The organism is Puniceibacterium sediminis, assembly GCF_900188035.1.
Taxonomy (GTDB): Bacteria; Pseudomonadota; Alphaproteobacteria; order Rhodobacterales; family Rhodobacteraceae; genus Puniceibacterium; species Puniceibacterium sediminis.
The window spans coordinates 1-113,178 of sequence record NZ_FZNN01000001.1 but is presented as its reverse complement, the minus strand read 5'-3'; the positions used below and the strand labels follow the sequence as shown (position 1 = coordinate 113,178).

Here is a 113,178-nt window from a genome sequence, read left to right as displayed (position 1 = left end):
GAAACCGCCGACGCCCTGGCCCAGCTTTACGCCGACAATCCCGACGCCACGCTGGTGGCCGGCGCCACCGATGTCGGGCTTTGGGTCACCAAGGGGCTGCGCGCCCTGCCGCAGACGATTTTCCTGAACCGCTGCCGGGATCTGCAACAGATCACCGAAACCGACACCGGCGTGCGCATCGGCGCGGGTGTGACCATGGACCGGGTCCTGCCGCTGATGCGCCGCCTGCATCCGTCCTACGCCGAAATGATCCGGCGCTATGGCTCGGCTCAGGTCCGCGCTGCGGCGACCATCGGTGGCAATATCGCGAACGGTTCGCCCATCGGGGACAACCCGCCCGCGCTGATTGCCCTGAACGCCACGCTGCACCTGCGCCACCGCAACACCCGCCGCGACCTGCCGATCGGGGATTTCTTCGTCGCCTACGGCAAACAGGAGCGCGCGCCCGGCGAATTTGTCGAGGCCGTGACCATCCCCCGCCAGCCCGACCGGCTGCGGGTCTACAAGCTGTCCAAACGCTTTGATCAGGATATTTCCGCCGTCTGCGGTGCCTTCAGCATCACGGTCGAGGATGGCAAGGTCTCGGACGCCCGCATCGCCTTTGGCGGCCTTGCCGGAACACCCAAACGCGCATCGCGGGTCGAATCCGCCCTGACCGGCAAGCCCTGGACCCACGACACCATCGCCGCCGCCCGCCACGCATGGGAGGATGACTTCCAACCGCTCTCGGACATGCGCGCCAGCGCGGAATACCGCCTGACCACGGCCCGCAACATGCTCACCCGCTACCTGCTGGAGGATCTGGGCGACCCGGTCTCGGTGCTGGGGGTGACGCCATGACCGTCGCCAAACCCCTCCCCCATGACGCCGCCCGCCTGCACGTCACCGGCGCGGCCCGCTATGTCGACGACATCCCCACCCCGACCGGCACGCTTCACCTGGCCTTTGGCACGGCGACCATCGCCGCCGGGCGCATCACCGATCTGGACCTTGCCCCGGTGCGCAGCGCCCCGGGCGTCATCGCCGTGCTTCAGGCGCGTGATCTGCCCTTTGCCAACGATGTCTCGCCCTCGGCGCATGACGAACCGCTGCTCTCGGGCAGCACGATCCACTACCTCGGGCAGCCCATATTCCTTGTCGTCGCCACCAGCCACCTTGCCGCACGCAGGGCCGCAAAAATGGCCGCGATCACCTATCAGAAACGCGACGCGATCCTCAGCTACGAAGACGCGATGGAGGCCGACAGCCGGTTCGAGGATGGCCCGCGCATCTGGCAAAAGGGCGATACCGACGAAGCCATCGACACTGCCCCCCACCAGATCGAAGGCCAGATCGCGATGGGCGGTCAGGAACATTTCTACCTCGAAGGGCAGGCCGCGCTGGCCCTGCCGGGCGAAGATGGCGACATGCTGGTACACAGCTCGACCCAGCACCCGACCGAAATTCAGCACAAGGTGGCCGAGGCGATTGGCCGCCCGATGCACGCCGTCCGGGTCGAAATCCGGCGCATGGGTGGCGGTTTCGGCGGCAAGGAAAGTCAGGGCAACGCACTGGCCGTGGCCTGCGCCGTCGCGGCACGCCTGACCGGCAAGCCCTGCAAGATGCGCTATGACCGCGATGACGACATGATCATCACCGGCAAACGCCACGATTTCCGCATCGACTACCGTGCCGGGTTCGACGATGCGGGGCGGCTGGCGGGCGTCGAATTCGTGCAGATGACCCGCTGCGGCTGGGCGCAGGACCTGTCGATCCCGGTGGCCGACCGCGCCATGCTGCATGCGGATAACGCCTATCACCTTGAACATGCCCGCATCGAAAGCCACCGCCTGCGCACCAACACCCAGAGCGCCACCGCCTTTCGCGGTTTCGGCGGCCCGCAGGGGATGCTTGGCATCGAACGGGTGATGGACCACGTGGCGCATACCCTCGGGCTTGATCCGCTGGCGGTGCGGCGCGCGAATTATTATGCGCCCAGCGTTGCAGGGGGGCTGTCTGCCCCCCACGCGGCTGCGCCGCGCCCCCCCGAGAGTATTTCCGGACAGATGAAGTCCGGAGAAGATCTGACGTCACGCGGGGCCGTTGATGATGTGCCGCCGGGGCGGGCCCTGCAGGCGCCCGCAGGGGTGCAGACCACGCCCTATGGCCAGCCGGTCGAGGATTTCATCCTGCACGAAATGACCGATGCACTGGCAGCCACCGCCGATTACGCGACCCGGCGCACGGGCATCGCGGACTTGAACGCCGCCAATCCGGTTCTCAAACGCGGGATCGCCCTGACACCGGTGAAATTCGGCATTTCCTTCACGCTCACCCACCTCAATCAGGCCGGGGCGCTGGTGCATGTCTATCAGGACGGTTCGATCCACATGAACCACGGCGGCACCGAAATGGGACAGGGCCTGTTCCAGAAGGTCGCGCAGGTCGCAGCCTCGCGTTTCGGGGTGCCGCTCGATGCGGTCAAGATCACCGCCACCGACACCGCCAAGGTGCCCAACACCTCGGCCACGGCGGCATCCTCCGGCTCCGACCTCAACGGCATGGCGGTCAAGGCCGCCTGCGACACCATCCGCGACCGCATGGCCGACCTGCTGGCCGAAATACACCAGACCGACGCCGCCGCGATCCGCTTCGAAGCGGGCGAGGTGCACGCAGGCGGCAAGACCTACACCTTTGCTCAGGTCGCCACGCTGGCCTATGAAAACCGCATCAGCCTGTCCGCCACCGGGTTCTACAAGACGCCCAAGCTTGAATGGGACCGGATCCGGGGACAGGGCCGCCCGTTCTTCTATTTCGCCTATGGCGCAGCCTGTTCAGAGGTCGTTGTGGACACCCTCACCGGCGAATACCGCATCCTGCGCACCGACATCCTGCATGATGCGGGTGCCTCGCTGAACCCGGCGCTGGACATCGGCCAGGTCGAAGGCGGCTTTGTGCAGGGTGCAGGCTGGCTCACCACCGAGGAACTCGTCTGGGACGAAGATGGCGCTTTGCGCACCCATGCGCCCTCGACCTACAAGATCCCCGCCTGTTCGGACCGCCCCGCCGTGTTCAACGTCGCCCTCTGGGACGCCGAAAACCGCGAAGACACCATCTACCGCTCCAAAGCCGTGGGCGAGCCGCCATTCATGCTGGGGATATCGGTCCTGATGGCCCTGTCCGATGCCATCGCCGCCTGCGGCACGACCTACCCGGCGCTCGACGCGCCAGCCACGCCGGAACGGGTGTTGGCCGCAATCCAGCGGGTGCGCGATGCAGACTGATTCCCCCGATCCGCGCCAGCGGTCGGCCCTGACGCGGGGGGACCGGCATGGGCTTTGACCTCGCCGCCCTCGACGCCGCCGTGAAGCGCCACGGCACCGTTGCCCGCGTCGTCATCGCCGCCGTCGCCGGGTCCTCCCCGCGCGAAGTGGGGGCCGCGATGCTGGTCTGGGACAGTGGGCAGTCGGGCACCATCGGCGGCGGCGCGCTGGAATATCAGGCCGCGGCAAGGGCGCTGTCACACACCGGCATCAGCCGCCATGCGCTTGGCCCCGAACTCGGCCAATGCTGCGGCGGCGCCGTAACCCTGCTTTGCGAACACTTTGATGCCAAAAGCCTTGCCGCCCTGCGCGACCAACCGGTGATCGCCCGCGGCCCCGGCACCCCTCCGCTTGCCGTGCAGCGCCTGATTGATCGCGCCCGGGCGCGCGGAGAGGCCCCCAAACCCCAACTGCTGCAAGGCTGGATGATCGAGCCGCTACTGGTGCCCGCGACCCACCTCTGGATCTGGGGCGCGGGGCACGTGGGCCGCGCGCTGGTCGATGTGCTGCACCCCATGCCGGACCTCGCGATCACCTGGGTCGATACCGGCCCCGAACGCTTTCCCGCCACCGTCCCGCCCGGCGTGACGACCCTGCCCGCCGCCGATCCGACCCGCGCCGTACCCCTTGCGCCAAGGGGCGCGCGGCACCTGATCCTGACCTACAGTCACGAACTTGACCTTGCCCTGTGCCATGCGCTCCTGTCTCATGGCTTTGATTTCGCGGGACTCATCGGGTCGGACACAAAGTGGGCGCGTTTCCGCAGCCGCCTGCGCAACCTGGGGCATACCGATGCCCAAATTGCGCGCATTTGCTGTCCGATCGGGCAGAAACAGCTTGGCAAACATCCGCAGGCCATTGCAGTTGGGGTAGCGGCCCAGATACTCGACACGCAAAAAGACAGGGACAGTGCGACGTGGCAGACACACTCCTCAGCCTCCGGGGCCTGACAAAGGCCTATCCGGGTGTCGTCGCCAATGACGACGTGTCGTTCGACATCCGTGTCGGCGAAATCCACGCCCTGCTGGGCGAAAACGGCGCTGGCAAATCGACGCTGGTCAAGATGATCTACGGCCTTGTCAAACCGGACCGGGGCGACATGACACTGGGCGGCGCGCCCTATGTTCCGGGTGAACCCAAGGCCGCCCGCGCCTCCGGCGTGTCGATGGTGTTTCAGCATTTTTCCCTGTTCGAGGCACTCTCGGTCGCCGAAAACGTCGCCCTCGGCATGGAAAACCCGCCAAAGACCCGCGATCTGGCCCGCCAGATCCGCGAGGTGTCGGAAACCTACGGCCTGCCGCTTGATCCCTTCCGCGTGGTTGGCACCCTGTCGGCGGGCGAACGCCAGCGCGTCGAAATCATCCGCTGCCTGCTGCAAAATCCGCGCCTGCTGATCATGGACGAACCGACCTCGGTGCTGACCCCGCAAGAGGTCGAGATCCTCTTTGCCACCCTGCGCAAACTGTCATCCGAAGGCACGGCAATCCTCTATATCTCGCACAAGCTCGAAGAGATCCGCAGCCTCTGCGACCACGCCACGATCCTGCGCTTGGGCAAAAAGGTCGCCACCTGCACCCCGGCAGAATCAACCGCGCGGGAGCTGGGCGAACTCATGGTCGGCTCCTCCTTTGCGGCCCCAGTCGCGCGCGCCCATGCCTCGGGCGCGGTGCTGCTGGAAGTGCAGAACCTGTCACTGCCCGCCCCCGGCGCCTTCGGCACACCACTGCGCGACATCTCGTTTTCGGTGAAGGCGGGCGAGGTGCTGGGCCTTGGCGGCGTGGCAGGCAACGGTCAGGACGAATTGCTGGCGGCGCTGTCGGGCGAACGGCTGTCGCCCCCCGGATCGGTGACGCTGAAAGGCGAGGATGTCAGCCGCGCCGGGCCAATGTCGCGCCGCGATGCGGGCCTGCTCTCGGCCCCCGAGGAACGGCTGGGCCACGCCGCCGCCCCCGCGATGAGCCTGATCGAGAACGGCGTGCTGACCGCCGCGCGACGCGAAGGTCTGGTGTCACGTGGCTTTGTGAACTGGGGCAAGGCGCGCAAATTCGCCCAAAGCGTGATCACGGCTTTCGATGTGCGCACCCCGTCGCCGATGGCCGCTGCCGGTGCACTGTCCGGCGGCAACCTGCAGAAATTCGTGATCGGGCGCGAAATCCTGCAACGCCCGGATGTGCTGGTGGTGAACCAGCCGACCTGGGGCGTGGATGCCGCCGCCGCCGCCGCCATCCGTCAGGCCCTGCTGGATCTGGCCGCCAAGGGCGCGGCGATCATCGTGATCAGCCAGGACCTTGATGAACTCATGGAAGTCTCGGACCGGTTCGGCGCGCTGAACGAAGGGCGGCTGTCCCCGCTGCGCCCGGTGTCCGAGCTGAACATGGAACAGATCGGCCTGATGATGGGCGGCGCGCATGACATGGAGGTGGCCCATGTGGCCTGACATTCCCAAACTCTCCCCCCGCGCCGACGCCCAAGAATTTTCTGAAAATTCTTGCCAAAACTTTTCAGAAAAGTTTTGCGCGACCGCCCCGCAGGTGCACCCGTGATCCGCCTTGAACGCCGCCCGCAGCCGTCGCGCGCATGGACCGCGCTGACCCCGGTTCTGGCTGTTCTGCTCACCATGGTCGTCGGCGGCATCATGTTCGCCCTGCTGGGCAAGCCCCCGCTCGAAGCGATCCGCATCATCTTTTGGGATCCGCTGTTTCACCCCCAGTTTGCCGCCTATTCCCGCCCGCAACTGCTGGTCAAGGCCGGGCCGCTGATCCTGATCGCCATTGGCCTGTCGCTGGGCTTTCGCGCCGGGATCTGGAACATCGGCGCCGAAGGCCAATACATCATGGGCGCAATCTGCGGCGCCGGCATGGGGCTTGCCTTTTATCCCACCACCTCGCCGCTGATCTTTCCCGCCATGGTGATGGCCGGGGCCTTGGGTGGCTGGGCCTGGGCGATGATTCCGGCGGTGCTCAAGGTCCGGTTCGGCACCAATGAAATCCTCGTCTCTCTCATGCTGGTCTATGTGGCCGAAGCCTTGCTTGCCTCTGTCTCGCAAAAACTGCTGCGCAATCCCGAAGGCATGGGTTTCCCCGGGTCACGCAACTTCAAACAGTTCCCGGCGGCCCACAACGCCGAGATTTTTGCGAACAGCGGCATGCACTGGGGCGTCATCGCCGCCTTTGTCGCGGTGATCTTTGCCTATGTCCTGCTGACCCGCCACATCCAGGGCTTCAACATCCGTCTCACCGGCGAAGCGCCCCGCGCCGCGCGCTTTTCCGGCGTCTCGCCCGCGCGCATCATCTTTCTCTGCCTCGGTTTCGGCGGCGCGCTCGCCGGGGCCGCAGGGCTGTTCGAAGTCTCTGGTCCCGCCGGCCAGATCACCATCGACTTCAATTCGGGCTACGGCTTTACCGCGATCATCGTCGCCTTTCTGGGCCGCCTGCACCCCGTCGGCATCCTGCTGGCCGGGCTGCTCATGGCGCTGACCTATATCGGCGGTGAACTCGCGCAGCTCATGCTGGGACTGCCGGGCGCCTCGATCCAACTGTTTCAGGGCATGTTGCTGTTCTTCCTGCTGGCCACCGACGTCTTCACCAACTTCCGCCTGCGCTTTGGCAAGACTGAGGTGACCTGATGGACCTGAGCTCAATCAACCCGATCCTGCTGATCGCCTCGATCATGATCTCGGCCACGCCGATCCTGCTGGCCGCCATTGGCGAAATGGTGGTGGAAAAGGCCGGCGTGCTGAACCTCGGGGTCGAGGGGATGATGATCACCGGCGCCGTCGTGGGCTTTGCCACCGCTGTCAGCACCGGCAGCCCAACGCTTGGCTTTGCCGCCGCGGCCCTCGCCTCGGCCGTCCTCTCGCTCAGCTTTGGCGTGCTGACGCAGATGCTGCTGTCGAACCAGGTGGCGACCGGTCTGGGCCTGACCCTTGTCGGCCTTGGCCTCTCGGCGCTGATCGGCAAACCCTATGAGGGGATGAAATCCCCCACCATGTCCAAACTCGACATCCCCATCCTTGGCGACATTCCGGTTCTGGGGCCGATGCTGTTTTCCCATGATCCGATGGTCTATTTCTCGCTGTTTCTGGTGCTCGCCGTCTGGGGTTTCCTCAAATTCACCCGCGCGGGGCTGATCCTGCGCGCCGTCGGTGAATCCCACGATGCCGCCCACGCGCTGGGCTACAAGGTGATCCGCATCCGCATGATGGCGATCTTCTTTGGCGGTGCCTGCGCCGGCCTTGGCGGCGCCTACCTCAGCCTCGTCCGCGTCCCGCAATGGACCGAAGGTATGACCGCCGGTGCCGGCTGGATCGCGCTTGCCATCGTGGTCTTCGCCTCCTGGCGGGCGGAACGCATCCTGATCGGCGCCTACCTCTTTGGCGGCGTCACCGTGCTCCAGCTCAACCTCCAAGCCGCAGGCGCACGCGTCCCAGTCGAGATCTTGTCGATGTCGCCCTATCTTATAACCATTCTCGTGCTGGTCATCATATCAGCCCGAGGCGCCCATGGCGCACCGGCCTCACTTGGCCGCCCCTTCCACGCCTCGCGCTGAGGCCAAAACCAAAACCACTCTCAGGGAGAGATACCATGAACCGCAGAACCCTACTCAGCACCGCCGCCGCCCTGTCGCTCATCTCGGCCACAGGCGCCCTCGCCGCCTCGCATGGCGACAAACTCAAGGTCGGCTTTATCTACGTCGGCCCCATCGGCGACGGTGGCTGGACCTTTGAACACGACAAGGGCCGTCTCGCCGTTGAGGCCGAATTCGGCGACAAGGTCGAAACCGTCTATCAGGAATCCGTGCCCGAAGGCGCCGATGCCGAACGCGCGATCACCCAGATGGCCCTCTCGGGTGCCAACCTGATCTTCACCACCTCCTTTGGCTACATGGACCCGACCATCAACGTCGCGGCCAAATTCCCGGATGTGAAATTCGAACACGCCACCGGCTTCAAGCGTGCGGACAACGTCGGCGTCTATTCCGCCCGCTTCTATGAGGGCCGCGCCATTCAGGGCCACATCGCCGGCAAGATGACCAAGACCAACAAGATCGGCTACATCGCCTCCTTCCCGATCCCCGAAGTCATCCGCGGCATCAACTCCGCCTATATCCACGCGAAAAAGGCCAACCCCGCCGTCGAATTCTCGGTCATCTGGGCCTACACATGGTTCGACCCGGCCAAGGAATCCGACGCCGCCCGCGCCCTGATCGAAAACGGCGCCGACGTCATCCTGCAGCACACCGATTCCACCGCCCCCCAGGCCGCCGCTCAGGAAGCCGGGAACGTGATCACCTTCGGTCAGGCCTCGGACATGTCCGAATACGCCCCCATGCCGCGGGTGTCCTCGATCATCGACAACTGGTCGCCCTACTACATCGCCCGAGTGCAGGCGGTGATGGACGGCACATGGGCCTCCGATGACACATGGGACGGCATCGGTTCCGGCATGGTCGGCATTGGCGAGATTTCGGACGCCGTCCCCGCCGACGTCAAGGCCGAGGCCCTCGCCCTGAAGGACAGCATCGCGTCCGGCGACTACCACCCCTTCACCGGCCCGCTGAACAAGCAGGACGGCTCGGTCTGGCTGGCCGAGGGCGAAACCGCCCCCGACGGCGACCTGCTCGGCCTGAACTTCTATGTCGAAGGCCTGACCGGCGACATCCCGAACTGATCCTTACGCGCCCACAAAACAGGAAAGCCCCGCCCCGCGCGGGGCTTTTTTGTTTGGGGGGCGATCCGACGTCTAAGGGCCGCGTGGCGGGAGACAGGTTTGGCAGCGGGCGGCTATGCTGTCCTCACTCCCCTTTCCTTGCCGGTGCATCATTCTTGGTTCAAGAAGCGTGCGCTAAAAAAAGACGGGCAGCAGCTGACCTTCTCAATGGGTGCGAACTTGAGGTGCGCCCGCAGGGATTACAGACCTCACTACGATCAAGCTTGCAGGTCAACACTATTTCGATAAGCGTAAAAGCATCAATATTAAACAAGGCGAATTTCAATGTCTGATCGTTTGTTGACTGTCCCCGAACCTAAGTTTGATCTGTATGAAACCGGTTTTAAGGGAGTTTGTCAGCTTGACCGTGCAGCGGATGGTAAGAAGCTGTCAGAACTAGTCGAACGCATTTCCGAACCGATGGTTGTAGCTCTCAATGCCCCTTGGGGCGCTGGAAAATCCGTATTCCTCAAGTGCTGGGTAGGAGCACATATGCAAGAAAATGGAGGAACCGCAAAGACAGTATATTACGATGCGTTTCGCCATGATTTCATGGACGATCCATTGATCGGTCTCACAGGCGTTATCTCGGAACGACTTGGAGAGACGGGCGCCCACGCGAAGAAATGGCAAAAAGCCAAAGAGGCTGCATCAAAACTGGTGCGGCCAGCAGTCCGGACCGGGCTTGCCTTGGCAACGGCTGGAATGACAGAAATTTCCGGTGCAATCGTCGATGCCGCACTTGAAGCCGGTTCGGACGAGCTGAAGCAGGCTTCACGAGAATTCTGGAAGAAAGAAAACGGCAAGCGAGCAGCCATGCAAGGCTTCCGCGAGGCTTTGGAGAATTTAGCGTCAGACCAAAAACTCGTGATTGTCGTCGATGAACTTGACCGTTGTCGTCCAGACTACGCGCTAAACCTTCTTGAAGTGATCAAGCACTTTTTTGACGTGCCAAACGTCCATTTCATTCTTGGTGTTAATCTCAAGGAATTAGCCAACAGCGTTAGATCTAGGTATGGCGCAGACGTGCAAGGTGCAAAATACCTCCAGAAATTTATCACGGTATCAATGCCCTTGGTTCCACGCCATTCAAGATCCGCATCTGCACAGCTGCAAATCCGGCATTTTCAGAGAGTGTCTAAAGAGATTGGGCTCTTCGGTTCTTGGAAAAGCGACTGGCTTGAAGATTACCTAAGGTTCGTTGACCATCATGCGGGTTTAAGCCTTCGTGATGTAGAGAAAATTGCCACTCTTGCAATGGTTACCCCAAACCCACGTGAGCAACCCGAAGCAAAGCTTCATCTCTACATTGGTTCGCTGATTTTGCAGGTTTTGGCCCCAAGCGCTGTGGAAAATGCGCGCCTAGGAAAATTGATTGGTGAGGACGTATTTTCCGTATTTCAATTGAGTAGAAGGCCAAATCCACACACTTGTGAACCAGATGCCCATGCTGTTTGGCGGCTTGTAACTACTAAAGATGTCGGATCTCTCCCGGCCTATCTGGATGAAGCGGCAGAAAAACTCTTTGCGGACCGCGAGCCAAAAGAATTGTTGCGTGAGGTCATCGCCGAAACGCTGGACGTTTTTCAGGTCTTGAGCTGAAGCCTTTTTCGACCAGTAAAATCGGCTGCGTTTTTAGCAAGCGAGCAGTTGCACAGCCCAAATTCAGCCACAGATGGACGAAACCTCGGCAAGCCATGCCACAAGTCCGAAACTAGTGTCGGCTGACCCGCTCAGCTTGAGCCTCGATCTGCCCCCAAACAACCATACCCCAAGCCATACGCTTTCCATACGCGAACCATACGGGTTCCATACGGCCTTTCCGGCCCGTTTCAGCCTTGGCAGTCAAACCCGAAATCCGTGCTATGTTCCCTGAAAACACAGCGGAGGACCCCATGCGCAAACTGCAAACCCAAGGCGTTCATCACATCACCCTGACCGGCGCAGACCGTCAGTCCAGCATCGATTTCTGGGAAGGCGTGCTGGGCATGCCCTTCATTTTCGACCAGCCAAACCTCGATAATCCGGGCGAGGGGCATTTGTATTTCGACCCCGGAGATGGCCGTCTGATCACCATTTTCACCAATGAAAACAGGGCCCCGGTGCATGACCGCACCCCGACTGATCCGGGCTGCGTGCACCATATCGCCTTCAACGTCTCCAACGCCACATGGCGGCAGGTCACCGCGCGGCTCGACGAACGCGGCATCAAACATTCCGGGCCCAAGGATCGCGGCTTCATGGATTCGATCTATTTCAAGGACCCGCTCGGCCTGCTGATCGAGCTCGCCAGCTACAAATTCGAACCGCCCACCGGCTGCACCCACGCCGACGTGATGATCGAAGCCCACCGCATCCGCGTACAATCCGGCGACCACCACATCGCCGAAGCCCACCTCGCCGACGCCATCGAACTGCTTGTCACCCGCCGCCAGCAGTCCCTGTCCGAAGATCGCAGCCCGAAAAATCCGTATTGAACCAACGACTTGATCACAGCGCCCTCCTCTTGCAGGATGGGCTGACACCACCGGCAAACAACCCCTGAACCAAGGCCAGACATGACCCAGCTTACCACCCGCGACGGCCAGACCGTTCCGCCCTTTGCCTTTGGCACCATGCAGCTCGGCGGCCGCGCCGATGCCACCCAAAGCCGCGCCATGTTCGATGCCTGCGTCGAACGCGGCATCCGGCATTTCGACACCGCCTACGTCTATACGGACGGTAAATCCGAAACCCTGCTTGGCGAATTCGCGCGGCCAAACCGCGACGCACTCTACATCGCCACCAAGGCCGGTTTCGCAGGTGGATCGTCACGCGACAACATACTGACAACATTCGGCGAAAGCCGCCGCCGGCTGGGGATGGATGCGGTTGACCTGCTCTATCTGCACCGCTGGGATGGCACCGTACCGCTGGAACAGACTTTCGAAACACTTGCCGAGCTACAGTCCCAGCAGAAGATCCGCCACATCGGCGTGTCCAACTTTGCCGCCTGGCAGGTGATGAAGGCACAGGCCGTCGCCAACCGCTTTGACACCCGCATCGACGTGATTCAGCCGATGTACAACCTTGTCAAACGTCAGGCCGAGGTTGAGATCCTGCCGATGTGCGCCTCCGAAGGCATCCTTCCGGTGCCTTATTCGCCCCTAGGCGGTGGTCTGCTCACCGGGAAATACACTGGCGACAGCACTGGTCGCCTGACCGAAGACGACCGCTATGCGAAACGCTATGCGCTTGAAACCATGCACAGAACCGCCGCCGATCTTTCGGAACTGGCGCAGGAGTTGGGCACCCATCCCGCCACGCTTGCCGTCGCATGGGTGGCCCGCCATGTCGCCGGGCCGGTGCCGATCCTTTCGGGGCGCACCGCCGAACAGATCCTGCCCTCGCTCGCCGGGATGGACTATGTTCTGGATGACGCGCTTTACGTCCGCCTCTGCGCGCTAAGCCCGACACCGCCCCCAGCCACGGATCGCCTTGAAGAGGCCTGAGATACGCCTATTCCGCACTCCAGCAGGCCAAGGAATGGCAAAGGTTCGCCGTTGATTTCCCTTTGCCGGACAGGCGGCTAGATAGGGGGCATGACGACTTTGCCCCCTTCCCTGCAACGCTGGTTTGATACCCGTGGCTGGCAGATCCACCCGCACCAGCGTGAAATGCTGGAGCGTGCGGGCGAGCCTGCGCTGCTGCTGATCGCGCCCACTGGCGGCGGCAAGACGCTGGCCGGGTTTCTGCCGACGCTGGTCGAATTGGGAGAGACGCCGCCACCGGGGTTGCACACGCTTTATGTCAGCCCGCTCAAGGCGTTGGCCGCGGATATCAAACGCAATCTGCGCATACCGGTCGAGGAGGCGGGCCTGAACATCCGGATCGAGGATCGCACCGGCGATACTTCCTCTCATGCAAAACGGCGCCAGCGGGGCGATCCGCCGCATATCCTGCTGACCACCCCCGAAAGCCTTGCGCTGCTGACCTCTTACGAAGATGCGCCACGGATGTTCGCGGGCCTGCAACGCGTCGTGGTCGACGAAATCCACGCACTGGCCGAATCCAAGCGCGGCGATCAGCTGATGCTGGCGCTGGCGCGGCTGTCTACCCTCTGCCCCGGGCTGCGCCGGGTGGGATTGTCGGCCACCGTCGACGACCCCGCCGCCATCGCCCGCCTGCTGGCCCGCGCGCCGGACCCCTGCGCCATCCTGACAGCCGACCCCGGCCCCGATCCGGACATCCGGATGCTGGTCACCGATCAGGCCCCGCCGTGGTCCGGAGGCGGTGCCGCCTATGCCATCCCGGCGGTGCTGGCGCAGGTGCGCGCGCACAAGACCACGCTGATCTTTCACAACACCCGTGCGCAGGCCGAGATCTTTTTTCACAACCTCTGGCTCGCCAATGACGACGCCCTGCCCATCGGCATCCACCACGGATCACTTGACCGATTGCAGCGCGAAAAGGTCGAGGCGGCGATGGTGGCGGGCCAGCTGCGCGCCATCGTCTGCACCGGCAGCCTCGATCTTGGCATCGACTGGGGCGATGTGGATCTGGTGATTCAGGTCGGCGCCCCCAAGAACGTCAAACGCCTTGTCCAGCGGATCGGGCGCGCCAACCACCGCTATAACGCACCCTCCAAGGCGCTGCTTGTCCCCGCAAACCGGTTCGAGGTGGTGGAATGTGTCGCCGCGCTCGACGCAGTCAAGGCCCATGATCTGGACGGCGAACCACGCGGCCCCGGCCCGCGCGACGTGCTCTGCCAGCATATCCTGATCGCCGCCTGCGCCGGTCCGTTCGATGCAGATGCCCTCTACGGCGAAATGACGACCGCAGGGGCCTATGCCACCCTGACCCGCCCGCAGTTCGACGATTGCCTGCAATTCTGCGCCACCGGCGGCTATGCCCTGCGCGCCTATGACCGCTGGCAGCGCCTGCTGCAACGCCCCGATGGCCTCTGGCAGCTGCGCGATCCACGCTCGGCAGCGCGCATCCGGCAGAACATCGGCACCATTCAGGACACCGATACGCTCAAGGTGCGCTGGCGGGGGCGTGGCGGCGCACCACTGGGCGAGATCGAAGAGACCTTTGCGGCAAGCCTGACCAAGGGCGACACATTCCTGATCGGCGGGCAGATCGTGCGCTATGAAGGCCTGCGCGAACTGGTGGTCGAGGTCAGCCGCGACCCCGGCAAAAAACCCAAGATCGCCACCTTCATGGGCACCAAATTCGCCACTTCGACCCAGTTGTCCGCCCGCATCGTGAAGATGTTCCAACAGGACATATGGCCCGACCTGCCGCCCCACACCGCCCAGTGGCTTGCCCTGCAACGCAAGGTTTCGCGCCTGCCAGAACCGGGGCGGCTCTTGATCGAAAGCTTTCCCCATGACGGCCGCCAGCAACTGGTCATTTACGGCTTTGCCGGGCGCAACGCGATGCAGACGCTCGGCCTGCTGCTGACCAAACGGATGGAGGAGATGGGCCTTGCCCCCATGGGCTTTGTCGCCACCGATTACGCCACGCTGATCTGGGGGCTGGATGCGGTCATCGACCCCGCCCCCCTGTTTGACCTTGATGCGCTAGAGTCCGGTCTTGAAGGCTGGCTGGCGGGCAACGCGGTGATGAAACGCACCTTCCGCGCCTCTGCCACCATCGCCGGGCTGATCGAACGCAATCTTGGCGGCCAGCGCAAATCCGGGCGGCAGGCCACCATGTCGTCGGACATCCTCTATGACACGCTGCTGAAATACGACCCCGACCACCTGCTGATGCAGATCACGAGGGAGGAGGCGATGCGCGGCCTTGTCGATTTTGCCCGCATCCGCGAGATGGCCGCCCGGGTCGGCGGTCGGATCGACCATGTGACGCTCGACCGGGTGTCGCCCCTTGCCGCGCCGCTGTTTCTCGAACCGGGCCGCGTGCCGGTACGCGGATCAGCCGACGAACGCCTGCTGGCAGAAGAGGTCGCGCGCCTGATGGATACCTCTGGCCTCAGCGACGTCGACACTCCGGATTGACACCGCTTTGCCCTTGCAGATCCGGCCCTGTTCCGGCTTTGTACCGCCATGTCATTCGCCTTCACCTTCCACGAAACCCCGCTTGTGGCGCTGCCATCTGGTGCGCTGCACTGGCCTGCGCGGGATCTGCTGGTGGTATCGGATCTGCACTTTGGCAAATCCGCACGGGCGGCGCGGCACGGTGGGGCCGCCCTGCCCCCCTACGACACGCGCGACACCCTGCTGCGGCTGGAAAGTGACCTCACCACGACCGGGGCCAGCCATGTCATCTGTCTGGGCGACAGCTTTGATGCGCCCGAAATCGGCGCCGCCCTTCCAGAGGATGAACAACTCTGGATCACCCGGCTTCAGGCGGGGCGCGACTGGACCTGGATCGAGGGCAATCACGACCCCGGCCCCATCGGCATCGGCGGCACCCATCTGGCGCAACGGGCGCTTGGCCCGCTGGTGTTTCGCCACATCGCCACATCCACCGAACGGGGCGAAGTTTCGGGGCATTACCACCCCAAGGCCCGGATTTCCCTGCGCGGCCGAACGCTGTCTCGGCCCTGCTTTCTGGTGGATGACAAACGGCTGATCCTGCCTGCCTATGGCGCCTACACCGGCGGTCTGGACACGGGCGCGCACGCCCTGTCGGCGCTCATGCAGCCGAACGCGCGGGCCATCCTGACCGGGCCCACGCCCTGCGCAATCCCGATGCCGCGCTAGGCAGGACTTGCGCTTGACGGAGCCTCATGCCCATTCTGCCCCATGACCGATCTCAACACCCGCATCCGCAACAGCTTTGGCCGCCAGTCGATGATGGCCACATTCGGCGCCTCGCTGGCCGATGTGGCGCCCGGCTGCGTGACCATCCATGCCCCGATCCTGCCGGGCGCGATGCAGCAGCAGGGATTCGGTCATGCCGGTCTTACCTTCTCGATCGGGGATTCGGCGGCGGGATACGCGGCGCTCACCCTCCTCGCTCAGGATCAGGAGGTCGTCACCGCCGAGATCAAGATCAACCTGCTGGCCCCCGCCCGTGGCGATCTGCTGATCGCGCGCGGCAAGGTCGTGAAACCCGGCCGCCGTCTGGTCGTCGTGACATCCGAAGTCTATGCCCGCGCCGGGGACACCGAAACACTGATCGCGATCCTTCAGGGAACGATGATCCCCGTTCCCGCCTGAACGCTGGAAATCCTAGCTCAGCACCGCCTCGATATGCCCCCAGACACGCTGATCCGGCACATGCAGGCGCAATTCGTCCCCCACGGCCAGCCGCCCGGGCCGTTCAACCCAGGCCGTCACACCGCGCCGTCCCTCTGCCGAGGGCTTGAACCGCTTGCCGAAACCGGCGCGCTCGGCCTCGATCTCGCGGGCGGGCAAGACACAGGGGCGGTTTTCCATGTCGATGGCCAGCATCACACCATCCGGCCCCTGCAGGCGCGATGACGGCGGCACATGGGTGAAATCCGGGATCCCCTCGATCACCATCGACGCCCCCGCCCATTCCGGCGCAATCGCGTCCAGCCCCATTTTTTCGGCAATCTGCGCCAGTTCTTCGGCGGAAACGACCGACAGCTGCCGCACGTTGCGGATCTCGGTGTCGCGCGGATACTGGCTCAGCATCCTGCTACACGACGGACGCGTCAGCCCCGAATGCCGCTCGCCCTCGATACCTTCCCAGCCCAGATCAATCGCATCGACCGGCTCGGAACGGATATTCTCGCCCGGAACGGGCACACGGCCCAGCCAGCGGATGGTCGCGGTAAATTCGGTGGGTTTCAGGGCAGGCATCGGCATCTCCAGAATGATGCCGACAGAGTGACGCCCGCAGCCGGATTGTCAAATCGGATTGCGTGAATTGACGTGTAAATTCCGTGAATTAGACCCTCAGACCGAGAGGGTGAAAAACATCCGCCGGAACGGGAAAAGAACCGTGCCGTTCGGCCCCTTGGGATAGGCCTTTCCGATCACGCTCTCATAGGTCTTGATCAGCCGCGCCTGTTCATCCTTGTCCAGCTTGTTCAGGATCGGCCGCGCATAGGTGCCCTCGGTGAACCGCCGCACCGGGTGGCCTTCGCCGTCGGGTGCCAGTTCCTGATAATACTCGGTCTCCCACAGGGTGACCTTGCCCAGCGGGGCCAGCAGGCGGTGATATTCAGCCGGCAACAGCACCTTTGTACCGTGGAACCCGTCGGCGCGGCCGGGGAAAAGCTCTTCGACCAGCGAACGCCACAGCCGGTGCGACGGCGCGTTGTTCTGATGCGGCAGCTGCACCGCCAGAACGCCGCCCTTGGCCAGCATACCCGCCAGCCGGGGCAGCAGCACCTCATGCGAATCCAGCCAGTGTATCGCCGCATTGGAAAAGATCATCGCGGCCGGCGCCTTGGCCTGCCATTCGGCCAAATCCTGTTCCAGCAGTTCGTCATAGCCGCCGCTCAGCCGCGCCTGGGCCAACATCGCCGGGCTCGCGTCGACCCCGATCAATCGACGTCGAAGTTGCCCCAGCGCCGGGCCAACCGCGCCGCTGCCACATCCCAGATCGACCACATCGCCTTCGGGTAACGGCCCGACGGACCGCAAGAGATCCAGCGCGGGGCGCAAACGCAAACCCCGGAACCTGTGATAGGCCCCGGGGTTCCAATCCTGATCGGCCGTTATGGTCATACCGAAGGTTCAGGCTCCAGACCGCCATCCGCCGGTTTGGCCTTGGGCTTGGTCTTGGGAATTGCAGTGACGCTGGGCGTTTCCTCTTCGCCAAGGCCATCGTCGCCCGGTCCCGCCTGCGGCGGCTCGCCACGGATCACGCGCTTGATCTCGTCACCGGTCAGCGTTTCGTATTCCAGCAGGCCCTGCGCCAGACGATCCCATTCGACCTTCTTGTCGGTCAGGATCTGGAACGCGCGGCTGTAAGCTTCCGAGATAAAGCGCTTCACTTCGCTCTCGATCACTTCTTTCGTATGCGCGGACACCGACAAACCAGCGGTTGAACCGCTATAGCCCTCGTGTGCCTCGGAATAGTCGATGTTGCCGATCTTGTCCGACATGCCCCAGCGTAGCACCATCGCACGGGCCAGTGCGCTGGCCTGCTGGATGTCGCCCGCAGGACCGTTGGACACGTTGTCCTCGCCATACTTGATGACCTCGGCCGCCTTGCCCGCCATGGTCATGGCCAGCTTTTCCTCACACTCGGAACGGTGCCAGTTCAGGCGGTCGATCTCGGGCAGGGAAACCACCATGCCCAGTGCGCCACCGCGCGGGATGATAGTGGCCTTGTAGACCGGATCGCACTGCGGCAGCGACAGACCCACAACGGCGTGGCCAGCTTCGTGATAGGCGGTCTTTTCTTTCTGCTCAGGCGTCAGGACCATGGACCGGCGCTCGGCGCCCATCATGACCTTGTCCTTGGCGTATTCGAAATCCTCCATCGTGACGAACCGCCGCCCGACGCGCGCCGCCATCAGGGCGGCCTCGTTCACGAGGTTGGCCAGATCCGCACCGGAAAACCCGGGTGTGCCGCGGGCGATGATCCGCATATCGGCATCGGGGCCAAGCGGCGTCTTGCGCGCATGCACATGCAGGATCTTTTCGCGGCCCTTGATATCCGGATTCGGCACCGTCACCTGACGGTCGAAACGACCGGGGCGGAGCAGCGCGGGGTCCAGAACGTCACGGCGGTTGGTGGCGGCCAGGATGATGACACCCTCGTTCGCCTCAAATCCGTCCATCTCGACCAGAAGCTGGTTCAGCGTCTGTTCGCGTTCGTCATTGCCACCGCCATAGCCAGCGCCACGGTTGCGGCCCACGGCGTCGATTTCGTCGATGAACACGATGCAGGGCGCGTTCTTTTTCGCCTGCTCGAACATGTCACGGACACGGGACGCGCCGACACCAACGAACATCTCGACGAAATCGGAACCCGAGATCGTGAAGAACGGCACACCCGCCTCACCGGCAATCGCCCGCGCCAGCAGCGTCTTACCAGTACCCGGAGGACCCACCAGCAGCGCACCCTTGGGGATCTTGCCGCCAAGCCGCGAGAATTTCTGCGGATTGCGCAGGAATTCGACGATTTCTTCCAGCTCTTCCTTGGCTTCATCGATGCCCGCCACGTCGTCAAACGTCACCCGGCCATGCTTTTCCGTCAGCATCTTGGCCTTGGATTTGCCAAAGCCCATCGCGCCGCCTTTGCCGCCACCCTGCATCCGGTTCATGAAATAGATCCAGACGCCGATCAGCAGCAGGAAGGGCAGAAGGCTCAGCAGGAAGGACTGAAAGCCCGACTGTTGCTGTGCTTCGGCCCGCACGGGGATATTGTTTTCGACCAGCATGGTGGTCACGGTCGCGTCTTCCGGCTTGATGGTCATATAGTCGTTGCCATCCGTGCTGCGGAACCGCACCTGTTCGCCATCCAGCGTCACCGAACTGACGGTTTTGCTTTCCACCGCGTCGACAAAGTCCGTATAGCTGATCTCGCGGCTCTGAAGCGTCGTTCCACCGCCACTGAACAGGTTGAACAGCGCAAGAACGAGCAGGAACAGAACCACCCAGAAGGCGATATTACGTGCGTTTCCCAAGGAAAACCTCCTAAAAATCCGGTGTGCGTTCATAGCACACAACGTCACCGCGTAACATAGACATCACGGCCGCCGGTTCAATGCGAAAGAAGAAAACTGGCAAACCCATTCATCTGTTGTCCCATGGGCCAAAGCTGCGTGGTGTTGCCCGGCCCATGCCCCATGGCATCACAGGCCACCAGCCGATCGCCGTCCCAGACAGACGGCAGGCTGCGGGCGGTCTGGAACACCGGTGTCCCTTCGGGCCGAACACCCAGCTGCGCCCAACCGTCCTCGCCCAGCGCACGGATGGCCAACCCCTTGAGAGTGTGATGAAAAACACGCCACCGACCATCCCACAAAGCGTTATCACCAACCACGGAAAACTGGTTTCGGACGGCTTGCGGTTCGCGATAGATCCGGATCATTTCGCCGATACTACGCACCTCGCAGCCCTGCAGCGTTGCGGCCCCACCCGATAACACGCGGTCCAGCACAGCTTCGGTGGCCTCAGCCCGCGCCCGATAGGAAGAAGTCGAGACAAATTGTAGCGCCGCGGCCAGCAGGCGCATCTGCGTGTCCAGCTCCACAGCCCCAAATCCGGCGCGGTCAAACAGGATATCGCCCGTTGGCCCTGCGGCTGTGTGCTCTTCCTGTCCGGTCGCCTGCCAGACCGACAGGGCGCGTGCGCACAGCGCCTCTTTGGCTCGCGCCATCCGGCGTGCAGTCGCGGCGATGGTTTCGACACCCAGCCCCTCGGCCTCAAGCGTGCTCAGCAGGCGGCGCATCCGCACCCGATCATAGCTCGTATCATCGTTGGACGGATCATCGACCCATTTCCCCTGAAGCGTGCGCAGATAGTGACGCAATTCTTCGCGCCGCATCTCAAGACAGGGGCGGATGACGTTGAAATCGCCCCCTTTGACCGGGGCCGCAGGCGGGGCTTCACCCGATATGTCGCCGGGCACCACAGTCAAAACATGCGCCGGACGTTTGGCACGCATCGCAGATAACCCCTCGACGCCAGAGCCGCGCTTCAGCCGGATCAGAAAGGTTTCCGACAGATCGTCCTGCGTGTGCGCCATCAGCACATGCCGCAGACCGCCGCGCCAGCGGTCAAGCAGCCCAAGCCGCGCCTGCCGCGCGGCGTCCTGCACATTGCCCTGTCCGTCCCAATGCCAGCGCAGCGTCGCATGGGGCCAGCCCAATGTCGCGCATTCTTCGGCAACCATCGCCGCCTCGGCCGCCGCCTCGGCGCGCAACCCATGATCCACCGTCGCCACCCAAAGACGCACGCCCCAGACACGGGCCCAGTTATGCGCAAGGTACAGCATCGCCATGCTGTCGCCACCGCCTGAAACGGCCAGCCCGATATCGGTGGGAAATTCGGGGCCAAAAAGCTGACCCATGCTGTCGGCGAACCGCTGATCAAGGGATCCTTCGACGGCTTTCACCTGCTGCTCACTGGCAGCCAAGCGCCGTCATCTGGCCCTGTGCATCCGCCACAACCGAGGCACCGGGATAACGCGAAGCGACTTCGGCCAGAGTGACACAGGCCTCCTGCGTACTTCCCAGCTGGCCCAATGACTTGCCCAGCCGAAACAGCGACTCGGGCGCGACTTCGGACTGGGGATAGCCGGAATAGGCATCAAGATAGGCCCGCGCTGCGCCGCGGGTGTCGCCATTGCCTTCCAGCGCCTTGCCCTGGCCCAGAAGGGCGGCCGCCTCTAGCGGTCCGCCCGGATAGGTCTCGCGAAAGGCCGCAAAGAGGTCAGCGGCGCCGCGAAAGTCACTTTTGGCGAGCGCCTCCTGCGCCCGCCGAAAATCGTTTTCTTCACTAAGTGCAAGTTCACCACTGCCACTCGACGGCAGGGCAGCGGTATCGGGGGCAGGCGCAGCAGGTGCCGCGCCAGTCACGGCAGCAGTGCCACCGCCCAGTCGCGGCGTGCTGCCCAGCTTGCCGACGTCACAACCGGGCTCGATTTCACACAGACGGAACTCCATGTCGCCGATACGGTTGGTGCCGTCCTCGACCACACGACCGATGCGATACTCAATCTCCTCGGTCTTCGAAGTCAGCGCCTGAAGCGCCGACTCGATGGTGTTGACCCGATCGATGGTATTGCCACCAACCGTCATGCCGCTGCTGCCTGTTGTGCTCAGCTCGGTGCGCAGACGCTGCAATTCGACATAAAGCACCGACAGATCCTGCCGGATGTCCGCTAGCGTTTCGGCCTGCTGGGCAGGCACTGCGCCCGCCGTCAGGCTGAATGCCAGTATCATCGCCGTCAATCGCATGGACGCACCTCCTCTGTCGCGGCTCAGCTGGTCAACCCGCCAGCCGAAATGATCGTCACGGCGCGACGGTTCTTGGCATAGCAGGCTTCTTCGGAACAAATCTCGATCGGACGCTCCTTGCCGTAGCTGACGAACTTCAGACGACTTGCCGGAATGCCACGGGCGATAAGGTATTCCATCACCGAATTCGCGCGCCGCGCGCCCAGTGCAAGGTTGTATTCCCGTGTGCCCTGCTCATCCGCATGACCTTCGATCACGGCAAGGTAGTCGGCGTTGGCCATCAGCCACTGCGCCTGTCCGTCCAGCGTCGCCTGCGCCTCGGGGCTCAGGCTCGACGTGTCCACCGCGAAGAGCACCCGGTCACCCACGTTCTGCTGGAAATAGGCGGACGAGCGCGGGTCGTTGGCGCTTCCGGGAATGATCCCGCCCTGTCCGGCGGTGGCATCGTACCCGCCAGCGCTGCCATCACCGGGAAAACGGTTGGGGTTGGTACAGGCTGACACGGCCAGAGCCGCCATCAGCATCAAAGCCTTGGAAATATGTTTCATGGATCCTGTCCTGCTCTTGCTTTTAAACCACGCTACCATAGCCACCCGGCCTTGGGAACGCGGCGGAACTTCTTCAACGGCGCAACCCAAGAATTTTATGAAAATTCTTGCCAAAATTCTTCAAAAGAATTTTGCGGCCGCCTCACATATCACTGCAGCGGTCCCCAGCTCGGGTCCGATGCGCCCTGAGGCGTCGGCACTCGTTTGAGGTTACGCCCTGAAATATCAACGGAATACAGCGACGAAGCGCCCTGCGCGCCCTGGGTTTCGCGCATGAACATCAGCACGCGACCGTTAGCTGCCCAGGTCGGACCTTCGTCCAGGAAGGATGCCGTCAAAAGCCGCTCTTCCGACCCGTCGACCCGCATCACACCGATGTGGAACCGTCCCGCGTTCTGCTTGGTAAACGCGATCAGATCGCCGCGTGGCGACCAGACCGGCGTGCCATAGCGCCCCGCGCCAAAGCTGATACGCTGCGGCTCGCCACCATTTGCGGACATGACATAAAGCTGCTGCGTGCCGCTCCGGTCGCTTTCGAACACCAACCGGCTGCCGTCTGGGGAATAGCTCGGGCCGGTCTCGATCGACGGCGCCGTGGTCAGCTGCGACGTCGCCCCCGACCCGATGTCCATGCGGAAAATATCCGTATTCGCGCCCTGCGTCACCGAATAGACCACGTTGCGCCCATCCGGGGCAAAGCGCGGCGCAAAGCTCATCATGCCCGGCTGGGTCGGCAGAATGCGGCTTTGTACATCACCGACGTTCAGCACATGCACGCGGGGCTCACCTGTTTCGTAGCTCGTATAAAGCACCCGGTCGCCGGTCGGCGAAAACCGCGGCGCCAGCACGATGGAACGGCTGTCAGTCAGGTACTGCAGGTTCGACCCGTCATAATCCATGATCGCCAACCGCTTGGCGCGCTGATCCTTGGGGCCCGTTTCGGAAACAAACACAACCCGGCTGTCGAAATATCCCGACTCGCCCGTGATGCGCGCATAGACCTGATCGGCCACCTTATGCGCCATCCGCCGCACGCCGTCCGCCGTTCCGGCAAACTGCATCCCGTCGCCCAACTCGGTCCCGGCAAAGACATCATAGACGCGGAATTTCACCACCAGCTGGCCAGAACCATTCACATCCACCGCGCCGGTGATCAGCGCCTGCGCGTTGATCGCCTTCCAGTCGGGGAACTGCACCGGGCTCTGGAACGAGGTGATGTTCGAGATATGGGCATCGCGCGGGATCTCGCGGAACAGGCCCGTGCCGGTCAGATCCTCGGCGACCACGCGGCTCAGCTGGTCGGCGTAGCTCTGTGCTGCTGCCGATTCCGCGACAAAGCTGGGCACCGCGTAGGGGATCGGTTCGATCACACCTTCGGTGATCGTGATCCGAAGCGGCCCGTTCTGTGCCATGGCCACCGGCACTGCCAACAGGGCCATCGCCGCTGCTACCGTGACGCAGGTCAAAAACTGTCTCATCACTTGCCCATCCTCTCAGGCTCTGTCCCACGACCTGTCCCGGTCGCCTGTCTGCTCTCTGCCGCAACTTGGCCGAGTATGTCCAAACTCTTAACGCATCAGACCACAAAAAGTGCCATGCGCCGTGCAAAAATGGCACGACAGCATCAGCGTCCCCCGTTCCTAGCGCATCCGCATGCCGTCCGGATCAAAGGTCATCTCGATGTTCTGCCATTGTCCGTATTTTTCTGCCGGAAGGCGATAACCGTCGCCCTGGCACCGCAGCAACGCACGCCGCGCCGCCTGAAAAGCCACATCGACCGCCGCCCCAGACCCGCCTTCGGATCGGATCATGCGGATCGAATCCGAAATCACTCGGCCGTTCTGTTCCAGCTCGACCGCGACCGTCACCGTCACATTCGATGCAAGGCTGCCTGAATCCACAACCCAGCACTGCTGGACCGCGACCCGCATGGCATCCTTTTCGCCGCTGGTCATCGGCGGGCCGGTTGGAATGTCGGGCCGCGACGACGTTGTGCCCCCGGCCAGCGCCTGCGCCAAGGCATCCGCGACAGCATCCGCCGTGTCGGTCTGCGCCGGTTCCGCCGCCGGCTTTTCAACCGGCTTCTCGGCTGGCTTCTCGGGCGCGGCCTCTGCCGTCTGCTGCGGCGCAGGGGTCGGCGCGAGGGCCGGCCTTGTACGCGGCCGCACCGATACATCCGGCGCGGAACTTGGCGGTTCCGTGGCTTCGGTCACAATCTCGGTCGCGGCCTCTTCGGGGGCCGTTGCCTGCTGTTCCGGCTCGGGTGTGACTTCGGCGGGCGCTTCGTCAGGCACAACCGCCTCCTGCACATCCGGGGCGACCTCGGTGTCGGGCGCAGGCGGCGCAACGGGTTCCGGGGCCACGCGCGGCGATGGGCGCGGCTGCGGGCGGGGCGAAGTGTCCGGCAGGCGCACGGTCTCCTCGGCTGGTGGCTGCATCACCGGTGCCGTGTCGCTCACATCGGCGGGCGGTGGCGGTGGCGGTGCAACCGGGGCAGGTTCGGGTTCGGGTTCCGGTGCCGGGGTCGGCTCCGGCTCTGACACCTGCGCAGGCGTGGGATCAGGCGGCGGCGGGGTCGGTGAGGGTTCAGTAACAGGCTCTGCCTCTGGTGCCGGGGGCGCTGCGACATCAACCGTGCTTTCGGGGGGCTGTGACGCGGCCGTAATCGCGGCAAACTCGGCCTCGGACAGGACCTGCACCTCGCTCACCTCCATGGGCGGCGGATCGGAGACGAATACGCCCCCGAGCAACACCCACAGGATCAGCGCGGCATGGCCCGCCCCCGATATATATTGACCCGTGTTCAAAAGCCCGCGCCCTAGCGTCCCGACCCATCAAGGGCCGGCCCGCCAATATCCGTCACAAGCCCGATGGACGAAAATCCACCGGCATTCAGCGCACCCATCACCTGGGCGACTGTTTCATATGGCACAGCCCCGTCCGCGCGCAGGAACACCCGGTCGTCCGACCGTTCGGTCGCAATGGCCCGCAGGCGGTTCACCAGATCATCGCGCGCGACCTCGGTCGTCTGGATCATCACGACGCCACTGGCATCAATGGTGACGGTCAGCGGCTCTTCGTTCTCGGACGGCAGCGCATTGGCGGCCGTCTTGGGCAGCTCGACAGGCACACCCACGGTCAGCAGCGGCGCGGCGACCATGAAGATGATCAGCAGCACCAGCATCACGTCCACGAAAGGCGTGATGTTGATCTCGGCCATGGGCTGCGCACGCCCGCCGCGACGACGCCCGCGCCGTCCGCCCCCGCCACCTGATTTCACGACGCCCGCACCCATGGCTCAGGAATCCAGCTGGCGCGACAGGATGGTCGAGAATTCGTCGGCAAAGGCCTCGTAGCCGCCGATGATCCGGTCCACATCCGCCGAAAGCTTGTTGTAAAAGATGACCGCCGGGATCGCCGCCAGCAGGCCCAGACCCGTGGCCAGCAATGCCTCGGCAATACCGGGGGCGACAACGGCCAGGTTGGTGTTCTGCTGCTGCGCGATTTCGATAAAGGCGTGCATGATGCCCCAGACCGTCCCGAACAGACCGACAAACGGTGCCGTCGATCCGGTGGTCGCCAGAACCGGCAGACCCTTTTGCAGGTCTTCGGCCTCTTTCTGGATGGCCACGTCCATTGACCGGTCGATCCGCGCCTGTGCACCCGCAATCAGACCGCCATCGGCACGGTGCGACCGCCGCCACTCCATCATCCCGGCGACAAAGACCTTTTGCGCCCGCCCCGAAGGTTCGACCCCGATCTGGTCGAACAGCTCATCCAGCGGCTCTCCACTCCAGAACGCCTGATCGAACACCGCCGCCTCGCGCCGCGCCTTGCGGTAGGCGATCTGCTTTTGAATGATGATCGACCATGACCAGAACGATGCGATCATCAGCAAGGTCATCACCAGTTTCACGGTCAGCGTCGCGCGTGCGAACAGCGCCCACATCGAGAAATCGATCTCGCTCGCGAGTGCAAGGGTCTGCGTTTCCATATGCCTGCTCTTTATCCGGTTCGGCCACTCTGTCGCGGCTCTGATTAGGGCCGTCCATACCTGATTTGCAGGGCCAAGGCCAACACAATGCCGTCATCCGGCCGCCCAAAGACGTGTTTTAAGCGGGGCAAAAGGACGTTTTGCGCCCGTTCAGTGCAGCAGCAGGCGGATATTCGCCGGCAGCCGTGCGGGATGGCCCGTATCGTTGATGCAGACCAGCGTGACCTCGGCCAGAAACAGCCTCTCTTCGCCGCGCCGGACCTCCTGCCCCATGATCAGCCGGGCCCCTGTCACGCTGCGGATCGTCGTGCGCACTTCAAGGGTATCGTCGAACTTTGCGGGCAACAAATAGTCCGCCTCGACCCGCCGCACGGCAAAGACCAGGCCATCCTCTTCGCGCATCGCATTCTGGTCGATGCCCAACTCGCGGACCCAGTCGCTGCGGGCACGTTCGATATAGCGCAGATAATTGGCGTGGTAGACGACGCCGGCCATATCGGTGTCTTCGTAATAGACCCGGACGGGAAATCTGTGCGTCATCGGCATCGGCCTCATGCAGTTCGGGGGCGTTTCCCGCACCCTAGGCAGCGGCTGCCCCCCGTGCAACCACGCGTTCGGGGGCGCTGCCAGCACCGTCTATACAGACGACTCCGCCGGGATATTTTCAGGCAGATGGAACGGGGCTTCAGTCCTGCGGCAGCATCCGCGCGGCAAGCCGCAGGGCGTGGCTTTTGTCCTGCGCCACGGCGGGCATCACCGGATCATAGGCGGCGCGGATCAATGCGCCGATCTCGGGGCGCAGAACCACGCGGCCATCCGCCAACTGACCCAAGGGCGAGCGGTCGACAAAGGCCCTGTCCGACCACAGCAATACCGTCTGCACCGCCTGGCTCAGCGCCAGTTCTTCGGCGGGCAGCGCAGCAAGCTGATCATCCATGCGCAGAAACACAAAGGCCGCCCGGATCGCACCGGCGGCATCGAAGCGAAAGACCCGGTACTGGTTCGCCCCGGCGCCCTGCAACCGCGCCACCAGCGGCACCAGATCCGGCACCAGCTTTTCCAGGTTGGGGACCTCGGGCAGTTCCGCCCAGTCGCGGCAAAAGAACACCATCAGGTTCGAACCCAACTCGGGGTCCATCTCAACCGTTTCAAGGCCCGCCAGCGCCGCCACGGCCTCGATCGCGCCCTTGATTACCGGCAAGCTTTCCGCCTCGATCCCGAAAACCACCGGCGCCAGTGCACGCGACCAGCGCGCAAAAAGGTAACTGCCATCGGCGCGGGTGAACAGCGCCTCTATGTCCTGCTGTGTCAGATCCTGCATTCGCCCTGCCTCACGTCTTTGGATTCGACGCGCATCTCGCATAGCTGACGGGCGGAAATCAATCGCACCGTCGGGGATCTGCGTGTACTCCCCCCGCTTCTTCGCTTTCCAAAGGCGCGTCCCTAGCCGAAAAGATCGCTCTGCCCCGCCGGTTTCGGCATCGGCAGCCCCATGTGATCCCAGGCCTTTTGCGCCAGCATCCGCCCACGTGGCGTCCGCTGGATCAGCCCCTGTTGCAGCAGGAAGGGCTCGATCACTTCCTCCAGCGCATCACGGCTTTCGCTCAGCGCCGCGCTCAGTGTCTCGATGCCCACCGGACCGCCCGCGTAATTATCGGCAATCAGTTGCAGATACCGCCGGTCCGCGCCGTCCAGCCCCAGATGATCCACGCCCAACCGCGTCAGCGATGAATCCGCCAGCGCCTTGGTCACCACACCGTCGCCTTCGACCACCGCGAAATCCACCACGCGGCGCAGCAACCGCCCGGCAATCCGGGGCGTGCCGCGCGAGCGGCGGGCAATCTCGCGCGCGCCGCCATCCTCGGCCGGAACGCCCAGCTTGATCGCATTGCGCGTGACGATGGAGTGCAACTCGTCCTCGGTATAGAACTGCAACCGCGTCGGAATGCCGAACCGGTCGCGCAGCGGCGTTGTCAGCAGGCCCAGCCGCGTCGTCGCCCCGACCAGCGTAAAGGGCTGCAATTCGATCCGCACCGTGCGGGCGGCAGGCCCCTCGCCGATCACCAGATCCAGCTCGTAATCCTCAAGCGCCGGGTACAGCACCTCCTCGACCGCCGGGTTCAGCCGGTGGATTTCGTCGATGAACAGCACATCGCGCGCCTCAAGGTTGGTCAGGATCGCCGCCAGATCGCCGGCCTTGGCCAGCACCGGACCCGAGGTCATGCGAAACCCCACGCCCAGCTCGCGCGCCATGATCTGCGCCAGCGTCGTCTTGCCCAATCCGGGCGGCCCGTGGAACAGCGTGTGATCCATCGCCTCGCCGCGCATCCGGGCGGACTGGATGAACACACGCAGGTTGGCTTTGGCCTCGGCCTGCCCGACAAAATCGTCAAGCATCTGAGGCCGCAGCGCGCGGTCAAAATCCTCGGGCTGCGCTTCGGGGCGCAGGGTCGGGTCAGGCTCGGCCATGGCTCACCCCGCTTTGATCCAGAATATTCATGCCTTTGGCGCCAGCAGCTTCAGCGCCGCGCGGATCAGATCCGGTGTTTGCGCGTCGGGCAGATCGCCCGCCGCCTGCGCCACCGCACCCGCCGCTTCACCGGGGCCGTACCCCAGGTTCCCCAGCGCCGACAAGGCTTCGGCCTGCGCCGAAGGGGCCGCGCGTGGCGATGGCGCCGACCGGGCCTTGGGCGTCGCAACCTCGATCACCTCGCCCAGATCATCCGCAGGCGATGGCGCCACCGCCGCGCCCATGGCCATCACCACCGGCGCCTTGTCCTTCAGCTCCAGCACGACACGCTGCGCCGTCTTGGGGCCGATGCCCTTGGCCGCCTTGACGGCGTTGATATCCCCCAGCGCAATCGCGCGGCTGACGCCATCCGGTCCCAACGTGCCGAGAATGGCCAGCGACGCCTTGGCCCCGACCCCCTGCACCGACATCAGCAACCTGTGCCATTCCTTTTCCACCAGCGACAGGAACCCGAACAACTGCAACAGATCCTCGCGCACCAGCAGGTCGGTGAACAGCGCCGCCGCCTCGCCCGGGCCGGGCAGCGCCGCCATGGTCCGGTCCGAACAATAGACGATATAGCCGACGCCGCGCACGTCGATCAGCACGTGATCTTCGCCCTTGTATTCGACCCGCCCCGCGATACGCCCGATCATTCCCGCAACTCCCGCAGGGCAGGCACCCGGGCGTGATGCGCGTGACAAATGGCAATCGCCAGCGCATCCGCCGCATCGGGGCCGTGGATCTCGGCGTCTTTCAGCTGCATCTTCACCATGTGCAGCACCTGCGCCTTGTCCGCATGGCCCACGCCGACAACCGTCTTCTTGACCTTGTTAGGCGCATATTCCCCGACCTCCAGCCCGAACTGTGCAGGCACCAGCAATGCAATCGCCCGCGCCTGCCCCAGCTTCAGCGTCGCCACGGCATCCTTGTTCACGAATGTCAGCTCAACCGCCGCCACCTCGGGTGCATAACGGTGCAGAACTTCGGTCAGTTGCAAGTGCAAGGACAGCAGCCGCGGCGCCAGTTCGGGCCCGGCACTGGTGCAAACCCCATTCGCGACATGCCTGAGTCGGCTCCCATCGACGTCGATCACGCCCCAGCCAAGGTTGCGCAACCCCGGATCAATGCCCAATACCCGCATGCCTGTCGCCTTTTATATATTTTCGCAGAGGGTTAGCACGAAACGCGAACACGCGCCAAGCCCTGTTGCACGCGGCCCGAAAACGACACTACCCGTACATAGGCGACACGGACCTTGCCAAATTGTCTGCATACGTACGATTCAAAACACCCCGCTGTCATAATTTTGTCAAAGATAACAATTTCTTAACCACTATTTTTGCTATGCGTTTTTTGCATGTAACCCATGCAATTTTGGTGGCTTGTACGTTCACAAACCGCCTACTAGATGAGCATCAACAAAACGCAATGCCCGCTTTATGAGAAGGATCAAGATTATGGCTGCTTTTGATACGTCGCGCTCTTTTGGCCATGCTGGTCTGATCGGTAACATTTTCGTCTCCGCGCTGGACACCCCGCGCACCCGCAGCGGCGCAGGCCTGTCGGTTCAGATCGCTGAACTGTTCAAGTCGGCTTTCGGCGCTGTCTCTGCCTGGAACGATGCCCGCATCACCCACAAGAGCCTGTCGCGTCTGTCCGATCGTGAACTCGACGATATCGGCCTGACCCGCAGCGAGATCTACATGGTCTCCCGCACCTGAAAATTCGCCCAATCGGGTGAACAAGGCCGCGTTCCTTTGCTGGAACGCGGCCTTTTCGTGTCTGCCGCCCCGCCGGTGGCTGACAAACCCACAAAAAAGGCGCGCCACCCTGTTACAGGTGACGCGCAAATATCGCTTGAACTCATATAGCCTTCATTTGGCCCAGCAACGGCCCCTGCCCGACACCGGCCAACACCCAAGGCGCCTTTGACTGGCAAACTGACAGACCGCGTCGGCAATGCGTCAAACAACCCGGTCCCGCCGCCCGACAAACGGCGCGAAGCAGATCAGGCCTTTTGCAGCGTCAGCGTCGTCCACTCGCCAATTTCCTGACGCCGGACAAGGGCGATGCCGTTCTCGGCGTAGGCGGCAATCACGTCATCCGCCTGTTCGTTCAGAATGCCCGACAGAATCGCATAGCCCTGCGCGCCGATATGACGTCCCATATCGGGTGCCAGGTCGATCAACGGGGCCTTGAGGATGTTGGCAAAGACCAGATCAAAAGGTGCCGCCGCCAGCAGGTCGGGATGCTCGAACCCTGTGGCCTCGACGCATTTCACCTGACCGGTCAGTTTGTTTGCGATCACATTCGCCTCGGCCACGTCGACCGCAACTTCGTCGATATCGCTGGCCAGCACCGGACCGGGCCAGATCCGCGCCGCGCCCATCGCCAGCACGGCCGTGCCACAACCGATGTCGGCCACGCTCTTGCCGACAAAGCCGCCCGTCGCCAATTCGTCCAGCGCGCGCAAACAGCCCAGCGTCGTGCCGTGGTGCCCGGTGCCAAAGGCCATCGCCGCCTCGATCAGCAGCGGCTCGCAGCCCTCGGGCACCTTGTCCGCGTCATGGCTGCCGTAGACAAAGAACCGACCGGCCTCGACCGGCACCAACTCGCGGCGCACCTTGGCCACCCAATCCGTCTCGGGGACCTCGGAAATCGCAAAGGGCCGCGCTCCATAGGCCGCCGCCAGCAGCGCCAGCTCGGTCTCTTCGGGCTGCTCTTCGAAATAGCCGCCGATCTCCCACAGGCCCGATCCGTCTTCCATCTCGAAAACGCCAACGCCGGTGGGCTCGGGCCAAAGCGCTTCCATGGCCTCGCCAAGGGCTTCAGCTGCGTCCTTGCCCATCAGGGTCGTCAGGGCCGTAAAGGTTGTCATTGTCGCGCCATTTCCCCCGAACCGGGACCAGTGTGCCAGACAGGCCGCAAGGCCCTGCCAGAAGTGATGCGTCGTTTACACACGCAAACGCCCACACCGCAAGCCCCCCGCCCCGCTGGCCCCCCGCCCTGCAGACCATCAGCCCGTCGGCTATTCCGCCGGTGCCGGCAGCCCGCGGGAAAATATCGTCTCGTTGCCCGGCTCCGGGTGGCGCGGGATCATCAGCGCAAGGCCCAGCGACGTTGCCGCCATCCCCGCCGCCAGCAGGAATACGGACCCCGGCGATACCAGCCACAGATACCCCAGCAGCGCCGGCAGAAACACCGCCGCGATGTGGTTGATGGTGAACGCAACCGCCGCCGTCGGCGCAATATCCCCCGGGGCCGCGATCTTCTGGAAATAGGTCTTCAGCGCCAGCGCCAGCGCAAAGAACATATGGTCGACCACATACAGCGCTGCCGCCAGCACCACGCCCCAGCCAAACCAGTAAACCCCGCCATAGGCCAGAAAGACCAGGACCAGCCCGGTATATTCAAACATCAGCGTGTTGCGTTCGCCAAACCGGAACACCGCCCGCCCCATCAGGGGCGCAAAGATCATGTTGGCCACAAGGTTGATCAGGAACAGCCCCGTCACCTCGTCGACCTCGAACCCGAACCGCTCGACCATCATGAACCCGGCAAAGACCACGAATATCTGCCGCCGCGCGCCTGACATGAATTGCAGCAGGTAATACAGCCAGTACCGCCGCCGCAGGATCATCTTCTTGATCTGCGGATTGGGTGCCTCGAACCGGGGAAAGGCAAAGGCACAAAAGCCGACAATCAACAGGGTCGCCCCACCCGACACCATGTAGACAAAGTTGTAGGACAGATCGAAGGCCTTCCAGGTCATCACGATCAGCACATAGGCGACCAGCGTCGCCCCCGACGCGGCGGCCAGCAGCAGCCCCAGCATCTGCGGCGCGCGCCCCTTCGGCAACCACTGCAATTGCAGCGACTGGTTGACCGTCTCATAATAATGAAACCCGATCGAACTCAGCATCGTGATGGTCAGGATGCCGCTCAGATGCGGGAACCACGCCGTCACCGCCGTCGCGCATCCCAGCAGCGTGAGTGCTACCAGCGCCAGAACCTGTTCGTGGACAAAGATGATGATCGCGATCACACCAACGGCCAGAAAGCCGGGGATCTCGCGCACCGTATGCAGCCAGCCGATGTCGGCCCCGTCGAACTGCGCCGCGTCGATGACAAAATTGTTGAGCAGCGCCGACCAGGTCGCAAAGGACAGCGGCATCGCGATGGCCATGAGGAAAAGCAAGGTCACAGGCCGCCGCCAAATCGGCAAATCCCCGGCATCCGCCAGCCGCACAATCCGCCTCATCTCACGCCCTCACTTTTTCAGGCCGGATCAAATCTTCCCGGCGTCTTCTCTTTCCAAATACGCGAATGCCACCCGCTGGCCCGTCGCAAGGCTGCTTTTGCGCGGGCCAGTCGCCAAAACGCAATTAGCCATACGCCAGCCATACGGTTTCCATACGCGTTCCATACGGTTGCCAGCCAGTGAAAACTGCTCAGTTGCGGATCTTCCAACCGGTCCGGAAAATCCACCAGATCGCGCCCAGACACAGCCCGGTGAACAGCCCGATCGCCAGCAGGCTGAGGCCGATCGGTACATCTGCCGAGCCAAAGAACGCCCAGCGAAATCCGGAAATCAGGTAGACCACCGGGTTGAACAACGCCACCGTCTGCCATGCGTGAGGCAGCATCGAAATCGAATAAAACGACCCGCCAAGGAACACCAGCGGCGTCACGATCAGCAGCGGAACCAGTTGTAATTGCTCAAAGTTTCCAGCCCATATGCCGATGATGAAGCCCAGCAACGAAAAGCTCAGACAGGTCAGCACCATGAAGGCGAGCATCGCAAACGGGTGCTGAATGCTCAGGTCCACGAACAGCGCGGCCGTGCCCAGAATGACAAGGCCGATGAACATCGCCTTGGTCGCCGCCGCCCCCACATAGCCCATCACGATCTCAAGGAAATTGATCGGCGCGGACAGCAGTTCATAGATCGTGCCGATGAATTTCGGGAAATAGATCCCGAACGAAGCATTTGAAATCGCTTGGGTAATCACGCTCAGCATGATCAATCCCGGCACGATGAAGGCACCATAGGACACGCCCTCGACCTCTTCGATCCGGCTGCCGATGGCCGCGCCAAAGACCACGAAATAGAGCGAGGTCGAGATGACAGGCGAAATGAAACTCTGCATCAGCGTGCGGAAGAACCGCGCCATTTCAAAGAAGTAGATCGACTTGACTGCTTCCCAGTTCATGCCGCGTCCCCCGTCTCTTGAACCAGCCCGACAAAGATGTCCTCAAGCGAACTCTGACTGGTCCGCAAATCCCGCAGCACCAGCCCCGCCGCGCTCATCGCCGCCATCAGCTTGGCAATCCCGGTTCGCTCGGCCCGTGTGTCATAGGAATAGATCAGCGAATCTCCGTCCTCGGCCAGCTCCAGCTTGAATTCTCCAAGTGACTGAGGAATCTCGGAAATCCTCTCCTGAAGCTCGATCCGCAGCTGCTTTTGCCCCATCCGGGTCATCAGCGCGTCCTTGTCTTCGACCAGCAAAAGCTGCCCCTTGTTGATCACCCCGATCCGGTCGGCAATCGCCTCGGCCTCTTCGATGTAATGGGTGGTCAGGATGATCGTCACGCCATCCGCCTTCAGCTTGGCCACGATCTCCCACATGTCCCGGCGCAGTTCCACGTCCACGCCCGCCGTCGGCTCGTCCAGAAACAGAACACGCGGCTCATGGCTCAGCGCCTTGGCGATCAGCACCCGCCGTTTCATGCCGCCAGACAGTGCCCGGATCGGCGTGTCCTTCTTGTCCCACAGCGACAGCTGGCGCAGGATCTTCTCGATCAGCGCATCATCCTTGGCCTTGCCGAACAGCCCGCGCGAAAGCCGGACAGTGTTCCACACCTTCTCGAACGGTTCCAGGTTCACCTCTTGCGGGACAAGACCCACAAGTGACCGCGCCGCGCGGTACTGCGTGACCACGTCATGCCCCCCCACCCGGATGGTGCCGGATGTGGCCTGCGTGATCCCGCAAATGGTTGAAATCAGGGTCGTTTTGCCTGCCCCGTTCGGGCCAAGCAGCGCCAGGATTTCACCTTCCTCGATGTTCAGGGTGACGCCCTTGAGCGCCTCGAACCCGCCATCGTAGACCTTTTTGACATCGTCAATCTGCACGATCGCCGTCATAGCGCACCTCCGAATCCTGTCGGCAACCTAATCCGATCGCCTCACAGCGCAATGTGCAAATCCGCGTAGCCCCTGTGCCCGTCCGGCCCTTGCCAGCCAACTGACACGACACTCTCAGAGCTATCCCGACATTTCATCTGTCCAAAGAATATTCCGGGGGAACCGCCCGTCAGGGCTGCGGCGGCAGCCCCCCCAAAACAGCGTTCAGCTCCCGCGCACCGTGTCGATCATCAGCTGCACATTCTCGGGATTCCCGTCCGGGGTGATCCCATGCCCCAGATTGAAGATATGCGGCCCCTTGGAAAACGCCTTTACCACCCGCCGCGTCGCTGCCACGAGCGCATCACCACCGGTCACCATGTGGGACGAGGCGAGGTTGCCCTGCACGCATCCCGAAACCTGCACATGCTCTGCCGCCCATTCCGGCGTCACGCTATCGTCCACCGCCACGCAATCTGCGCCCGTCGCCGCATGGAACCCGATATATCCCTCACCAGCCTGACGCGGAAAGGCGATGACAGGAATGCCCGGGTGCCGCCGTTTGAGCTCCTGCGTGATGATGCGCGCGGGTTCTTTCGCATAGCGGTCGAAATCCGCACCCTTCAGCGATCCGGCCCAGCTGTCGAAAAGCTTGACGACCTCGGCCCCGGCGTCGATCTGACGCGACAGGTATTCGATCGTGCCCTCGGTAATCCTGTCCAGAAGCTGTTCGAACAACGCGCGGTTGCCGTCCTTCAGCGCATGGGCAGGCCCCTGATCCGGTGTACCCTGCCCTGCGATCATATAGGTCGCCACCGTCCAGGGCGCGCCCGCAAAGCCGATCAGCGTCGTCTCTTCGGGTAGTTCGCGGCGCAGGATCTTGATGGTCTCGTAGATCGGGGACAGCGTGTCATCGATGGCGCTCACCGGTTTCAGCGCGGCGAAATCCGATTCAGACGTGATGGTGGATAGACGCGGGCCCTCGCCGGTCACGAACCACAGATCGGCGCCAAGTGCCTGCGGCAGCAGCAGAATGTCAGCGAACAGGATCGCCGCGTCGAACCCATACCGGCGGATCGGTTGCAGGGTGACTTCGGCGGCAAGCTCGGGATTGTAGCACAGGGACAGGAAGTCACCCGCCTGGGCGCGTGTCGCCTTGTACTCGGGCAGATAGCGGCCGGCCTGGCGCATCATCCAGATCGGCGGCGTTGGCAGAGTTTCGCCCGCCAGCGCGCGCAGGATGGTCTTGGTCATGGGAAACGTCCTTTTCGATTTGCAGGTTGGTCCGATGCCAGCGCCGATATGTCAACCCGGGACAAGGCCCGGGAGAAGGATTGTCAGTCCAACTTGTCGCCGTTATGGCTGTGCCATGAGAACAGATTTGCCCACCCCCGCCACCCCCCTGCGCATCGGCACCCGCGGTTCACCGCTGGCGCTGGCGCAGGCGCACGAGACTCGCGACAGGCTTGCCCAGGCCTTCGATCTGCCGCACGAGGCATTTTCGATTGTCGTCATCAAGACCACCGGCGACCGGATACTGGATCGCCCGCTGAAAGAGATCGGCGGCAAGGGCCTGTTCACCCGCGAGATCGAAGAGGACCTGCTGTCTGGCGCCATCGACATCGCCGTGCATTCGATGAAGGACATGCCGGTGCTGCAGCCGGGCGGCCTGCTGCTTGACACCTACCTGCCGCGCGAAGATGTGCGCGACGCCTTCATCTCACCCGAGTTCAGCAGCATTGCCGAATTGGCCCCGGGCGCGGTGGTCGGCACATCGTCCCTGCGCCGCCGTGCGCAACTGCTGCACCGCAGGCCGGATCTGACAGTGGTGGAATTCCGCGGCAACATGCAGACACGCCTGAAAAAGCTTGCCGATGGCGTGGCGAGCTGCACCTTTCTGGCCATGGCCGGGCTGAACCGGATGCAGATCCCGGGCGTGCCACACACCCCCATCGCCACCAACGACATGCTGCCCGCCGTTGCGCAGGGCGCCATCGGGATTGAACGACGCGCGTCCGACGACCGCGTTGCCGAGATGCTGTCGGCCATCCACCACATCCCCACCGGCCAGCGCCTTGCGGCCGAGCGCGCCTTTCTCGCGCGGCTCGACGGGTCGTGCGAAACGCCGATTGCTGGCCTTGCAGAACTCGACGGCGGTACGTTGAACCTGCGCGGCGAAGTGCTGCGGCCCGATGGATCGGTGGCTCATCCCGGTCGGCGCGAGGGGCCAATTGCGGACGGGGCCGAGATGGGCCGCGATCTGGCGGCGGAATTGCTGGGCACCGCCGGTCCGGGCTTTTTCGACTGGCATACCGGCGCACCGAAGGTCTAAAGCAGCCCGCGCAGGCCCCGCAAGAGGCCTGCGTCGTTAATCCGGGAACACCTTGCCCGGATTGAGAATCCCGCGGGGATCAAGCGCTGCCTTGATCGCCTTCATCGCCGAAACTGCCACCTTGTCCTTGCGCCGCGCCATGCTGGGCCGCTTGGTGACCCCGATCCCATGTTCGGCGGAAAACGACCCACCCAAGGCTAGCGCCTCCTCTTCGACCGCCTCCATGATCGCATCGCAATGCACGGGGTCCGGGTTTCCGGGCCAAACGGTATAATGCACATTCCCATCCCCCAGATGCGACACCAGCATCAGTTCCGCCTGCGGGTCCAGAACCGCCAGACGCAGGTTCATCCGGTCCAGAAAGACCGATACCTTGTCCAGCGGTACGGCGATGTCATTGTTGACCATCGGATTGCGGCTGACCAGCAGCGACCCCGCCGCCTCGCGCCTCTCCCATATCTCGGCGCGCTGCGCTTCGTTCTGGGCCACCACCGCATCAAGCACCCTGCCGCTTTCCAGCATGTCACCCAATACCTCCTCCAGATATCCCACAAGCGGCACCTCTCCGTAGGGTCCGGGCGTTGCATCCCGTGGGGCTGTGGCGGCGATTTCGACCATGATGCAATGTGCATGTTCGGTATCGAAGGGCGGACGGGACTGCGGGTTGTGGCGGGCATATACCTCAAGATACGCCTGCGGCATGTATTCAAATGCCTCAACCGCGCCACCGGTTGCCATCTGCAGCGCATTCAGTAGCGACAGTGCATCGTCCAGAGACGCCACCGCCACCATCGCGGTGGCCGTGGCGGCGGGCCTTGGCACGAGCTTCAGCACCGCCTGCGTGATCACACCCAGCGTCCCCTCTGCCCCGACCATCAGGTGTTTCAGGTTCAGACCCGAGTTGTCCTTGTGCAGTTCAGACATCAGATTCATCACCTGACCGTCGGCCATCACCACCTCGATCCCCAGTACCAGATCGCGAGTATTGCCATAGCGCAGCACGTTCGACCCTCCCGCATTGGTGCTAAGGAAACCACCCACCATGCTGGACCCGCGCGCACCAAAGGTCAGCGGAAACACCAGCCCCTTTGCCAGTGCCGCCTCGTGCAGATTGGCAAGAATCACACCCGCTTCGACAACCGCAATCCGTGCCTCGGGCCGGATCTCGCGCACGCGGTTCATCCGGTCGAGCGACAGCATGATCGCACCCTCGGCAAAAGTGCCCCCGGCAAGCCCGGTATTCCCCGAGACCGGCACCACCGGCATCCGCGCATCAAACGCCACCTTCATCACCGCCGACACCTCTGCGGTCGAAGCGGGGCGCACCACGCAAAGCGGCGTCCAGTGATAGGCGCCGGTCCAGTCCTGCGACCACGGCGCGGCGTCGGCGCCGGTCAGGACCGCGCCATTCCCAACCGCACGCCGAAGCGCGCCAAGAACGTCGCTCATGGCACAGGGGCCTTGAAGGTCAGCGACGCCCAAAGCGATTCCCACGCGTATCCATCATGCGTGGTGGGATCCAATTCGTTGAATACCACCGAATCCACCAGATATTCGTGCCCCGCCTCGACCGGCAGAATGACCTGACCCTGATCATTCGTGCGGTGATAGGTCGACACACCCTTGGCCTCGCCCGGGGCTTTGTCGAAAAGCTCTACCTGCACATCGGCGCGCGGCTTGCCCTCGTAGAGAACCCGCACCGCAAATCCGTCCAACAGATTGTCGGTATAGGGGTTGGTTTCGGCCACAATCTCGGTCCGCAGACCCACTTCACGGTCTGCACCCTTGGCGTCGCCAATGCCAATCAGGCTCTTGGCAAAACGGGTGTATAGCTCTTTGACCGACTGTTTCGTCAGACCGCGTTCCAGATGACGCTCCTGGGCCCAGGTGATATCCTTGTGTTCCGTGAACCCCACGAAGGTTTCCCATTTGGGATAGGTCAGGGAGTAGTCTCTGGTCACATGCACCACGACCGCCAGACCTTCGCCCTCTGCCGCCATGTTCAGCGCTGGACGATCCCCGGCGCGGCCCTCGACCGGGATCACGTCGTCACCGCGCACCAGATCGAAACGCGTAAAATTCCCCGGTACATAGGGAAAGGCGGACCCTTCAAAGCCCTGCCCCACCCGAATATCGGCCAGAAGCGTGGTCCCGGCCGACACCTGATACTCTACCGGAGAGATCCAGAATTCATGCGCCGTCGCGGGCAAAGCAGCCAACAGCGTGGCCGCGAACGTGAATTTCGAGGTGAGGATTTTCAGAAATGACATGCTCTAATCCGACCCTCTGACCTGCTGGCGCTGCACACCCAACCCCGCGACACCCAGTTCCATGACATCCCCGGCCTTCAGGTAGAGCGGGGGTTTCATCCCCATGCCTACCCCGGGCGGGGTGCCGGTTGCGATCACATCTCCGGGATGCAGCGTCATGAATTGCGACAGATGCGCGATGATCTGGGCCACGGTGAAATGCATCGTCCGGGTCGTGCCGTCCTGACGCCGCACGCCATTCACGTCAAGATACAGCGCCAGATCCTGCGGATCGCCGACCTCGTCCGGAGTCACCAGCCACGGTCCGATGGGCCCGAAGGTATCGGCCGATTTGCCCTTGATCCACTGACCGGAACGGCGGATCTGGAAATCGCGTTCGCTGACGTCATTGATCACGCAATAGCCTGCCACATGGTTCAGTGCCTCGGCCTCGGTCACGTATTTCGCCTTTTTGCCAATGACGAACCCCAGCTCGACCTCCCAATCGGTGGCGGTTGATCCGCGCGGAATTTCCACATCGTCATTGGGGCCGACGATGCAGGATGTCGCTTTGGAAAAGACGATCGGTTCCTGTGGCAGGTCCATGCCGGCCTCGGCGGCGTGATCGGCATAGTTCAGCCCGATCGCCAGGAACTTGCCCACTGCGCCGACGCAGGGTCCGATGCGCGGGGTGCCATGGACCAATGGCAGGTCTTCCGGGTCCAGCGCGGCGAGCGCCGCAAGGCTCTGCGGCAGCAATGAAATGCCCGCAAGGTCCATCACATGCGCCGACAGATCGCGCAATCCGCCCGAAGCATCAAGCATTCCCGGCTTTTCCGCGCCCGCAGGTCCGTATCTCAGAAATTTCATGGCTCGCTCGCTCCCTCACTCCGTTTCAGGCAACATTAAAGGGAATTGGCGCGACTTCAATTGGTGGACACGTCAGGGATGCTCCTGGGGCTGCGACTCAATCTGCGCAGCCTCTCGACACTTGACCAGAAGACGCAAAGCGCAGCGGACAGATGTGCCTCAGTCCAGCGTATCCGCAAGCCAGTTGCGCAGCAGGAAATGAGCAATTGCACCATTACGGGCCGGCAGGATTTCCGGGTGCTGCCCGGCAAAGGCCACGGCCAGTTCTTCGCGACTGACCCAGCGTGCCTCTTCGATCTCGACCGGGTCGATGACAATCTTGTCGCTCAGCGCCTCGCCCCGGCACCCAATCATCAGCGAGGCGGGAAACGGCCAGGGCTGGCTGGCGAGGTAACTTACCGCGCCGACCTGAACGCCGGCCTCTTCGAACACCTCGCGGCGCACTGCTGCCTCGATCGCCTCACCGGGTTCGACGAAACCGGCAAGGCAGGAATACATTCCCTTGGGCCAGCCGGGCGAACGGCCCAAAAGCACCGAATTGCCCCGCAGGATCAGCATGATCACCACCGGATCGGTGCGCGGGAAATGATGCGCGCCGCAGGCCGGGCAGACCCGTTGCCATCCGGCCGAAGCGATGTCCGATGCCGCCCCGCAGCACGCACAGAACCCATGCCGGGAGTGCCAGGAAAGGATCGCCTTTGCGCTGGCCGCAAGTTCAGCATCGCGGGGGCTGAGGCCGGTCATCACCCGCCGCAGTTCGGCAAAGCGCTGACCGGGGGCAAGGCTGGGGTGCACCTGTTCGCTAAGGTCCGAAAAACCGCCCAACTGCCCGAGGTCCTGCCCTTCGGGTTGCCAATTGGAAATATCGTGGGCGAAGCGTGCCGCGCCGTCTTCGCGGCCCAACAGGATCGGCTCGGCACGGGCTTCGGCCAGAACCGGATGATCCAGCGGCAGGCGTACCAACTCCTGCGCGCCCTCATCCCCGCTTACCAGAGGCTTGCCCTGCCACATCAGTATCGTGCGTGTATCGGATGCCAGCAGTGCTGCCGCCAGCGCCGGGATATCCCCGCGCAATTCTGCCGCGCGGTCCAGTGCCGAGCCGCCGAATGTCACTTCTTCTGCATGCCGCATGCCGCACCTATTCCTGACCCGTGGTTGCACAATTTCCATGCCATGGTCGCGCACCGGAGGCAAATGCCTTTCTTCGTTGACTTTTTTTCGCCCGCGGCAAAAACTCTTACTGTCAACCGCTGGTAAACCCCGGTTAGTGCAAGTCAACGCTAGGGGGGCCCGCCTGTCTGACCCAAGGTTAGGCAGCACCGCCATACCGGCTGTCACAATTGTCGTTATCCTGTCATCGACCTCAGATTCGGGAACCCAGCATGTCAGCCTCCTCGTCCTCAAAACTTACCCGTCGCGCCTTGTTGGCGGGCACTGCCGCAAGCAGCGCCTTGATCGCATTGCATCCCTATTCCGCCTTTGCCGCAACCGGGCAGGCACATCTGAGGCTTCTTGAAACGACCGACCTGCATGTGCACGTCCACCCGTATGACTATTATGCCGACAAGCCCGTGGATACTGTCGGTCTTGCCCGTACTGCGGCAATCATCAACGACATCCGCGCCGAGGCGACAAATAGCCTGCTGCTGGACAACGGCGACTTTCTGCAGGGCAACCCGATGGGCGACTACATCGCTTATGAGCGGGGAATGAAGGCCGGCGACATGCACCCGGTCATCACGGCCATGAACACCGTGGGATATGATGCCGGGACCATCGGCAACCATGAATTCAACTACGGGCTCGATTTCCTGATGAATTCGACCGCCGGGGCGGACTTCCCCATCGTGCTGGCCAACATCGCCACCAAATCCGGCGCGGGGCCGCGCGATGACACGACACTGTTCAAACCCTACGTGATCCTGGACCGCACCGTCACCGACGGCGCCGGGAACACCCATCCGATCAAGGTGGGCGTGATCGGCTTCACCCCGCCGCAGGTGATGAACTGGGATCGCAAGAACCTCGAAGGCAATGTGCAGGCACGCGACATCGTCGCCACGGGAGAAGCCTGGGTGCCCGAGATGAAAGAGGCCGGTTGCGATATCATCATCGCCCTGTCCCATTCGGGTATCGGCGCAGCGCAACCGACCGAAGGCATGGAAAACGCCTCTGTCCCCGTCGCGGCGATTGATGGCATCGATGCCGTGATGACCGGCCATTCGCATCTCGTCTTCCCCTCGCCGACCTATGACGGATATGCCGGCGTCGACGTGACCAAGGGAACCATCCACGGCAAGCCCGCCGCCATGGGCGGTTTCTGGGGCAGTCACCTCGGGGTGATCGATCTGCTGCTGGAACGCGAAGGCAACGTCTGGCGGGTGGTCTCCAGCACCTCTGAGGCGCGCCCCATTTCGCAGCGCAACGAAGACCGCAGCATCACCGCGCTGGTGGAAAGCGATCCCGCCGTGATTGCCGCGACCGCAAAGGAACACGAGGAAACGCTGGCCTATGTGCGCCGCGCGGTTGGCAAGACCTCTGCCCCGTTGCATTCCTACTTTGCGCTGGTGGCGGATGACCCATCGGTTCAGATCGTGTCGATCGCGCAGACATGGTACATCACCGAAATGATGCAAGGCACCGAATACGAGGGCCTGCCGATCCTTTCAGCTGCCGCGCCTTTCAAGGCCGGCGGACGTGGCGGCGCGGAATACTACACGGATGTGCCCGCCGGTGATGTGGCGATCAAGAACGTGGCCGACCTTTACCTGTATCCCAATACCGTCCGCGCGGTGAAAGTGACGGGTGCCGAGGTGAAGGACTGGCTGGAACGCTCGGCTGGGATGTTCAACCAAGTGGCAGCCGGAAAGGCAGATCAGCCGCTGCTGAACCCGGACTTTCCAAGCTACAATTTCGACGTGATCGACGGGGTGACCTATCAGATCGACCTGTCGCAGCCGTCGAAATTCGATCCCAAAGGCGTGCTGCTGAACTCAGAGGCGCAGCGCATCGTGTCTCTGGCTCATAACGGCGCCCCGGTCGATCCGGGTCAGGAATTCATCATTGCCACGAACAACTATCGCGCGGGCGGCGGCGGTTCCTTTCCCGGTGCCTTGGGCGATACCGTCGTGTTCGAGGCGCCCGACACCAACCGCGACGTGATCGTGCGCTACATCGTCGAACAGGGCACCATCAACCCCTCCGCCGATGCCAACTGGTCGTTTGTGCCGATGCCCGGCACCTCGGTCATGTTCGAGACGGGGCCAAAGGCGCGTGACTACGCCGACAAGGTTTCCAGCCTCACGCTTGAGGACGCGGGCGACACCGCAGAAGGGTTCGCGCAGTTCCGCATTCTGCTTTAGCGGCACGGCACATATTAAATTACGGCGCCCGCATACAGGCTTGTGGCCTTGTGCGGGCTTCCTGTGTTGAAGCGGTTCATGCCAGCGTCGGCGCGGACTCCGTGCGCTGTCGAGGCCCGCATGAAACACGCTTGAGATGTAGGGAGCGCCACTGAGCGCCAAGCTGTAATCGCCCCTTTCGGCGCGGGCCGCTCGACACCGGGTTGGCTGCATGGTCTATGCAGCGCCGAAACTGTGCCAAAGGATATCCCCATGCTGCGCCTCATCGTCCTGCTCCTCGCCCTTGGATTGCTGGGTGCATGGCTCACTCTCCCGAACGAAGACCGGGCCGAATCCGCGTTGCGCGCTACGCTTCTGGACTCCCTTGCATCCAAGGATCTCAAGGGCAAGGATGCAGTGACCTCTGCCGCGTTGATGGGCTGCCGTCTCAACCCCGAAGGCTGCTACGATCTGGTTCGCGCGGGTTTGAAGACAACCTATGAAGATCGCACCTTTTATGCCGTCGTTACCGTCACGGGATTTGATCGCAGCGCCACATGCTACGGCGCTTTCAATACTTTCACCTGCCCCGGCGGCTTTGCGCCGAAATGAGCCAGCGCATAAACTACAGCGCTGTCCTGTTTGACCTTGACGGTACCCTGATCGACAGCGAACGCCTCAGCATTGCTGCCGGGCAGGCCGCCTTTGCCGCCCTTGGCCACGCTGTCGAGCAGACCTTCCTGCACCAGCTGATCGGCAAGGATCGCAACAGCGGGGATGCAATCCTGCGTGCGCAACTGCCGAATCTCGACCTGGACGCGCTGGATCACCACTGGACCATCGAAGCAAGGCGCCTGCACACAGCGGGGATCGACCTCAAACCCGGTGCGCTGGCCCTTCTGAACGACCTCGCAGCGCGGGAAATCCCCTGCGGAATCGTGACCTCATCGCAATCAATCTCTGCACAGGAAAAGATCAGCCTGACCGGTCTGGACAAATACTTCTCCACCGTCGTCACCGTAAACTGCGTCACACGCGCGAAACCCGCACCTGACGCCTATCTGCTGGCGGCGCAGCGTCTTGAGGTTGACCCGACCGCGTGCCTCGTTTTCGAGGACAGCGATACCGGCGCGCAAGCCGCCCACACCGCCGGGATGCGCGTGGTACAGGTCCCTGATCTGCTTCCTACCGCCGGGCATCATGCGCACCACGTCGCACCAAGCCTGCTTGCGGGTGCCCGGGCCGCTGGATTCAACTGATGTGAAAGCCGGGTTGCGAATCCGATTTTCAGACCCTATGTAGTCCGTCGAGGGGTTGGCGCGGGCAGGCGCCTCGCCAACCCGGTCAGATCCGGAAGGAAGCAGCCGTAACGAGCCCCGCTTGGGTCGTTGTCAGCCTCTCACCTAAGTTTCAGGTCGCACAGCGACTTGAAACGTGCCGCATAGGTTGCGTTTCCTGAAAACGCACCACAGGCGGCGCAGGAATAGATTTTCCGCGCCCCATTACGCCGATCACCGATTCACATGTGCAGGTTTCGCCTATTCGGCATGGCGCACGAAAATCGCACGCCCCCGAGTTGCCGCCATCGCCCAGGCCATCTGCGCATCCGTTTCCACCGCACAGGGCCGAACATGCCGAAGCCGCGCCAGCGCCTCGTCCGGGGCCTCTCCGGCCTCGATCATCAGGCGCAACGCTACCATGCCAGATCGCCCGCAACCGCCCCGGCAATGTATCAACACCCGGCCACCCCCGGCCAATGCAGCCAGCACCTGCGCCGACACCTTTGGCCAAGCCTGAAGAAAGGCCGCCCCGGGCGTATCGAAATCCTCGATCGGCAGATGCACCCAGCGGGTGCCCTGATCCTGAAGGCGCGCGCCAAGATCCCGAACGCCCCCACCAATCATCTCAACCTCGGTGGTCAGGGAAATGACGATGGCAGGTGCCCAGCCATGGATATGCTCAAGGTCTTCGCCATAGGTGCCATCCGACCCGGGCAGCGGCGCAATTGCGAGGATCCCGTCCCCCACATGAACGGCATGCATCACCGTCATCGCCTCAAAGCTCCGCCGCGCCGAAGGTATCGCAGGTGTCGATCTGCCCGCTGTTGTACCCCTTTGCAAACCATGAAGACCGCTGCTTTGACGTCCCATGGGTAAAGGTGTGCGGCTGCGGGACGCGTCCTGCGCGCTTTTGCAGATAATCGTCGCCGATCCGCTTTGCGGCATTCAAGGCCTCGTCAAGATCGCCGGGCTCCAGAATGCCATTGACCGACTGCGCCCAGACCCCCGAAAGACAATCCGCCTGAAGCTCCAGCCGCACGGTCAGTGCATTGGCGTCGCGCTCAGAGGCGGACTGCCGCAGCCTGTTGACCTCGCCCAGAATGCCCAATTCGTCCTGCACATGATGCGCAACTTCGTGGGCGATGACATAGGCGGCGGCAAAATCGCCCTGCGCGCCCAACTCCTGCGCCAGAGTGGCAAAGAAATCCGTATCGAGGTAGGCCTTGTTGTCGGCCGGGCAGTAGAACGGGCCAGTCGCCCCGCTCGCGCCGCCACAGGGTGACTGCGTGACCCCGGAATAAAGGACCATGATGGGTGGCGCATATTCCGCGCCCAGTTGTTCTGCGAAGAGACGATCCCAGACTGTTTCGGTGGTGGCCAGAACCTGCGCGGAGAATTCGCCCGCCTGTTCTTCGGCCGCGCTAAGCTCGCGCGGAGCCGAGCTTTCTTGCGGCAGCTGGCTTAGCAGTGGTGTGACGTCGATCCCGGCAAAATAGCCTATCGCCAGAACCACGAGCAAGCCGACCCCGCCGATGCCTGCTTTGCCGCCGCCACCCGACCGACGCCGGTCTTCAACGTTGCGGCTGCCGCGCACACCTCTGAGACGCATATATCTTCCCCCTGATCATCACCCGCCGCGATGATACACGACCCATGTCCCCGGTAAACAGGAACCGGGCCTGCGCAGCGGTCTTGGAAACAAACCGCCAGCCGCCTGAAAGTTCCGGAGGCATTGGACACTACCGTACGACCAGCCCGGATTTCGTATGTCCATGAATATTCTCGGGGAGGGGCGGTCAGTGGCAAGACGGGGGGCAGACAGCCCCCCTCCCACCTCGGCGATTAGACGACCTGACCGGGATGCGCCTCAGCCCATGCCTCAAGAAAGGCCGCGACATCCTCGCGCCCCGCCTGCCCGATCATCTTCCGAGGCAGGGCCACACCCTGCCGCAGTGCCAGTTCCAAACAGGCCAGATAATCCCGACCGTCTTGCTGGAGGTTGTTTTCCGAACCGTGAATGATCGTGCTCAACAGCGTGCCCCCATAACCGTTGACGTGACTCAGATCGGGCCGCAGGCTCAGGAAATATTCCAGCACTTCGGGCAAACCACTCCATCCCGCGACTTGCACCGGGGTCAGCCCTTCGGAATCCGTGCCGTCGTATTCCACGCCCAGCCCGACGAGACGGCGGATGTGATCCAGACGGCCCGGCAAATGCAGGATTTGCCGTAGAATGGTCCGGTACGCCTCGGGCAACTTATCGGGATCGATGAAGATGCCGGGGCGCAGATCACCATCCGCCGCCTGCGCCAATAGCTTTTCCTCCCGGGTCAGGGGGATCGCGGCACCGCGCTCTTCGATCGCGTCCGCCACGATCCGGTTGCCATGAACCCGCGCATAGGAATAGGCGCTGACGCCCTGATAGGGCCGCGCCGGATCCGCGCCATGTTCCAGCAGCAGTGCCACCATTTCGACCCCGGAACCGCGCCGCGCTGCGTGATGCAGGGCCGGGATGGTCCAGGGCTGCACGTCGACCGCATCGGTGTCGTCAAAATCATCCGGCTGCGCGCCATGCTCCAGCAGCATCCGAACTGCCGCGACATCGTCGAAATCCATCGCCCGCAGCAGCGCATTGGTGCCTTTCGGGTCGGCGCCGTGCGCCAGCAGCATCCGCAGCCCGTCGTGATGGCCAAGTTCGGTCGCATGATACAGCGATTCGCCGTCGTTCGGGTCAGCGCGGTGGTCCAGAAACCAGCGCGCCAGCACCATGTTGTCCGAATGACCCAAGGCCCCGTAAAGCGCCGAAAGGGCACGATCCGGCGCTGCCTCCGCGGCATACCCGTCGTTCACATCCGCCCCGGCAGTCTTCAGCGCCTCGGCGACCGCAAGCATGTCCGCCTCAAGATCAGGGCGCTGCTTGATCCACTTGGAAAAAGCGAGGTGCAGGATCGGCCGCCGCGGGCCGAATGTCTGCACCGCCAGCCCGGGGTCACGTGCCAGCGCCGACACGACGGCAGCACGGTCGTACAGGGCGCATTGCAGCCCGAACAGCCCATCGGCAAGATCCGGCGTTTCGTCCAGCAGCTGTTCGGCGGCCCAGCCATGACCGTGAAACAGCGCGACCTTCAGCCGCTGCTGCCGCGCCGCGCGGTCCATGCCAATCGTCTCGGCGGCCAGCTTCAGCCGGGGCCAGCTTTCGAAATCATGTTCCCGGGCGATGACGTGCAAGAAGTCGGCATGTTTCAGCGCGCCCAGATCTGCACGTGGCACATGCGCCTTTAACCGCTCCAGCGCGCCGGGTGCGCGCGCTGCATGGGCTTTTTTCAGCGCCTTGGCGTCGCGGCGCAGGGAATCGAGGGTAATATCGGTCGGAAAGGCCGGGGATAGGGCCATGTCAGGTTCCTCCTGTCGCTGCCCGAGGATCCGCTACTGTCCGGGCACAGAAAAAAACCAAATGTGGTCTTTCACGTCGCAAGGCAGGTGCAGCACGCTTTCCGCGGATCAGGTGGCCCCCTGCCCCGGGACCTGCCGTAATCATACCGCCGACCCAACCAGACACGCAAGCCCGTGCGCGCATCCCGGTGGCAAAGGTTTGTGCAGCGACGGATGAGACCTGGCCGGTCGCGCATCTGCGGTGGACGCGCCGCACCGCAACCCGTAGTTTGGCAGCGAACCCCGAAAGAGGCCATGCATGTCCGACGCGCCCAAGTATCAGGTCCTTGCCCGCAAGTACCGCCCCGAAACCTTTGTCGATCTCGTCGGGCAGGACGCGATGGTGCGTACGCTCAGGAATGCCTTTGCCGCCGACCGCATCGCGCAGGCCTTTATCATGACCGGCATCCGTGGCACCGGCAAAACCACCACCGCGCGGATCATTGCCAAGGGCATGAACTGCATCGGCCCGGACGGCACCGGCGGCCCCACGACCGACCCCTGCGGGCAGTGCGAACACTGCACCGCGATCATGGAGGGGCGGCATGTCGATGTGATCGAGATGGACGCCGCGTCCAACACCGGCGTCGCCAACATCCGCGAGATCATCGATTCCGTGCACTACCGCGCGGCTTCGGCCCGCTACAAGGTCTACATCATCGACGAAGTGCACATGCTGAGCACCGGGGCCTTTAACGCGCTGCTGAAGACGCTTGAAGAACCGCCCGCGCATGTGAAATTCATCTTTGCTACCACTGAAATCCGCAAGGTTCCGGTGACGGTCCTGTCGCGCTGCCAACGGTTCGATCTGCGCCGCATCGAACCCGAGGTGATGATCGCCCTGCTGCAAAAGATCGCCGGTTCCGAAGAGGCGCAGATCAGTGACGACGCGCTTGCCCTGATCACCCGCGCCGCCGAAGGATCAGCCCGCGACGCGACCTCGCTTCTTGATCAGGCGATAAGTCATGGCGCAGGCGAGACGACGGCAGAACAGGTCCGCGCCATGCTGGGCCTTGCCGACCGTGGTCGGGTGATGGACCTGTTCGACCTGATCATGCAGGGCGACGCGGGGGGGGCATTGTCCGAACTCAGCGCGCAGTATTCCGAAGGTGCCGATCCAATGGCCGTGCTGCGCGATCTGGCCGAGGTCACGCATTGGATTTCAGTCGTCAAGATCACGCCCGAAGCTGCCGAGGATCCGACAATCAGCCCGGATGAACGCACGCGCGGCCAGTCCATGGCCCAGCGTCTGGGAATGCGCCCGCTGACGCGGATGTGGCAGATGTTGCTCAAGGCGCTGGACGAAGTCGCTTCGGCACCGAATGCGATGATGGCGGCCGAAATGGCGGTGATCCGGCTGACCCATGTCTCGGAACTGCCCTCGCCTGAGGATCTTGTGCGCAAACTCCAGAACAGCGCACCGCCTGCGCCCGGGCCGGGTGGCTCTGGTGCAATCGGCGGGGCATCGGGCGGCGGCACGATGAGTGGTGCGACCTCTGCGGTATCACATCAACGCGCAGGCGGCGGTTCCGGCGGCCAGCCCGTTCAGGCGCTGGCGACTGAAGTCGACGCCGCGCTGGCCCGTTTCCCCAGTTTTGAGCATGTTGTCGAACTGATCCGCATCAACCGGGATGTGAAACTGTTGGTCGATGTGGAAACCGGTGTGCGCCTTGCTGCCTATCAGCCGGGCCGGATCGAATTCACTCCGGCCGACAACGCGCCCTCTGACCTTGCCCAGAAACTCGGCGCGGCGCTGCAAAGGTGGAGCGGCAACCGCTGGGCCGTGACCCTGGTCAATGATTGCGAAACGCCAACCATCGCGGAAAAGCGTGACGCGGCCGACATCGCCCTGCGCGCCACCGCGTCGGAACACCCGCTGGTCGTGGCCGCGCTCGCCGCCTTTCCCAAGGCCAGCATCCGCGACATCCGCAGCGCCGAGGCCATTGCCAATCTGGCTCAGGCCGAGGCCCTTCCCGAGGTCGAGGATGAATGGGACCCGTTCGAGGACGGCTGAATTCACCAGCGCAACAGTCGCGTGGCCCCCACAAAAACGCAGGACAATTCTGCGAAGTGCCACAAAGTTGCCAGTTCAGGAACAATGCTCCCCTTGTGACGCGCCCCCCCCGCGCGTATCTCTGGAACAACTCAACGGACAGGAGACAGACATGCTCAAGGGACTAGGCGGGCTTGGCGATATGGCCAAGATGATGAAGACCGCGCAGGAAATGCAAACCAAGATGACCGCCCTGCAGGAAGAGATGCACAACATCATGGTTGTAGGAGAGTCCGGCGCGGGCTTGGTCAAGGCGACCTGCTCGGCCAAGGGCGAACTCAAGGGGCTGGATATCGATCCTTCGATTTTCAACAAGGACGAAAAAGAAGTGGTCGAGGATCTGATCATGGCCGCAGTCAAGGACGCGCAGGGCAAGGCATCTGACCGCGCCCAGCAGGAAATGTCCAAACTGACCGAAGCCATGGGCCTTCCGGCAGACATGAAGCTTCCGTTTTGATGCTGAAACGGGCGCCGCGCGGACAGCTGCGGTTTGCCCCGCACGTCCCGGTAGCCCGGGTCTGACTTAGGCACCCTACCGGCATGAGCGAACGCACCGACATCGACGCACTGATCGACCTGATGGCCCGCTTGCCGGGCCTCGGGCCCCGGTCTGCGCGCCGCGCCGTGCTGCACCTCATCCGCAAGCGCGCCCTGCTGCTGACGCCTCTGGCAGATCTCATGCAGACGGTTGCCGCCACAGCGCGCGAATGTCTGAACTGCGGCAATATCGGCACCGGCGACATCTGTACCATTTGCGCAGACGAGAAACGCGCGAATGGGCTGCTTTGTGTCGTCGAAGATGTGGCCGACCTATGGGCGATGGAACGATCGGCGACTTTCAAGGGGCGTTATCACGTCCTGGGTGGCACGCTCTCGGCGCTGGATTCAGTCGGCCCCGAGGAACTGCGCATCCCGCGCCTAATCCACCGCGTGGATGCCGAAGAGATCACCGAAGTCATACTCGCGCTGAACGTCACCGTGGATGGCCAGACGACTGCACACTATATTACCGATCAGCTTGAGGGGCGCGTGACGCTCAGCTCGCTTGCCCAAGGGGTGCCGATCGGCGGAGAGTTGGACTATCTTGACGACGGCACTATTACCGCCGCATTGAACGCGCGCAAGCGGATCGAATAAGCACTGACCGGTGCCGGTGCTGCTCCCATACCGCAGATGTCCGACAGCCCTTACAAGCCCGGGATCGGCAGGCCAAAGGTCTGCGCCAGAAGTACGAAATTCAGCGTCAGGACAATCACCGCACCAAGGATTGCCAGCCCCCGCACCAAGGCCCCGGTGCGGAAATCCCCCATGATATCCACGCGCCCGGAAAACACGATCAGCGCCACCATCGGCACCGGCAGCGCGATGCTCAGCACCACTTGCGACATGACCAGCGCCTCGGTCGCATTCACCCCCAGGGCGACGACCACAAAGGCCGGGGTCATTGTTACAAGACGGCGGAACCAGATTGGCAGGCGCATGTTGATGAAGCCCTGCATGATCAGCTGCCCCGCCATCGTGCCCACGACCGAGCTTGAGATGCCCGAGGCGATCAGCGATACCAGAAACACCCCCGCCGCCGCCGCACCGAACAGCGGTGTGAGCGTGTGATAAGCGGTTTCGATCTCGGCCACTTCGCTGTAGCCCACGTGGAAGGCGCTCGCCGCCATCATGACCATGGCCATATTCACAAGGCCGGCCGCAGCCAGCGCCAGCACCACCTCGATATTTGAGAACCGAACCACCTTGCGCCTGTCGGCATCATTTTTGACAACCGCGCGGGCCTGAGTGAGGCCCGAGTGCAGATAGATCGCATGCGGCATGACCGTGGCCCCGATGATCCCCACGGCGATGGTCAGCGCCGTGGCATCCGGCAGGCTTGGCATGATGGCACCGCGCGCCGCATCCCCCCAGGCGATGGGCGCGATGAACACCTCGATCAGGAAGCATAACCCGATTACCCCGACCATTGCACCGATGATTAGTTCCAGTGGCCGGAAACCCTGAGCTTCGAACAGCAGGATGCCATAGGTGACGATGGCAGTTACCACCATGCCCGACATCAGCGGCATGTCGAACAGCAGGGCAAGACCGATTGCGCCGCCCAGGAACTCGGCCAGATCGGTGGCCATTGCAGCGATTTCGCTGACGAACCACATGGCAAGCACGACGGGGCGTGGGAAATGATCCTTGCACAGCTCGGCCAGATTGCGCCCTGTCACGATCCCGACCCGCGCCGACAATGCCTGAAACAGCATCGCGATCAGGTTGGCGGCCAGCACCACCCAAAGCAGGGAATAACCATAGCCCGCACCCGCCTGAATGTTCGTCGCGTAGTTGCCGGGATCCATATAGGCGACCGATGCGACGATGGCCGGACCGGCAAACACAAGCGCCGCGCGTGGCCCGCGCCGGGTGCCGGCCAGAACCTCGGCAATGGCTGATTGTGTGCGCCCGGTCGAGCCAGTGTTCATCCGGGAATCCGATGTGTTCTATCCGCCTGCATCCACACCGCAATATGGCTGCGGCGCCGATACTGTCAATCGATCATGGCTTGCCATGGTCGCCCGAACACGCTGGCAAATGAACGCGCGACTGAGCCGTTCGGTTATGAGAGCATAGCTCGGCTGCGACAATGGCGGCTCAAAAAAACAAAAGACCCGCAGGGGCCTGCGGGTCTCAAGGTTGTCGGTCAGACGAGGAGTTCAGCGGCGCGGGTCGTCGCTGTCGTCATCCTCGTCATCATTGTCTTCCGCATCCGGCAGATTGAAGAAGCTGTCCGCGTCGGCGAAGTCCTTGTCCGAGCGTTTGTCTTCGCCATCGTCCTCACGCGGGTCCGACAGGCTGAAGGTTTCGAGACCTTCGATCGCGGTCGGCAGGCGCGGTTCTTCGCCCATGCCAAGGCTCTGTTCGGTGCTCACCAGCTTGCGACGCTCATCGTCGGACAGAACATCCGCCTTCTTGGACGCCTTCTGTACCGCCGCATCCAGTTCGGACTGCTTGCACAACCCAAGAGCGACGGGATCGATGGGCTGGATGTTGCCAATGTTCCAGTGGGTCCGCTCGCGGATTGCCTGAATGGTCGGCTTGGTGGTGCCGACCAGCTTGCCAACCTGCCCGTCTGTCAGTTCCGGGTGGAACTTTACCAGCCAGAGGATCGACGCCGGACGGTCCTGACGCTTGGACAGCGGAGTATAGCGCGGGCCACGGCGCTTTTCCTCGCCGACAGCGGCGGCGTTGAACTTGAGCTTGAGCTTGTAGATCGGGTCTTTTTCACCCTTGTCGATTTCCGCCTGCTCAAGCTGGTTGTTGGCGATGGGGTCGAACCCCTTGACGCCGGTGGCCACGTCGCCGTCTGCGATGCCCTGCACTTCAAGCTCGTGCATGCCGGTGAAATCCGCAATCTGCTTGAAGGTCAGGGTCGTGTTATCCACCAGCCAGACGGCCGTGGCGCGTGCCATGATCGGTTTACTCATTCCACGTCTCCTTCATATCTTTCCGCGCATCTATCGCGGCATATGCCTGTCCCGACGCATAGCTTCGCTATCGCCCGGGGGTCCAGGCGGTTCCGGTTTGGGCCGGAACAGGTTACCGTTGTCGGGGAACTTGCGCGCCTTATAGTCGCCCAGACCCCAAGTGGAAAGAGAAAATGCGCTGGCTGATTCTGCTCTGTCTTACCGCCACCTTTGCCCGGGCCGAGGGTGAACGCCCCGGCGAGTTCGACTATTACGTGCTTTCGCTCAGCTGGTCGCCCAGTTGGTGCGCCGTGACCGGGGATGCGCGACGTTCGCCCCAGTGCGATCCTGAACGCGATTTCGGCTGGGTGTTGCACGGGCTCTGGCCCCAGAACACGCGCGGCTATCCGTCGTTCTGCCACAGCGCCACCCCGCCACCGAGCCGCGCAATGACCGCCGCAATGGCCGATGTAATGGGCACGGGGGGCAGTGCTTGGCATCAGTGGAAAAAGCATGGGGTGTGCTCGGGGCTGTCGGCGCCGGACTATTTTGCCCTGGCGCGCGAGGCTTACGGTCGGATCACCCGCCCCGAGGTGCTGCGCAAGCTGGACAAACCCGTGACCCTGCCCGCGTCGCTGATCGAACAGGCTTTCATCAGGGACAATCCCGTACTGGAGCCGGACATGATCACCATCACCTGCAAGGACGCCCGAATCCAGGAGGCGCGGGTCTGCCTGTCGAAATCTCTGGACCCGGTGCCCTGCGGTCAGGATGTGGTGCGGGATTGTCGGATGAAGGACGCCCTGTTCGACCCGGTGCGCTGAGAGAACAGCGTGTTGCGCAACGATAAGATCACAGGGCCAGCGGATTGCTCGTCCCCCTCACCCCGCCTTGCGCAACTCTGGCGCAACCTTTGTTCCCAGTACCTCGATCGCCTTCATCATCGTGCTGTGTTCGATCACGCCGATCGCCATCTGGATGCTCACCCGGTCAAAGCCAAGATCTTCGCGCAGGCTCAGGATCTTGTCGGTGATCTGAGCAGGAGAGCCGACAAACATCGCGCCTTCGGGGCCCATGCCTGCATCGAACTGCGCACGGGTCTGCGGCGCCCAGCCGCGTTCGCGTCCGATCTGATCCATCACCTGTTTCTGCGCCGGGAAAAAGATGTCCGCCGCCTGCTTACCGTCCTCGGCCACGAAGCCGTGCACGTTCAGCGACACCCGCGCCACGTCCGCGTGGCCTGATTGCGCCGCCGCGCGACGGTATAAATCGGCCAGTGGCGCAAAACGGCGGGGTTCACCACCGATGATGGCCAGCGCCAGCGGCTGCCCCAGCGTACCCGCGCGCACCATGCTTTGCGGCGTACCCCCGGCAGCGATCCAGATCGGCAGCTTGCCATGCACAGGGCGCGGATAAATGCCCAGCCCGTCGATGGCCTGCGTGAAACCACTGCCCGGCCAGGTCACGACCTCACCCTCGTTCAGGGCCATGAGCAGCGCCAGCTTTTCGTCGAACAGCGCATTGTAATCGTCCAGATCATAGCCGAACAGCGGAAAGCTTTCGATAAAACTGCCGCGCCCGACCATCAGTTCGGCGCGCCCATTGCTAAGCCCGTCCAGCGTGGCGAATTGCTGGTAGATCCGAACCGGATCGTCTGAACTGAGCACCGAAACCGCCGAACTGAGGCGGATGTTGCGCGTCGTGCGGGCGGCGGCGGCCAGCACGACCGCCGGGGCCGAGATGGCGTAGTTCGGACGGTGATGTTCCCCAAGGCCAAAGACATCAAGGCCGACCTGATCGGCCAGCTCGATCTCCTCGATCAGGTTATTGAGGCGCTCAGGCGCGTCGATGTGTTTGCCAGTGACCGGATCGGTGCCGATATCGCCAAATGTATAGAGTCCGACTTCCATGAGGAGCCTCCTTTTGTTCAGCAGTATCTAGCCCCGGGGAGGCCTTTACCGAACCTCCCCGGGCGCACAGATCCTGTGCATGTTCAGAGCGTGAGGATCGTGCTGCCGGTGGTCTTGCGAGCCTCAAGCGCGCGGTGCGCGTCCGCCACATCCGACAAAGCAAATCGCTGGTCGATGCGGATTTTCACATCACCCGAGATAACCTTGCCGAACAGCATTTTCGCCATTTCCTGACAGACGGCATGGTCGCTGATATGGGTGAAAAGTGTCGGGCGGGTAATCTTGAGCGAGCCCTTGGGTCCGAGGATACCAAGGTTGAACGGCGGCACCGGGCCGGACGCATTGCCAAATGAGATCATCATGCCCAGCGGTTTCAGGCTGTCGAGCGACCCGTCGAACGTGTCCGCGCCGACGGCGTCCATCACAACATCGACGCCTACGCCGCCAGTCAACTTTTTCACCTCTGCCGCCCAGTCGGCGGTGCGGTAGTTGATGCAGTGACTTGCCCCATGATCGAGGGCCAGCTGGCATTTTTCGTCCGTCCCCGCCGTGCCGATCAGGGTGATCCCTTCTGAGCGCGCCCATTGGCAGGCGATCAGGCCAACCCCTCCCGCCGCCGCATGAAACAGCACGGTATCGCCGCGCTTGATCGGCGTGGTGCGGTGGAACAGATACTGCACTGTGAGGCCCTTGAGCATCATGGCGGCACCTTCGTCGAAGGAGATTTCGTCAGGCAGCGGGCAGACCTGCGCGGCGGGCATTACCCGCGCCTCGGTATATGCGCCCGGAGGGGCAGAGGCATAGGCGGCGCGGTCACCGACCTTGAGGTGGGTGACCCCCTCGCCCACCGCTTCGATCGTGCCGGCGGCTTCCATTCCCAGCGCGTGGGGCAGCTGCATAGGATAAAGCCCGGTGCGCTGGTAGACGTCGATGAAATTCAGCCCGCAGGCCGCGTGGCGGATACGGATCTCGCCCTTGCCGGGGATGCCTACTTCGCGGTCTTCGATAACGAACACTTCGGGGCCGCCGTGTTCCCGGATGATCGCGGTTCTGGCTGTGGTGGTCATGTTGTCTTCTCCATTTGGCGCTGCCGATCCATGCCTGCCACGGACAGGTCTGCTCTGCAAAGAGTGATCAGTGTTTGCGCGAATCCGTGTTATGATTTCCCATAGTTGCTGCAGATCGGTCTGACCATCAATGCGGCGGGGGTCGGACCCGTAAATCACTGTCGCCGCGTTGCGAAAGGTGTTTGAGCGTGACCCAGACAATTGGAAATCCCCTTTCATGGACCGCGCAGGCTCTGGGCCGGTCCGGCAGTCATATTGCCGCTTCGGCCCGCGAGCTTGCGAATGACGGCAGCGCCGCGCCGCGTGTACGGCCCCTGGACATAAGCGACATCCGCGCGGCTCTGGCCGAGGGATGGGAAGACTTTACCGCCTCGCGCAGCGACGTGATGTTCATCGTTCTGGTCTACCCGGTCATTGGCCTCGTGCTGGTCGGGATAGGCTTGCAGATGGCGATGCTGCCGTTGCTGTTCCCTCTGCTGGCGGGCTTTGCCCTGCTGGGGCCCGTCGCGGCGGTGGGCGTATACGAAATAAGCCGCCGCCGGGAACAGGGTGCGGAACCACGCTGGTTTGATGCGCTCGGGGTGGTGGAATCACCCAGCTTCGGGGCCGTTCTGGTGATGGCCTTTTACCTGACGGCGCTGTTTGTGCTCTGGATGCTGACCGCTGCCGAAATTCACAAACTCACCCTGGGCGAGAGCACCCCCGCGACCCTTTCGGCCTTTGCCGGACAGGTGCTGACCACCCCGGGCGGCTGGGCGATGATCGTGCTGGGCTGCGGCGTCGGTTTCATCTTTGCCGTCGTGGCGCTGGCGATTTCGGTTGTGTCGTTTCCACTGCTGATCGACCGGCATGTGGGGGTCCCTGTGGCCATCGCCACCTCGGTCGAGGTGCTGCGCCGCAATCCGCGAGTGGTTCTGACATGGGGTGCGGTCGTCGCATTGGGTCTGGCGCTGGGGGCTGTTCCGCTGCTGTTGGGGCTGATCGTGGTACTGCCAGTGCTGGGACATGCGACCTGGCATCTGTACCGGCGGGCGGTGGGCTGAATCCACAATCCGCATTGCATCAGAAGACTGCAGCCGACCAGCGTGACGGTCGGCTGCAGTTGTGTTGGCGTCAGGCCACCTTCAGGACGATCTTGCCGATATGACCTGAGGTTTCCATCCGGGCATGGGCGGCGGCAGCCTCGGCCAGCGGGTATTCGGAATCCATCACCGGCGCGATCCGCCCGGCCGCAAGCAGAGGCCAGACCCTGGCGCGCAGATCATCAGCGATCCGCGCCTTTGCCAAATCGCTTTGCGGGCGCAGGGTGCTGCCGGTGATTGTCAGGCGGCGCATCATCACCTGGGCAAAGTTCAGTTCGACCTTGGGCCCCTGCAGAAAGGCGATCTGGACCAGTCGCCCGTCATCTGCCAGCGCCTTGACGTTGCGCGGCAGGTAATCGCCACCCACCATGTCGAGGATGAGGTTGGCACCACCCTCGGCGCGCAGCACCTCGACAAAGTCCTCTTCGCGGTAGTTGATCGCCTTTTCGGCCCCCAGATCCACGCAGACCTTGCACTTGTCGGCGGATCCGGCAGTGGCAAAAACCCGCGCACCGAAGTGATGCGCCAGTTGGATCGCCGTTGTACCGATGCCCGACGACCCGCCGTGCACGAGGAACCGCTCGCCTGCCTGCAGGTTGCCGCGCAGAAAGACGTTGGTCCAGACGGTGAAATAAGTCTCAGGCAGGCAGGCCGCCTGTTTCAGGTCCAAACCGTCCGGCACCGGCAGGCAATGGGCCGCCGGGGTCACCACATATTCGGCATAGCCCCCCCCGGGCAGCAGGGCACAGACCTGATCCCCGAGGCCCAGTCCCGTGACGCCCTCGCCCAGTGCCACGACCTCACCCGACGCCTCCAGCCCCGGCAGGTCACTGGCCCCCGGCGGCGGGGCGTAGGAACCCGCCCGCTGAAGGGCATCAGGGCGATTGACGCCGGCATAGGCCACCTTCAAAAGCACCTGCCCCGGTCCGGGCTGCGGAACCGGCCGCTCTGCAATCTTTAGAACATCAGGGCCACCGGGTTTGGTGATCTCGACGGCGCGCATGGTCTGGGTCATGGGTCGGGTCCTTGTGTCTGCGTTTGTCAAGACGATTTCGTCTGCTGGCCGGGCAGATCATCACGCGCCGCTACGGGCGCCTTTACCTTGCTTAACACCCAGGCTGGTCCGGCGAAAACCCTGCCTATCAGCGCATTGCCGCGCAGCTGTGCCTTGACCTTCTCGATCTGCATCACGTCACCGATCCGCCGGTCGAGGAACGCCCAGGTCGCCTGATGATCAACAGACACGTCGCCCAACCAATACAGCACGGTCGAGGAATAGACCGCGCTGAGCGTTGCGCGCTTGGTGTACCAGTTTACGTCGTCCGAGGTATCCCCGAGCGCCGTCCATATCCTGTCCGCCGTGCCCCAGATCAGTTTTGCGCCGTCCGCCGCATGTATCGGCAGGGAAAACAGCGTGGTGCCGCGACGTACTGTCTCGCGATCCTCAGCCGCTTCAAGGCGTAGCCGCACAGCCAGCGTGACCCTGTCGCGGAATTTCATGTCGCTCATGTCGGTCGCGTCCAGCCGACGCACCATCTCATCGTCGCCGCGCCGGTGAAAGGTCATAGCCAGATCAAGCGCGCCACGGGGAAACAGCGCCCGGGCGACCACCGGATCGACGCCGGAGTCGGCGACGGCGACGTTGAACGTCGCCTCGGACCAGCCGTCGAACGGCACATGCGTCAGCGCGGCCTGCAGCAGGCTGGTTTCGGTCGGGTCATACTGTGGTGTCATGATATTCGCTTCCGTCAGATATCTGTACAGAACCTAAGCGTTTCGCCGGATTTGACCAGAGACAGATGCCCGCAGGGGGGCGGTGTTGCGCTGTGGACAAAATAGCAAAGCCTTGCTATTGGGCGCCTTCCTGCAAATCATTGCAACTCAAACTAGAAAGGTGGTGAAAACCACATGCAGGTTAGTGTTCGCGACAACAATGTCGATCAGGCCCTCCGGGTTCTGAAGAAAAAGCTCCAGCGCGAAGGCGTGTTCCGTGAAATGAAGCTCAAGCAACATTTCGAGAAACCGTCTGAGAAAAAAGCGCGGGAGAGTGCCGAAGCGATCCGCCGTGCCCGCAAGTTGGCACGCAAAAAGGCAGAACGCGAAGGCATGATCTGATCGTGCAATCCGAAAGGCGGTTACCGGTTTTCGGATGAATTGCACGGCCAGAACTGGGCTGTTTTCCACACTAAAATAAGCGATTTGACGACCCCCGGGCCTTGGCTTCGGGGGTTTGTCGTTTTGGGCGGCTCGCAAAAACCTTTAAAAGGTTTTTGGCAAATTTTTTTCTGAAAAAATTTGGGGTTGCGCCCCGTCAGACCGGCAGTGCAGTGGTGCGGCACACAGTGCGCAGGGAAAAGCTGGATTGCATCTGCGCCACCCCGGGCAGCCGGGTCAGGTACTGGCGGTGGATACGGGCAAAATCCTCGGTATCCTCGGCGACGATCTTCAGGATGTAATCAGCCGCCCCTGCCATCAGGTGACATTCGAGCACGTCCGGGATCCGCGCTACGGCCTTCTCAAACGCCTCAAGAACCTCGTTGGCCTGTGCGCTGAGCTTGATTTCCACATAGACCGTCGTCGGCAACCCAAGCCTGCGTTCATCGAGAAGCGCCACGTAGTCGCGGATATAGCCGTCCTCTTCGAGCCGCTGCACCCGCCTGTGACAGGCCGATGCCGAAAGATGCACGGACTCGGCCAGATCCGCGTTGGACATGCGCCCCCTGCGCTGCAGGACGCGCAGGATACGGCGGTCTGTCTCATCAAGGCTCAAACCGGGCGGGTCCTTTCTCAAGAGGCGCACATAGACGAAGATCCTTCGACTGTTTTCGCTATCACCGCATCAAATCTGTGCGGAAATTGCAAGCCGATAAGCAGAAGGTGGCATCATTGACACAAGGGAGAGAGTAATGAAGATCGGATGTCCGACTGAGATCAAGCCACAGGAATTCCGCGTCGGGATCACCCCGAACGCCGCGCATGAGGCGGTGCGCCATGGTCATGAGGTGCTCATCCAGACCGGTGCCGGGCGTGGTGCCGGGTTCGAGGATGCGGATTACATCGCCGCAGGTGCCCGGATGGTCGACACGGCCGAGGAGATCTTTGCCGAGGCGGAGATGATCGTCAAGGTCAAGGAGCCACAGGCTGGCGAACGCAAGATGCTGCGCGAGGGGCAGTTGCTGTTCACCTATCTGCATCTGGCACCGGACCCTGTGCAGACCAGAGAACTGCTGGCATCCGGCGCGACCTGCATCGCCTATGAGACCGTCACCGACGACCGTGGCGGGCTGCCGCTGCTGGCGCCGATGTCCGAGGTGGCAGGCAAGCTCGCGCCGCAGGTCGGGGCCTGGACCCTGCAAAAGGCCAATGGCGGGCGCGGCGTTCTGATGGGCGGCGTGCCCGGCGTTTCCCCTGCGCGGGTCGTGGTCATCGGCGGCGGCGTTGTGGGCACACATGCGGCGCGGGTCGCGGCGGGCATGGGCGCGAGCGTCTCGGTCCTGGACCGGTCACTGGGGCGGATGCGCTATCTGGATGATGTTTTCGGCAATGTTTTCAATACGGTTTATGCCAGTGCCGCCACTACGGCCGAGCTGGTTGCCCAAGCGGATATGGTGATCGGCGCCGTGCTGATCCCCGGGGCCGCCGCGCCCAAGCTGGTGAGCCGGGAGCAGCTTTCGACAATGAAGCCCGGAGCGGCCATCGTCGACGTCGCGATCGATCAGGGCGGCTGTTTCGAAACCTCGCGCGCCACCACCCATCAGGATCCGATCTATGACGTGGACGGGATCATGCATTACTGCGTGGCGAACATGCCGGGGGCCGTGGCGCGGACATCCACAATCGCGCTTGGAAACGCGACGATGCCCTTCATGCTGGCGCTTGCAGACAAGGGCTGGCGACAGGCCTGCGCTGACGATCCGCACCTGCTGAACGGGCTGAACGTTCATGCCGGGAAGCTGACCTACTATGCGGTCGGGCGCGCGCTGGGGATGGATGTTATGTCACCACAGCTGGTGCTGAAGGCCTGAGGCAGAATCGAAAAGGCCGGGGATGTACCCCGGCCTTTTGCTTTATTCAGAACGACTTACTTGCGCAGTGAATCGCGGATTTCCAGCAGCACGTCGAGCTGTGACGGACCAGTGTGCACCTCGGGTGCCACATCGTCGGGCTTTTCAGCAGCAGCTTTTACGCGGTTGACCATCTTGACCAGCATGAAGACCACAAAGGCGATGATCAGAAAGTTGATCACGGCCATGATGAATTTGCCGATGGCAAAGACCGGCGCGCCGGCTTCTGTTGCTGCGGCCAGCGACGCGTGGGTGCTGCCGTCGAGCGTGTAGAACCAGCCGGAAAAATCGATGCCGCCAGTGAACAGCGCGATGATCGGGTTGATGATGTCACCGACCAGCGACGCCACGATCGCGGTGAAAGCCGCGCCAATGATGATGCCGACGGCCATATCCATGACATTGCCCTTGGCGATAAAATCTTTGAATTCCTGAAGCATAAATCTGTCCCTACTATTTGACTACGGCGGGCTTTCTGCCCGACTCTGCGGGTCTATAGACACCGATCTTTCTATTTTGCACCAATTTTATGCTTAATTGTCGATTAAGTTCCGTTACGTTCAGCGCGTTCTGCGGCGGGAAGGTCCCACCGCGCATAGGATCTGTCGTGATTTTCGATCTTCCGGTGCAGGCGCTCCAGAAAACCCGCGTGGATCAGGCCGGCAATGTCCCGGTCAGGACATAGCGCAGGATATCTGCCACTTCGCCGGGTTCGCGGGCCACGGCGAGGGCGGCCGCGTCAACCTCTTTCAGCGCATGATCATGGTCGCGCTGCTGCAGGATGATCAGGGATTTACCAAGCGCGGCGGCATAGCCCGCATCAAAAGCGGCGTTCCACTGCTTGTATTGTTCGCCAAAGCGGACAACGACCACATCGGCATCGGCGATCCCCTTGCGGGTGCGGATGGCGTTGACCATGGCACCCTTGTGGTCGTGCCAGTATTTGTTCGGCTCGACGCCCAGTATCGCCACGCCGCAGTCATCCGAGGCAGCGTGATCGGTGACGGGGCCCGTGAACGTCACATCAAGGCCCTGAGCGCCGTCGATGATCTGATCACGCCAGTCGGTGTGGATTTCGCCGGACAGGTAAACGGTCAGTCCCATGGGTGCCTCGCTTTGAAATATCGGTTGATACCGTTACCTAAGGTTTAATGCTTCGGACGCAAGCCTGTGGCTGTCCGCGGATCGGGCGAATTCGCCCAAAAACAGGCCAAAGGCACCGGGTAAACCCTGGCCGGTCTGCCCGCCTTGCGACTAGCCGCGCAGGATGCCGCCGGTTGCCTTCTGGACCTTTTCGACGATCTTCGCGGAAATCGCTTCGATGTCCTTTTCCTTCAGCGTCGCATCGACCGGTTGCAGGCGCACGGTCAGGGCGATGGATTTCTTGCCCTCGCCCAGCGAGCCGCCGATGAATTCGTCAAAGACGCGCACATCGGCGATCAGCGCCTTGTCCGCGCCAGCGGCGGCATTGACGAGGTTCAGCGCCTCGACTTCGGCATCGACGACAAAGGCAAAATCGCGTTCGACGGCTTGCAGATCGTTCAGCACCAGCGCGGGCCGGGTCGATCCGGTCTTGCGCGGCAAGGGGATTTCGGCGGGCCAAATGGTGAAGGCCACGGCAGGGCCTTTCACATCCAGCGCCTTCAGCACCTTGGGGTGAACTTCGCCAAAGATTCCAAGGGTTTTCTTGGGTCCAAGGCAGATACGGCCGTGACGGCCCGGATGCCACCAACCATCGCCGCCGCGCAGGATCTGGACCTTTGCGGGGGCGCCCATCGCGGCGAGGATCGCCTCGGCGTCGGCCTTGGCGTCAAAGACATCCACACCGCGCGACGTGCCGTGCACATCCTTGGGCCCGGTGCGCCCGACCAGCAGGCCCGAGATCTGCAAGGACTGTTCACCCGGCTCACCGCCGGAAAATACCGCGCCGATTTCGAACAGCGCCTGATCCGGGAAGCCGCGTGCCTGATTGCGCGCTGCGGCCTGTAGCAGGCCCGGCAGCAGGTCGGGCCGCAGGTGGCTGAGGTCGGCGCTGATCGGGTTGGCCAGCATCGTCGCATCATCGCCACCGCCGAACAGGGTCGCGGCGGCCTTGTCGATAAAGCTGTAGGTCACACATTCGTTGTAGCCCAGCGATGCGGCGGTGCGCCGTCCGGTCTGTTCGCGCTTTTGCAGCGGCGACAGGATCGGTTTGGGCACGCCGGCCTGAATGCGCGGCATCGGCTTGCCCTGCAGTTTGGTGAGGGAGGCGATACGCGCGACTTCCTCGACCAGATCCGCCTCGCCCATGACATCGGGGCGCCAGCTGGGCACCTTGGCCATATTGCCTTCAAGAACAAAGCCAAGCCGGGTAAGTGTCTGGCGTTGCTCGGATTCCGAGATGTCCATACCGACCAGAGAGACCACGCGCGCCGGGTCAAGCTTGTAGGCTCGGGAAGTGTCGGGGATCTCGCCCGCGACAACTATTTTGGACGCCTCACCGCCCGCGATATCAAGGATCATGCGGGTCGCGTGTTCCAAGCCAACCGGTGTCCAAGCCGGGTCGATGCCACGTTCGAAACGGTAACGGGCGTCGGAGTTGATCTTAAGCGCGCGGCCCGTATAGGCGGTGCGGACGGTGTCGAAATAGGCGGATTCGACAAAGACATTGGTGGTTTCCATCGTCACACCGGTGGGCAGGCCACCCATGACGCCGGCAATGCTCTGCACGCCGTTATCGTCTGAAATCAGCGTCATATCCGGCTGAAAGGTATAGCTCTTGTCGTCGAGACCCATCATGGTTTCGCCGCCCTTGGCGCGATGGATGCGCAGGGATCCGGCCAGCTTGTCAGCGTCAAAGACGTGCAGCGGGCGGTTGCGGTCGTAGGTGAAGAAGTTGGTCACATCGACCAGGAAAGAGATCGGGCGCAATCCGATGGCGCGCAGCTTTTCCTGCAGCCACTGCGGGCTGGGTCCGTTCTTTACACCCTTGATAACGCGGCCATAAAACACCGGGGCGGCGTCCAGCGTATCGTCATCGATGCTGACACCAATGGGGCACGGGAAGGTGCCGTCAACCGGGGCCACGTCGTGCGGTTTCAGCGCGCCAAGGCCACGGGCGGCAAGGTCACGGGCGACGCCGCGCACACCCAGCGCATCGGGGCGGTTGGGGGTGATGGCGATGTCGATGACGGGATCGACCTTGGACGGATCATTCTGTGCCAGCCAGTCGGCAAAGCTCTGACCTACCTCACCCGAGGGCAGCTCGATGATGCCGTCGTGTTCTTCGGACAGTTCCATCTCGCGTTCGGAACACATCATGCCGAAGCTGTCGATGCCGCGAATCTTGCCCACGCCGATTGTGGTATCGATTCCAGGGACATAGGTGCCCGGCTTTGCCACGACCACAGTGATCCCGGCCCGCGCATTGGGCGCGCCACAGATGATCTGGGTCTCACCGTCGTCAATGGCGACCTTGCAGACCTTGAGCTTGTCCGCATCGGGGTGTTTCTCGGCCTCAAGCACCTTACCGATGGTAAATCCCGACAGCTTTTCCAGTGGGTTTTCAACACCTTCAACCTCGAGGCCGAGGTCGGTCAGCGCCTCCAGGATCTCATCCAGAGAGGCGGTAGTGTCGAGGTGATCCTTGAGCCAGGAAAAGGTGAATTTCATCGGTCTCAACCCGTTAATTGCGTGTTGCACCCCCCATAGCGGATCGGAGTCCGGGGGGAAAGAGGCGGTGCGCGTTAACCACTGCCCCGAATCGGGGGGATGGCCCCGGTTAACAAGGGTTTTGGCCGATATGGAAGCCGTATGGAGTGCGTATGGAAACCGTATGGCTCCGACGTCTGGCAGAGCGAGCGTTAACGCGGCGCGCGCTCAGTCTGTCCGCTTGGCAAGGGTGTCGAGCTTTCCCATGCGGTAGAGATGCAGTTCGCGCAGCAGGCGCAATGTCGGCTTGGCCATGAAAAAGACCGAGCCGATGATGAATAGCCAGATGGCGGCGGTTTCGTAAGCGGGCCAGAGAAAGAGCACGGAGCCGATCAGAAAGCAGGCGGCGGCCGAGAAATCGACCGAGGTATGGGCGATTTCATATAGCGCATAGATGCGCCGCGTGCCGTCGTTGCGATCACGGTTGCTGTGGTCAAAGAGGTTCATCAGCAGTTCCTCTGTCTGAGTTTGAAACCCGATTGGCGCCATCTGCGGATGCGGAGCCGGGCAGCGCCTGCCCGTTGGATAGCGTTCACAACTGGTGAGCGAGGCGCTTTATGGCTGCAAGGTCAGTTTTCGATCATGGCAATGCGCCGACAGTACCCAAGCGCCAGCCCAGGGGACGGGCTGGCGCTGCCCGGCGCCGTCGGCTTTATTCCGGGCGGGGACTGATATCTTAAAGTTCCAGGCCGAGTTTTATGGCAGCTTCTTGTTTTAGATAGGCAACTGCCAAATCCTTCAAAATACCGAAGGTCGCCCCGCCAATTTCTTTTGCGCCCTCTTTGGCTTTTCGCCAAATGGTGTCGGAGCGAATGGCGTTGATATAATCATGCCCAGACGCAGTCACACGAAAACTATCGGGGCCTACGCTCGTCACAAGCCCCTGATCCGACATCAAAAGAACGTGGTAATGTTCCTTTTCCTCTTGGCCTGTTGAGCTTGAAGTTCCCCCGGGCATTAAAGCTATCCAATCCGCGTCTCCTTCGTATTTGAAGAGAAGATCGCGGATCAGATCATCGTCGCGTTTCACCTGCTCAACCCGCCATGCAGTGTCGGCACGTCCAGCGAGGCAAAGCCGTAGTGGCGCAGCCAGCGCAGGTCGGAATCAAAGAAGGCGCGCAGGTCGGGGATGCCGTATTTCAGCATCGCGATCCGGTCGATGCCCATGCCGAATGCAAAACCCTGCCACAGGTCGGGGTCGACCCCGGCGGACCGCAGCACATGCGGGTGAACCATGCCGGAACCCAGCACTTCGAGCCAGCCGTCGCCTTCGCCGATCTTGAGCTGACCGTCGACCCAGGAACACTGGATATCAACCTCGGCCGAGGGTTCGGTGAAGGGGAAATGCGAGGCGCGAAAACGGGTCTTGATGCCGTCGACTTCGAAAAACGCGGCAAAGAATTCCTCGAGCACCCATTTGAGGTTGGCCATCGAGATATCCTTGTCGATGGCAAGGCCTTCGACCTGATTGAACATCGGCGTGTGGGTCTGGTCGTAATCGGCACGATAGACGCGGCCCGGGGCGATGATGCGGCAGGGCGCGTTGACCTTTTCCATATGGCGGATCTGCACCGGGCTGGTGTGGGTGCGCAGCACATGCGGCGGGCGGTCGTCGTCTGTCGCGCGGTGCATGTAGAAGGTGTCCATCTCGGCCCGCGCGGGGTGGTGGCCGGGGATGTTCAGCGCATCGAAATTGTACCAGTCGGTGTCGACCTGCGGGCCTTCGGCCACGGCAAAACCCATGTCGGCGAAGATCGCGGTGACCTCTTCGGTGACCTGGCTGATCGGGTGGATCGTCCCTGTGCGCTGGCCGCGTGCAGGCAGCGTCACGTCCAGCCATTCGGTGCGCAGACGTTCATCCAGCGCGGCATCGGCCATCGATTCCTTGCGTGCGGCGAGGGCCGAGTTGATCTCGTCCTTCAGCGCATTGAGCGCGGGGCCTGCGGTCTGGCGTTCCTCGGGCGTCATGCGGCCAAGTTCGCGCATTTGCAGGCTGATCTCGCCCTTTTTGCCAAGCGCCTGGACGCGCAGCGTCTCGAGCGCGGATTCGTCGCCTGCAGCCGCGATGGCCTGGATGTATTTGTCACGCAGATCTGTCATGGGGGCCTCCGGAAGTCCTTGGCGCTCTGCTAGCACAGCATCCCGGGAATGCAAGCTTTCGGGGCGATGTGTGGCACGCCTTTGGCCGAGGGCCTGTGTTGATGCGCGCCCGGCGCGGCCTTTTGCGGCAGGATGTAACGGTTGAGCCGGGGGCTGATCCCGGGATTTGTGCAACGCCGCCTTTTCCCAGCCTGTCATGTCCGTTCGCGAGCGGTGATACTGGCCCTGCCCCGGCGGATGCGGCAGGGTCCCGTAAAAGACCCGATCAGGATTGCCCCATGACTGACAACCTCACCCGGATTCAGAGTTCCGATCTTAGTATGACCATCACCGATCTGGGTGCCGAGGCGCAAAGCCTGCGCACCGCCGATGGGCGGGAGCTGTTGTGGCATGGCGATGCAAAGTGGTGGGGTGGGCGCGCGCCGGTGCTGTTCCCCATCGTCGGGCGTGCGCCAGACAACCGGATCGCGGTGGGCGGGTTCCAGGCCGAGATGGCGCAGCACGGGTTTGCCCGCCGGTCGGTTTTTACGCTGGAGGAAAACGGCCCCGGGATGTGCCGTCATGTCCTGCGCGACACTGAAGCCACGCGGGCGGTCTATCCTTTTTCCTTTGCGCTGCGGATCACGCACCGGCTGGAGGGTCTTGAACTTACTGTAAGTGCCGAGGTCGAGAATTGCAGCGACGTCGAGATGCCCTTTGGGTTTGGCTTTCACCCGGCGTTCCGCTGGCCCCTGCCCGGCTGCGATGGCCAGCCGCATGAGGTGGTTCTGGATAACGGCGGGGAACCTGAGATGGCCCGGCTGGAAGGTGGCCTGCTGAGTGAGAGCCTGTTGCCATCCCCTTTCCACGGTGGGCGGCTTGAGCTGCGGCCGGAACAGTTTGCCGAGGATGCGATGGTGTTCCCCGAGGGGGCTGGCACGGGGTTGCGCTATGGTATGGCGGGCGGAGCGCAGCTGGCGTTCCGGTTCGAGAACCTGCCCAACCTTGCGCTGTGGAGCAAGCCCGGCGCGCCGTTTCTGTGCATCGAGCCCTGGCACGGCATGGCCGCAAGGGTCGGCGCGTCACATCAGATTTCCGAACGGCCCTATAGCCAGACACTCGCCCCCGGCGGGGTGGCGCGGTTTTCATGGTCTGTCGAGGTGCGGCTGTAGCTGCAGGCGCCGTACAAACGGTCGGGGCGGCAAAAATCTTAGACCAAGATTTTTGGAGTGAGAATTTTCGTTCGAAAATTCTTGGTCCTGGCGGCGCGGTTCGGATTCATTAGGGGCGCACTGGTCCGGACATGCAAAAACGCCGCGAGGGTTACTCGCGGCGATTTCAAATTCGTGACCTTGAAAGGGTCAGGCGGGCAGTGCGGCCTTTGCCTGAGCGGCGATGGCGTTGAACGCCTCGGGCTCGTGCACGGCGAGATCGGCCAGAACCTTGCGGTCGACTTCGATCCCTGCCAGCGCCATGCCGTTGATGAAACGCGAATATGTCAGCGTATCGTCGTACATGCGCACAGCAGCGTTGATCCGCTGGATCCACAGCGCGCGGAAGTTGCGCTTGCGGTTCTTGCGGTCACGTGTGGCGTACTGGTTTGCCTTGTCGACGGCCTGTGCGGCTACCTTGAAGGTGTTCTTGCGACGGCCATAGTAACCTTTGGCTTGGTCGGTGATTTTCTTGTGACGGGCGTGGGTAACTGTCCCACCTTTGACTCTTGCCATGATTGCGGCTCCTTAACTATCTACAGGTCTATCAGCGGTCGTAGGGCATATAGCCCTTGACGATCTTGGCGTCGGGGGCCGACAGGGCTGTCGTCCCGCGCGCGTCGCGGATGAACTTGGTGGAGCGTTTGATCATGCCGTGCCGTTTGCCGGCCTGGCCTGCCATCACCTTGCCGGTGGCAGTCACCTTGAAGCGCTTTTTGGCGCTCGACTTGGTCTTCATCTTGGGCATTTCCGTCTCCTTAACTTTTGGGTCGGTAGGACGTGCGACTCGGCATGCCACGTGGGCCGGACACACGGTGATTGAGCGGGCCGTATAGGCGGGCTGGATCGGTGTTGCAAGGGGGTATCGTATGGGCGAGTGCCCGACCGGGCCGGACGGGTACTGTGGATCGGGCGCTGAGCCTTGCGGGAGGAACCCCGGTCAGATCAGCCGCCCGATCACCAGAGCCGGATCAACCCGGATCGGTGGCGTAGATCAGCCGTTCGTCGCAGGGCGCGACGCGCAGGATGTTGGTCGTCCCCGAGGTATTGAAGGGCACACCGGCCGTGACCACGATCTGATCGGTTGTCGTGGCATAGCCGCCTTCGCGCGCGGCGCGGGCCGCACTGACCACCGCCTCTTTGAAGCGTTCGAGCACGCCGACCTGAACGGTATTCGTCCCCCAGAGCAGCGCCAGACGCCGCGCCGTGGACAGCGATGAGGTCAGCGCCAGGATCGGAACGCGGGGGCGTTCGCGCGCCACCAGAAGGGCGGTCGTGCCCTTTTGAGTGAAACAGCAGATCGCCTTGATATCCGTCGTCTCGGCAATCTCGCGCGCGGCGGCCACGATACCATCGGCGATCGAGGTGCGCTTGGCGGTGCGCGATGCTTCGATCACCTCGCGGTAGGTCGGGTCGCTTTCGACCTCCATCGCGACGTTGTGCATGGTGGTCACTGCCTCGACCGGATAGGAGCCGGCCGCGGATTCAGCCGAGAGCATGATGGCATCGGCACCTTCATAGATGGCGGTTGCGACGTCCGAAACTTCGGCCCGGGTCGGCATCGGCGATTCGATCATCGATTCGAGCATCTGAGTGGCGACGATCACCGGCTTGGCGGCGGCGCGGCACTTGCGGATCAGGCGTTTCTGGATCGGCGGGACGTTCTGCACCGGCAGTTCGACGCCCAGATCGCCGCGTGCGACCATGATGCCGTCGGACACTTCGAGGATCTCGTTAAAGGCTTTCACACCGGCCGGTTTTTCGATCTTGGACAGGATCGCGGCGCGGCCTTTGCACAGCTCGCGCGCCTCAAGCACATCCTCGGGACGCTGCACAAAGCTGAGGGCGAGCCAGTCGACACCCAGCTGGCAGACGAATTCCAGATCCTTGCGGTCCTTTTCCGACAGGGCGGCCAGCGGCAGCACCACGTCGGGAACGTTCACGCCCTTGCGGTTGGAAATCGTCCCGCCGGTGATCACGATGCAATTTGCGTAATCCTTGCCGCAATCCTTGACCTTGAGGCGGATCTTGCCGTCGTTCACCAACAGGTGCGCGCCGGGTTCGAGTGCTGCAAAAATTTCGGGATGGGGAAGGTTCACGCGGTTCGCGTCGCCTTCGGCACTATCGAGATCCAGACGGAATTCGGCACCTGCAACCAGCTCTTCTTCGTCACCGGCAAAGACACCGACGCGCAGTTTCGGCCCCTGAAGGTCAGCCAGGATGCCGATGGGGCTGTTCAGATCCACCTCGATCTGGCGGATGATCGCGTGGCGTTCGCGAATCTCGTCATGGCTGCCGTGGCTCATGTTGAGGCGGAACACATCAGCCCCGGCCTCGTGCAGCTTGCGGATCATCTCGTAATCGGACGAAGCCGGCCCGAGCGTGGCCACGATTTTCACATTGCGCAAACGTCTCATATTCACTGTCCTGTTCGGAATTTCAGCGGCCTGACCGGGGTCTCCCGAGCCTTAGTTACCGCTAACATATTAGTGCCCTTATTGCGTATTTCCCTAAAGCGCGCAACTCCTCTATGAGATGCGCCGGAGAGATGACATACCCATGACCTACACCCCTTACCATATAGTTGGCGCCGGGCGAAACAGCCCGTGGCTGATCACCTGCGACCATGCGGCCAACATCGTGCCGCCCGAATTAGAGGCATCTTTGGGACTGCCGCCCGAAGATATGGCACGCCACATCGCCTATGACATTGGCGCAGCGGGGGTGTCGCGCGCGCTGGGGGAGGCTTTGGGCGCGCCGGTGATCTGTTCGAACTTTTCGCGGCTGGTGATCGACCCGAACCGGGGCGAGGATGATCCGACGCTGCTGATGCGGCTTTATGACGGATCGGTGATCCCTGCGAACCGCAAGGCGGACGCCGCAGAGAAAGAGCGCAGGCTGGCGGCCTATTACCGGCCCTATCACACGGCGCTGGAGGAGTTGGCAGCGCGGCGCGAGGATACTGTGATCGTGGCGGTGCATTCCTTTACACGCCAGTTGCGCGGTCGCCCTGAACGGCCCTGGCACATCGGTATCCTGCACGCCTGGGACCGGCGTCTGTCGGACCCGCTGATCACGCTGCTGGATGCAGAGCCGGATCTGGCCGTGGGGCGCAACCAGCCCTATCCCGGGCACCTGCCAGGCGATTGCGTTGATCAGCACGGGCTGAAACACGGGCGGCAGAACACGCTGATCGAGCTGCGCAGCGATCTGATCGAGACGGAAGAAACGCAGGCGGCATGGGGTGCGCGACTGGCCCCCATGCTTGAAGAGGCGCTGCGGCGTGCCGATGTATGAAGCTATGGAGGATTTGAGACATGGATGAACAGACCCGTATCGAGCTTGAGGCTGCGGCCTTTCGCCGGTTGCGCCAGCACCTGATGCAGGACCGCACCGATGTGCAGAACATCGACCTGATGAACATGGCCGGTTTCTGCCGCAACTGCCTGTCCCGCTGGTATCAGGAGTCCGCGAACGAACGCGGCATAGAGATGAGCAAGGACGAGGGCCGCGAGGCCTTCTACGGCATGACGATGGACGAATGGAAAGCCCAGCACCAAACCGAGGCGTCAGGGGCCAAGCAGGCGGCGTTCGAGACCGCCTTTGCCGAGAATGTCGGCAAGAAGGACTGAGCCGAGTGTCGTGGCCTGAGAACCCGTCTCAGGCCACCCGCGCGGATGAGGGATAGACCAGCGGCTCGCCGTTGGGGCGGGTCTGGAGCATGTCGCGTATTGCCGTGTCCGACAGGCCGTCTTCTATCTGATCGGTCCAGACCCGGAAATATTTGAGGTTATGGCTGCCAAAGGATGTGATCATCGCCACATCGGCAGCATCCGCGCCGCGCACCATCAGGATGCGCCCCGCCCGGGGCGTGTTGTAGCGCGCATCGAAGGTGTACCAGCGGCCGTCCAGATACACCTCGAACCAGGCGCAGAAATCGCCCGGCCCGGAATAGGGCACGCCGATGTCGCCAAGATAACCGCTGGCATAGCGCGCCGGAATGTTCATCGCGCGGCAGAATGCGATCGACAGATGCGCAAAGTCGCGGCAGACGCCGGTCCTTTCGTGAAACACCTCGGACGCGGTCTTGTTCGCCCGACCGTAGTGATAGCCAAAGGTCACGTGGTTGTTGACGTAGGCCACGATCGCCTCGACCCGCTGCCAGCCTTTGGCGGTCTGGCCGAACATTCCCCAGGCCTGCGAGGTGAGGTTGTCACTGTCGCAATAGCGGCTGGGCAGCAGGTAGCTGAGGACCTCGTCGGGAAGTTCGGAAATTGCATGCTGCGCGGCGGCTGGGGCCTGCACGTCTTTCTGGCCATCGAAATCGACAACGCAGTCCGACCAAAGCCTGGTCGATCCGGGAAGGGCGACAATCCGGGTAATGCGGTTCCCGAAGCGGTCGATATAGCTTCGCGCGTCGCTTTGCTGAGGCGCGCGCACGACGTCGTTTCCGATCAACCGCCCGTCAAGCGCACTGTGGGTCGAGAGAGCCAGGAGCATCGGCACCGGGGCCGAACATTCGATATCAATCTCGAATCCGAAACGGATGAGCATGGTTGGTCCTTGTTTTTAGGAGTAGAGAGGGCGATGGTTCAGCATTGCAGAGCCATTGCGCAGAGTGGAAACGCGCCTGTACCGGAAAGGTTCCAGTGCCCCGAAGTTTACGCATCCTCCACCGGACCGAATACAAGTACGACCGGAAGATCACGCTGAACCCGCACAAGCTCATGTTGCGGCCACGCGACGGGCACGATCTGTGGGTGGATGACGCGGTGCTGACGATCCGTCCCCGGGCCGAGCTGCGCTGGTATTTCGACACCTTCGGGAATTCCATTGCCGAGGCGACCTTTTCAGAACCCACCGACTCGCTTTTCATCGAAAGTGAGCTGCTGTTGCGGCGCTATGGGTCAGACGTCCATGCCCGGATGGAGGGGGACCATGTCTGCCCCTACCCCTTTGTCTATTCCGACGAAGACGCGCGGGATCTGTCGCCCTATGTGGATCTTCACAATCCGCAGGATGCCGGGGTGCTGGACCAGTGGCTTGCGCAGCATTTCACCGACCGGCCCGGCAGCGCGGTCCCCTTTCTGCGCAGCCTGAGCCACACCATCCACCGCGTCACCGGATATTCCCGGCGCGAAGAGATGGGCACACAGACGGCGGGCGAAACCATTGCCAAGGGGCTGGGCACCTGCCGTGACTTTGCCTTTCTGTTCATGGAGGCGACGCGCCGGTTCGGCTTTGCCGCGCGGTTCGTCACAGGATACCTAGATTCCGGTGCAGGGCCGGATGCGCCGGTCGGTGGCGGGGCGACCCATGCCTGGGCCGATGTCTTTGTGCCGGGCGAGGGCTGGATCGAGTTCGATCCGACCAACCGGCTGACTGCGGGCAGCGCGTTGATCCGGGTTGCGACGACCCGCACACCGACACAGGCATCACCGATTTCCGGCAGCTACAGTGGCAACGGCGCTGTCTTTCTGGGCCTTACCGTTTCGGTCACCGTTACCAATATGGATTGATTCCGCCACCGGCTTGCAGATCGCCCGACAGGTGCCTAAAGCTGCCGACCTTATTCATAGGAGTTGCGACATGGACATGAACAGACGCACAGTGATGACAGCCGGTGTTGCAGCATCGATGTTTGCCATGCTGCCCCGCGGCGCAATGGCGGCCTTCAGCCCCGCGCCCGATGGATGGCACAAGTTTGAAATCACCACGCGCATCGCCCTGCCCGCAACAACCGAAGCGGCGCAGATCTGGGTGCCGCTGCCCGCCGTTGACGAAGCAGGCTGGATGACGCCCGGCGCGACCGACTGGACGACCAACGCAGACCGCGCCGAAATCGTGACCAACCCGGACAATGGTGTGGCCATGCTGCATGCTGAATGGGATGCAGGCACCAGCGACAAGGTGCTTGATCTGGTCAATACCATCTCGGCCCAGGGCCGCGACACGGACCTGACCCAGCCCGGCCAGACGCCGGAACTGTCGGCGCAGGAGCGTACGCTTTATACATCTGCAACCGCGCTGATCCCGACTGATGGTCTGGTCAAGGAAACCTCGGACAAGATCACCGCCGGTGCGGACAGCGATCTGGAAAAGGCGCGCCTGATCTATGACTGGATCGTGGAAAACACCGCGCGCAACCCGGAAACCCGTGGCTGCGGGCTGGGTGATGTGGCATCGATGCTGGCCGTGGGTGACCTGACGGGCAAATGTGCCGACCTCAATTCGCTGTATGTCGGGCTGGCCCGCGCTGCCGGTCTGCCGTCGCGGGATGTCTATGGCCTGCGCGTGGCGAAATCGGCCTTTGGCTACAAGAGCCTTGGCGCCGGTTCCCCCGATGTGACCAAGGCGCAGCATTGCCGCGCCGAAGTCTTCCTCGACGGCTTCGGCTGGGTCGCGGTTGATCCGGCAGATGTGCGCAAGGTCATGCTGGAAGAGCCGCCCAAGGATCTGGCGCTGGATGACCCCAAGGTCGTCGATGCCCGCGCCGCGCTGTTCGGCGGCTGGGAAGGCAACTGGATCGCCTATAACTTTGCCCATGACGTGGTGCTGCCCGGTTCGGACAATGGTGCGGTTGAATTCCTGATGTACCCGCAGGCCGAAGTGGCTGGTGAGCGGTTCGATCCGCTGGACATGGACCGCCGCTATTACACCATCACCGCGCGCGAACTGACGGCCTGAGCCGACGCAAAGCCAGATCAAGACAGACAGGACTCTGCCGGGCGCCCCCTGGCAGAGTCCCCCTCCCCCATAAGCTTGGCTGAGCGACTTCGGCCCGGTCACAGGCCCGAGGTAGATTTGCGGCGCTGAACCCTGCGTGATGACGCGCGGATTCACCACCCTTGCAGCAAGCGCTGCGGTTGATGTCCGCTGCTCGAATCGACACTCTCAAATGCGCCGACCCGGTGCCTTTTGCTTGAGTGCGGCCCGAATTTTGCCCCCGACATCAGCGGATCTGTCTGCGCCCTGCGACACGCGATCCAAAAGTCCCACCCACGCCCAATTTTTCGCCATCCATCATTGCGCCGCACATCAATTGAGCGCGCCAATCAATTTGAACGCCTTCTAGCGCACCAATAGACTCATTGGTGCAGGAATGAGTTTTTGCCTCGCGCAACCTGTGCCGCAAGGGACGCAACAACTGTCCCGAAACGACATGGAGTTTGAACATGAGACACTTCAAGGAAGGGATCGCGGCCCTGCTGCTGGCTGCCTCCCTCACATGTGCACAGGGCGCCGCAGCCCAGGGCACCCTGCGTATCGGCATGACGGCATCCGACATTCCGCTGACCACCGGCCAGACCGATCAGGGCGGCGAAGGCATGCGGTTCATGGGCTATACGGTCTATGATTCGCTGATCGAATGGGACCTGACCAGCGCCGACAAACCGTCGGTTCTGATCCCCGGCCTTGCCACCGAATGGTCGGTCGATGCCGAGGACAAGACCAAGTGGACCCTGAAGCTGCGCGAAGGCGTCACCTTCCATGACGGCAGCCCCTTTACCGCCGCCGACGCGGTCTGGAACTTTGACAAGCTGCTGGTCGACACCTCCGAACAGTACGATTCCCGTCAGGCTGCGCAGGGCAAATCGCGTATTCCGGCCGTCGCCAGCTATTCGGCCGTTGACGACTACACGCTTGAAATCATCACCAAGACCCCGGATGCCACGCTGCCCTATCAGCTGGCATGGATCCTGATGTCGTCCAAGGCGAACTGGGAAGCATTGGACAAGGACTGGGAAAAGGTCGCCAACACGCCGTCGGGTACCGGCCCCTGGAAGCTGGAAGCCTTTGTGCCGCGTGAGCGCGCCGAACTGGTCCCGAACGAGGCGTATTGGGACGAAACCCGTATCCCCAAGCTCGACAAGATGGTGCTGATCCCCCTGCCCGAGCCGAACGCCCGCGCCGCTGCCCTGCTGTCCGGTCAGGTCGACTGGATCGAGGCACCAGCGCCCGACACCATCCCGGCGATGACCGGCAATGGGTTCACCATTTCGTCCAACGCCTATCCGCACAACTGGACCTGGCACCTGTCGCGTCTGGAAGGGTCGCCCTGGAACGATATCCGCGTGCGCAAGGCGGCAAACCTTGCCATTGACCGCGAAGGCATGGGCGCCCTGCTGGGTGGCCTGATGGTCCCGGCCAAGGGCTTCCTGCCGCCGTCGTCGCAGTGGTTCGGTGAACCGACATTCGAGGTCAAGTACGACCCCGAAGCCGCCAAGGCCCTGCTGGCCGAGGCAGGTTACAGCGTTGAAAACCCGCTGAAGGTCAAGGCGCTGATCTCTCCTTCGGGGTCGGGCCAGATGCTGCCGCTGCCGATGAACGAATACCTCCAGCAGAGCCTTGCCGAAGTCGGCATCGAGGTTGAATTCATGGTTGTCGAGTGGAACCAGATGATCAACCTGTGGCGTGCCGGTGCTGCCGATGCGGCGGTCGAAGGGGCGATGTCGATCAACTTCACCTACTTCATCCAGGACCCGTTCACCGGCCTGATCCGCCATTTGTCCTGCGATCTGATTGCGCCGAACGGCACCAACTGGGGCCACTATTGCGACCCGGAAATGCAGGCGCTGTTTGACGAGATCAAGACCACCTTCGACCCCGAGGAACAGGACAAGGTCCTGCGCAAGACACACGAGAAATACGTGGACGACGCACTGTTCCTGATGGTCACCCACGACGTTGCCCCGCGCGCCCTGTCCCCCAAGGTCAAAGGCTTTGTGCAGGCGCAGAACTGGTATCAGAACTTTTCGTCCATCACGATGGAATGATCTGAGCCCCGCCCCCCGCCGCGCCCACCGTGGCGGGGGGCTTTTTTATCCAAGGAATGCCAAGTGTTCAGCTATTTCCTACGCCGCGTGATCCTGATGCTGCCCGTTGCCTTTGGCGTCTCGGTGATCTGTTTCCTGCTGGTCCAGATTGCCCCGGGCGATCCGCTGACCGCCATCATGCCGGTCGATGCAACGGCGGATGAACAGGCCGCCATGCGCGCAATTTATGGCCTCGATAAACCACTGCCGGTGCAATACGCGATCTGGATTGGCAACCTTGCGCAGGGCGACATGGGCAAGAGCATCGCCACCGGACGACCCGTTGCCGGCGAAGTCTTTGGCGCCGTTCAGAATTCCCTGCTGCTGGCCGCCAGCGCCGCGGTCATCGCCTTTCCCATCGGCATCTTCCTTGGCTTTCTGGCCGGGTATTTCCGCGACACCCTGCTGGATCGCGCCGTTACGGCCATTTCGATCGCGGGCGTATCGGTGCCGAACTACTGGCTGGGCATCGTTCTGGTCATCATCTTTTCCGTCAACCTTGGCTGGCTGCCGTCGATGGGGGCCGGTCCGGGTGGATCGCAGGACTGGTCCTGGGACTGGCTGCATATTCGCCACCTTGTGCTGCCTGCCGTGACCCTAGCCGTGGTGCCCATCGGGATCGTCGCGCGCACCGTGCGCGCGCTGGCCGGGGACCTGCTGACACAGGATTTCGTGCTGGCGCTATATGCCAAGGGGATGAGCCGGGGCGACGTGCTGCGCCATGTGGCCCGCAACGCCGCCGCCACCGCGCTGTCGGTCATGGGGCTGCAGCTGGGTTATCTGCTGGGCGGGTCGATCCTGATCGAGACGGTGTTCAACTGGCCCGGCTCCGGGTTCCTGCTGTCCAACGCGATTTTCCAGCGCGATCTGCCGCTGTTGCAGGGGACCATTCTGGTGCTCGCGCTGTTCTTTGTGGGCATGAACCTGATCGTCGACGTGGCGCAGGCCGCCATCGACCCGCGTATCAAGAGGAGCTGAACCATGGCGGCGGTCGATACCGACATCCTCGAAGAGCCGGTCACGGAATCAGGCAAGGGCTACTGGTCCGGCGTGGGGGCACGTCTGATGCGCGATCCCGTCACGCTGATCTGCATGGCGGTGATCCTGCTGCTGATCCTGTCGGCAATTTTCGCGCCCTACCTTGGGCTTGCCGATCCCTACAAGGGGTCGATGATCGCCCGGTTGAAACCCATCGGCACGCCCGGCCACATCCTTGGCACCGATGAACAGGGCCGCGATATGCTGGTCCGGCTGATCTATGGCGGGCGGCTGACGCTGTTCATTGGCCTCACGCCCGTTGTTCTGGCGTTTTTTATCGGCGGCACGCTGGGGATCGTCGCGGGCTATGCGGGCGGCTGGGTCAACACGGTGATCATGCGCACGGTGGATGTGTTCTTTGCCTTTCCGTCGGTCCTGCTGGCCATCGCCATTTCCGGCGCGCTGGGGGCGGGGATCGTGAATTCGCTTGTCTCGCTCACCATCGTGTTCATCCCGCCGATCACCCGCGTGTCCGAGGCGGTCACCTCGGGCGTGCGGGCATTGGATTACATCGATGCGGCGCGGGCATCGGGTGCCAACGCACTGACGGTTATCCGGGTTCATGTGATCGGCAACGTGCTGTCGCCGATCTTTGTCTATGCCACCTCGCTGACGTCGGTCTGCATGATCCTTGCCGCCGGGCTGTCGTTTCTGGGTATCGGGGTGCGCCCGCCGGAACCCGAATGGGGGCTGATGCTGAACACGCTGCGGTCGGCCATTTATGTGAACCCCTGGCTGTCGGCGCTACCGGGGATGATGATCTTTGTCACTTCGCTTTGCCTCAACCTGCTGAGCGATGGCGTAAGGAGTGCGATGAATGTCCGTGACTAACCCCCTGCCCGACGGCCTTGCCGACAAGGGCGGCCCGGCGCAGCCATTGCTGATCGTGCGCAATCTGCAAAAGTATTTCCCCGTGCGCGGCGGCATCCTTGGCGGGAAAAAGGCGCTGGTGCAGGCCGTCGATGGCGTGTCGTTCGAGGTAAAGAAGGGCGAGACGCTGGGCATCGTCGGTGAATCCGGCTGTGGCAAATCCACCACCGCGCGGCTGCTGATCGGCCTGATCGACAAGGACAAGGGCGAGATCATCTATGACGGTCAGGACCTTGGCGGCACGCTGTCGCTGCGCGATCTACGGCGCGGGGTGCAGATGGTGTTTCAGGACAGCTATGCCTCGCTCAACCCGCGGCTGACTATCGAGGAGAGCATCGCCTTTGGTGCGCGCATTCAGGGGCTGTCCGATCCCGTGGGCCGCGCCCGCCGGTTGATGGAGCGTGTGGGGTTGGCGCCCGACCGGTTCGCCCAGCGGTATCCGCACGAGGTATCCGGCGGCCAGCGGCAGCGCATCAACATCGCCCGCGCGCTGGCGATGTCACCGCGATTGGTGGTGCTGGACGAGGCGGTTTCGGCGCTGGATAAATCGGTCGAGGCACAGGTGCTGAACCTGCTGGCTGACCTGCGCGCCGAGTTTGGCCTGACCTATATCTTTATCAGCCACGATCTGAACGTGGTGCGCTATATCTCGGACCGGATTCTGGTGATGTATCTGGGCGAGGTGGTCGAGATCGCACCGGTGGATCAGATCTGGTCGTCGCAGGCGCATCCCTATACGCGGTCGCTGTTTTCGGCGATGCCGTCGATGGATCCGGACAACCGCACGATGGAACCGCCGCTTGCCGGTGATCCGCCCAACCCGATCAACCCGCCGTCGGGCTGCCGGTTTCACACCCGCTGCCGGTTTGCGGAAACGGTCTGCAAAGCCAAGGTGCCGACCCTGCGCCCGCTGTCGGTCGGGTCCGAACATTTGGCGGCCTGCCATCTGCACGACCTAGGGTCGGGACACAGCAAGGCCGGAAAGGACGTGCTGGCATGACCGGGAACCTTGTCGATATCCGCAATCTCAACGTCCGCTTTACCGGCGCGCGCACGGTGCACGCGATCAACGACCTGACCCTGACATTGAAACAGGGCGAAACGCTGGCGCTGCTGGGGGAAAGCGGGTCGGGCAAGTCGGTGACGCTGAAAACACTGCTGCGCCTGCTGCCACCGAAACGCACCCAGATTGATGGCGAGATCGAGGTGAACGGTGTCGATGTGCTGACCCTGTCGGGGAAAAAGCTTCAGGCCTATCGGGGCGAAGAGGTTTCGATGGTATTTCAGGAACCGGGTTTGGCGCTGGACCCTGTGTACACCGTCGGCGACCAGATCGCGGAATCCGTGATGCGCCACAAGGGCGTGCGAAAGGAAGAGGCGCTGTCCACCGCGCTCGACATGTTGCGGCGGGTGCGCATCCCGTCGCCCGAACGCCGTCTGCGCAACTATCCGCACGAACTGTCCGGCGGGATGCTGCAACGGGTGATGATCGCGCTGGCGCTGGCCTGCCGTCCACGCCTGCTGCTGGCGGACGAGCCGACCACGGCGCTGGATGCGACGGTGCAGATACAGATCCTGCTGCTGCTGCGCGACCTGCAGCGCGAATTCGGCATGGGGGTGATATTCGTCACCCACGATATCGGCGTCGCGGTCGAAGTGTCCGAACGCATCGCGGTGATGTACGCCGGACAGATCGTGGAAGAGGGCACCACGCGCGAGGTCATCAAGGACCCGCGCCACCCCTATACACGCGGGTTGCTGGCGGCCAATCTGCACGACGCGGCGCGTGGCGCGCGGTTGAATGCCATCCCGGGTGCGCCGCCGTCGCTGGATACGCGCCCCGACGCCTGTTCTTTTGCCCCGCGCTGTCCGCTGGCAGAACCGGCCTGTCGCGCCGCCCTGCCCCCGGTGCATGTGCCCAGCGACAGACGCCGGGTTGCCTGTATCCATGCGAATGCATTTGTGGCGGCGGAGTAGGACATGCTGATTTCCCACGATCCCTTCCGCTGCTTCATGCCATACGAGCCGATCCCGGTGACCAATGCCGACAGCGGCCCGCTGTCCGGCCTGACGCTGGCGGTCAAGGATATCTACGACGTCGCGGGATACCGCACCGGATCGGGCTGCCCTCTGCGGTTGGCCCAAAGCCCGGTGGCCAGTGTGACGGCACCGGCAGTGCATCGTCTGCTCGATGCCGGGGCGCGGTTCGTTGGTAAAACCCACACGGATGAGCTCGCCTGGTCGATGTACGGCATGAACGCGCATTTCGGTACGCCCGTGAACCCCGCAGCACCAGACCGCATTCCCGGGGGATCATCCTCAGGTTCTGCCGTCGCCGTGGCTGGGGGCCTGGCGGACATCGCCATCGGATCGGACACTGGTGGGTCGGTGCGTGCCCCTGCCAGCTTTTGCGGCATCTGGGGGTTGCGGCCCACCCACGGGCGCGTTTCGCTGGAGGCAGTTCAGCCACTGGCGCCCAGCTACGACAGCGCCGGTTTCTTTGCCCGCGACGGCCAGACACTGGGCCGTGTGGCACAGGCATTGATCGGACCGGACACCGTTTCGCTGCCGCAAACGCCTATCCTGCTGCGCCCGATGGACATGGCCTCACAACTCGCACCCGAATCCCGCGTAATTTACGAGGCGGTGTTCGGCCCGTTCACGGCGCGCGAAGTCACGGTCTTTCCCGGCGGTGTCGAAGCGGCCTATCACACCTTCCTGACCACCATGGGCTGGGACGCCAAAGCGGCGATTATCCCGTGGATCCGCGCCTCTGCCATGCCACTGGTACACGGGATCGACGGGCGCGTGGCATCGGCGGAACAGATCAGCGCGGCGGATTTTGCGACCGCCAACACCGCACGCGCGGCCTATGCGACGCACATGCAGACCCTTCTGGGGACCACCGGGGTCCTGCTCGCCCCGACGGTGCCGACCGCCCCTTTCCGGCTCGACGCGCCGGTCGAGGTCTTTGACAGCTACCGCCACGACGCCATGCGCCTGTTGTGCGTTGCCGGTCTGGCCGGTCTGCCGCAGGTGACCTTTCCCGCGGGCTGGATTGATGGCGCGCCCTATGGCCTCTCGCTGATCGGGCCACGCGGATCGGACGTGTCGCTGATTGCGCTGGCCGAGAAGCTGTCCAAGGAGGTCCCGTCATGAACTGCCCCATCGAAGCCAATCTGGCCGAACTTGGCCTGACCCTGCCGCCGTCTGCCCCGCCGCGCGCATTGTTCCTGCCCGGCAAGATCACCGGCAACCTGCTGTTCCTGTCCGGGCAGATCTGCGAATGGCAGGGCGTGCCCAAGTATTTCGGCCCCATCGGCAAGGGCTTTGATACCGCAATCGGGCAGGAGGCGGCGCAGATGTGCGCGCTGAACCTGCTGTTTTCCATCAAGGCCGTGGCCGGGTCGCTGTCGCGTGTGCGGTCTGTGGTGCGGCTGGGCGGCTTTGTCGCCGCCGATCCCGGATATCCCGACGGGCCGTTGATCGTGAATGGTGCGTCGCGGCTGTTCATCGACCTTTGGGGCGATGCGGGGCGCCACGCGCGCACGGCGGTCAATGTGGCCTCCCTGCCCGCCAACGCACTGGTCGAAGTGGATGCGGTGGTCGAACTGGGCTGATGCGCGCCGCCAATCCCCGGGTTCTGCTGATGAACCCCAACAGCAACGCGGCGACCACCCGGGCGATGGTTACAATTGCCGCGCGTACCCTTCGGCACGTGCAGGGCTGGACCGCGCCAGACGGGCCGGGTCTGTTGATGACAATGGACCTTCTTGCCACCGCTGCCGAGCAGGTGGCCGGGGCTGAGATCCCCGCCGGGATCGACGGCGTGATCGTTTCGGCCTTTGGTGATCCCGGGCGCGCGGATCTGGCGGCGCGGCTGGCGGTGCCTGTCGTGGGCATCGGAGAGTCGGCGGCGCTGGCCGCAGCAAAGGGCGGGCGTCGCTACGCCGTGGTGACGCATACTCCGGGACTGGTCGACGGGATCGATGCGTTGATGCGTGCCTCGGCACCCGGGGGTGCCTATCTGGGAACGTTCCTTGCTTCGGGTGATGCGCTGGCATTGGCCGCCGATGCGCAGGCTCTGGACACCGCGCTTCTGGCGGCGGCGCGGCGCGCACATGCGGCGGGGGCCGAGGCGGTGATCATCGGCGGCGGCCCGCTGGGCGAGGCGGCAGAGCGCTTGCGCCCGCAGGCTCCCTGCGCTCTTGTCGCGCCAATCCCCGAGGCGGCGCGCCGTCTCCTCTCCCTTCTTCAGGATATATCATGACCCACCTAGATGCCTTTGCCGACGCCCTGATTGACGCCCACCGCACCGGGACACGTGTCGCCCCGGATGGTGGCGCGCCCAGCACTGTGGCCGAAGCCTACCACGTCCAACGCCGGGTGATCGCCGCCCTTGGGCCGGTGGCAGGGTTCAAGACCGCCCTGAAGCCCGATGCGGCGCCGATCCGTGCGCAGCATGCCCTGCCCTCTGGCGCGCGGGTGGCGATGGGCGACCGTATGGGGATCGAGCTTGAGGTCGGCTGGAAGATCATCGCCCCCCTGCCCGCGCCGGGTGCTGCTGACTTCGACGAGGCGCTGGTGCGTTGCGTCCTGCCGGTGCCGGTGATCGAACTGGTCGACACCCGGCTGAGCGGGCCGATGGCCGAAGGTCCGATCACAAAGCTGGCTGATTTTCAGATTAATCACGGGCTGATCATCGGCACCCCTTTGGCGGATTGGGACGGGCGGGATTTCGGGGTGGTCACGGCGCGAATGCAGAAGGGCGCGCAGGTCATCCTCGACGGGCAGACAACAGTGCCCGGCGGATCGGCCCTTGGCACACTCCGCGCGCTGGTGTCCGAAATCGGCGATCACTGCGGTGGGTTGCAGGTGGGTCAGATAGTCATCACCGGCACGCTGCATCCGCTGACCTATGTCAGCGAACCGGGCGAAGTCACCGGGCAGATCGACGGGCTGGGCGAGGTGTCGGTCACTCTGGGCTAGACTGGAAGCAGGGCAAGCTGGTTTATGGTGCGTCTTACCTGATGTGCGCGGCTTTCCCCTTGCAGGGAAGGACCGGTTCGTGTCCAGACCTAACATCATTGATGCAAGTCGTGGCGGCATCTCGACGCCGCCAGTCTACTTTAGTCTGCAGCCTCTTTTAGCGTTTTTATGACAGCAAGCGCAGCCTCACCAGCCTCACGCCCTTTTACGATGAAATGTTCGCGGTAGATGCCCATATGATGCTCCGTCTCGTGGAAATTGTGAGGTGTCAAAGAGACCGAAAGAACGGGAACATCAGCATCTAACCCTGCCTGCATCAGACCATTCACGACCGCTTGAGCAACGAAATCGTGTCGATATATGCCCCCATCAACAACAAACGCTGCTGCTATGATAGCGTCATACTTTCCACTCTTAGCCAAACGACGCGCGAGAAGCGGAAGTTCAAATGCTCCCGGAACATCGAACACATCTATTTGCTTCGAAGGGATTATCTGCATAAAACCTATCAACGCTTGATCAACAATTTCCGCATGCCAATTTGCTTTGATGAAGGCGTATCGGGTGGGTGTCATAGTGATCTCCTTTTTAGTGACACTTCACCCAAGGCGATCACGCGCCAGCCCTCTCCACTGGATGTGAATCAGAGGCGCATTCTCTTTCATCCGGACTTTAACCGTCGGCTCAGGAATTACACCTGATCTGCTTGACCCTTCCAATAGGAAGGCGCTCGCGGGCTTGCAGTTGATACTGCTTACCGCCGGTGGGGAATTTCGCCCCGCCCTGAGAATATGTTACCCATCGCTGTTATTGCTGACCTGCGCAAGCCATTCGTCAACTGAAACTTTGTCCGCACAACCGACCTATCAAATAGCGCGGCACCTTCGAAGGAATCCACGAGGGTACTCACTCTTATTGACCGGGTATTTCCACTTTGGTGGGGCTTGGGCTGCAACGCAAATGCAAAAGGGCGCGCCGTGGGATGGCGCGCCCTTTTAAGTGTCATGGCCCAGAGGCTTAGTCAGACAGCGAGGACTCGTCGTCCCGGCGCATCTTGGACTTGATCATCTTGCCAACCAGAACCGGCAGGATGAACCCGATGATCGCGATCGCCCAAAGACCCAGCGCCAGCGGGCTGTCCACCAGCGTGCCCCAGTTGCCGTCGTCGATGGTGATGGCGCGGCGCATGTTGCTCTCCATCGCGTTGCCCAGCAGCGTGCCAAGGATGATCGGCACCAAGGGCACGTCGAACTTGCGCAGCACCCAGCCCAGCAGGCCAAACCCGATCATCACCTGAAGGTCAAAGGTCGACCCCGAGATGCCGTAGATGCCAACAAAGCTGACCATCGCGACGACCGGCATCAGCACCTTGGGCGGGACCATCAGGATGCGGGTGAACAGGCCCACCATGGGGATGTTCATCGCCAGCAGCATGAAGTTTGCGATGAACAGCGCCGCGATCAGGCCCCAGACCACATCGGGGTTCTGGGTGAACAGCAGCGGCCCCGGCGTGATGTTGAGGCTCAGCAGAACCGCCAGCAGGACCGCCGTGGTGCCAGAACCCGGCACGCCGAGCGCCAGCATCGGCACCAGCGCACCACCGGCGGCGGCGTTGTTGCCAGCCTCGGGCGCGGCAACGCCACGAGGATCGCCTTTGCCGAATGTGCCCTTGTCGACCAGCTTCTTTTCCATGGAGTAGGAGATGAAGGACCCGAGCGAGGCGCCCGCCCCCGGAAGCACCCCGGCAAGGAAGCCAAGGAAGGTCGAGCGCAGCATGGTCGGTGTGCATTGCTTGATCATCGACATGGGCGGCGTCAGGCGGCCAATGGTGATCTTCTTGTCGGCGGCGTCGGCATTGCCGTGGCGGTGTTCGAGGAAGATGAAAACCTCGGACAGGGCAAACAGACCGACGATGGCGACAAGGAAGTCCAGACCGTCGTACAGATGCACCTCGCCAAAGGTAAAGCGCGGCACGCCGGTCTGGGTGTCGACGCCGATCATCGCAAGGCCAAGGCCAAGGGCAGCTGCAAAGGCTGATTTCGCCTGATTGGTCGAACTGACGCCGCCCAGCGTGGCAAAGGCCAGCGCGAAGAGGGCAAAGTATTCGGCAGGGCCGAACAGCAGCGCGATCTTGACCAGCTGCGGCGCGAGGAAGATCAGACCCCAGGTGGCAAAGAACGACCCGACAAAGGACGCGATGCCAGAGATGGCCAGCGCCTCGCCCGCCTGCCCCTTTTGCGCCATCGGATAGCCGTCAAGGCAGGTCATCATCGCAGGTTCATCGCCGGGGATGTTGAGCAGGATCGAACTGATCCGCCCGCCGTACATCGCGCCGTAATAGACCGAGGTCAGCAGGATCAGCGAGGGTGTCGCGCCAAGGCCAAGGGTAAAAGCCAGCGGGATCAGGATGGCGACGCCGTTCGACGGGCCAAGCCCCGGCAGCGCGCCCATGACGGTACCCAGAAAGCAGCCCAGCAGGGCCAGAAGCATGTTCTGCCAGGTGATGGCGATGGCAAAGCCGTCGGCGAGAGAGGAGAGCGTTTCCATGAATGTCCCCTGGAATCAGAAGCCGAACGGGCCGCGCGCAAGCGACAGACCCAGAACGAGGTGAAAGATGACGTAGATGCCGACCGATGTGCCGACGCCGGTCAGGACCGAGCCGATGAAGGTCGAGCCGAGACGCCAGGCAAGATAGCTGGCGGCGAAGATGGTGGCGAAGATGAAGCCAATCTCGGGCAGCAGCATGGAATAGAGGAACATCACCACGGCGGCGGCAAGGATCTCGGCCAGGCGGCCAAGGCTGGGCCAGACCGGTTCGGGATCGGGCTTCAGGGCGATCACGATGGATGCCAGAGCCAGCACGCAGGCAATGATGATCGGAAAGGCTTTGGGGCCGACAGCGTCGGAGAGGAAGCTTTCCTCGATGATCAGGGCGGCCCAGATGTAGAACGCGGCCAGCAACAGCCCGACCACACCGAATATACGATCACTCATGAGGGTCTCCTTCGGTTCGGCGCGCGCGGGGGCGGGCCGGAAATGTGGGTGACACAGGGGGAAACACGGCGGGAAAATGAGGTGCGCCCGGAAGATCGACTTCCGGGCGCGGCAGCAAGCGGTGCGCGCTTACTTGATGATCCCGATCTCTTTCGAGATGTCCTGGATCTGCTGAACCGAGGCCGCTACGAAGGCCTGGAATTCAGCACCCTGCAGGTCGAGCGGGGCCATGCCGTTGGCGGCCATGGTCGCTTTCCATTCGTCCGAAGCGTAGAGAGTGGCGATCTTGTCGACCCATGCGTCATATGCCTCGTCCGACATGCCGCCCGGTGCATAGAAGCCGCGCCAGTTGGCGCCAACCGCATCCACACCCTGCTCTTTCGCGGTCGGGAACTTGGAGAATTCGCCGTCCAGACGCTCGGGTGCCAGAACCGCGATCACCTTGATGTCACCGGAATCGACGAAACCCTTGGCTTCGGAGATGTCACCGGTAAAGGCCTGCACTGAGCCGGCCAGCAGTTGGGTCACAGCCTCGCCACCGCCGTCAAAGGCGATGTATTTCACGGTGCGCACGTCCTCGATGCCATAGGCATTGGCCGCGATCAGCACCTTGAGGTGATCCCAGCCACCAACAGCCGAACCACCGGCGACGGAAATTGCTGTCGGGTCGTTCTTCATGATGTCGAGCATCTGGGGCAGTGTCTCGATCTCGCTGTCGGCGGCCACGGCGATCACGCCGTAGTCAGCGCCAACAGAGGCGAGCCAGCGGACCTGATCCATCGTGTTGCCCGGATAGGCACCCTGCGCGAGGCGGGTCGCGGTGGCGGACGAGGCAGCAACGATCAGATCGTTGTCGTCGTTACGCTTGTTCACGACCTCAGCATAGGCCACGCCACCTCCGCCACCGGCGAGGTTGACGACCTGAACGGTCTTGTCCAGCAGGCCAAGGTCCTGAAGTTCCTTGCCGACCTGACGGCAGGTGAAATCCCAGCCGCCGCCGGGGTTGGCGGGCGCGATGCACTCGGGGTTTTCGGGGGTGAAACCCTGCGCGCCTGCGGTCAGGGCGGAAAGGCCCAGGAACGCCGCGGCAAGCGTCAGGCGGGGTGTTGTGATGGTCATTTGGGTGACTCCTCCAAGTCTATTTTGCCAGTTGCACTGGCGGGCACGTCTGTTTTGCCAGTTGCACTGGCGGGCACGTCTGTTTTGCCAGTTGCACTGGCGGGCAAGTCTTTGTGGCCAGCAAGGCTGGCAGACCGGCAGCACGCTCCGGGACGGTCCCGGTCTCCTCGCGCGCGGCTGGTTGGCGGTTGATAGGCCTTGAACCTGTCACCAACCTGTCACACCCTGCCCGGACTGACGCCACGGGGGACACAAGATCCCGCCCGGGCACAGTTTGGGGGGAAATCAGAGACATGCGGGTGCTGCTGGTCGAGGATACGCGGGACGTGGCCGAGGCCATCGTGATCCGGCTGGAGCGCGCGGGCATGGCCTGCGATATGGCCGGTACACTGGATGAGGCACGCGGATACGTCGATGTGCAGGGCTATGACGTGATCGTGCTCGACATCAACCTGCCGGATGGCATTGGCACCGAACTGCTGCAGGAGTTGCGCGCACGCGGGTTGCGCACGCCGGTGATCATGTTGACGGCCTTGTTTTCGGTGGATGACCGGGTATCGGCGCTGAACCTTGGCGCAGATGATTATCTGGTGAAGCCATTCGATCAGCGGGAACTGGAGGCGCGCATTCATGCACTTTATCGCCGTGAGCAGGGGCAAAAGAGCGAAGATATCACCCTTGGCGATCTGGTGTTTCATCCAACCGCCAAGACGGTGACGGTGCAGGGGCAGTTGCTGGCCCTGACACGCCGGGAATTCGCGTTACTGGGGCTGCTGATCCGCAACATGGGGACGCTGATGGCCAAGGAACGGCTGTACGAGCGGCTGTTTTCCTTTGACGATGCGGACGTGGGTCTGAACGCGATCGAACTATATATCGCGCGGCTGCGCAAAAAGCTGTCCGGCAGCGGCGTGCGCATCGAAACCCAGCGCGGGCTGGGGTACCGGATCGTGGTTGATGAATAGCCACATTCCGCCGTGGCAAATGTCGCTGGTCGCCCGCGTGGCGCTGGCCGTCGCGCTGTTGCTGGGGGTCGGCGGTGTGCTGGTGTCGATTGCGGCCTTTGCCTATGGGCGGCAGGCGGCGCAGGATGCCTATGATCGGCTGCTGGTCGGGGCGGCGACGGATATCGCGGCGTCAATCTCGGTCGACGGGGGCGATCTGCTGGTGGATCTGCCGATCTCTGCCTTTCAGCTGCTTGCGCTGGCCCCGGACGACCGCATCGCCTACCGCGTCACAGGCCCGGGCGGAGAGGTGCTGACCGGCTACGCTGACCTTCCCGACCCGCCCGAAACCCCTGCAACCGGGCTTGATTTCTACGACGCGGCGTTTTTCGGCGAGGCCGCGCGATATGCAGCGGTCACGCGGCGGTTTGCCGAGCGCAACGTTTCGGGTCCGGTCGAGGTGATCGTGGGCCAGACCCTGCGCGCGCGCCGCGCACTGGCGCTTGAGATCACCCAGCGTGCGCTGGTGGTCATGGCCGGCGCCGGGGTGCTGATGTCCTTGCTCGCGGTGTTTGTGGTGCGGTCTGCCCTGCGCCCGCTGGACCGTCTGGCCGAGGCGGTGGCCCGGCGCGATCCTTACGACCTGACCCCGATCAAGGCGCCCGTGCCGAAAGAGGCGATCGGCATGGTTAGCGCCCTGAACGGGTTCATGGGGCGGATTGATCAGCAGGTCCGGGCGATGCGCGGGCTGATTTCGGACACCGCGCATCAGCTGCGCACACCCGTCGCAGCGCTGCGGGCGCAGGCCGATCTGGCAGCGGGCGAACCGGACGGGACACGGCGGGATGCCATCGTCATGCGTATTCACCGACGGACGGTCGATCTGGGCCATCTGCTGGATCAGATGCTAAGCCGCGCGCTGGTGATCCACCGAGCCGAATCCGTGCGGCGCGAAGCGGTGGATTTGCGCGATGCCGCGCTTGAGGTCGTCGAGGCCGGGGATTTTGCCCTGACCACGCCGGGGGTCGAGATACGACTGGTGATCGGGGAGGCCGAAGTGCCGGTACAGGGCGACCTGCTGTCGCTGACCGAGGCGGCAAAGAACTTGCTGGGCAATGCGGTGAAATACGGCGCCTCTCCGGTGCGGGTCGGTGCCTCGGTCGAAGAGGGGCGCGCTGTTCTGTGGGTCGAGGATGGTGGCAGCGGACCGGCACCGGCCATCCTTGATCGGCTCGGCAGCCGGTTCGCTCACAATTCAGCCGTGCGGGGCGATGGGGCGGGGCTGGGTCTGGCCATCGCGGCAGCCGTGGCGCAGGCCTATGGTGGTGAGCTGGTTCTGGAACGGGTCGATGCGGGATTTCGGGCCGCGCTGGTGCTGCCACTGGCAGAGGGGTCGGTATGAGAATTCTGTTTCTGATGATATGCCTCTGGGGCCTGCCTGCCACCGCGCAAGAGGTCAGCCGCAGCTTTGGCCCCGCACTGGCCACAACCCGTCTGCTGGTCCGTTCGACCACGGATATCAACGTCTTTGGCCCGGTGATCGATGCCTTTCTGGCCACCCGCCCGGGACTGGCCATCGATTACGAACAATGGGGGTCGAACGCGCTATTCGACCTCAGCCTTGCGGATTGTGCTGTCGGCAGGCCGGGGGCCGATGTGGTCATATCCTCGGGCGTGCATCAGATGGTGCAAATGGTGAACAACGCCTGCGCCGCGCCGCATGTTTCCGCGCTGACGACCGCCCTGCCCCCCGCACTGCGCTGGCGGGATGAGCTGTGGGGGATCACGCGAGAGGCGGCAGTGATGGCCTACAACCGCGATCTGGTCCCCTTGGATGACGTGCCGCTGACACGCTTTGACCTGCTGGACCTGCTGCGCCCGACGGCGTCGCCCTATGCCGGAAAGGTTGCGACCTATGATGTCGAATCCTCGGGATTGGGGTATCTCTTTGCGTTCTCGGACGCGCGCGAGGCGACGACATTCGGCGCCTTGCTGGAAAGTCTGGGCCGGACCGGTGCGGTTGCAACCTGCTGTTCCGCCGAGATTATCGCGGGGGTGGCCGACGGGACCTACCTTATCGCCTACAATGTGCTGGGGTCCTATGCACAGGTCGCAGCCCAAAGCGATCCGCGCATCGGGATCGTGCTGCCGCAGGATTATACGCTGGTCCTGTCGCGGGCGCTGATGATCCCCAAGGCGGCCACCCATAGCGCCGAGGCAGCGGCGTTTCTGGATTTCCTGCTGTCGGTTCAGGGGCGCGCAGTGCTTGCCGACGTGCTACTGATCGACCCGCTGACCGACGATGCCAGCGCCGAGGAACGCCCCCCGGTGTCCGAAACCACCCTGCGCCCCATCGGGCTGTCGCCCGCGCTGATTGTTGCGATGGATCAGCAGAAGCGCGCCCAGTTCATCCGACGCTGGCGCGAGAATTTTTCGAACCAGGATCTGCGCTGACAAATCGGTGGAACGCCAGATCGGCACCGCCCGGCCATCATTCGGATTGTCTGAACTGCCATGTCCGGGTGCGATGGTGCCCAGACGTGAGAGCAGGGATTAATCTATGTGCCAGTGGGAAAAAATCTGGTCCGGATATTCACCATTTCACGCATGCAAGGGATTTGCGCTGGCCTTCCCGGACGAGGCGCTGCGATGATCCAGATGCTGCGGGACTCAGGCTGAACGCATGCTATGTATTGTGGTACAAAAGACGAGGGAGACAACACCATGAAAACCACGACCCGACTGCTGGCCGTTCTGGCCGGCACCACGCTTCTGACCCAGGCGGCCGCCGCACAGGAGTTGAACGCGCTGGTGTGGTGCGATCATACCGATGACGCGCTGATCAAACCGTTCGAGGACAAGTTCGGCGTGAAAGTGAACCTCAAGGAATATGAGGGCACCGGTGCCGCGCTGTCCCTGATTGAACAGAGCCAGCCGGGCGACTGGGATGTGCTGGTGGTCGACGGGATCGATGTTCCACGCGTTGTTTCGGCCGGAATCCTCGGGCCGCTGCCGGTGGGAGACCTGCCTTATGATTCACTGTTTCCCGAGATGGTGATGGAAGAAAACCATGTCATCGACGGGCAGACCTACGCGATTTCGGAAAAGTTCGGCTATAACACCGTGTCCTTCAACTCGGCCGCAGTCAGCGCCGAGGATCTGTCGGACATGACCGCGCTGTGGTCCGACAATGCCCCCGGCAGCATGGCGGTCTATGACTATTACGTGCCGGTGATGGGCATGGTGGCCATGGGTCTGGGCATTCCCACGGCCGACATCACACTGGACGACCTGCCCGCGATCGAGGCGGCGCTGATGAAGCTCAAGGACAATGCGTCGTCGGTTGGCGAAGTGGTGTCATCTCAGACCGCCATCGCGACCGGAGAGGTCGATATCCTGTTCGGCGGCGGCGAATGGGTTACGGCGGGCCTCACGGGCGATCTGCCGGATCTCGACTGGCTGATCCCGGAACAGGGTGCTGTGCGCTGGTCACAGTCCATCGGTGTCTTTGCCGACAGCAAACAGCCCGATCTGGCGGTGGAATTCGTGAAACACGTGCTTTCCCCGCAGGGACAGGCCGCACTTGCGACGTCGTCCTGTTACTGGGCGATGCCCGCCAACAGAATGGCCGGCGCCATGATGACCGACGAACAGAAAGCCGCGCTGCGCTGGGATCAGCAGGTGGACTATCTGAACAAGGCCGATCTTTACCCCACGCCGGACGCCGATCTGGATGCGGCGATGCAGGATGTCTGGACACGCTTTCTTGCGCACTAGGGCATGAGCAAGACCCTGACGATCGAGGGTCGCGACAGGCGGCGGGCGCTTGCGCTTGCCGCCCCGGCGCTGCTGTGGACGCTTGTGTTCTTTGCCCTGCCTTTCGGGGTCATGGCGGTGCTGAGCCTGTGGCAGCGCACCGATCAGGGGCTGGAAGCCGCCTGGACGCTGGCCAACTACGCCAAGTTCGCCAGCAGCCCCGCCTATCTGCAGGCGGCGCTGAATTCGCTTGAGATCACAGTGGTCGTCACGGTCCTGTCTGTGGCGCTGGCCTATCCGCTGGCGTGGATCATCGCGGTGGAACTGCCCGCGAAATACCGCCGCCTTGCGCTCGCGCTGGCGGTGGTGCCGTTCTGGACGTCATATGTGGTGCGATCCTATGCGTGGTCGCTGGTGCTTGCCAAACGTGGCGTGCTGAACGGATGGCTGGGCGATCTGGGCCTGCCGCTGATGGACCTTGCCAATTCGCGCGCGGCCACGGTGATCGGGTTCACCCATTTTTTCACCATGCTGCTGACGCTGACGATCTACGCCAGCCTTGTGCAATTGCCGCCCAACCTGCGCCGCGCGGCCGCCGATCTGGGCGCGGGACCGGTGCAGATCTTTCGGTTTATCGTCTGGCCGCTGGCCCTGCCCGGGGTGATGGTGGGTGCCTTTCTGACATTCGCGCTGTGCATCGGGGACTATGTGACGCCGCAGATTCTGGGCGGCGGCAACGACCTTGCCCTGCCGCAGCTGGTGATGCTGCAGATCGGGCGACGGGCGGATCTGCCGATGGCGGCAGCGCTGTCGATTGTGTTGATGGCGGCGGTGACACTGGCCTATATCGCCATGGCGCGCTGGATGAAGGAGCCGTCAAAATGATGCGCTTTGCCGCCTGCGCGACCTATATGGCGCTGCTGTACGGGTTCATCTTTCTTCCGGTGGGCGTGCTGGCTCTGTTTTCGTTTCAGGACGGGCGGTTCCCGATTCCGCCATTTCAGGGGTTTTCCCTGCGCTGGCATGCCGAGGTGCTGGGCGATGCGGACCTGATCGCCGCCCTGCTGAATTCCCTGATGGTGGCCTTTGCGTCCTCCGCCATGGCGGTCACGCTGGGGTTTCTGGCGGCCCGTGCCGTGGCCACAGGCCGCCTGCCCAGGGCCAAGGCGATCAGTGCCGCGCTGACCGCCCCCCTTTCGGTCAGCTATCTGGTGATCGGTCTGGGCCTGCTGGCAAGCTTTAACCTGATGGGTCAGAGCCTGTCGCTGGCCACCGTCGCGGTGGGCCATATCGTCATCAACACACCGCTGTGCTTTGCCATCTGCGCCGCCGCCATTGGCCCGGCGCAGCAAAGCGCGGAACGGGCGGCACGCGACCTTGGCGCGTCAGAGTTGCGGGTGATGTGGCTGGTGACGGCTCCGATGATCCTGCCTGCACTTCTGGCCGCGTTCCTGCTGTCAGTGACCTTCAGCTGGGATGAATTCATCATCGCCTTCCTGCTGTCACGCTTTGACGTGACCCTGCCAGTCGAAATCTGGTCGCTGCTGCGGTCCGGCCTGAACCCCAAAACCAACGCCGTTGGATCACTGGTGTTCATGCTGTCGGCAATAGCGGTGCTGGGGGTGGAACTCGCAACCATGAGGCGGAAATGACTGCACCCATCGACATAAACGGCCTGACCAAACGCTATGGCGACGCGATGGCGCTGGCCGGTGTGGACCTGGGAATTGATGCCGGGGAATACTGCGTGCTGCTGGGGCCGTCGGGCTGTGGTAAGACAACGCTGCTGAACATCATCGGCGGGTTTGCCGACCCTTCGGGTGGCACCTTGCGGATTGGCGGGCGCGACATGGTCGGTGTGCCTGCGGCGCAGCGCCCGACGACGACGGTGTTTCAGGACTACGCGCTGTTTCCACACATGAGCCTGCTCGACAACGTCGGTTTTGGCCTGCGGATGCGCGGTGTGGGGCGTTCAAAGCGGCACGCAAAGGCCGAAGAGATGCTGGACCTCGTCGGCCTTGCCGGTGCCGGGCGCAAACGTCCCGCGGCGCTGTCCGGTGGTCAGCGGCAGCGCGTGGCGCTGGCCCGGGCGCTGGCGGTGGACCCGGATGTGCTGCTGCTCGACGAACCCCTGGGTGCGCTGGACCTGAACCTGCGGCGCGCCATGCAGGACGAGTTGAAGGACATCCAGCGCCGGGTCGGTGCCACCTTTGTCCACGTCACCCACGATCAGGAAGAAGCCATGGCCATCGCCGATCGCATCGTGGTGATGAACGCCGGACGGATCGAGGATCAGGGCCCGCCCGAACGGGTTTACCGCCGCCCCGCCACCCGCTTTGTTGCCGCCTTTCTGGGCGAGATGAACTTCATCCCCGCAACCGTGCAGGCGGGCCGCGCCGTGACTGCCTTTGGCCCGCTGGGGCCCAAAACGGACCTGCGCGACGGCAGCCGCGTCGCGGTATGTGCCCGCCCGGAACACCTGTTCCCCGGGGCGGGAGAGACGCTTGGCAAAGCCACCGTACGGGAATCGGTGTTTCAGGGAAGCAGCCGCAGGGTGACCGTAACCCCCGAGGCCGCCCCCGATACGACATTGCGCGCGCAACTGCCCGTGGGCATGGATGCAATGGTGAATGACGTGCTGACACTGGCGCTGGACAGCGGTCACGTTACCCTGCTGGAGGACGCATGATGCGTGCAAGAGCCGAAGACTGGTGGCGTGTCACCCGGCTGGATGACGGGATCAGCCTGATCGATGAGCCGCATATTCTGCCCTTCTACCGCTGCAACTGCTGGCATGTGCAGGGCAAGGACGGCGATCTTCTGGTCGACAGCGGCATGGGCGTGGTTTCCTTGCGCGACTGGGTGCCGCTGGTCACCGAACGCCCGCTGCTTGCCGTCGCCAGCCACACGCATTTCGACCATATCGGCTGCCACCACGAATTTGACCACCGCGCCGTGCACCGGGCCGAAGCACACCTGCTGGCCAACCCGGAACGCCGCGCCGTTCTGGCCGACCCCTATGTGACGGACGAGATTTTCGAAACGCTTCCCCCCGAACCCTACCAATCCGCGCGTTACACCGTCACCCCGGCCCCCGCGACACGTCTGCTTGACGATGGTGAGGTGATCGACGCCGGTGGGCGGTTCTTTGAGGTGGTCCACACGCCGGGGCATTCGCCCGGCGGCATCGCCCTTCTGGAACGCGCAACGGGCGTGCTGTTTTCAGGCGATATCATCTATGACGGGCCGCTGATCGAAGACACTTACCATGCGGATATCGGGGATTACATCGCCTCCATGCGCCGCCTGCTGGACCTGCCGGTGCGGGTCGTGCACGGCGGACATTTCCCGAGTTTCAGCGGTGAACGCCTGCACGGCATGGTCCGTGATTGGCTGAAGGCGCATGATGCATGACGCGTCCCCCGGGGGAAGTCTGTCCAAGGCCAGAGCCATCCGACGGAAATCATGTGACAGCGCGTAGAATCAGGTAATATCTGCGTGACCTTCTGTGCTTTTGCAGCGGGCCGCTGTCTGCCTGGTGTAGGCAAAGCCGACATTGAGGGTAGAGCAAACAGATGGCCATCTTGAGACAGTTCTTCCTTGGGGCGATCGTGATCGCCGGAACGCTGGCGATCTGGCTGGCCTATGTCCCCTCGGCGGCGACATGGGTTGCAGGGACCGGGCTGCTGGATGCATTGGGCATCGAGCTGACCGACACCACCCCGCCCCCACCCGAGGCGCGCAGGTCTGGCGGCGGTGCGACGCAGGTGATCACGGCGGCGGTCACGCAGGGCACGCTGAACGACCGGATCACCGCGGTGGGCGACGGGCGCGCCCTGCGTTCGGTCATCGTCCGGTCCGAGGCGACGGGGCGCATCATCGAAATCGCTTTTGACGCCGGAAGCTATGTGCAGGAAGGCGCGGTCATGGTGCGGCTGGATGACGAGGCCGAGCAGATCGCGCTGGAACGTGCCCGTCTGACCTTGACCGATGCGCGCGACGAGGTGGATCGCCTGTCGTCCCTGCAGAACTCGGGCGCCGTCACGACGGTGCAGATCCGTACGGCAGAGCTGGCTCTGCGCAATGCCGAGCTTGAAATCCGTCAGGCGGAATTCGATCTGGCCCAGCGGGTGATCAGGGCGCCGATCTCGGGCTGGATCGGGTTGTTTGAGGTTGATCAGGGTGATCGCATCCCGGCGCAGGCAGAGCTTGCGACGATGACCGACCGGTCTCAGCTGCTGATCGACTTTCGCGTGCCGGAACGGGTGATCGGCCAGCTGAAACCGGGCATGACGGTGGAACTTTCGCCTCTGGCCAATCGCGGTCAAGTGCTGATCGGCACGGTCGCCACGCTCGACAACGTTGTGGATCGCTCAAGCCGGACCCTGCGGGTGCAGGCGCGGATCGACAACGGCGATGACACCCTGCGCGAAGGCATGGCGTTTTCGGTCGTGCTGCACTTCGCAGGCGAACAATACCCATCCATCAACCCGCTGTCGGTGCAATGGTCCAGCGAGGGTTCCTTTGTCTGGGTGGTGCGCGAAGGCCGCGCAGAGCGCGTGCCGATCGTGATCCGTCAGCGCAACAGCGATTCCGTTCTGGTCGAGGCAGAGCTGACCCCCGGTGAACAGGTGGTGACCGAGGGCGTGCAAAGTCTGCGCCCAGGAACCGAGGTGGAGATCGCGAAGGATCAGGCGGAAAACCGCGCCAGCGCCGACGCCACGAACCGCAGGCGGGGCTGAGATGAGCAACACCCCGGCACCCGAGAAGACATCAGGCACGGCGCTATTCGTACAGCGGCCGATCCTTGCCTTTGTGCTGAACGCACTGATCGTGATTGCCGGGATCGCGGCACTTTTCGGCGTCGAAATCCGCGAATTGCCCGACGTGGACCGCCCGGTCATCACCGTGACCACCCAATTTGACGGCGCATCGGCCGAAACCGTGGATCAGGAAATCACCGCCCGCGTCGAGGGCGCGGTGGGCCGCCTCGCCGGGGTGCGCAGCATCTCGTCCAACTCGCGTTTCGGGCGCAGCCGCGTGACGCTGGAATTCAACGATGACGTCGACATTGACGTCGCCGCAACCGACACCCGCGATGCGGTGGCGCGGATCGCCAACGCCCTGCCCGATGACGCCGACCAGCCCCAGATCGTCAAGGCCGACGCCAATGCCCAACCGGTGATCCGGGTTGCCGTCACCTCGGCCAGCCGGTCGCCGCAGGAGCTGACCCAGATCGTGCAGGACCGGGTCGAGGACCGGCTGATTTCCATCAACGGGGTGGCGGATCTGCAAATCTACGGCGACCGCGACCCGATCTTTCGCGTCGACATCGACCAGATGCAACTGGCCAGCCGCGGCCTGACCCTGGCCGATTTGCGCAATGCCTTGGGGACAATCGCCTTTGACGCGCCAGCCGGGGACCTGACCGGCGACCGGCAGTCGATCAACGTGCGCACCACGGCGGCGGTCAGCACCCCGGCGGACTTTGAGGCGCTGAAAATCAAGGACGATGTGATCCTTGGCGATGTCGCTTCGGTCACCCTTGGCCCCGCCCCGAACGAAACCATCCTGCGCGCCAACGGTCAAACCGGGCTGGGTCTGGGCGTGATCCGTCAGGCGACGTCAAACACGCTGGAAATCTCGGCCTCGGTCCATCAGGTGGTGGCGCAGCTTGCCCAGACCTTGCCACAGGATGTGAACATCTTTGTCACTTCGGATGATGCGGTGTTCATCAACGGATCCATCAAGGAGGTGCTCTGGACGCTGGCCCTTGCCGTGGCCATCGTGGTCGTGGTGATTTTCCTGTTCCTGCGCAATGTCAGCGCCACGCTGATCCCCACGCTCACCCTGCCCGTCTCACTGATCGGCACGCTGGCGGCGATCTACATGGTTGGCTTTTCCGTCAACATCCTGACCCTTCTGGCGCTGGTTCTGGCGACGGGCATGGTGGTGGACGATGCCATCGTGGTGCTGGAAAACATCGTGCGCCAGCGCGCCGCCGGGATGGGCCCGCGCGCGGCGGCGGTGATCGGCACGCAGCAGGTGTTCTTTGCCGTCGTCACCACCACCGCGACGCTTGCGGCGGTGTTCATCCCGCTGTCCTTTCTGCCGGGTCAGGCGGGTGGGCTGTTCCGCGAATTCGGCTTTACCCTTGCCATCGCGGTGTCGCTGTCATCGGTCGTCGCGCTGACCCTGTGCCCGGTGTTGGCAAGCCGCCTGTTGACCGCCGAACCGGCAAAAAACCCACGCGGGCCGATGATTTGGCTGGGCAACCGGCTGGCCGGGTTTTACGCGGTGACGCTGAAGGGCGCGCTGGCCGTGCCCTTGGTGATCGTGCTGGCGGCGGCGCTGTTCGCGGTGACGGCGTTGTTCGTTGGCAGCGGCATCCGGCAGGAACTGACCCCGCCCGAGGACCGCGCCATCGCCCTGCTCCGGGTCAGCGCGCCGCAGGGCGTTTCGCTGAATTATACAACCTCCAAGATGCAGGAAATCGAACGTGCCGTGCAGCCGCTGGTTGACAGCGGAGACATCCGGAATGTGTTCGCCATTGCCGGTTTCGGTGCGAACAACGGTGGTTTCATGGTGATGGCGCTGGCCCCCTGGGATGAACGCACACGCGGACAGGCCGAGATCGTGGGCGAGATCAACGGCAAGCTGCGCGGCATCATCGGCGTGCGCGCCTTTGCCATTCAGCCCAACAGCCTCGGCATTCGCGGGGCGGGTCGCGGGCTGACATTTGCGTTGACCGGCGACAGCTATGCGCAACTGGCCGAGGTGTCGCAAAAGCTGGTGGAACGGATGCAGGAAAACCCCGCGTTTGGTCAGGTTCGGCTGGAATATGAAACCACGCAGCCGCAGTTGTTCATCGAGATAGACCGCACCCGCGCATCCGATCTTGGCATTGATATCAGTGGCTTGGGCGACGCCCTGCGCGCCGCACTTGAAGGGCGCAGCATTGGTACGGTGTTTGTGCAGGACAAGAGCTATGATGTGCAGATGCTGTCGACCACTGACCCGGTGAACGACCCCGGCGACCTTGAAAACGTCTTTGTGCAGACGGGCGACGGGCAGATGGTGCCGATGTCGAGTTTTGTGCGACTTGAGGAACGCGCCATCGCCCCCGAGCTGAGCCGCGAGGGGCAGAACCGCTCGGTCGAGATCACTGCGGGGCTGACGCCCGAGCTGGCATTGGGCGAGGCGCTGGCGCAGGTTCAGACGCTGGGGGGTGAGGTTCTGGCCGAGGAAAACCGCATCGTGCCACTGGCCGAGGCAGCGACGCTGGACCAGACGGCGGGTGGGTTGATGATGACCTTTGGCTTTGCGATTCTCGTGGTTTTTCTGGTACTTGCGGCGCAGTTCGAGAGCTTCATCTCGGCCATCGTGGTGATGGCGACGGTGCCGCTGGGGCTGGGCTGTGCCGCCTTTGCGCTGGCGTTTTCCGGGATGAGCCTGAATGTCTATAGCCAGATCGGGCTGGTGATGCTGATCGGGATCATGGCCAAGAATGGCATCCTGATCGTGGAATTTGCCAATCAACTCAGGGACAAAGGCGCTTCTGTGCGTGATGCGATATTTGATGCGTCGACCATCCGGCTGCGGCCTGTGATGATGACGATGATCTCGACCGTTCTGGGGGGTGTGCCGCTGATCCTGTCGTCTGGTGCGGGGGCCGAGGCGCGCGAGGCGCTGGGATGGGTGATCGTCGGGGGGCTGGGTCTGGCCACGATTTCAACGCTTTACCTGACGCCGGTGGCCTATCTGCTGCTGGCCGGATTTTCCAGACCCAAGGCGGAAGAGACGGCGCGGCTGCAAGCCGAATTGCGCGACGCGACGGCGGTCTGAGACAGCGGAAACGGCGTATGGCAAGCGTATGGTTTTGGTATGGAAACCGTATGGCTCGCGGTATGGGTTTGGCCGGTGAACGCTTTGCAACGCAAGCCGGGCCAGCGCCGGACCGCGGGAGGGCGCTGCCCCGGTTGAGCGGGGCGCTTTATGGCTGTGAGGTCATTCGTTGAGCATGGCTATGCGCTGACTTCACAAAAGCGCCAGACCGCCTCGCCAAAGGCGAGAAGATGCAGAGTGGCGCACCTTTGGTGCGACGGCGGTCCGGCGCTGGCCCGGCGCGCTGCGCGCTTGATTCCGGGCCTGCTGTTCGCTTCAGACCGCTGCCAGCCCGAGCATTTCGCGGGCCTGCTGCCAGGTTGCCACCGGGCGTTCGTATTTCTCGCACAGCTTCACGGCCTTTTCGACCAATGCCGCGTTTGACGGCGCGAGGGTGTTCTTGTCGAGGCGGATGTTATCCTCGAGCCCCGTGCGGGTGTGGCCACCGGACGAGATGCACCATTCGTTGATTTCGGCCTGATGACGACCGATCCCGGCGGCGCACCATTCGGCGCCGGGGGCCAGACGTTCGACCGTCTTGATGTAGTAATCGAACGTATCGCGGTCGGCGGGCATGGCGTTTTTCACACCCATCACGAACTGCACATACAGCTTGCCCGGGATGCGCCCGTCGCGGTTCATCTCGGCCGCCTTGTGGATGTGCGACAAATCGAACGCTTCGATCTCGGGCTTCACGCCGTATTTCTTCATCTCGGAGGCGAGCCAGTCGACCAGATCCGGCGGGTTCTCGTACACGCGGGTCGGAAAGTTGTTCGACCCGACGGAGAGCGACGCCATGTCGGGGCGCAGCGACAGCATCCCGCCGCGCGCGTGCCCGGCACCGGACCGGCCCCCGGTCGACAGCTGCACGATCATGCCGGGGCAATGCTTGCGCAGCCCGTCGAGCAGCAGGCCGAATTTTTCGGGGTCCGAGGTGGTGGTTTCGTCGTCGTTGCGCACATGGCAGTGGGCGATGGTGGCACCGGCCTCGAACGCCTGTTGCGTGGATTCGATCTGTTCGGAAATGGTGATCGGCACGGCGGGGTTGTCGGCCTTTTTCGGAAGCGATCCGGTGATGGCGACGCAGATGATACAGGGTTTGGTCATTGTCAGCTTTCAGATGTCGAAGAATATGGTTTCCTGCGCGCCTTGCAGGTGGATGTCGAAACGGTAGGTGCCGTCGGCCTCAGACTGAGCCAGCAGGGTCGGGATGCGCTGCGAATGTTCGAGCCGGGTGAGGATCGGATCCTCGGCGTTGGCTGGGGCTTCGTCCGCGAAATACATCCGCGTGTGCAGGCCAAGGTTGATACCGCGCGCGACGATCCAGAAGGTGACATGCGGTGCCTGAAGGCGGCCATCAGGCCATGCGACGCGGCCCGGTTTGACCGTCTCAAAGGTGAATTCGCCGGTCGCCATGTCGCCTGCGGAACGGCCCCAGCCGGTAAACCCGGTATCGCCGCCTTTTCCAGCGAATTTGCTGTTTGCGTCGGCCTGCCAGACCTCGATCAGCGCGTCGCGCAGGGCGGTGCCGGCGCCGTCATAAACGGTGCCCTTGATGGTGATGCGTTGCCCGGAAACATCGCCGGTGATCATCGTGGTGCCAAGGTCTTCGGGATAGACCCCGGTGATGCCGGAGAAATTCGGCGTGCAGCCGATGTGGACATAGGGCCCGGCGGTCTGGGACGGGCTTTCGCGGTAGGATTCGAGTTTCTGTACCATGTTCACAGCCCCTCTGGCCGGTTTTCGAAATGTGTCTGGCGACGGCCCCGCAGCACGATGTCGAATTTATAGGCCAGGCTGTCCATCGGGATCGCGCGGGACATATCCAGCGCGGCCACCAGCGATTCAATGCCTTCGCGCGTCGGGATGGTGTCGACGATCGGGCATTTCCAGATCAGCGGATCGCCCTCAAAGTACATCTGGGTGATGAGCCGCTGGGCAAAGGAATGGCCGAAGACGGAAAAGTGGATATGCGCCGGACGCCAGTCGTTCATCGTGTTGGGCCAGGGGTATGGCCCCGGCTGGATCGTGCGGAATTCGTAATAGCCGTGATCGTCGGTCACCACCCGCCCGCAACCGCCAAAATTGGGGTCAAGCGGGGCAAGGTAGCTTTCCTTTTTATGCCGGTAGCGCCCGCCGGCGTTGGCCTGCCAGACCTCGACCAGGGTATTCGGGACGGGGCGGCCGAATTCGTCGATCACCCGGCCATGCACGATGATGCGCGGGCCGACGGCGGATTCGCCCGCCTTTGCAAAGTTGTGAATCAGGTCGCTGTCGTTGGGGCCGAGCATGTCATCGCGGAACATTGGCCCGGTTTCTTCGGGCAGCGAGGTCGGGAAGGACAGCGGCGCAAAGCTGGGCGAACGTTTGACGGATGTCTTGTAATCCGGCGTCAGGGCGGGCGGATGCCAGCGGCGGTCGCGGGGAATGAAACCGGTCATGAGTTTTCCTCCATCTCTGACCATGTCTGTTTGGCCAGCTTGATCGCATGATTGGCCTTTGGCACGCCAGCGTAGATTGCAACGTGCTGGAACGCCTCTTGCACATCGGTCTTGGTGGCGCCGGTGCGGGCGCAGGCGCGGATGTGCATCGGGATTTCTTCGAAATTGCCAGTGGCGGCCAGCAGTGCAAGTGTCAGCATCGACCGTTCGCGCCGCGTGATGTTGTCGGATGCCCAGACCGTGCCCCAGGCACCTTCGGTGATCAGGGTCTGGAACGGCAGGTCGAAGTCAGTCTTGGCCGCCTCGGCGCGGTCCACGTGGGCATCGCCCAGCACGGACCGGCGGACGGTCATTCCGGTGTCGTATTTGTCAGTCATCAGCAGGGCCTTTCCGTTCGGGGCCATTCAGTAGGGCAGTCCGACATAGTTCTGCGCCAGTGCCGCCTGAGCGGCGGTGTTGGAGCGCAGGAATTCCAACTCGGCGCGCTGCATGCGCAGATCGAATGTGCTCATCTGCGGGAAGCGGTGCAGGGTCGAGGTCATCCACCAGCTGAAGCGTTCGGCCTTCCAGACGCGGGACAGGGCGGTGGCGGAATATGTGGCCAGTTTGGCGCTGTCGTTTTCGCGGTAATGGGCGGTCAGCGCACGGTAAAGGTAGTGCACATCCGACGCGGCGGTGTTCAGCCCCTTGGCACCGGTGGGCGGCACGATATGGGCGGCGTCACCGCACAGGAACAACCGGCCGTATTGCATCGGTTCAACCACAAAGGACCGCAGCGGGGCGATGGATTTTTCGATCGACGGGCCGGTCTGGAGCTTGGCGGCGAATTCCGGGGGGATGCGGCGGCGCAGTTCATTCCAGAACCGATCATCGGACCAGTCGGCCACGTTATCATCGGTCGGGCACTGCACGTAGTAGCGCGACAGGTGGTCGTTGCGCATCGAACAGAGCGCAAAACCGTGGGGTGAGTTGGCGTAGATCAGTTCGTGATGCACCGGCGGCGTTTCCGACAGGATGCCCAGCCAGCCAAAGGGGTAGACCTTTTCATACTCGCTGCGCTTTTCCTGCGGGATCGACTGGCGCGATACACCGTGAAAACCGTCACAGCCGGCGATGTAGTCGCAGGTGATTTCATGGTCCGTGCCGTCGCTGGTGAAGGTCACGCGCGGGCGGGTCGTGCCCTCCAGATCGGCGTTGTGGATCTGCACATCTTCGACATTGAAGAACGTCGTGCCACCCGTTTTTTCGCGGGCATCGTACAGGTCGCGCGTCACCTCGGTCTGGCCATAGACCATCACGGGATGGTCGGTGTGGTCGGTGAAATTGATGCGGAAATGCTGGTCATCATAGCTGATCACCGTGCCATCGTGGGGGAAACCCTGTGTGGCGATGCGGGTTTCGACCTGCGCCTCGGCCAGCAGGGCGACAAGGCCGCGTTCCAGCACACCCGCGCGGATGCGGCCCAGCACATAATCGCGGGTCTTGCGTTCCAGCACGACCGCCTCGATCCCCTGCACATGCAGAAGCTGCGCAAGCAGCAGCCCGGACGGGCCACCACCGATGATGACGACTTGTGTTTGCATATGTTCCTCCGTTTTTTACTAGATACTGAACGGGAATGACATGTAAAATGACATTTCATGCAGATTGCTTACCCAAATGAATAAGTGATGATCGACCGCCGTATCAAGTTCCGCCATATCGAATGCTTTGCCGCGATCCACCGGCAGGGCAGCCTGAAACGTGCCTGCGCGGTGCTGAACCTGACCCAGCCCGCGCTGTCCAAGACCCTGAAAGAGCTGGAAGAAATCCTGGGTGTGACCCTGATGAGCCGGGACCGGGGCGGTGTGCGGCTGACCCCCGAAGGCCGGGTGTTTCTGGAATTCGCTGAAATGAGCCTCGCCGCCCTGCGGCGCGGGGTCGACGGGGTGACATCGCTGCGCGAAAGCGGTGGTGCCGTGCTGCGGGTGGGGGCGCTGCCCAGCGTGGCGGCGCGGCTGTTGCCGCAGGCGGTGGCGCGGTTTCGCGCTCAGGCGCCGGATGTGGTGCTGGATCTGCAGGACGGCGCGCATGGGCATCTGACCGAACAACTGCGGTCGGGCAGCGTCGATCTGGTGATCGGACGGCTGGGTGCGCCCGAAACGATGACGGGCCTGTCGTTCACGCAGCTATACCTTGAACGGGTGGTGTTCGTGGTGCGGCCGGGGCATCCGCTGCTGGAGCGTGGCGCGCTGGATCTGACCGCGATTGCCGATTGGCCGGTGATCCACCCGCCCGCCGACGCCGCGATCCGCCCGCTGGTCGACCGGACGCTGATTGCGCAGGGCGTGCCGCCGCTGCGCGACCGGATCGAAACGGTGTCCGGTGCCTTCGGGCGCAACTATGTGCGGCAATCCGATGCCATCTGGATCATCTCGGAAGGCGTCGTCGCGCAGGACATGACCGACGGGCGGCTGAGCGCGCTGCCGCTGGACACCGGGCTGACGGCGGGGCCGGTCGGGCTGATGATCCGCCCCGACGACCCACCCTCGCCCGCGCGGCAGATCTTTGTCACTGCGCTGGAACAGGCCGCTGCGACCATCCGCACAGATGCGGGCGGCACGGTGGGACGGTGAAATGCCATCTGGAGGGCTGGCGTTGACCTGCCAGTCGTTCAGCGCGGGTTTGCGCGACTATGGCTTGATTTAAAAGGAAAGTGGCGATCCCGGGAGGACTCGAACCCCCAACATCCTGATTAGAAGTCAGGTGCTCTATCCAGTTGAGCTACAGGACCGTGAACCTTCTGATACCGGTTCGGAAAACGGTGCGCAAGCGCCTGCCATTTTCGTGCCCGTTCGTTTGATTTCGCCTTTGGGGCCCCAGACCTCTGGCTGGGAAGTCAGCCACTGTTTCCAGTTGAGCGTCGGGACCGCACGGCGCTGCTTGTCCGACATCGCGGACAGTTTGGCAAGGCCGGTGGCGCAGGGGATGTGGGGCGTGAGACGCGAGGTCTCAGCTGGGTCCGATCATGAAGCAGGTGACCTGACGGGCCTGCAGGCGGCGACAGGCAAGGTCCGCCATTTCGCGGCTCAGCCCCATGAAGTTCGCATCATATCCCGAAGAGCGGTTGACCACCTTGCGAAGCGAGCCATCCAGCGTCGACATCTCGGACAATGCAGTCTGCAACAGCACCTTTTCGGCGGCATATTTGCTGGGATAGCGACCGACGTTGATGCCCCAGTGCCGTCCGCCGGATGTCGAAATCCGCTCGACCACCTCGGCTTCGGGCTTGGGGGGCAGAACGACTGCGGCGCTGGCTAGAACCACCTGTGCCGGCCGCCGTACAGGCTTGATCGAGGCGGTCGGCGCGACCGCGTTGGCAACCTGCACGACCTCTGGGGCCACCTCGACCACCTCGGGCGCGGCCACGGGGGCCGTCGGTGCCGTGACGGGCTCAACCGCCGCAGTCTGAACGGTTTCAAGGAGTGTATCGATGTCGGTGCGCACCTCTGCGACCAGCAGCGGCACAGGTGCCGCCGTGGCGCGCGCCATCGGCCGCAGGCTTTTGCTTACCGCAGACGAGACGACGCGGACCGATTTCCCGCGCGTGCCCGGCATCGGATCCGAGCTTTGGGCGACCATCACATCAACTTCGCCGCGGCCCTGATAGGACGGCTTTCCCGGCGCGCGAAACGCGACACGGCTGGGCATCTTGCGAAACCCCAGATCCATAAGCTCGGCCACCTTGGCATTGCGCGACGCGGTGGAACGACCACCAAAGACAGTCGCAATCACCCGTTCGCTGCCCCGCTCGGCCGATGCGACAAGGTTGAATCCCGCGGCGCTGGTATACCCGGTCTTGATCCCGTCCGCGCCCGCATAGCTTTGCAGCATGCGGCGGTTGGTGTGCGACACGGTCTTGACCCCGGCATCCGCCGTCTGGCGGGAAAACAGGTTATAGTATTCGGGATAATCATAGATGACGTGACGGCCCAGGATCGACATGTCGCGGGCGGTCGACAGGTGCCCCGATTCGGTCAGGCCGTTGGCGTTTTTAAAGTTGGTGCGCGTCATGCCCAGCTGTTTCGCCGTGCGGTTCATGCGGCGCGCAAAGGCGGATTCGGACCCCGATATCGCCTCGCCTATCGCGGTGGCGGCGTCGTTTGCGGATTTCACCGCCGCCGCGCGCACCAGATAGCGCAGTTTGATTTTCTGGCCGGAGCGCAGGCCCAGTTTCGACGGCGGCTCGGCGGCGGCATTGCGCGAAATCGTCACCTCGGTATCCATGCTGATTTCGCCGTGTTCGACCGCCTGAAACGCGATGTAGAGCGTCATCATCTTGGTCAGGGAGGCGGGATGCAAAGGTGTATCCGCGTTTTCCGCATAAACAACTTCGCCAGATCGGGCGTCCATGACGAACGCCGCGTAGGGTGCTGCCCATGCGCTGAGCGGTACAAGAAGTACCAGCCAGAGAAAGGTGATGAAATACAGGCCTAATCGGCCCGGCTGCCTATGCCGTCCCGTCACGATATGTCGCCTTCTGCTGCCTCGTGCCCCCGAATTTTTTCGGTGGGCTTTTTATTGTTCTATTTCTCTCAACGTAACACATGAAGCGCTTCGGATAAACCCTTCAAGTGGTTAACAAATCCAGTTTTATTGTCGCGCGCTTAACCATATCTAGCGCACAAAGCGAATGGCGACGCAAGACAGGCGATTGCGGCAAAAATACGTCATCGGCGGGATCCGGCGTTCAGCCGATATCGCGCACCAGTTTCGGCAGGTCGCCCAGATCCTTCAGCGTGCGAAAACGCGGGGACTCGGGCGGGTCGGCATGTTCCAGATCCCAGATCAACTCCTGCGGGACGAAGACGCCCCAACCGCCGGCCTCGATCGCCGGGACCACGTCGGACTTCAGCGAATTGCCCACCATCATGGCCCCCGCCGCCCCGCCGGGCGTCGCGCCAAAGATCCGCGCATAGGTTGCGGGCGTCTTGTCCGAAACGATTTCCACCCCGTCGAACAACTCCCCCAGCCCCGACTGCGCCAACTTGCGTTCCTGATGCAGCAGGTCGCCCTTGGTGATCAGGACAAGGTGATGGCTGTCGGCCATTTCGCGCACGGCCTCTTCGGCATGGGGGAGCAGTTCCAGCGGATGCGCCAGCAGCTCCTGCCCCGCGCTCAGCAGTTCGGAAATCACGCTGGCGGGCACACGTCCCTCTGTCACCTCGATCGCGGTTTCGATCATCGACAGCACGAAACCCTTCACGCCGAATCCGTAGTGTCCGATATTGCGCCGCTCCGCGTCCAGCAGGCGGGCATCCAGCGTGTCCAGATCGGCATGATCCGCCAGCAGTTCGGCGAATCGGCTTTGGGTCAGCTTGAAAAACCGTTCGTTGTGCCAAAGCGTGTCATCCGCATCGAAACCGATTGTTAGCAGATTCTGCACCATTGTTCCCTTGCCACTGTTCTCGGCCCTTTTCTAAGGGCCCCGAGAGGTTATATAGAACCTCCTATGTCGACACCACAAACCAGACAGAGTCTCATGACCTACGGACAAACCGTTAACCATCCCTTTATGAGCAAGGACCCGAATCCCCCCCCGGGGGGTGATAATGACGTGGATGTGGTCGTTGACTCCAAGCCCAAGACAAAGCGCCCGCCGCTTTACAAGGTGCTGCTGCTGAACGATGACTACACCCCGATGGAATTTGTGGTGCACATTCTGGAACGGTTCTTTGGTCTGACCCACGCTCAGGCGTTCGAGATCATGCTGACCGTGCACAAAAAGGGTGTCGCCGTGGTTGGCGTCTTCAGCCACGAGATTGCCGAGACAAAAGTAGGACAAGTTATGGATTTCGCGCGCCGCCACCAGCATCCGCTGCAATGCACGATGGAAAAAGAATGACGCCTCGCCTGGCGCGGCGCTGCTGACATGGCCACATCCCGACTGACCACATGCCTGGAAGACGGCAGCGTTGTTCTGCCTTCAGAGGGCACCATCGCCCTGTTCGGCGCCACCGCTGATCATGACCTTTCAGAGCTGCCGACAGACCGCTGTCAGGTGATCCAGACCTTCCGCCCGGAACATGACGCGCTGACCGCGCGCGGTTTTGACTGTGTGACAGAGCCCGCCGGGCCCTATGCCATGGCCGTGGTGTTTCTGCCCCGCGCCCGCGCACAGGGTCAGGCGATGGTTGCCGCCGCCTGCGCCGCCGTGCCCGAGGGTACGATTTTGGTCGACGGTCTCAAGACCGACGGAATCGAGCCGATGCTCAAGGCCTGCCGCGCCCGTGCGGATGTGCAGGGCCAGATTTCCAAGGCGCATGGCAAGGCGGTCTGGTTCCCCTCGACCGACGCATTCACCGACTGGACCAGCCCCGGCCCCAGCCGCACGGCGGATGGATACCTGACCGCGCCGGGCGTGTTTTCCGCCGATGGCATCGACCCGGCCTCGGCCGCGCTGGCCGCCGCCCTGCCCGCCAAACTGGGTCAGAGCGTTGCGGATTTCGGCGCCGGTTGGGGGTATCTGTCAACACAGATCCTGACCCGCCCCGAAATCGCCGTACTGCATGTGATCGAGGCGGATCACACCGCCCTGACCTGTGCCCGCGCCAACATCGATGACCCCCGGGCCAAGTTCTACTGGGCCGACGTGCCCAGCTGGCCCTCGCCCGAACGGCTCGACACCGTGGTGATGAACCCGCCGTTCCACACCACGCGCAACGCCGACCCCGCCATCGGTCAGTCCTTTATCGCCGCTGCTGCAAAGGCGCTGAAGCCCGGCGGGCATCTCTGGATCGTCGCCAACCGGCACCTGCCCTATGAGACGACGCTTGCCGAACACTTTGGCGAAACCACCGAAGTCGGCGGCGACGGACGCTTCAAGATACTGCATGCGCAACGCCCCTCTCGCCCCCGGCGCTGAACTGGTCTAGGTTCGCGCCAGAACAACAGCCCGGGGTCCAACGCATACATGTCCTTTTCGATCGAAGGTAAGACCGCCATCGTCACCGGCGCCGCCAATGGCGTAGGCCTCGCCATTGCCCGGCACTTTGCCCAGCGCGGCGCGAATGTGATGTTCGCCGATATCGACGAAACCCGCCTCTGCAAAGAGGTGGGCGAGGTCGTCGAAGACGGCAACATGCGCTACTTTGCCGGTGATCTGCGTGAACGCCTGACGCTGGCGAACCTGCTTTCGGCCACTCTGGATGCCTATGACCGGGTGGATATTCTGGTGAACGGCAGCCGACAGATCATCGCTTCGGATCCGCTGGATATCGACGATACCTCGGTCGAATCGCTGCTGGATCAGAACCTGATGACGGCGCTGCGGCTTAGTCAGGTGGTGGCGCGGCGAATGATCAAGCAGGCGGGCGACGACTCCGAAGGCCCGATCGGCACCATCGTCAACCTCAGCTCGATCGCCGCACGGCTGACCCACCCCGACCTGCTGGCCTATTCCGTGTCCTGCGCCGCGCTTGATCAGATGACCCGGTCGCTGGCCGTGGCGCTGGCGCCCAACCGCATCCGGGTCAACGCGCTGGCCTTTGGCTCGGTGATGTCGGCCAGCCTCAAGGCGGCGCTGAAGGACAACCCCGACTACCGCGACGACATCGAAAGCCACACCCCGCTGGGGCGCATCGCATCGCCGATGGAACTGGCCGAGGCGGTGCAATTCCTCGCCTCCGAAGGCTCGGGCTTCATGACCGGTCAGGTAATGACCGTCGACGGCGGCCGCACCCTGCTGGATCCGGCGGCCGCACCGGCGCATTAGGACCAAATACTGACACGGACAGATGAGCACCGCTTGCGTCGGCTATGCGGACAAAGCACCATTTCGCTGCGGCTGCGCCAAGGTCTGCTTTGAGAAACCGAGTCGGACAAAAACGGTTCTCTGATTGCGGCTTTGTCAAGCGGGATGGCGATCTGTCCGTTCGGGGTCGTGGTTCTCTCCGAGGTCGCGCATTGCGCCTCATGATGGTGTTCGGTGGTGGATCGTCTCCAATGTCGTTTGCGGGGTGAGCAAGCGAGCCTGCCTCCCAACCGTTTTTACGAGATCGATCTACCTCCGTCCCGTCGGGACTTCGCTTCCCGCCTTCTCAGCGGCGGAAATTCAGATCAGGCAGCCGCCTCCTTTGTCCATTGATAGTCTGCGCCAGATTTCCAGATCGTCAGCATCAGGACTGAGATCTTGCGCGCGGTCGCGACTGCGGCCTTTCGGAACCCGCGTCGACTGGCCAGTCGTACTGCCCATGATTTCAGTGGTGAGAAACGCTTCACCTGGCGGATCAAGCAGGACGCCGCCTCGAACAGCAGTCCGCGCATCGTCCCGTCTCCCCACTTTGACACCCGTCCCGACCAATCTATTTCGCCGGACTGATGCCGTTTTGGTGTAAGCCCGAGAAACGCGCCGACATCAGATGCCCGGCTGAACCGGTTTGGGTTATCGACCAGGGCAATGAAACTGAGCGCGTTCACCGGCCCGACGCCCGGAATGGTCATCAAACGGCGCGCGACGGGGTGCGCCTTGGCTTTTCTCTTCACGGCTTTGTCGAGATCATCAGCCGCCAGGCACAGGGTCGAATGGGCCGCGATGAAGCCGTCAGCGATCGTGCGCAGGATCGGATCAGTCTCTCCAGCTGCTGCGAGTTGATCGCGGAACGCCTGTCTCTGTCGACCATGACCGATCCCGATCATGCGGATGCCAAAGGTTTTCAGGACGCCCCGGATGTGCCCCTCCAAGTCCTTGCGCAAGCGGATCAGACGCTCGCGTGCGCCAATCAGGCTGCGGAGCCGATCGGCCTCTTCGCTACGGATATGAACCGGAGTAAACCAGTTGGTGCGTGCGAGCTGCGCCAAGCCTTCGGCATCGGCAGAATCCGATTTATTGAGCCGCGCCGACAGGCTCTTGTGCGCTTTGCGGGCATCGATGCATGTGGTGGGAAGGCCAAGCCTCGTCATCCCGCGCTGCAGCCAGATAGAAAGCATCCCGCTCTCATGTACGATCCGGTGTAAGCGGCAGTCCATCACCCATGGCACTGTGGTTTTACTACTTGCCGAAGTTCCATGGCATGAGAGTGTCGATGTCAGTCTGCATGTGCTGATCGAGGATCTTTCGGAGTGTGGCGGCGACATAGGCTTCGGGGTTTACGGCGTTCAGGCGACATGTGCCTATCAGCGAGGCGACACGCGCCCATGTCGCGGCGC

The 113,178-nt window shown here is 62.9% G+C and carries 110 protein-coding genes, 1 tRNA gene, 1 other RNA gene and 1 riboswitch (1 of these 113 only partly in view); of the genes, 54 read left to right on the top strand and 58 right to left on the bottom strand.

The genetic code is table 11. The features are described 5' to 3' along the window. The 13 genes from xdhA to CHB75_RS00500 all read left to right on the top strand — a co-directional run. Positions 1-840 carry the 3' portion of a xanthine dehydrogenase small subunit gene (gene xdhA, locus CHB75_RS00560; RefSeq protein WP_089268570.1) on the top strand. 546 nt of this gene lie to the left of the window's left edge, so the window shows 840 of its 1,386 coding nt (coding positions 547-1,386); the start codon falls outside the window, past its left edge; it ends in the stop codon at positions 838-840. Continuing rightward, complete coding sequence (gene xdhB / locus CHB75_RS00555) at positions 837-3,263, top strand: xanthine dehydrogenase molybdopterin binding subunit (RefSeq protein WP_089268569.1); 2,427 nt, start codon at positions 837-839, stop codon at positions 3,261-3,263. Before xdhA ends, xdhB begins: the two co-directional genes overlap by 4 nt. A 47-nt stretch (positions 3,264-3,310) precedes the next feature. Then, complete coding sequence (gene xdhC, locus CHB75_RS00550) at positions 3,311-4,252, top strand: xanthine dehydrogenase accessory protein XdhC (protein ID WP_089268568.1); 942 nt, start codon at positions 3,311-3,313, stop codon at positions 4,250-4,252. Further along, on the top strand, positions 4,219-5,739 hold the full coding sequence (locus CHB75_RS00545) for an ABC transporter ATP-binding protein (RefSeq protein ID WP_089268567.1): 1,521 nt from the start codon (positions 4,219-4,221) through the stop codon (positions 5,737-5,739). Before xdhC ends, CHB75_RS00545 begins: the two co-directional genes overlap by 34 nt. A 102-nt stretch (positions 5,740-5,841) precedes the next feature. Next, positions 5,842-6,927: an ABC transporter permease gene (locus CHB75_RS00540; RefSeq protein ID WP_089268962.1), complete on the top strand. Its 1,086-nt coding sequence runs from the start codon at positions 5,842-5,844 to the stop codon at positions 6,925-6,927. Then, entirely contained in the window at positions 6,927-7,850 is a 924-nt protein-coding gene (locus CHB75_RS00535; protein ID WP_176439032.1) for an ABC transporter permease, read from the top strand. Before CHB75_RS00540 ends, CHB75_RS00535 begins: the two co-directional genes overlap by 1 nt. 35 nt (positions 7,851-7,885) lie before the next feature. Then, positions 7,886-8,971: a BMP family ABC transporter substrate-binding protein gene (locus CHB75_RS00530; RefSeq protein ID WP_089268566.1), complete on the top strand. Its 1,086-nt coding sequence runs from the start codon at positions 7,886-7,888 to the stop codon at positions 8,969-8,971. Between the two features lie 324 nt (positions 8,972-9,295). Next, positions 9,296-10,612, top strand: a complete 1,317-nt coding sequence (locus CHB75_RS00525; protein WP_089268565.1) for a KAP family P-loop NTPase fold protein — start codon at positions 9,296-9,298, stop codon at positions 10,610-10,612. Between the two features lie 293 nt (positions 10,613-10,905). Continuing rightward, a complete protein-coding gene (locus tag CHB75_RS00520) occupies positions 10,906-11,487 on the top strand; it encodes a VOC family protein (RefSeq protein WP_089268564.1) in 582 nt (193 codons plus the stop codon). 81 nt (positions 11,488-11,568) lie between these two features. Beyond that, positions 11,569-12,501: an aldo/keto reductase gene (locus CHB75_RS00515; protein ID WP_089268563.1), complete on the top strand. Its 933-nt coding sequence runs from the start codon at positions 11,569-11,571 to the stop codon at positions 12,499-12,501. 90 nt (positions 12,502-12,591) lie between these two features. Next, positions 12,592-15,012, top strand: coding sequence for a ligase-associated DNA damage response DEXH box helicase (locus CHB75_RS00510; RefSeq protein WP_089268562.1), 2,421 nt, complete (start codon positions 12,592-12,594; stop codon positions 15,010-15,012). A gap of 48 nt (positions 15,013-15,060) precedes the next feature. Next, positions 15,061-15,720 (top strand): ligase-associated DNA damage response endonuclease PdeM, encoded by a 660-nt coding sequence (gene pdeM, locus CHB75_RS00505; protein WP_089268561.1) that lies wholly within the window; start codon positions 15,061-15,063, stop codon positions 15,718-15,720. A 42-nt stretch (positions 15,721-15,762) separates the two neighbouring features. Beyond that, positions 15,763-16,179, top strand: a complete 417-nt coding sequence (locus CHB75_RS00500) for a PaaI family thioesterase (RefSeq protein ID WP_089268560.1) — start codon at positions 15,763-15,765, stop codon at positions 16,177-16,179. 12 nt (positions 16,180-16,191) lie between these two features. On the opposite strand, the gene CHB75_RS00495 is transcribed toward CHB75_RS00500, so the two are convergent. The 15 genes from CHB75_RS00495 to ruvC all read right to left on the bottom strand — a co-directional run bounded on the left by CHB75_RS00495 (position 16,192) and on the right by ruvC (position 30,043). Further along, on the bottom strand, positions 16,192-16,788 hold the full coding sequence (locus CHB75_RS00495) for an MOSC domain-containing protein (RefSeq protein WP_089268559.1): 597 nt from the start codon (positions 16,786-16,788) through the stop codon (positions 16,192-16,194). Positions 16,789-16,884: 96 nt separating this feature from the next. After that, positions 16,885-17,661 (bottom strand): methyltransferase domain-containing protein, encoded by a 777-nt coding sequence (locus tag CHB75_RS00490; protein ID WP_089268558.1) that lies wholly within the window; start codon positions 17,659-17,661, stop codon positions 16,885-16,887. After that, positions 17,658-19,571 (bottom strand): ATP-dependent zinc metalloprotease FtsH, encoded by a 1,914-nt coding sequence (ftsH, locus tag CHB75_RS00485; protein ID WP_089268557.1) that lies wholly within the window; start codon positions 19,569-19,571, stop codon positions 17,658-17,660. Before ftsH ends, CHB75_RS00490 begins: the two co-directional genes overlap by 4 nt. 77 nt (positions 19,572-19,648) lie before the next feature. Further along, a complete protein-coding gene (gene tilS, locus CHB75_RS00480; protein ID WP_245840567.1) occupies positions 19,649-21,004 on the bottom strand; it encodes a tRNA lysidine(34) synthetase TilS in 1,356 nt (451 codons plus the stop codon). A 7-nt stretch (positions 21,005-21,011) separates the two neighbouring features. Further along, the gene (gene ybgF / locus CHB75_RS00475; protein ID WP_089268556.1) at positions 21,012-21,848 is read right to left on the bottom strand and encodes a tol-pal system protein YbgF; all 837 of its coding nucleotides are present in this window, start codon (positions 21,846-21,848) and stop codon (positions 21,012-21,014) included. A gap of 23 nt (positions 21,849-21,871) precedes the next feature. Continuing rightward, complete coding sequence (pal, locus tag CHB75_RS00470; RefSeq protein ID WP_089268555.1) at positions 21,872-22,396, bottom strand: peptidoglycan-associated lipoprotein Pal; 525 nt, start codon at positions 22,394-22,396, stop codon at positions 21,872-21,874. 149 nt (positions 22,397-22,545) lie between these two features. Further along, positions 22,546-23,874 carry a Tol-Pal system beta propeller repeat protein TolB gene (gene tolB, locus CHB75_RS00465; RefSeq protein ID WP_089268554.1) on the bottom strand — a complete coding sequence of 443 codons (1,329 nt, stop codon included), beginning with the start codon at positions 23,872-23,874 and terminating at the stop codon, positions 22,546-22,548. 162 nt (positions 23,875-24,036) lie between these two features. Beyond that, the gene (locus tag CHB75_RS00460) at positions 24,037-25,203 is read right to left on the bottom strand and encodes a cell envelope biogenesis protein TolA (RefSeq protein WP_089268553.1); all 1,167 of its coding nucleotides are present in this window, start codon (positions 25,201-25,203) and stop codon (positions 24,037-24,039) included. 11 nt (positions 25,204-25,214) lie between these two features. Next, positions 25,215-25,691 carry a protein TolR gene (tolR, locus tag CHB75_RS00455; RefSeq protein WP_089268552.1) on the bottom strand — a complete coding sequence of 159 codons (477 nt, stop codon included), beginning with the start codon at positions 25,689-25,691 and terminating at the stop codon, positions 25,215-25,217. 3 nt (positions 25,692-25,694) lie between these two features. Next, positions 25,695-26,390 carry a protein TolQ gene (gene tolQ, locus CHB75_RS00450; RefSeq protein ID WP_089268551.1) on the bottom strand — a complete coding sequence of 232 codons (696 nt, stop codon included), beginning with the start codon at positions 26,388-26,390 and terminating at the stop codon, positions 25,695-25,697. Positions 26,391-26,540: 150 nt separating this feature from the next. Continuing rightward, positions 26,541-26,930, bottom strand: a complete 390-nt coding sequence (ybgC, locus tag CHB75_RS00445; RefSeq protein WP_089268959.1) for a tol-pal system-associated acyl-CoA thioesterase — start codon at positions 26,928-26,930, stop codon at positions 26,541-26,543. A 145-nt stretch (positions 26,931-27,075) separates the two neighbouring features. Then, complete coding sequence (locus tag CHB75_RS00440) at positions 27,076-27,711, bottom strand: hypothetical protein (protein WP_425439476.1); 636 nt, start codon at positions 27,709-27,711, stop codon at positions 27,076-27,078. A gap of 122 nt (positions 27,712-27,833) precedes the next feature. Beyond that, on the bottom strand, positions 27,834-28,859 hold the full coding sequence (ruvB, locus tag CHB75_RS00435; protein WP_089268550.1) for a Holliday junction branch migration DNA helicase RuvB: 1,026 nt from the start codon (positions 28,857-28,859) through the stop codon (positions 27,834-27,836). 27 nt (positions 28,860-28,886) lie between these two features. Continuing rightward, entirely contained in the window at positions 28,887-29,555 is a 669-nt protein-coding gene (gene ruvA / locus CHB75_RS00430) for a Holliday junction branch migration protein RuvA (protein WP_089268549.1), read from the bottom strand. After that, the gene (ruvC, locus tag CHB75_RS00425; RefSeq protein ID WP_089268548.1) at positions 29,552-30,043 is read right to left on the bottom strand and encodes a crossover junction endodeoxyribonuclease RuvC; all 492 of its coding nucleotides are present in this window, start codon (positions 30,041-30,043) and stop codon (positions 29,552-29,554) included. Before ruvC ends, ruvA begins: the two co-directional genes overlap by 4 nt. A gap of 316 nt (positions 30,044-30,359) precedes the next feature. Between ruvC and CHB75_RS00420 the strand changes: the two genes are divergently transcribed. Further along, complete coding sequence (locus CHB75_RS00420) at positions 30,360-30,623, top strand: DUF1127 domain-containing protein (RefSeq protein ID WP_089268547.1); 264 nt, start codon at positions 30,360-30,362, stop codon at positions 30,621-30,623. A 287-nt stretch (positions 30,624-30,910) separates the two neighbouring features. On the opposite strand, the gene CHB75_RS00415 is transcribed toward CHB75_RS00420, so the two are convergent. From CHB75_RS00415 to hemE, 5 genes are all read right to left on the bottom strand, one after another. Further along, positions 30,911-31,780 carry a 50S ribosomal protein L11 methyltransferase gene (locus CHB75_RS00415; protein WP_089268546.1) on the bottom strand — a complete coding sequence of 290 codons (870 nt, stop codon included), beginning with the start codon at positions 31,778-31,780 and terminating at the stop codon, positions 30,911-30,913. A gap of 150 nt (positions 31,781-31,930) precedes the next feature. Beyond that, complete coding sequence (locus CHB75_RS00410) at positions 31,931-33,163, bottom strand: MFS transporter (RefSeq protein ID WP_089268545.1); 1,233 nt, start codon at positions 33,161-33,163, stop codon at positions 31,931-31,933. A 190-nt stretch (positions 33,164-33,353) separates the two neighbouring features. Further along, positions 33,354-34,115 carry an ABC transporter permease gene (locus CHB75_RS00405; RefSeq protein WP_089268544.1) on the bottom strand — a complete coding sequence of 254 codons (762 nt, stop codon included), beginning with the start codon at positions 34,113-34,115 and terminating at the stop codon, positions 33,354-33,356. Further along, entirely contained in the window at positions 34,112-35,047 is a 936-nt protein-coding gene (locus CHB75_RS00400; protein WP_089268543.1) for an ABC transporter ATP-binding protein, read from the bottom strand. Before CHB75_RS00400 ends, CHB75_RS00405 begins: the two co-directional genes overlap by 4 nt. Before the next feature lie 204 nt (positions 35,048-35,251). Then, positions 35,252-36,280, bottom strand: a complete 1,029-nt coding sequence (hemE, locus tag CHB75_RS00395; protein ID WP_089268542.1) for a uroporphyrinogen decarboxylase — start codon at positions 36,278-36,280, stop codon at positions 35,252-35,254. Positions 36,281-36,395: 115 nt separating this feature from the next. Here hemE and hemC point away from each other — a divergent pair, with 115 nt between their 5' ends. Continuing rightward, the gene (hemC, locus tag CHB75_RS00390) at positions 36,396-37,358 is read left to right on the top strand and encodes a hydroxymethylbilane synthase (RefSeq protein WP_089268541.1); all 963 of its coding nucleotides are present in this window, start codon (positions 36,396-36,398) and stop codon (positions 37,356-37,358) included. Positions 37,359-37,394: 36 nt separating this feature from the next. On the opposite strand, the gene CHB75_RS00385 is transcribed toward hemC, so the two are convergent. From CHB75_RS00385 to nudC, 4 genes are all read right to left on the bottom strand, one after another. Then, positions 37,395-38,807, bottom strand: a complete 1,413-nt coding sequence (locus tag CHB75_RS00385) for an FAD-binding oxidoreductase (protein WP_089268540.1) — start codon at positions 38,805-38,807, stop codon at positions 37,395-37,397. After that, positions 38,804-39,628: a DUF4198 domain-containing protein gene (locus CHB75_RS00380; protein WP_089268539.1), complete on the bottom strand. Its 825-nt coding sequence runs from the start codon at positions 39,626-39,628 to the stop codon at positions 38,804-38,806. The genes CHB75_RS00385 and CHB75_RS00380 overlap by 4 nt, the downstream gene beginning before the upstream one ends. A 3-nt stretch (positions 39,629-39,631) precedes the next feature. Beyond that, positions 39,632-40,477 carry a fumarylacetoacetate hydrolase family protein gene (locus CHB75_RS00375; protein ID WP_089268538.1) on the bottom strand — a complete coding sequence of 282 codons (846 nt, stop codon included), beginning with the start codon at positions 40,475-40,477 and terminating at the stop codon, positions 39,632-39,634. 159 nt (positions 40,478-40,636) lie between these two features. Continuing rightward, positions 40,637-41,608, bottom strand: a complete 972-nt coding sequence (gene nudC / locus CHB75_RS00370; RefSeq protein ID WP_089268537.1) for an NAD(+) diphosphatase — start codon at positions 41,606-41,608, stop codon at positions 40,637-40,639. Positions 41,609-41,859: 251 nt separating this feature from the next. Here nudC and CHB75_RS00365 point away from each other — a divergent pair, with 251 nt between their 5' ends. The 4 genes from CHB75_RS00365 to ffs all read left to right on the top strand — a co-directional run bounded on the left by CHB75_RS00365 (position 41,860) and on the right by ffs (position 45,223). Continuing rightward, positions 41,860-43,839, top strand: a complete 1,980-nt coding sequence (locus CHB75_RS00365) for a bifunctional 2',3'-cyclic-nucleotide 2'-phosphodiesterase/3'-nucleotidase (protein WP_089268536.1) — start codon at positions 41,860-41,862, stop codon at positions 43,837-43,839. Positions 43,840-44,091: 252 nt separating this feature from the next. Then, positions 44,092-44,430 carry a hypothetical protein gene (locus tag CHB75_RS00360; RefSeq protein WP_089268535.1) on the top strand — a complete coding sequence of 113 codons (339 nt, stop codon included), beginning with the start codon at positions 44,092-44,094 and terminating at the stop codon, positions 44,428-44,430. Further along, positions 44,427-45,077: an HAD family hydrolase gene (locus tag CHB75_RS00355; protein WP_176439031.1), complete on the top strand. Its 651-nt coding sequence runs from the start codon at positions 44,427-44,429 to the stop codon at positions 45,075-45,077. Before CHB75_RS00360 ends, CHB75_RS00355 begins: the two co-directional genes overlap by 4 nt. 48 nt (positions 45,078-45,125) lie before the next feature. Further along, positions 45,126-45,223, top strand: an RNA gene (ffs, locus tag CHB75_RS00350) — signal recognition particle sRNA small type. Between the two features lie 133 nt (positions 45,224-45,356). On the opposite strand, the gene CHB75_RS00345 is transcribed toward ffs, so the two are convergent. The 3 genes from CHB75_RS00345 to CHB75_RS00335 form a co-directional block, all read right to left on the bottom strand. Further along, on the bottom strand, positions 45,357-45,869 hold the full coding sequence (locus tag CHB75_RS00345; RefSeq protein WP_089268533.1) for a protein-tyrosine phosphatase family protein: 513 nt from the start codon (positions 45,867-45,869) through the stop codon (positions 45,357-45,359). A gap of 4 nt (positions 45,870-45,873) precedes the next feature. Further along, a complete protein-coding gene (gene ypfJ / locus CHB75_RS00340; protein ID WP_089268532.1) occupies positions 45,874-46,707 on the bottom strand; it encodes a KPN_02809 family neutral zinc metallopeptidase in 834 nt (277 codons plus the stop codon). Between the two features lie 233 nt (positions 46,708-46,940). Further along, entirely contained in the window at positions 46,941-48,491 is a 1,551-nt protein-coding gene (locus CHB75_RS00335) for an ankyrin repeat domain-containing protein (protein ID WP_089268531.1), read from the bottom strand. Between the two features lie 298 nt (positions 48,492-48,789). Between CHB75_RS00335 and CHB75_RS00330 the strand changes: the two genes are divergently transcribed. The 3 genes from CHB75_RS00330 to recR all read left to right on the top strand — a co-directional run bounded on the left by CHB75_RS00330 (position 48,790) and on the right by recR (position 51,720). Continuing rightward, entirely contained in the window at positions 48,790-50,544 is a 1,755-nt protein-coding gene (locus tag CHB75_RS00330) for a DNA polymerase III subunit gamma/tau (protein ID WP_089268530.1), read from the top strand. A 151-nt stretch (positions 50,545-50,695) separates the two neighbouring features. Further along, positions 50,696-51,040, top strand: coding sequence for a YbaB/EbfC family nucleoid-associated protein (locus CHB75_RS00325; protein ID WP_089268529.1), 345 nt, complete (start codon positions 50,696-50,698; stop codon positions 51,038-51,040). Between the two features lie 83 nt (positions 51,041-51,123). Next, positions 51,124-51,720: a recombination mediator RecR gene (recR, locus tag CHB75_RS00320; protein ID WP_089268528.1), complete on the top strand. Its 597-nt coding sequence runs from the start codon at positions 51,124-51,126 to the stop codon at positions 51,718-51,720. A 50-nt stretch (positions 51,721-51,770) separates the two neighbouring features. Here the strand turns inward: recR and CHB75_RS00315 are convergent, their stop codons facing one another. Further along, positions 51,771-53,057 carry an Nramp family divalent metal transporter gene (locus tag CHB75_RS00315; RefSeq protein WP_089268527.1) on the bottom strand — a complete coding sequence of 429 codons (1,287 nt, stop codon included), beginning with the start codon at positions 53,055-53,057 and terminating at the stop codon, positions 51,771-51,773. A gap of 231 nt (positions 53,058-53,288) precedes the next feature. Further along, entirely contained in the window at positions 53,289-54,059 is a 771-nt protein-coding gene (locus CHB75_RS00310) for a DUF1013 domain-containing protein (RefSeq protein ID WP_089268526.1), read from the bottom strand. A 173-nt stretch (positions 54,060-54,232) separates the two neighbouring features. Between CHB75_RS00310 and CHB75_RS00305 the strand changes: the two genes are divergently transcribed. Beyond that, positions 54,233-54,862: a ribonuclease T2 family protein gene (locus tag CHB75_RS00305; RefSeq protein ID WP_089268525.1), complete on the top strand. Its 630-nt coding sequence runs from the start codon at positions 54,233-54,235 to the stop codon at positions 54,860-54,862. A 57-nt stretch (positions 54,863-54,919) separates the two neighbouring features. On the opposite strand, the gene CHB75_RS00300 is transcribed toward CHB75_RS00305, so the two are convergent. Together CHB75_RS00300 and CHB75_RS00295 are read right to left on the bottom strand one after the other, a co-directional pair. Beyond that, positions 54,920-55,948 (bottom strand): Atu2307/SP_0267 family LLM class monooxygenase, encoded by a 1,029-nt coding sequence (locus tag CHB75_RS00300; RefSeq protein ID WP_089268524.1) that lies wholly within the window; start codon positions 55,946-55,948, stop codon positions 54,920-54,922. Positions 55,949-56,031: 83 nt separating this feature from the next. Further along, the gene (locus CHB75_RS00295; RefSeq protein WP_089268523.1) at positions 56,032-57,015 is read right to left on the bottom strand and encodes a quinone oxidoreductase family protein; all 984 of its coding nucleotides are present in this window, start codon (positions 57,013-57,015) and stop codon (positions 56,032-56,034) included. A gap of 188 nt (positions 57,016-57,203) precedes the next feature. Here CHB75_RS00295 and CHB75_RS00290 point away from each other — a divergent pair, with 188 nt between their 5' ends. Next, positions 57,204-58,058, top strand: a complete 855-nt coding sequence (locus CHB75_RS00290) for a DUF2189 domain-containing protein (protein ID WP_089268522.1) — start codon at positions 57,204-57,206, stop codon at positions 58,056-58,058. A 70-nt stretch (positions 58,059-58,128) separates the two neighbouring features. Here the strand turns inward: CHB75_RS00290 and CHB75_RS00285 are convergent, their stop codons facing one another. Further along, on the bottom strand, positions 58,129-59,112 hold the full coding sequence (locus tag CHB75_RS00285; protein ID WP_089268521.1) for an NAD(P)H-quinone oxidoreductase: 984 nt from the start codon (positions 59,110-59,112) through the stop codon (positions 58,129-58,131). A 26-nt stretch (positions 59,113-59,138) separates the two neighbouring features. Continuing rightward, a complete protein-coding gene (locus CHB75_RS00280) occupies positions 59,139-59,831 on the bottom strand; it encodes a COQ9 family protein (RefSeq protein WP_089268520.1) in 693 nt (230 codons plus the stop codon). Positions 59,832-60,005: 174 nt separating this feature from the next. On the opposite strand from CHB75_RS00280, the gene rpsU reads away from it, so the two are divergent. Continuing rightward, positions 60,006-60,212: a 30S ribosomal protein S21 gene (gene rpsU / locus CHB75_RS00275; protein ID WP_089268519.1), complete on the top strand. Its 207-nt coding sequence runs from the start codon at positions 60,006-60,008 to the stop codon at positions 60,210-60,212. Positions 60,213-60,408: 196 nt separating this feature from the next. On the opposite strand, the gene CHB75_RS00270 is transcribed toward rpsU, so the two are convergent. Then, a complete protein-coding gene (locus CHB75_RS00270; RefSeq protein WP_089268518.1) occupies positions 60,409-60,867 on the bottom strand; it encodes an Lrp/AsnC family transcriptional regulator in 459 nt (152 codons plus the stop codon). Positions 60,868-61,003: 136 nt separating this feature from the next. Between CHB75_RS00270 and ald the strand changes: the two genes are divergently transcribed. Then, positions 61,004-62,122 (top strand): alanine dehydrogenase, encoded by a 1,119-nt coding sequence (gene ald, locus CHB75_RS00265; RefSeq protein WP_089268517.1) that lies wholly within the window; start codon positions 61,004-61,006, stop codon positions 62,120-62,122. Positions 62,123-62,178: 56 nt separating this feature from the next. Here the strand turns inward: ald and mscL are convergent, their stop codons facing one another. The 6 genes from mscL to pheS all read right to left on the bottom strand — a co-directional run bounded on the left by mscL (position 62,179) and on the right by pheS (position 67,951). Further along, on the bottom strand, positions 62,179-62,601 hold the full coding sequence (mscL, locus tag CHB75_RS00260; RefSeq protein WP_089268516.1) for a large conductance mechanosensitive channel protein MscL: 423 nt from the start codon (positions 62,599-62,601) through the stop codon (positions 62,179-62,181). Positions 62,602-62,815: 214 nt separating this feature from the next. Further along, the gene (locus CHB75_RS00255; protein ID WP_089268515.1) at positions 62,816-63,265 is read right to left on the bottom strand and encodes a YtoQ family protein; all 450 of its coding nucleotides are present in this window, start codon (positions 63,263-63,265) and stop codon (positions 62,816-62,818) included. Positions 63,266-63,415: 150 nt separating this feature from the next. After that, on the bottom strand, positions 63,416-65,812 hold the full coding sequence (gene pheT, locus CHB75_RS00250) for a phenylalanine--tRNA ligase subunit beta (RefSeq protein WP_089268514.1): 2,397 nt from the start codon (positions 65,810-65,812) through the stop codon (positions 63,416-63,418). 207 nt (positions 65,813-66,019) lie between these two features. Continuing rightward, positions 66,020-66,298 carry a YrhK family protein gene (locus tag CHB75_RS00245; RefSeq protein WP_089268957.1) on the bottom strand — a complete coding sequence of 93 codons (279 nt, stop codon included), beginning with the start codon at positions 66,296-66,298 and terminating at the stop codon, positions 66,020-66,022. 229 nt (positions 66,299-66,527) lie between these two features. Next, the gene (locus CHB75_RS00240) at positions 66,528-66,881 is read right to left on the bottom strand and encodes a DUF2513 domain-containing protein (protein ID WP_089268513.1); all 354 of its coding nucleotides are present in this window, start codon (positions 66,879-66,881) and stop codon (positions 66,528-66,530) included. Beyond that, positions 66,878-67,951 (bottom strand): phenylalanine--tRNA ligase subunit alpha, encoded by a 1,074-nt coding sequence (gene pheS / locus CHB75_RS00235; protein ID WP_089268512.1) that lies wholly within the window; start codon positions 67,949-67,951, stop codon positions 66,878-66,880. The genes CHB75_RS00240 and pheS overlap by 4 nt, the downstream gene beginning before the upstream one ends. A 278-nt stretch (positions 67,952-68,229) precedes the next feature. On the opposite strand from pheS, the gene CHB75_RS00230 reads away from it, so the two are divergent. Next, entirely contained in the window at positions 68,230-69,102 is an 873-nt protein-coding gene (locus tag CHB75_RS00230; RefSeq protein WP_089268511.1) for an aldose 1-epimerase family protein, read from the top strand. 189 nt (positions 69,103-69,291) lie between these two features. On the opposite strand, the gene rplT is transcribed toward CHB75_RS00230, so the two are convergent. From rplT to pyk, 3 genes are all read right to left on the bottom strand, one after another. Continuing rightward, positions 69,292-69,657: a 50S ribosomal protein L20 gene (rplT, locus tag CHB75_RS00225; RefSeq protein ID WP_089268510.1), complete on the bottom strand. Its 366-nt coding sequence runs from the start codon at positions 69,655-69,657 to the stop codon at positions 69,292-69,294. A 31-nt stretch (positions 69,658-69,688) separates the two neighbouring features. Then, positions 69,689-69,889: a 50S ribosomal protein L35 gene (rpmI, locus tag CHB75_RS00220; RefSeq protein WP_089268509.1), complete on the bottom strand. Its 201-nt coding sequence runs from the start codon at positions 69,887-69,889 to the stop codon at positions 69,689-69,691. A 223-nt stretch (positions 69,890-70,112) separates the two neighbouring features. Beyond that, positions 70,113-71,558: a pyruvate kinase gene (gene pyk / locus CHB75_RS00215; protein ID WP_089268508.1), complete on the bottom strand. Its 1,446-nt coding sequence runs from the start codon at positions 71,556-71,558 to the stop codon at positions 70,113-70,115. Positions 71,559-71,700: 142 nt separating this feature from the next. On the opposite strand from pyk, the gene CHB75_RS00210 reads away from it, so the two are divergent. Together CHB75_RS00210 and CHB75_RS00205 are read left to right on the top strand one after the other, a co-directional pair. Next, positions 71,701-72,438, top strand: a complete 738-nt coding sequence (locus tag CHB75_RS00210; protein ID WP_089268507.1) for an N-formylglutamate amidohydrolase — start codon at positions 71,701-71,703, stop codon at positions 72,436-72,438. A 20-nt stretch (positions 72,439-72,458) separates the two neighbouring features. Then, positions 72,459-72,773: a DUF1244 domain-containing protein gene (locus CHB75_RS00205; protein WP_089268506.1), complete on the top strand. Its 315-nt coding sequence runs from the start codon at positions 72,459-72,461 to the stop codon at positions 72,771-72,773. A gap of 28 nt (positions 72,774-72,801) precedes the next feature. On the opposite strand, the gene CHB75_RS00200 is transcribed toward CHB75_RS00205, so the two are convergent. Then, on the bottom strand, positions 72,802-73,695 hold the full coding sequence (locus CHB75_RS00200; RefSeq protein ID WP_089268505.1) for a transglutaminase-like domain-containing protein: 894 nt from the start codon (positions 73,693-73,695) through the stop codon (positions 72,802-72,804). Positions 73,696-73,790: 95 nt separating this feature from the next. Here CHB75_RS00200 and CHB75_RS00195 point away from each other — a divergent pair, with 95 nt between their 5' ends. The 11 genes from CHB75_RS00195 (at position 73,791) to CHB75_RS00145 (ending at position 84,854) form a co-directional block, all read left to right on the top strand. Further along, entirely contained in the window at positions 73,791-74,660 is an 870-nt protein-coding gene (locus CHB75_RS00195) for a transglutaminase family protein (RefSeq protein ID WP_217898754.1), read from the top strand. A 70-nt stretch (positions 74,661-74,730) separates the two neighbouring features. Next, positions 74,731-75,828: a transglutaminase-like domain-containing protein gene (locus tag CHB75_RS00190; protein WP_245840562.1), complete on the top strand. Its 1,098-nt coding sequence runs from the start codon at positions 74,731-74,733 to the stop codon at positions 75,826-75,828. Positions 75,829-76,316: 488 nt separating this feature from the next. Then, complete coding sequence (locus CHB75_RS00185) at positions 76,317-77,918, top strand: ABC transporter substrate-binding protein (RefSeq protein ID WP_089268504.1); 1,602 nt, start codon at positions 76,317-76,319, stop codon at positions 77,916-77,918. Positions 77,919-77,981: 63 nt separating this feature from the next. Continuing rightward, the gene (locus CHB75_RS00180; RefSeq protein WP_089268503.1) at positions 77,982-78,935 is read left to right on the top strand and encodes an ABC transporter permease; all 954 of its coding nucleotides are present in this window, start codon (positions 77,982-77,984) and stop codon (positions 78,933-78,935) included. A 3-nt stretch (positions 78,936-78,938) separates the two neighbouring features. Further along, complete coding sequence (locus tag CHB75_RS00175; protein ID WP_089268502.1) at positions 78,939-79,826, top strand: ABC transporter permease; 888 nt, start codon at positions 78,939-78,941, stop codon at positions 79,824-79,826. After that, positions 79,813-80,865, top strand: coding sequence for an ABC transporter ATP-binding protein (locus CHB75_RS00170; protein WP_089268501.1), 1,053 nt, complete (start codon positions 79,813-79,815; stop codon positions 80,863-80,865). The genes CHB75_RS00175 and CHB75_RS00170 overlap by 14 nt, the downstream gene beginning before the upstream one ends. Further along, the gene (locus tag CHB75_RS00165) at positions 80,862-81,842 is read left to right on the top strand and encodes an ABC transporter ATP-binding protein (RefSeq protein ID WP_089268500.1); all 981 of its coding nucleotides are present in this window, start codon (positions 80,862-80,864) and stop codon (positions 81,840-81,842) included. Before CHB75_RS00170 ends, CHB75_RS00165 begins: the two co-directional genes overlap by 4 nt. A 3-nt stretch (positions 81,843-81,845) precedes the next feature. Next, positions 81,846-83,024, top strand: a complete 1,179-nt coding sequence (locus tag CHB75_RS00160) for an amidase (RefSeq protein WP_089268499.1) — start codon at positions 81,846-81,848, stop codon at positions 83,022-83,024. Beyond that, a complete protein-coding gene (locus tag CHB75_RS00155) occupies positions 83,021-83,485 on the top strand; it encodes a RidA family protein (RefSeq protein WP_089268498.1) in 465 nt (154 codons plus the stop codon). The genes CHB75_RS00160 and CHB75_RS00155 overlap by 4 nt, the downstream gene beginning before the upstream one ends. Positions 83,486-83,514: 29 nt before the next feature. Next, the gene (locus CHB75_RS00150) at positions 83,515-84,135 is read left to right on the top strand and encodes an aspartate/glutamate racemase family protein (RefSeq protein WP_089268955.1); all 621 of its coding nucleotides are present in this window, start codon (positions 83,515-83,517) and stop codon (positions 84,133-84,135) included. Beyond that, positions 84,132-84,854: a hypothetical protein gene (locus tag CHB75_RS00145; protein WP_089268497.1), complete on the top strand. Its 723-nt coding sequence runs from the start codon at positions 84,132-84,134 to the stop codon at positions 84,852-84,854. The genes CHB75_RS00150 and CHB75_RS00145 overlap by 4 nt, the downstream gene beginning before the upstream one ends. Before the next feature lie 140 nt (positions 84,855-84,994). On the opposite strand, the gene CHB75_RS00140 is transcribed toward CHB75_RS00145, so the two are convergent. The 4 genes from CHB75_RS00140 to CHB75_RS00125 all read right to left on the bottom strand — a co-directional run bounded on the left by CHB75_RS00140 (position 84,995) and on the right by CHB75_RS00125 (position 88,967). Continuing rightward, the gene (locus CHB75_RS00140) at positions 84,995-85,429 is read right to left on the bottom strand and encodes a 6,7-dimethyl-8-ribityllumazine synthase (RefSeq protein WP_089268496.1); all 435 of its coding nucleotides are present in this window, start codon (positions 85,427-85,429) and stop codon (positions 84,995-84,997) included. Positions 85,430-85,503: 74 nt separating this feature from the next. Continuing rightward, positions 85,504-85,649, bottom strand: a riboswitch (FMN riboswitch). A 222-nt stretch (positions 85,650-85,871) separates the two neighbouring features. After that, the gene (locus CHB75_RS00135) at positions 85,872-87,401 is read right to left on the bottom strand and encodes a tripartite tricarboxylate transporter permease (RefSeq protein ID WP_089268495.1); all 1,530 of its coding nucleotides are present in this window, start codon (positions 87,399-87,401) and stop codon (positions 85,872-85,874) included. 15 nt (positions 87,402-87,416) lie between these two features. Then, positions 87,417-87,848 (bottom strand): tripartite tricarboxylate transporter TctB family protein, encoded by a 432-nt coding sequence (locus CHB75_RS00130; RefSeq protein ID WP_089268494.1) that lies wholly within the window; start codon positions 87,846-87,848, stop codon positions 87,417-87,419. Between the two features lie 129 nt (positions 87,849-87,977). Next, on the bottom strand, positions 87,978-88,967 hold the full coding sequence (locus tag CHB75_RS00125) for a Bug family tripartite tricarboxylate transporter substrate binding protein (protein WP_089268493.1): 990 nt from the start codon (positions 88,965-88,967) through the stop codon (positions 87,978-87,980). Positions 88,968-89,260: 293 nt separating this feature from the next. Here CHB75_RS00125 and CHB75_RS00120 point away from each other — a divergent pair, with 293 nt between their 5' ends. From CHB75_RS00120 to CHB75_RS00075, 10 genes are all read left to right on the top strand, one after another. Further along, positions 89,261-89,932 (top strand): response regulator transcription factor, encoded by a 672-nt coding sequence (locus CHB75_RS00120; protein WP_089268492.1) that lies wholly within the window; start codon positions 89,261-89,263, stop codon positions 89,930-89,932. After that, positions 89,925-91,313 carry a sensor histidine kinase gene (locus CHB75_RS00115; protein ID WP_089268491.1) on the top strand — a complete coding sequence of 463 codons (1,389 nt, stop codon included), beginning with the start codon at positions 89,925-89,927 and terminating at the stop codon, positions 91,311-91,313. The genes CHB75_RS00120 and CHB75_RS00115 overlap by 8 nt, the downstream gene beginning before the upstream one ends. Next, positions 91,310-92,365: an ABC transporter substrate-binding protein gene (locus tag CHB75_RS00110; protein ID WP_245840559.1), complete on the top strand. Its 1,056-nt coding sequence runs from the start codon at positions 91,310-91,312 to the stop codon at positions 92,363-92,365. Before CHB75_RS00115 ends, CHB75_RS00110 begins: the two co-directional genes overlap by 4 nt. 270 nt (positions 92,366-92,635) lie before the next feature. Beyond that, the gene (locus CHB75_RS00105; RefSeq protein WP_176439030.1) at positions 92,636-93,688 is read left to right on the top strand and encodes an extracellular solute-binding protein; all 1,053 of its coding nucleotides are present in this window, start codon (positions 92,636-92,638) and stop codon (positions 93,686-93,688) included. A gap of 3 nt (positions 93,689-93,691) precedes the next feature. Further along, positions 93,692-94,552 (top strand): ABC transporter permease, encoded by an 861-nt coding sequence (locus CHB75_RS00100; protein WP_089268489.1) that lies wholly within the window; start codon positions 93,692-93,694, stop codon positions 94,550-94,552. Further along, a complete protein-coding gene (locus CHB75_RS00095; protein WP_089268488.1) occupies positions 94,549-95,319 on the top strand; it encodes an ABC transporter permease in 771 nt (256 codons plus the stop codon). Before CHB75_RS00100 ends, CHB75_RS00095 begins: the two co-directional genes overlap by 4 nt. Beyond that, positions 95,316-96,356 carry an ABC transporter ATP-binding protein gene (locus CHB75_RS22435; RefSeq protein WP_089268487.1) on the top strand — a complete coding sequence of 347 codons (1,041 nt, stop codon included), beginning with the start codon at positions 95,316-95,318 and terminating at the stop codon, positions 96,354-96,356. The genes CHB75_RS00095 and CHB75_RS22435 overlap by 4 nt, the downstream gene beginning before the upstream one ends. Continuing rightward, complete coding sequence (locus tag CHB75_RS00085; protein ID WP_089268486.1) at positions 96,353-97,081, top strand: MBL fold metallo-hydrolase; 729 nt, start codon at positions 96,353-96,355, stop codon at positions 97,079-97,081. The genes CHB75_RS22435 and CHB75_RS00085 overlap by 4 nt, the downstream gene beginning before the upstream one ends. Before the next feature lie 161 nt (positions 97,082-97,242). Then, a complete protein-coding gene (locus CHB75_RS00080; protein WP_089268485.1) occupies positions 97,243-98,409 on the top strand; it encodes an efflux RND transporter periplasmic adaptor subunit in 1,167 nt (388 codons plus the stop codon). A 1-nt stretch (position 98,410) separates the two neighbouring features. Then, on the top strand, positions 98,411-101,512 hold the full coding sequence (locus CHB75_RS00075; protein WP_089268484.1) for an efflux RND transporter permease subunit: 3,102 nt from the start codon (positions 98,411-98,413) through the stop codon (positions 101,510-101,512). A 315-nt stretch (positions 101,513-101,827) separates the two neighbouring features. Here the strand turns inward: CHB75_RS00075 and CHB75_RS00070 are convergent, their stop codons facing one another. From CHB75_RS00070 to pobA, 5 genes are read right to left on the bottom strand one after another with little or no spacing between them, the layout of a single operon-like run. Then, positions 101,828-102,658 (bottom strand): 3-oxoadipate:acetyl-CoA acetyltransferase, encoded by an 831-nt coding sequence (locus CHB75_RS00070; RefSeq protein WP_089268483.1) that lies wholly within the window; start codon positions 102,656-102,658, stop codon positions 101,828-101,830. A gap of 9 nt (positions 102,659-102,667) precedes the next feature. Next, positions 102,668-103,270, bottom strand: a complete 603-nt coding sequence (pcaG, locus tag CHB75_RS00065) for a protocatechuate 3,4-dioxygenase subunit alpha (protein ID WP_089268482.1) — start codon at positions 103,268-103,270, stop codon at positions 102,668-102,670. A 2-nt stretch (positions 103,271-103,272) separates the two neighbouring features. Then, on the bottom strand, positions 103,273-103,992 hold the full coding sequence (gene pcaH, locus CHB75_RS00060; protein ID WP_089268481.1) for a protocatechuate 3,4-dioxygenase subunit beta: 720 nt from the start codon (positions 103,990-103,992) through the stop codon (positions 103,273-103,275). After that, the gene (pcaC, locus tag CHB75_RS00055; protein ID WP_089268953.1) at positions 103,989-104,369 is read right to left on the bottom strand and encodes a 4-carboxymuconolactone decarboxylase; all 381 of its coding nucleotides are present in this window, start codon (positions 104,367-104,369) and stop codon (positions 103,989-103,991) included. The genes pcaH and pcaC overlap by 4 nt, the downstream gene beginning before the upstream one ends. Before the next feature lie 27 nt (positions 104,370-104,396). After that, positions 104,397-105,575 carry a 4-hydroxybenzoate 3-monooxygenase gene (gene pobA / locus CHB75_RS00050; protein ID WP_089268480.1) on the bottom strand — a complete coding sequence of 393 codons (1,179 nt, stop codon included), beginning with the start codon at positions 105,573-105,575 and terminating at the stop codon, positions 104,397-104,399. A gap of 87 nt (positions 105,576-105,662) precedes the next feature. On the opposite strand from pobA, the gene pcaQ reads away from it, so the two are divergent. Then, the gene (pcaQ, locus tag CHB75_RS00045) at positions 105,663-106,607 is read left to right on the top strand and encodes a pca operon transcription factor PcaQ (RefSeq protein ID WP_089268479.1); all 945 of its coding nucleotides are present in this window, start codon (positions 105,663-105,665) and stop codon (positions 106,605-106,607) included. An 81-nt stretch (positions 106,608-106,688) separates the two neighbouring features. Here the strand turns inward: pcaQ and CHB75_RS00040 are convergent. The 3 genes from CHB75_RS00040 to CHB75_RS00030 form a co-directional block, all read right to left on the bottom strand. After that, positions 106,689-106,765, bottom strand: a tRNA-Arg gene (locus CHB75_RS00040). A gap of 218 nt (positions 106,766-106,983) precedes the next feature. Then, on the bottom strand, positions 106,984-108,498 hold the full coding sequence (locus CHB75_RS00035) for a D-alanyl-D-alanine carboxypeptidase family protein (protein WP_425439474.1): 1,515 nt from the start codon (positions 108,496-108,498) through the stop codon (positions 106,984-106,986). A 223-nt stretch (positions 108,499-108,721) separates the two neighbouring features. Continuing rightward, positions 108,722-109,420 (bottom strand): HAD family hydrolase, encoded by a 699-nt coding sequence (locus CHB75_RS00030; protein WP_176439029.1) that lies wholly within the window; start codon positions 109,418-109,420, stop codon positions 108,722-108,724. Positions 109,421-109,546: 126 nt separating this feature from the next. Between CHB75_RS00030 and clpS the strand changes: the two genes are divergently transcribed. From clpS to CHB75_RS00015, 3 genes are read left to right on the top strand one after another with little or no spacing between them, the layout of a single operon-like run. Beyond that, complete coding sequence (gene clpS / locus CHB75_RS00025; protein ID WP_089268477.1) at positions 109,547-109,876, top strand: ATP-dependent Clp protease adapter ClpS; 330 nt, start codon at positions 109,547-109,549, stop codon at positions 109,874-109,876. 27 nt (positions 109,877-109,903) lie between these two features. After that, complete coding sequence (locus CHB75_RS00020; RefSeq protein WP_089268476.1) at positions 109,904-110,896, top strand: class I SAM-dependent methyltransferase; 993 nt, start codon at positions 109,904-109,906, stop codon at positions 110,894-110,896. A gap of 48 nt (positions 110,897-110,944) precedes the next feature. Next, positions 110,945-111,745, top strand: coding sequence for an SDR family NAD(P)-dependent oxidoreductase (locus tag CHB75_RS00015; RefSeq protein WP_089268475.1), 801 nt, complete (start codon positions 110,945-110,947; stop codon positions 111,743-111,745). Positions 111,746-112,089: 344 nt separating this feature from the next. Here the strand turns inward: CHB75_RS00015 and CHB75_RS00010 are convergent, their stop codons facing one another. Next, complete coding sequence (locus CHB75_RS00010) at positions 112,090-113,010, bottom strand: IS110 family RNA-guided transposase (RefSeq protein ID WP_245840555.1); 921 nt, start codon at positions 113,008-113,010, stop codon at positions 112,090-112,092. Between the two features lie 10 nt (positions 113,011-113,020). Further along, positions 113,021-113,178 (bottom strand): transposase domain-containing protein (locus tag CHB75_RS00005; protein WP_141135057.1); only part of this gene is annotated, 158 nt, incomplete at its 5' end.

What these genes read in the sequence shown, in the direction of transcription:
- xdhB (WP_089268569.1), top strand. Translation starts at nt 837, where the DNA reads ATGACCGTCGCCAAACCCCTCCCCCATGACGCCGCCCGCCTGCACGTC.
- xdhC (WP_089268568.1), top strand. Translation starts at nt 3,311, where the DNA reads ATGGGCTTTGACCTCGCCGCCCTCGACGCCGCCGTGAAGCGCCACGGC.
- CHB75_RS00535 (WP_176439032.1), top strand. Translation starts at nt 6,927, where the DNA reads ATGGACCTGAGCTCAATCAACCCGATCCTGCTGATCGCCTCGATCATG.
- CHB75_RS00530 (WP_089268566.1), top strand. Translation starts at nt 7,886, where the DNA reads ATGAACCGCAGAACCCTACTCAGCACCGCCGCCGCCCTGTCGCTCATC.
- CHB75_RS00525 (WP_089268565.1), top strand. Translation starts at nt 9,296, where the DNA reads ATGTCTGATCGTTTGTTGACTGTCCCCGAACCTAAGTTTGATCTGTAT.
- CHB75_RS00520 (WP_089268564.1), top strand. Translation starts at nt 10,906, where the DNA reads ATGCGCAAACTGCAAACCCAAGGCGTTCATCACATCACCCTGACCGGC.
- CHB75_RS00515 (WP_089268563.1), top strand. Translation starts at nt 11,569, where the DNA reads ATGACCCAGCTTACCACCCGCGACGGCCAGACCGTTCCGCCCTTTGCC.
- CHB75_RS00510 (WP_089268562.1), top strand. Translation starts at nt 12,592, where the DNA reads ATGACGACTTTGCCCCCTTCCCTGCAACGCTGGTTTGATACCCGTGGC.
- pdeM (WP_089268561.1), top strand. Translation starts at nt 15,061, where the DNA reads ATGTCATTCGCCTTCACCTTCCACGAAACCCCGCTTGTGGCGCTGCCA.
- CHB75_RS00500 (WP_089268560.1), top strand. Translation starts at nt 15,763, where the DNA reads ATGACCGATCTCAACACCCGCATCCGCAACAGCTTTGGCCGCCAGTCG.
- CHB75_RS00495 (WP_089268559.1), bottom strand. Translation starts at nt 16,788, where the DNA reads ATGCCTGCCCTGAAACCCACCGAATTTACCGCGACCATCCGCTGGCTG.
- CHB75_RS00490 (WP_089268558.1), bottom strand. Translation starts at nt 17,661, where the DNA reads ATGACCATAACGGCCGATCAGGATTGGAACCCCGGGGCCTATCACAGG.
- ybgF (WP_089268556.1), bottom strand. Translation starts at nt 21,848, where the DNA reads ATGCGATTGACGGCGATGATACTGGCATTCAGCCTGACGGCGGGCGCA.
- pal (WP_089268555.1), bottom strand. Translation starts at nt 22,396, where the DNA reads ATGAAACATATTTCCAAGGCTTTGATGCTGATGGCGGCTCTGGCCGTG.
- tolB (WP_089268554.1), bottom strand. Translation starts at nt 23,874, where the DNA reads ATGAGACAGTTTTTGACCTGCGTCACGGTAGCAGCGGCGATGGCCCTG.
- tolR (WP_089268552.1), bottom strand. Translation starts at nt 25,691, where the DNA reads ATGGGTGCGGGCGTCGTGAAATCAGGTGGCGGGGGCGGACGGCGCGGG.
- tolQ (WP_089268551.1), bottom strand. Translation starts at nt 26,390, where the DNA reads ATGGAAACGCAGACCCTTGCACTCGCGAGCGAGATCGATTTCTCGATG.
- ybgC (WP_089268959.1), bottom strand. Translation starts at nt 26,930, where the DNA reads ATGACGCACAGATTTCCCGTCCGGGTCTATTACGAAGACACCGATATG.
- CHB75_RS00440 (WP_425439476.1), bottom strand. Translation starts at nt 27,711, where the DNA reads ATGCAGGATCTGACACAGCAGGACATAGAGGCGCTGTTCACCCGCGCC.
- ruvB (WP_089268550.1), bottom strand. Translation starts at nt 28,859, where the DNA reads ATGGCCGAGCCTGACCCGACCCTGCGCCCCGAAGCGCAGCCCGAGGAT.
- ruvA (WP_089268549.1), bottom strand. Translation starts at nt 29,555, where the DNA reads ATGATCGGGCGTATCGCGGGGCGGGTCGAATACAAGGGCGAAGATCAC.
- ruvC (WP_089268548.1), bottom strand. Translation starts at nt 30,043, where the DNA reads ATGCGGGTATTGGGCATTGATCCGGGGTTGCGCAACCTTGGCTGGGGC.
- CHB75_RS00420 (WP_089268547.1), top strand. Translation starts at nt 30,360, where the DNA reads ATGGCTGCTTTTGATACGTCGCGCTCTTTTGGCCATGCTGGTCTGATC.
- CHB75_RS00415 (WP_089268546.1), bottom strand. Translation starts at nt 31,780, where the DNA reads ATGACAACCTTTACGGCCCTGACGACCCTGATGGGCAAGGACGCAGCT.
- CHB75_RS00410 (WP_089268545.1), bottom strand. Translation starts at nt 33,163, where the DNA reads ATGAGGCGGATTGTGCGGCTGGCGGATGCCGGGGATTTGCCGATTTGG.
- CHB75_RS00405 (WP_089268544.1), bottom strand. Translation starts at nt 34,115, where the DNA reads ATGAACTGGGAAGCAGTCAAGTCGATCTACTTCTTTGAAATGGCGCGG.
- CHB75_RS00400 (WP_089268543.1), bottom strand. Translation starts at nt 35,047, where the DNA reads ATGACGGCGATCGTGCAGATTGACGATGTCAAAAAGGTCTACGATGGC.
- hemE (WP_089268542.1), bottom strand. Translation starts at nt 36,280, where the DNA reads ATGACCAAGACCATCCTGCGCGCGCTGGCGGGCGAAACTCTGCCAACG.
- hemC (WP_089268541.1), top strand. Translation starts at nt 36,396, where the DNA reads ATGAGAACAGATTTGCCCACCCCCGCCACCCCCCTGCGCATCGGCACC.
- CHB75_RS00385 (WP_089268540.1), bottom strand. Translation starts at nt 38,807, where the DNA reads ATGAGCGACGTTCTTGGCGCGCTTCGGCGTGCGGTTGGGAATGGCGCG.
- CHB75_RS00380 (WP_089268539.1), bottom strand. Translation starts at nt 39,628, where the DNA reads ATGTCATTTCTGAAAATCCTCACCTCGAAATTCACGTTCGCGGCCACG.
- CHB75_RS00375 (WP_089268538.1), bottom strand. Translation starts at nt 40,477, where the DNA reads ATGAAATTTCTGAGATACGGACCTGCGGGCGCGGAAAAGCCGGGAATG.
- nudC (WP_089268537.1), bottom strand. Translation starts at nt 41,608, where the DNA reads ATGCGGCATGCAGAAGAAGTGACATTCGGCGGCTCGGCACTGGACCGC.
- CHB75_RS00365 (WP_089268536.1), top strand. Translation starts at nt 41,860, where the DNA reads ATGTCAGCCTCCTCGTCCTCAAAACTTACCCGTCGCGCCTTGTTGGCG.
- CHB75_RS00360 (WP_089268535.1), top strand. Translation starts at nt 44,092, where the DNA reads ATGCTGCGCCTCATCGTCCTGCTCCTCGCCCTTGGATTGCTGGGTGCA.
- CHB75_RS00355 (WP_176439031.1), top strand. Translation starts at nt 44,427, where the DNA reads ATGAGCCAGCGCATAAACTACAGCGCTGTCCTGTTTGACCTTGACGGT.
- CHB75_RS00345 (WP_089268533.1), bottom strand. Translation starts at nt 45,869, where the DNA reads ATGACGGTGATGCATGCCGTTCATGTGGGGGACGGGATCCTCGCAATT.
- ypfJ (WP_089268532.1), bottom strand. Translation starts at nt 46,707, where the DNA reads ATGCGTCTCAGAGGTGTGCGCGGCAGCCGCAACGTTGAAGACCGGCGT.
- CHB75_RS00335 (WP_089268531.1), bottom strand. Translation starts at nt 48,491, where the DNA reads ATGGCCCTATCCCCGGCCTTTCCGACCGATATTACCCTCGATTCCCTG.
- CHB75_RS00330 (WP_089268530.1), top strand. Translation starts at nt 48,790, where the DNA reads ATGTCCGACGCGCCCAAGTATCAGGTCCTTGCCCGCAAGTACCGCCCC.
- CHB75_RS00325 (WP_089268529.1), top strand. Translation starts at nt 50,696, where the DNA reads ATGCTCAAGGGACTAGGCGGGCTTGGCGATATGGCCAAGATGATGAAG.
- recR (WP_089268528.1), top strand. Translation starts at nt 51,124, where the DNA reads ATGAGCGAACGCACCGACATCGACGCACTGATCGACCTGATGGCCCGC.
- CHB75_RS00315 (WP_089268527.1), bottom strand. Translation starts at nt 53,057, where the DNA reads ATGAACACTGGCTCGACCGGGCGCACACAATCAGCCATTGCCGAGGTT.
- CHB75_RS00310 (WP_089268526.1), bottom strand. Translation starts at nt 54,059, where the DNA reads ATGAGTAAACCGATCATGGCACGCGCCACGGCCGTCTGGCTGGTGGAT.
- CHB75_RS00305 (WP_089268525.1), top strand. Translation starts at nt 54,233, where the DNA reads ATGCGCTGGCTGATTCTGCTCTGTCTTACCGCCACCTTTGCCCGGGCC.
- CHB75_RS00300 (WP_089268524.1), bottom strand. Translation starts at nt 55,948, where the DNA reads ATGGAAGTCGGACTCTATACATTTGGCGATATCGGCACCGATCCGGTC.
- CHB75_RS00295 (WP_089268523.1), bottom strand. Translation starts at nt 57,015, where the DNA reads ATGACCACCACAGCCAGAACCGCGATCATCCGGGAACACGGCGGCCCC.
- CHB75_RS00285 (WP_089268521.1), bottom strand. Translation starts at nt 59,112, where the DNA reads ATGACCCAGACCATGCGCGCCGTCGAGATCACCAAACCCGGTGGCCCT.
- CHB75_RS00280 (WP_089268520.1), bottom strand. Translation starts at nt 59,831, where the DNA reads ATGACACCACAGTATGACCCGACCGAAACCAGCCTGCTGCAGGCCGCG.
- rpsU (WP_089268519.1), top strand. Translation starts at nt 60,006, where the DNA reads ATGCAGGTTAGTGTTCGCGACAACAATGTCGATCAGGCCCTCCGGGTT.
- ald (WP_089268517.1), top strand. Translation starts at nt 61,004, where the DNA reads ATGAAGATCGGATGTCCGACTGAGATCAAGCCACAGGAATTCCGCGTC.
- mscL (WP_089268516.1), bottom strand. Translation starts at nt 62,601, where the DNA reads ATGCTTCAGGAATTCAAAGATTTTATCGCCAAGGGCAATGTCATGGAT.
- CHB75_RS00255 (WP_089268515.1), bottom strand. Translation starts at nt 63,265, where the DNA reads ATGGGACTGACCGTTTACCTGTCCGGCGAAATCCACACCGACTGGCGT.
- pheT (WP_089268514.1), bottom strand. Translation starts at nt 65,812, where the DNA reads ATGAAATTCACCTTTTCCTGGCTCAAGGATCACCTCGACACTACCGCC.
- CHB75_RS00245 (WP_089268957.1), bottom strand. Translation starts at nt 66,298, where the DNA reads ATGAACCTCTTTGACCACAGCAACCGTGATCGCAACGACGGCACGCGG.
- pheS (WP_089268512.1), bottom strand. Translation starts at nt 67,951, where the DNA reads ATGACAGATCTGCGTGACAAATACATCCAGGCCATCGCGGCTGCAGGC.
- CHB75_RS00230 (WP_089268511.1), top strand. Translation starts at nt 68,230, where the DNA reads ATGACTGACAACCTCACCCGGATTCAGAGTTCCGATCTTAGTATGACC.
- rplT (WP_089268510.1), bottom strand. Translation starts at nt 69,657, where the DNA reads ATGGCAAGAGTCAAAGGTGGGACAGTTACCCACGCCCGTCACAAGAAA.
- rpmI (WP_089268509.1), bottom strand. Translation starts at nt 69,889, where the DNA reads ATGCCCAAGATGAAGACCAAGTCGAGCGCCAAAAAGCGCTTCAAGGTG.
- pyk (WP_089268508.1), bottom strand. Translation starts at nt 71,558, where the DNA reads ATGAGACGTTTGCGCAATGTGAAAATCGTGGCCACGCTCGGGCCGGCT.
- CHB75_RS00210 (WP_089268507.1), top strand. Translation starts at nt 71,701, where the DNA reads ATGACCTACACCCCTTACCATATAGTTGGCGCCGGGCGAAACAGCCCG.
- CHB75_RS00205 (WP_089268506.1), top strand. Translation starts at nt 72,459, where the DNA reads ATGGATGAACAGACCCGTATCGAGCTTGAGGCTGCGGCCTTTCGCCGG.
- CHB75_RS00200 (WP_089268505.1), bottom strand. Translation starts at nt 73,695, where the DNA reads ATGCTCATCCGTTTCGGATTCGAGATTGATATCGAATGTTCGGCCCCG.
- CHB75_RS00190 (WP_245840562.1), top strand. Translation starts at nt 74,731, where the DNA reads ATGGACATGAACAGACGCACAGTGATGACAGCCGGTGTTGCAGCATCG.
- CHB75_RS00185 (WP_089268504.1), top strand. Translation starts at nt 76,317, where the DNA reads ATGAGACACTTCAAGGAAGGGATCGCGGCCCTGCTGCTGGCTGCCTCC.
- CHB75_RS00175 (WP_089268502.1), top strand. Translation starts at nt 78,939, where the DNA reads ATGGCGGCGGTCGATACCGACATCCTCGAAGAGCCGGTCACGGAATCA.
- CHB75_RS00170 (WP_089268501.1), top strand. Translation starts at nt 79,813, where the DNA reads ATGTCCGTGACTAACCCCCTGCCCGACGGCCTTGCCGACAAGGGCGGC.
- CHB75_RS00165 (WP_089268500.1), top strand. Translation starts at nt 80,862, where the DNA reads ATGACCGGGAACCTTGTCGATATCCGCAATCTCAACGTCCGCTTTACC.
- CHB75_RS00160 (WP_089268499.1), top strand. Translation starts at nt 81,846, where the DNA reads ATGCTGATTTCCCACGATCCCTTCCGCTGCTTCATGCCATACGAGCCG.
- CHB75_RS00155 (WP_089268498.1), top strand. Translation starts at nt 83,021, where the DNA reads ATGAACTGCCCCATCGAAGCCAATCTGGCCGAACTTGGCCTGACCCTG.
- CHB75_RS00150 (WP_089268955.1), top strand. Translation starts at nt 83,515, where the DNA reads ATGAACCCCAACAGCAACGCGGCGACCACCCGGGCGATGGTTACAATT.
- CHB75_RS00145 (WP_089268497.1), top strand. Translation starts at nt 84,132, where the DNA reads ATGACCCACCTAGATGCCTTTGCCGACGCCCTGATTGACGCCCACCGC.
- CHB75_RS00140 (WP_089268496.1), bottom strand. Translation starts at nt 85,429, where the DNA reads ATGACACCCACCCGATACGCCTTCATCAAAGCAAATTGGCATGCGGAA.
- CHB75_RS00135 (WP_089268495.1), bottom strand. Translation starts at nt 87,401, where the DNA reads ATGGAAACGCTCTCCTCTCTCGCCGACGGCTTTGCCATCGCCATCACC.
- CHB75_RS00130 (WP_089268494.1), bottom strand. Translation starts at nt 87,848, where the DNA reads ATGAGTGATCGTATATTCGGTGTGGTCGGGCTGTTGCTGGCCGCGTTC.
- CHB75_RS00125 (WP_089268493.1), bottom strand. Translation starts at nt 88,967, where the DNA reads ATGACCATCACAACACCCCGCCTGACGCTTGCCGCGGCGTTCCTGGGC.
- CHB75_RS00120 (WP_089268492.1), top strand. Translation starts at nt 89,261, where the DNA reads ATGCGGGTGCTGCTGGTCGAGGATACGCGGGACGTGGCCGAGGCCATC.
- CHB75_RS00115 (WP_089268491.1), top strand. Translation starts at nt 89,925, where the DNA reads ATGAATAGCCACATTCCGCCGTGGCAAATGTCGCTGGTCGCCCGCGTG.
- CHB75_RS00110 (WP_245840559.1), top strand. Translation starts at nt 91,310, where the DNA reads ATGAGAATTCTGTTTCTGATGATATGCCTCTGGGGCCTGCCTGCCACC.
- CHB75_RS00105 (WP_176439030.1), top strand. Translation starts at nt 92,636, where the DNA reads ATGAAAACCACGACCCGACTGCTGGCCGTTCTGGCCGGCACCACGCTT.
- CHB75_RS00100 (WP_089268489.1), top strand. Translation starts at nt 93,692, where the DNA reads ATGAGCAAGACCCTGACGATCGAGGGTCGCGACAGGCGGCGGGCGCTT.
- CHB75_RS00095 (WP_089268488.1), top strand. Translation starts at nt 94,549, where the DNA reads ATGATGCGCTTTGCCGCCTGCGCGACCTATATGGCGCTGCTGTACGGG.
- CHB75_RS22435 (WP_089268487.1), top strand. Translation starts at nt 95,316, where the DNA reads ATGACTGCACCCATCGACATAAACGGCCTGACCAAACGCTATGGCGAC.
- CHB75_RS00085 (WP_089268486.1), top strand. Translation starts at nt 96,353, where the DNA reads ATGATGCGTGCAAGAGCCGAAGACTGGTGGCGTGTCACCCGGCTGGAT.
- CHB75_RS00080 (WP_089268485.1), top strand. Translation starts at nt 97,243, where the DNA reads ATGGCCATCTTGAGACAGTTCTTCCTTGGGGCGATCGTGATCGCCGGA.
- CHB75_RS00075 (WP_089268484.1), top strand. Translation starts at nt 98,411, where the DNA reads ATGAGCAACACCCCGGCACCCGAGAAGACATCAGGCACGGCGCTATTC.
- CHB75_RS00070 (WP_089268483.1), bottom strand. Translation starts at nt 102,658, where the DNA reads ATGACCAAACCCTGTATCATCTGCGTCGCCATCACCGGATCGCTTCCG.
- pcaG (WP_089268482.1), bottom strand. Translation starts at nt 103,270, where the DNA reads ATGGTACAGAAACTCGAATCCTACCGCGAAAGCCCGTCCCAGACCGCC.
- pcaH (WP_089268481.1), bottom strand. Translation starts at nt 103,992, where the DNA reads ATGACCGGTTTCATTCCCCGCGACCGCCGCTGGCATCCGCCCGCCCTG.
- pcaC (WP_089268953.1), bottom strand. Translation starts at nt 104,369, where the DNA reads ATGACTGACAAATACGACACCGGAATGACCGTCCGCCGGTCCGTGCTG.
- pobA (WP_089268480.1), bottom strand. Translation starts at nt 105,575, where the DNA reads ATGCAAACACAAGTCGTCATCATCGGTGGTGGCCCGTCCGGGCTGCTG.
- pcaQ (WP_089268479.1), top strand. Translation starts at nt 105,663, where the DNA reads ATGATCGACCGCCGTATCAAGTTCCGCCATATCGAATGCTTTGCCGCG.
- CHB75_RS00030 (WP_176439029.1), bottom strand. Translation starts at nt 109,420, where the DNA reads ATGGTGCAGAATCTGCTAACAATCGGTTTCGATGCGGATGACACGCTT.
- clpS (WP_089268477.1), top strand. Translation starts at nt 109,547, where the DNA reads ATGAGCAAGGACCCGAATCCCCCCCCGGGGGGTGATAATGACGTGGAT.
- CHB75_RS00020 (WP_089268476.1), top strand. Translation starts at nt 109,904, where the DNA reads ATGGCCACATCCCGACTGACCACATGCCTGGAAGACGGCAGCGTTGTT.
- CHB75_RS00015 (WP_089268475.1), top strand. Translation starts at nt 110,945, where the DNA reads ATGTCCTTTTCGATCGAAGGTAAGACCGCCATCGTCACCGGCGCCGCC.